The following is an 85,974-nucleotide window of genomic DNA, read 5'->3' as shown; positions in this document are numbered from 1 at the left end:
AACACGGTTCGGCCGCATAGCGCGTTGAATTATCGGCCACCGGCTCCTGAAGCTGTCCTGCCAGCCATCCAGGATGTACATCTGAAGCTCGCTGCTTAAACTAACCCTACATCTGGACCAGTTAGTGCAGGCCACTCAGTTTCCTTTTGGATTTTCATGATTTGGAACAATTCTTTTTCGGCATCGTGGCAATAGTGGTCATGCTGCTGATGTCTTTTTTTATGTTATTTATCATGCCGCGTAAGGATTTTTTTACGCGTACTCACTATCCGATTCGCTTCAATCGAAAAAAACGAATGGTTTATGTCTATCGTGACAAATGCGATGGCGGCGTATTGAGGATGCCTTGGGATGCGGGGTACTTCCACATAGGGCAGGGCATTCGCGACAAGGTGTATCTTGATCTGCGCTGCCATTTGCTGGATGGCGATATCGTCAAGGATACATTTCCAGTCGGCTTTTTCTTTGTTCCGCGCCAGGCTGTGCAAGAGTTGTGGGAATTTATCCGGGTTTATATGGAAGAGGGGCCCGAGGTGCTACAAGAAGATACGATTATTACTGCGACTCCCTCCCGAAGTTGGCGTAACAGTTTTGTCTTGGCTGGTACGCGTCTGTTGGCGTTCAATGACGCTCTGGTCGTTCTGCTTTATCCGTTTATTGTTTGCAGAGCCTTTTTCCGCTGGCTGGTAATGAAAAGCTGCCAGTTGCCATCGTGGCCCGTTGACATCGAGGAGGTTTGCCAAATTGAACCGAATGATCCGAATCAATTGGCGGAGCCCGCTTATTCCGGGCAGCCTGGTGAGGACGAAAAGGTTTACGCAAAAATGATGGTGAAACAAAATAGGTTGTTATCCAGACGCGCTCGTGCGGGAGACCGTTAGTTCACTGGTCGCGGTGGCGTAGCAAGATTTGGTTCGAGAATTTGAACGTAGCGATAAAGTGCTGTTCGCTGCTTGTTGGTCTTGGTGGTCCTGAGGTCTCTTTAATATGCAAGTTGCTAGAGAAAAGGCGTCTTCTTTCCCCTATCTGGTCATGCTGTGTGTCGTCATCGCGCATCTACTGCTCGATGCATTGGGCATCTACAGCATCCTTCACCTCGCCGCGCTGGCCGGCGACGACGATCACGATCGGTACGTCGATGCGTTCTACATGGCGCTGGGCAACGACATCGGCTTCCTGGTGATATCGGCGGCTTTCAGTCTGGCTGGCGCGCAGTGGATGCTGGAGCGGCGGCGCGTGGCGGGCCTGCCGGGTTATGCGGCTGCATGCATGGGTGTGTTGAGCGCAGTGCTTGGACTGGCGTGGAGTTTTGTTTCTGCGCATCTGATCAGAACCCTGGCATTGGCGCTTGCTTCGACCACCAGCATGCAGGTCGCCATGACCATCAGCGTGCTGATCGGCTACACGGTGGCGCCGTTGCTGGTGCTGTTTTCCATCTGGCTGCCATTCCGCTTGTGGCGTGCGAAGGAAATACCGGCGGTCGGGCTGGTCGATCTGCGCGCGCGTGGCTTGCTGCTTTTCGGCCTGTTTGCGTGGTCCTGGGTGATGCTGGTGCTCGGCTTTACGATTCCGGCGGCGGCGATCTACTACGCTTCCAGCGGTCTCGATCCTGCGCTGGTGCATATCGGCCCGTATGCAGGCTCGATGGTGCTCGCGTTGCCGGCGTTTCTGGGCGCGCTGATCGGCCTGCCGCGCAGCATGCCCGCCGTGCGGCCGGTGCGTATCTGGCTGGCTGCGCTACTGGCCATGCTGGTCAGCGCCATCGCCATGGTGGCGGTCGCTTTTGTGGCGGTGGAGCTGATGCGTGTCATCAGCGGCAGTGCTGCACAGAGCATGGGGATGTCTGCCGCGGTGGCGTTTGCGTGGCTGGTTATTGCCACACCGCTGTGCTGGCTGGTGGTGAAAGGACTGACCCGGCGGCTCGCCGACGTGGCAGCCTGAAGTTGGACTAGGCTTCGGCGGCAGTTCGTGCCGCCAGGCCGTAGTGGAAGGGGCAGCAATCGCCGAGATCCACCGGCTCGATCTGCGTAAAGCCGGCCTGCGCCAGCCAGGTTGCGCACATCTCGGCACTGGGGCGGATATCCATCGGCGGTCCGCGCGGCGTGGGTGTATCCGAGCGCCAATGCATGACCGAAACGGTTCCTTCGCTGCGCAATACGTGCCGTGCATGGCGCAGCAAGCGCACCGGTTCGTCCATATGCAGCAGGTTGTAAATCATCACGTGCGACTGGCTGCCTGGTGCGATGCCAAAGCCGTCGGCGACGAAATCGCGCACCTGCGCCTGGATATTCGGCAAGCCCAGCTCCGTGGCGCGCGCCCTGACCAGGGCCACCATCGCCGGCTCGATATCCAGCGTGGTGATCAGGCCATCGGTACGGCGCGCGGCGGCGAAGGTAAACGTGCCATAGCCGCAGCCCAGTTCAAGCGCGTCGCCGCCGGCTTGCGGCCATAGTTTGCGCAGGGCTTGGCCGGCGTCGAAAAACGTCGACCACAACGCCTCCTCGGGCATTCCGCTTTCCCGGCATTTCAACCGTGACTCCTCCTTGCACAAAACAGGGGAGAGAAGTAGCAGCGCCGCTAGTGTCGGTCAACTGCGTGGCCATTCATCGCGTCGGGTAAATGCTTGGGAATCATGGATTTATGGCTCAGCATGGCCGGCAGTGTCGCCAGCGAAGCAAAAAGTGACATGATGCGCCGGCTAAGCTCGACCTCCGCGGACGTCCCGCTCCGTCGATACATCCGAACGTGTTTCCTGTGCTTGGGAGAACGTATGTACAACCGCATCAAGCCCACCTTGACTGTCTATCCTTGCCGTCAGCGCTCGCAGCCCGAGCCGGCGCCGGAAGTAGACGCCGGCCTGTGGATGACCTGGGAAGCGGTCGAGCGCGAGCATTTCAGTCCGGCGGGTTCGCTGGAAGCCGATTTTTCCCAGCCGCTGGAAGTGGATCCGGCCCTGGTGAGGAATCATCGCTATGCGCCGGAGCCGGTTTCCTGAGCGCAGATTGACCCGGCGCCGCCATGCGCGGCGTGCGCCGTTGATATTCCCGTTGCGCCGGAATCAGCGATCGAGCAATTCGATCGCGTCGACGCGATTCGGATAGAAAGCCAGGTGGTCCCGGATGGCCGCAACGGCCTCATAAGGGTGCTCGTAGCTCCATACGACGTTTGCGCCGCGCTCGCCGGCTGCGGCGATGCTGTAATAGCTGCATTCGCCCTTGTAGGGACAGTAGGTGGCGTGTTCGGTGCGTTCCAGCAGCGCCATGTCGACATCCTTGCGCGGCAGATAGTGCACCGGCGGATAGTTGGCTTCCTTCAGCACCAGCGCATCGCGTGTATCGGCCACGATACGCCCGGCCATCTTCACCACCACCCGCTGGGTACCGGGTTCGATGCTGATCGGGTGATCTGGCCCGGGTTGTTTGACGATCTTGCCGCTGGATGAGCTTGCTTGAGTCATGGTCTTGGCCTCCTTCGCCATGATGGAGCGTACTGCTGTTGCACGCACGTCAAACAAAGGTTCGCCCGGCGTTTTCGCCACGCCGGTGCCATGTGACCTCTCCCGGCCTGTCAGCACGGCGCTTCGCAAGCTTGTCGTCAGGGACTGGTGATTGGCCTGTTCTGACAAGTCGCACTGTGAACCAGTTCACGTGCAGGCCGATCTAGTTCGCGTGAAGAACGCACTTCATAAAACACCCAGAGTCCATTCAGAAATTTTTTTTCCGGCGCGCGCCAGCGCGCGTAGCGGCAAGCACGTATCGCGTACTTGGCGGCGCGAACGAAAACACTTGTTTTCAGCTTGATTCAAGCGAAATCGGTTCGCTCGGAAGCAAGTAGCGAACAAAATTTAGATCGATGCATTGTGGCGACCGCAAATGAAGAAACATTACTCGTCGCCATTAATTTCGTAATTGTGTGCAATTAGGCCAGGTCGCAGCATCCGCACTGCCAAGCATCGCAAGGCCGGCTCACAAGGCTGTTAGGGGAATGCCGCCGGATGCGCCAGCCGGGCTGATCGCCCGAATCGACAACAACAGCTGATAGGCCATGGGCCTTCGGCACGGGTAACTGTGGGGAGAACGTCGGTCATGAGTAGCCAAATGCATGCATCGAAAATGCATGGCGTAATGCGTCCCTTGCTATCGGCAACCGCACCCAGCGCAAAGCTGGCGGCTGCGGTGGCGATCGGTCTGGCCCTGCTGTACGGCCCCGCGGCCGCGCATGCGCAGGATACGGGCAGCACCTCCGGCAGCAGCACTAGCGGCGCGCAGACGAGCAGCGCCAGCAAGAAGCCTTCCAACACCATCAATCCGGCCACCGACAAGAAAGACACCAAGAACCTGGCCCAGGTCAACGTAACGGGCATCCGCGCCAGCCTGGAGTCGGCGCAGCAGCTCAAGCAGAACGCCGACCAGATCGTGGATTCGATTACCGCGGTGGACATCAACGCACTGCCGGATCGCAGCGTTACCGAAACCCTGCAGCGCATCAGCGGCGTCACCATCGACCATTTCATTTCGCCCAACGACCCGGATCATCCGTCGGCCGAGGGCAGCGGCGTGGCCATCCGCGGCTTGTCGCAGGTGGAGTCGCTGCTGAACGGGCGCGACAGCTTCTCGGCCAACAACGGCCGCTCGTTGAGTTTCGAGGACGTGCCGGCTGAACTGATGTCCGGCGTGGACGTGTACAAAAACCCCTCGGCGGAGCTGATCGAAGGCGGCATCGGCGGCACGGTGAATTTGCGTACGCGCATGCCGTTCGATGCGCCGGGGCAGGTGGTGGGTTTCTCCACCGGTGTCAACGAAGGCGATATGGAGAAGAAGAGCAAGCCCTCCGCGTCGTTCCTCTACAGCAACCGCTGGAAGACGGAAAACTTCGGCGAAATCGGCGCCCTGGTGGACGTTTCCTATTCGGAACTGGCCTCGCGCACCGACGGTATTCAGGTCGAGCCGTACGTATTGCGCAGCGACGCACCGGTGCTTGCCGGCAGCAATTTCAGCCAGGTCTCGGTGCCGGGCGGTGCGGACTGGCGCACGCTGGATTTCCAGCGCCGCCGCATCGGTATTGCCGGCGCGCTGCAGTGGCGCCCGACCAGCGACCTGGAAATCTATTCGCAGTTCATCCGCTCGCGCTACACCATGTCGTGGCTGGAACACGGCGCCATTTTCAATGACACCAACAACGACATCGTTCCGGCCAACGGCACCACGTTCAACTACAACAACCAGGGCATTTTCCAGAGCGGCTGGCTGACCTCCGATTCCTGGCGCGCGGGCTTGAGCGGCGACGGTGTGCGCTTCGATACCGATACGCGCTACCAGACGCAGACCACCACCACCACCGACTGGTCGAACGGCTTCAAGTACAACCTCAACGATCACATGATCCTGAGCGGCGACTTCCAGCTGGTGAAGTCCACCAGCAACGAGCTGGATTTCACCGTCTTCCAGACCACCTATCTGCCGGGGCTGTTCCTCAATACCACCGGCAGCGGCGGCATGCCCAGCGTCACCGTCAACCCGGCTGGCTATACCGCCAATGCGGCGAATTATTTCTGGAACGCGGCGATGGACCATATCGAAAACGAGCGCGGCATGGAGCGCGCCGGACGTATCGATCTGGAATACGACTTCCTGGACAACAGCTGGCTGCAGTACATGAAGTTCGGCATCCGTGCCAGCGACCGCAGCGAAGACAATGTCAGCACGCCGTACAACTGGGGCGTGGTCAGCGATACCTGGGCACAGGTCAATACGCCCAGCGGCTTTGCCGGCGTCAATTACTACCCGACCAATGCCACGCTGTATTCGTTCTCGAACTTCTACCGCGGCAACGTCAATATCCCCACGCCGCTGTACTTCCCCAGCAATTCGCTGGTGATGAACTACGCGCAGGCCGCGCAGTACCTGCATTCGATCGGGGTGTCGTACGCCTGGAGCCCGATCCAGATCAACCAGGGCGACCTGAACGACCAGGGCGAGCGCACCAAGGCGGCCTACGGCGTGCTGTATTTCGGCAACGAGACCGCGCTGGGCATTCCCTTCGACGGCAATCTCGGCCTGCGCCTGGTGCGTACCGATGTGTCGGCCTACGGCTTCGTGCAGTTGCCCAATCTGACCAGCACCGGCGTGCCGGATGCGGAGAAGGCGCTCTGGAACGGTGCTTATTCGCCGATCAGCGCCGGCACCCATTACCAGGATGCGCTACCCAGCCTCAATCTGCGCTTCAAGCTTACCGACGATCTGCAGTGGCGTATCGCGGTGTCGAAGGCAGTGTCGCGCCCGGATTTCAGCCAGCTCGAGCCGTATGTGCAGCTGGGCTACGTGCTCAATGCCGACAACAACCAGGTAGTGCAGTGGAACGGCTACGCCGGCAATCCCAACCTCAAGCCGATGCGCGCCACCCAGTACGACACCGCGCTGGAATGGTATTTCTCCAACACCGGCCTGCTGTATACCACCGCGTTCTTCAAGGACATCAAGGATTACATTGCGCAGGAAACCGAGCCGGAGACCTATGACGGCCAGGTATTCAACGTCACCCGTCCGTACAACAACGGGCGCGGCCTGATCCGCGGTGCCGAGGTGGGCTACAACCAGTTCTTCGATTTCCTGCCGGGCTGGCTGAAGGGCTTCGGCGCGCAGGCCAATTTCACCTATGTCGACAGCATGGGCGGCATCAACAGCGCTACCAATCCGTATACCAACGAGGTGGTGACCGGCGTGGCCTTGCCGCTGGTGGGCCTGTCCAAGCGCAGCTACAACCTGGCCGCCATGTACGAAAACGGCGACTGGTCGGCGCGCCTGGCGTGGAACTGGCGTTCGCGCTATCTGCTGACCACCAGCGACGCCTCCACCCATCTGCCGACCTGGGCCGATAACTATGGCCAGCTCGACGCCTCGGTGTTCTATCACATCAACAAGAGCATGCAGGTCGGCCTGCAGATGAACAACCTCACCAATGCGACCACGCGCGTGCTGATGGGACCGACCAGCTACGGCAACGGCGTGGTGGACTATCACCTCTATGGCCGCAGCTGGTTCATCACCGACCGACGTTACGAGCTGGTGTTCCGGGCCTCGTTCGAATGATGGAAGCAAAGCGGCGCCGTGAACGCCCGCGCCGGCCTGGCCGGTGGCGGACGATGGCAGGTACGGTGCTGCTGCTCTCGCTGGCCTGCGCGCAAAGTCGCGCGCAGGCCAGTGACAGCCTGAGTTATCGCTACGAGAACGTGCGTATAGGCGGTGGCGGCTTCGTCAGCGGCCTGTTGTACCAGCCGGCGGCAAGCGGACTGCTGTATGCGCGTACCGATGTGGGCGGCGCGTATCGCTGGGATCAAACGGCGGAGCGTTGGACTCCATTGACGGATTGGCTGGGCGCTGCGGACGAAAATCTCTATGGCATCGACAGCGTGGCTGTCGATCCGCACGATTCGGACCGGCTCTATCTTGCCGCCGGCACCTACACATCTGCCTTTGCCGGCCATGCCGCGATCCTTCGTTCGCAGGATCGCGGTGCGCATTTCCAGCGCACCGATCTGCCGTTCAAGCTGGGCGGCAACGAGTTGGGGCGCAATAACGGCGAGCGTCTTACCGTCGACCCGAACGACGGGCGCATATTATTTCTGGGTTCGCGCGATGCGGGGCTATGGCACAGCGATGACCATGGTGAGCACTGGTCGCAGGTGACCAGTTTTCCCGCGGCGGCCACCTCGGAGGCGGCTACCGCGCAAAACCATTGGCGGCGGCAGTCGATCGGCATTGTGTTCGTGGTGTTCGATCCCGCCAGCGGCACGCGGGGCAGGGCCTCGCGCACGCTGTATGCCGGCGTATCCAGCAAAGGTACCAGCTTGTTTCGCTCCACCGATGGCGGCCGCAGCTGGACTGCGCTACCGGGGCAGCCAGTCGGGCTACGCCCCAACCATATGGTGCGCGCCGGCGATGGTGCGTATTACCTGAGCTACGGCGACGAGCCCGGCCCGGACAGCATGCATGACGGCGCGGTGTGGAAATACCTGCCGGATGCGCAGCGCTGGAGCGATATCACACCGTTGCCGCACGTGAGCGGCCAGCCCAGCGGCTATGGCTGGGGCGTGGTGGCGGTCGATCCGCAGCATCCGAACGTGGTGATGACGGCGACGTTTGCGCACTACACGCCCAAGGACGAATTGTTCCGCAGTGTCGATGGCGGCGCGCATTGGCAGGAAATCTTCGCCCATTCGCAGTTCGACTACAGCCAGACGGTATGGACGCGCGAGCACACGCCGCACTGGCTGGCCTCGATCGCCATCGATCCGCACGATCCGGACCGGGTGTGGTTTGTCACCGGTTATGGCGTATGGGTGTCCGATGACATGCGTGCCGCCGATCGTGGCGGCGATGTGCACTGGCAGTTCCAGGACCGCGGGCTGGAAGAGACGGTAGCGCTGGATCTGCTCAGTCCGCCGCAAGGTGCGCACCTGATCAGCGCGATGGGCGACCTGGATGGCTACCGCCATGACGATCTGGATGTCGCGCCTTTGCAGTTTGCCGCGCCGCCACGCTATGCCAATTCGGAAAGCCTGGACGAAGCCGGCCGTAAGCCGTTGTGGATCGTGCGCAGCGGACACCTGCGTTATCCGTTCGGCCCGGCGATTCGCGTGGCGTATTCGCAAGACGGCGGCGTGCACTGGCAGGCCTTCGCCAGCGAGCCGGGCCGTGGCCAGGATGCGGGCAGCGTGGCCATCGCGGCCGATGGCGGCAGCGTGGTGTGGTCTTCCAGCGACGCATCGGGCGCCTATCTCACGCACGACTTCGGCAAGCATTGGATCGAGGTGCAAGGTCTGTCCGGCCGCGCGCATGTGCTGAGCGACCGTTTCGATCCGCAACGGTTCTATGCCTACGACGCCGCGGCCGGCCAGGTGTTCGCCAGCCACGACGGCGGCGCGCATTTTCAGGCGGTCAGTGGTGTGCTGGCGAATGCGCTCAAGCCGCATGATGGCTTGCAGGTACATGCCGATCCGGCCGCTGCCGGCGCGCTGTACGTAGGCAGCCACAGCGGTGGCCTGCTGCACATGCGCGACGATGGCAGCCTGTTGGCGCGCATGGGTGAGCTCGACGGCGTGGACAGTTTCGGCTTCGGCCACCCGGCGCCCGGCTCGCAGCTGCCGACCTTGTTTGCCGCCGCGCAGCGCGGCAGCGTGCACGGCCTTTACCGTTCCACCGACGGCGGTGCGCACTGGCTGCGCATCAATGACGATCGACACCAGTATGGCCGCATCAGCCTAGTCACCGGCGATCCGCGCATCTTTGGGCGGGTGTACTTCGCCGGCAGCGGACGCGGTGTGTTTTACGGCGATCCCGGCGGCACGAGGCAGCCATGAACGCACGCCTGGTTGATGCCGCCTCGTCCATCCTGGGGATTTCCATGCATGCCTCCCTGCGCCGTCATGTGGTTGGTCTGTTCGCCTTGCTCGCCACGCTGTTCGTGCTGGGCATGTCGCTGCCGGCATCCGGCGCGGAAATGCTGAATAGCCATACTTCATGTCACCGGTGTGCCGCAGATGTTGCATATGTGGCTGGTCGACGACTGCTTGCGCTTTAGTACAGCCGCGATCTTTGTTCGCCGTCATTGGCGGGGAGGAGGGCGGTTATGGGAATAAGCAAGGATCCATCATGCATAGCTTTTTTTTGAAACGTATCGCGCTGTCGTTGTGCCTGGCACTCGCCACGTATGGCGAAGCCTGTGCTGATACCACCCCAGTCCCCGACAGCCCCGCCGTCGAACGGCGCGTGGACAACATGCTGGCCAAGCTCACGCTGGAGCAAAAAGTGGAACTGCTCAGCGGCGTCGACAATTTCTCCACCCACGCCGAACCGCAGCTTGGCTTGCCGGCACTGACCATGTCCGACGGTCCCTACGGTGTACGTGGCGTCGGCCCATCCACGGCGTATATGGCCGGCATCGGCCTGGCCGCCTCGTGGGATCCGGCACTGGCGCAGCGCGTAGGGGAAGCGATGGGGCGCGATGCGCGCGCACGCGGCATCAACTTTCTGCTCGGCCCCGGTGTGAACATGTATCGCGCACCGCAGAACGGCCGCAATATGGAGTATTACGGCGAGGATCCATACCTGGCCGGCAGCATGGCCGTGGGCCTGATCGACGGCGTGCAAAGCCAGGGCGTGGTGGCGACGGTGAAGCATTTCGCCGCCAACAATTCCGAATACGACCGCCGCCATCTCGATACGCATATCGACGAGCGCACCCTGCACGAAATCTATCTGCCGGCCTTCGAAATGGCAGTAAAGCAAGGCCATGTCGGTGCGGTGATGAGCAGCTACAACCTGGTCAATGGCGACTACGCGGCGGAAAACCGCGAGCTGGGTCATGACATCCTGCAACAGGATTGGGGCTTCGACGGCATCTACATGTCCGACTGGGGCGCTACTTCCGGCGCAGGCCACGATTGGATAAAGGCCTATAACGCCGGCCTCGACCTGGAGATGCCGGCGCCGGATGCATTCAGCGCACCGCGCCTGCTGGCCGCGTTGCACGACGGCAAGCTTTCCTCCGCCATGCTCGACGACAAGGTTCGTCGCATTCTGCGCACCGCGGTGCGCTTCGGCTTTCTCGACCGTCCGCAGAAAGATCTGACGCTGCCGTTGTTCAGCCTGCAAAACGACCGCGTAGCGCTGGAGGGGGCGCTGGAAGGACTGGTGCTGCTGAAAAACGACCGCCAGCAATTACCGCTCGATGCGGCGCACATCAAGACGCTGGCCGTGATCGGGCCAAATGCAGAGCCGGCCATTGCCAGCGCCGGCGGCAGCTCGCACGTGGATACCTTTCAGGCGCAGAGCCTGCTTGCGGGCATCACGCGTCTGGTCGGCGACAAGGTGCGCGTGTTGTACAGCCGTGGGCTGCCTTCGGCGATGGACGTGTTCAAGCAGTCGGTATTTACCGGGCCGGGCGGACAGCCGGGCTTGCTGAAAGAAACCTTTGCCAACGATGCCTTCCAGGGCAAGCCGGGTGCCGCCGGCGTCGAGCCGCACGTGGATCAATGGAAACCGGAGTTGTGGACCACGCCTGCCAAGCACCGGCAAAGCATCCGCTGGAGCGGCAGTTTCGTACCGCAGCACGATGGCCAATATCTGTTCCTCACCGCGGCAGCCAGCGAAGACACCTATGTTTTGTACGTCGACGGCAAGCCGGTGATCACCCAGCCGCATCGCGAAGGGCAGGCACCGCTGTACGCCACGCTGACCTTGCATGCCAGGCAGCCGGTATCGATCCGCCTGGACTACAAGCCCGATGTCGACTACAGCCGCATGGGCCTGGGCGTGATCGCCATCGACGACCTGATTGCGCCGGATGCGCGCAAGATGGCGGCGCTGGCCGATGCGGCGGTGGTGGCGGTGGGCTTCGACCCCAGTTCGGAGAGCGAAGCCTATGACCGCACTTTTCAATTGCCGTGGGGGCAGGAAGCCTTGATCGACGCCGTGGCCGCGGCCAATCCGCATACGGTCGTTACGGTGACCTCCGGTGGCGGCTATGCCACTGCGGATTGGCTCGAACGGGTGCCGGCCTTGTTGCAGAACTGGTATCCGGGGCAGCAAGGTGGCACCGCCATGGCGCAGGTGCTGTTTGGCGAACATGCGCCCGAAGGCAAGCTGCCGATCAGTTTCGAGCGCGCGTGGGCCGACAATCCCGTGCACGACTGGTATGACGCCGCGCCGTATCCGGCCGGCAGCCGGCCGAGCGTTACGTATGGCGAAGGGGTGTTTCTCGGCTATCGCTGGTACAGCAGCCATCCGGATAAACCTCAGCCGCTGTTTGCGTTCGGTTATGGCTTGTCCTACACCAGCTTCGCCTTTGCACAGGTGGCAGTGAAGCTGCTGCCGAACGAGGAAGCGGAGGTGTCGTTCGATATCCGCAATACCGGGCAGCGTGCCGGTGCGGACGTGGCCCAGGTGTACGTAGGCGATCCTTCGGCCGCGGTGGCACGTCCGGCGCGCGAGCTGAAAGCGTTCCGCAAAGTGCGCCTGCAGCCGGGCCAGACCCAGCATGTGAGCCTGCACCTGGATCGCCGCGCCTTTGCCTATTACGACGTGGGCAGCCATGGCTGGAAGGTCGATCCCGGCTTGTTCAAGATTTATGTCGGCGACGCTTCCAATAACACGCCGTTGCAGGCGGACGTAACGTTGACTCACTGATTTGCACGCACTCGCACCGTCGCCTGGCCTTGGTCGGAATGATGGTGCGGGGTAGCAAGCTTCCTCGTAAAGAGGCGGGCTCCATACCGAGGTCATCATGCCATTGATTCGTAAATCCGCGCTTTTTGTTGCTCTGCTTGGCACCGGTCTGCTGGCCGCTCATGCCGCACCGAGTCACGTCCAGAAACTTCCTGATGGCGTCATCGTGCAGCTCGACGGCTCGCCGCAGAAGGTGCGGCTGCAGTGGGTATCCGATCGCATCGTGCACGTGACGGTGGCCCCGGACGGCCGCTTCGACGATCTCCCGCCCAGCCTGATGGCGGTGAAGAGCGGCGGCTACGGCGACTTCAACGTCAGCGAGAATACGAATGACGTACAGGTAAAAACGGCAGCCTTCTCCGCCACCGTGTCGCTGCACGATGGCGCGCTTCATTTTGCCGATGCCAACGGCCATACCGTGCTGGCCGAGCATGCGGGCGGCCGCAGCTTCATTCCCGAAACGGTGCAGGGCAAGGCTTTCTATGCCATCCGTCAGCGCTTTGATTCGCCCTCCGACGAAGCCTTCTACGGTCTGGGCCAGCACCAGAATCGGCAGATGAACTACAAAGGCGAGGACGTGGAGCTGGCCCAGCACAATATGGATGTCGGCATTCCTTTTGTGGTTTCCACGCGCCATTACGGCCTGCTGTGGGACAACAATTCCATCACCCGCTTCGGCGACCCGCGCGAATACCAGCCGCTCAACACGTCGCTCAAGCTCTACGATGCCAACGGCAAGCCCGGTGGCCTCACGGCGCGTTACTACGACGGCACTACGCTCAAGCTCACGCGCAACGAAAGTGCGCCCAATTACCAGTACATCAAGGACCTGGCCAGCTGGCCCGCGGCATCGCCGGCCAAAGCCACCAGCAAGGTGGTCTGGGAAGGCAGCATCGAGGCCGCCACCTCCGGCACGCACAAGTTCCGCCTGTACGCCAGCAGCTATGCCAAGGTGTATGTGGACGGCAAGCTGATCTACGACGACTGGCGGCAGAACTGGAATCCCTGGTATCACAATTTCAAATTGCCGCTGGCGGCCCACACGCGCCACACCTTGCGCATCGAGTGGTTGCCGAACGAGGGTTATCTGACCTTGCTGCATCTCGATCCGCTGCCGGATGCGCAGCAGAACGAGCTATCGCTGTATTCGGAAGTGGCCAGTGCCGAGAACTACTACGTAGTCGGCGGCGACAGCATGGATCAGGTGATTGCAGGCTACCGCGACATCACTGGCAAAGCAGTGATGCTGCCGCGCTGGGTCTACGGCTTCTGGCAGAGCCGCGAGCGCTACAAGACGCAGGCGGAAATCCTCGACACTGCCAAGCGCTACCGCGCGCTGGGTCTGCCGATCGACAACATCGTGGAGGACTGGAATTACTGGCGCGACAACGACTGGGGCTCGCACGACTTCGACCCGGCGCGCTTTCCCGATCCGAAGAGCATGATCGAGCAGCTGCACGCCATGCATATGCATCTGATGATCTCAGTGTGGCCCAAGTTCTATCCCACCACCGCCAACTTCAAGGAACTGGATGCCAAGGGGCATATCTACCGGCGCAATATCGAGCAGGGCACGCTGGACTGGATCGGGCCGGGCTATCTGAGTTCCTTCTACGACCCGTATTCGCAGGAGGCGCGCTCGATCTACTGGCGCCAGATCCACGACAAGCTCGGCGTGCTGGGCATGGATGCGTGGTGGCTGGACGCCTCCGAGCCGGATATCGATTCCAACCTGGATATCGAAGAACGCAAGCTGCGCATGGGGCCGACCGCGATGGGGCCGGGCGCAGAGTTCTTCAACTCCTATCCGCTGATGCATACCACCAGCGTCTACCAGGGCTGGCGCAAGGATTATCCGGATCGTCGCGTATTTATCCTCACGCGCTCCGCTTTTGCCGGACAGCAGCGCAATGCCGCGGCCACCTGGAGCGGCGATGTGGCGGCGCGCTGGAGCAACCTGCGCGACCAGATTTCCGCCGGCGTGAATTTCTCGCTGTCGGGCATTCCGAACTGGACTACCGATATCGGCGGCTTCGCGGTCGAGCCGCGCTATGAAAAGCCGAGCGCTGCCGATCTGGACGAATGGCGCCAGCTATACGTGCGCTGGTTCCAGTTCGGTGCCTTTATGCCGCTGTTCCGTTCGCACGGGCAGTTTCCGTACCGGGAGATCTACAACATCGCGCCGCAGGGTTCGGCGGTGTATCAGATCCTGGCCTACTACGATCAGCTGCGTTATCGCCTGATGCCGTACATCTACACCCTGGCCGGCGACACCTACTGGCGCGACGGCACCATCATGCGCGGGCTGCCGATGGATTTTCCGGACGACCCGAAACTGCGCAATATCGACGACGAATACATGTTTGGCCCGGCCTTCCTGGTGGCGCCGGTGACGGCTTACAAAGCGACGTCGCGTCAGGTCTATCTGCCGGCGGGCGCTTCCTGGTACGACTTCCATAGCGGCAAGCGTTACGCCGGCGGCGCATCGATCCAGGCCGAGGCACCGCTGGCGCGGATGCCGCTGTTCGTGCGTGCAGGTGCGATCGTGCCGACCGGGCCGGCGATTCAATACACCGGCGAACAGCCGGATGCGCCGATTACCTTGCTGGTGTACCAGGGCGCCGACGGGCACTTTGCGTTATATGAAGATGCGGGTACGGATTATGGCTATGAGCAAGGGCATTATTCGCGTATTCCGCTGAGCTATGACGATGCTTCGCATACTCTGACGCTGGGCAAGCGCGAGGGTGATGGCAGCGGGGCGCCGACGCATCGGAAGTTTGTGGTTCGCATTGTCGATGGAGCTCATTCGAACCAGGATGCAGGCGATAGCGCTCGCGACCAGTCGGTGGATTATGACGGCAGCGAAATCAGGGTCTCGTTGGCCAAATAACCACCGCGCCATACGCCGCTCTTCTCCCTCTCCCCTTCGGGGAGAGGGTCGGGGTGAGGGGCAACCTCGCAATGATGCAGCTAGGGCGATGCGCTCATTGCTTCAAGGCTTTTCACTTCAAGCATCTTCGCAAGAGTGGCCCCTCACCCCAGCCCTCTCCCCGAAGGGGAGAGGGGGCACCGCACAGTCCAGTGACTCGGCACAATAATCAGTTCGCCATGCACTGCTCTTCTCCCTCTCCCCTTCGGGGAGAGGGTCGGGGTGAGGGGCAACCTCGCCATGATGCAGCTAGGGCGATGCGCTCATTGCTTCAAGGCTTTTCACTTCAAGCATCTTCGCAAGAGTGGCCCCTCACCCCAGCCCTCTCCCCGAAGGGGAGAGGGGGCGCCGCACAGTCCAGTGACTCGGCACAATAATCAGTTCGCCATGCACCGCTCTTCTCCCTCTCCCCGAAGGGGAGAGGGAGCGCCGTACAGTCCAGTGACTCGGCACAATAATCAGTTCGCCATGCACCGCTCTTCTCCCTCTCCCCGAAGGGGAGAGGGAGCGCCGTACAGTCCAGTGACTCGGCACAATAATCAGTTCGCCACGCACTGCTCTTCTCCCTCTCCCCTTTGGGGAGAGGGTCGGGGTGAGGGGCAACCTTGCTATGATGCAGCTAGGGCGATGCGCTCATTGCTTCAAGGCTTTTCACTTCAAGCGTCTTCGCAAGAGTGGCTCCTCACCCCAGCCCGCTCCCCGAAGGGGAGAGAGCGCATCGCGCAGTTCAGTGACTGCGCGCATTCTCCATAAACTGCCGCGGCGTGCAGTTGAACTCGCGCCGGAACACCGCGTACATATACTGCAGCGAAGTAAACCCGCTGCGTATCGCCACTTCCGTCAGCGGAATGGCCGGGTCGTTCAACATCGTCCGCGCCATGCGCAGCTTGTGCTCCAGAATCGTCTGGTGCACCGATTGCTTCAGTTCGCGCTTGAAATGCTCTTCCAGCAGCGTGCGCGAGATGCCGACGTAGTCGGCCACCTGTTCGGTCTTGATGCCCAGGCAGGCGTACTGGCGGATGTAATGCCTGGCACGCATCACGTACGGGCTCTTCAGCGGCTGGTGCTGGCTGGTGGCCTGCACGTTGAGACCCACCGGCGGCACCAGGATGCGGGTGGTGGAGCAGTCGCCGCCGTGCAGCATCTGGTGCAGCACCTGCGCGGCCATGCGGCCCATTTCTTCCGCGCCCTGGATCACCGAGGTCAGCGGAATGCGGCTGAGCAATTGCGCAATCGGATCGTTGTCGATGCCGACGATGGCGATCTGTTCGGGAATCGGCACGTCGGCCACCACACAGGCCTGCAGCAGCTGGCGGGCACGTGCATCGGTCACGGCGATAATGCCGATCGGCTTGGGCAGCGAACGTACCCAATCCACCATTTCTTCCTGCGCGCGGCCCCAGCCGCCAGCACTGGTGGACGAGCCGCGATAGACGATGCCGTCCAGCCCGTCCGCGTCGATCATGCGTTTGAACGCCAGTTCGCGTTCGCAGGCCCAGCGGTTGCCGGGGGCCGGCGGCAGGCCGTAGAAGGCAAAGCGTTGCAGGCCCTGTTCGATCAGGTGGTCGTAGGCCAGCCGCACCAGTTTCTGGTTGTCCGTAGCGACATACGGAATATTCGCCGGATACTGCGAATCGTCGGCGTAGGAGCCGCCAACCGCTACCACCGGAATGGGCATGGCGGCGAGCGCTTCGCCTACTACCGGGTCGTCGAAGTCGGCAATGATGCCGTCGCCGCGCCAGTGGTGGATGCCCACGGTACGGCTGCGGAAATCCTCTTCCATAAACAGATCCCACTCCACCCGCGTGGACGTGAGATATTGGCCGATGCCGGCAATGACTTGCCGGTCGTACACCTTGTTGGCGTTGAAAAGCAGTGCGATGCGATGCGGCGACATGTCGTTCCGATTGCCTAAAACTGCGGAATTTCCCCTCGCTGGGACGCTAGCAGCTCAATCGCGCTGGTACATGACGCAACGCGACAAAGAAAAAACCTGTCGCGCTGACGGATTTCGCAATTGCGGCCCTGCCGGGCCACACGCAGCATCCTGGGAGCGAACAGGAGCACCCCATGAGTTATTTCGAGCATATTCCGCCCATTCGACTGGCCAAGGGCGACGATGCGCAGGCACTGGCTTTCCGCCATTACGACCCGGCCCGGCTGGTGCTGGGCAAGCGCATGGACGAGCACCTGCGGCTGGCGGTGTGTTACTGGCACAGCTTTGTCTGGCCGGGTACCGACATGTTCGGTTTCGGCACGTTCCAGCGGCCCTGGCAGGGCGCCGGCGATCCGATGGCGCAGGCGCGCCTGAAGGCGGATGCGGCGTTCGATTTTTTCCAGCGCCTGGGCGCGCCGTTCTACACCTTCCATGACACCGATATCGCGCCGGAAGGCGACAGCCTGAAGGATTACGTGCGCAACCTGTCGAGCATGGTCGACGTGCTCGAGGCCAAGCAGGCGCAGACCGGCATGCAGCTGCTGTGGGGCACGGCCAATCTGTTCAGTCATCCGCGCTATGCGGCAGGCGCGGCCAGCAGTCCGCAGCCGGAAGTATTCGCCTGTGCGGCCACGCAGGTATTTCACGCCATGGCGGCGACCCAGCGGCTGGGCGGCGCCAACTATGTGTTGTGGGGCGGCCGCGAAGGCTACGACACCTTGCTCAACACCGACCTGCGCCGCGAGCGCGCGCAGCTGGGCCGCTTCTTCCAGATGGTGGTGGAGCACAAGCATCGCATCGGCTTCAAGGGCACCATCTTGATCGAGCCCAAGCCGCAGGAACCCACCAAGCATCAATACGACTACGACAGCGCCACGGTATATGGCTTCCTCAAGGACTTCGGCCTGGAACACGAGGTGAAGGTAAACCTGGAAGCGAACCACGCCACGCTGGCCGGTCACTCTTTCCACCACGAAGTGGCCACTGCGATCTCGCTGGGCATTTTCGGCAGCATCGATGCCAATCGCGGCGATCCGCAGAACGGCTGGGACACCGATCAGTTTCCCAATAGCGTGGAAGAACTGACCTTGGTGATGTACGAGATCCTGCGCCACGGCGGCTTCACCACCGGCGGCTTCAACTTCGATACCAAGGTACGCCGGCAGAGCAGTGCGGCGGCCGATCTGTTCCATGGCCATATCGGCGCGATCGATGCACTGGCACTGGCCCTGGAGCGTGCAGCGGCGATGATCGAGCGCGACACGCTGGCCGAGTTCAAGGCCGCGCGCTACGCCGGCTGGGACCAGGATCTGGGCAAGCGCATTCTTGCCGGCGAGTTCAGCCTGCAGTCGCTGGCTGAAGATGCCGTGCAGCGCGACCTGCGGCCAGCGCATGTTTCCGGCCAGCAGGAGTACCTGGAAAACCTGGTCAACCGGTATATCTACCGCTGAGCGCCGGCATGTTCCTGGGCATCGATCTCGGTACCTCCGCCGTCAAGGCGGTATTGATCGACGAAAGCGGCGCGGTGCGCGCGATGGCGGCGCATCCGCTGCCGATTTCCAATCCGCAGCCGCGCTGGTCGGAGCAGCAGCCGGACGATTGGTGGCAGGCGACGCAATCGTCGGTTGAGCAGTTGCTGGAGGCGGCGCAGGCGCAGGGCATTTCGCCGCGCCAGATCGCCGGCATCGGCCTCAGCGGCCAGATGCACGGCGCCACCGTGCTGGATCGCGATCATCGCGTGCTGCGTCCAGCGATTCTATGGAACGACGGGCGCAGCGATGCGCAATGCCGTGAGATGGAAGGCTGGCCGGCGTTCCGGCAGATCACCGGCAACCTCGCGATGCCGGGATTCACCGCGCCGAAATTGCTATGGCTACGCGAGCATGAGCCGCGCGTATTCGAGCGCATCGCCAAAGTGCTGCTGCCCAAGGATTACCTGCGCTGGCGGCTGACCGGCGAGTTCGCCACCGATGTCTCCGATGCGGCCGGCACTTTGTGGCTGGACGTGGCGCAGCGCTGCTGGAGCACGCGCATGCTCGATGCCTGCGGCCTGTCGCTGGACACCATGCCGGCCGTGCACGAAGGCAATGCCGTGACCGGTTATTTGGATGCTGAGCTGGCCCAGCGCTGGGGCATGCAGCGCGTACCGGTGGCTGCCGGCGGCGGCGACAATGCCGCCGGCGCGGTCGGTGTCGGCATGGTGCGGCATGGGCAGGCGATGCTGTCGCTGGGTACGTCGGGCGTGTATTTCGCGGTGTCCGACGGCTACCGCGCGCGACCGGAAGATGCCGTGCACAGTTTCTGCCATGCCCTGCCGGGCAGCTGGCATTTGATGTCGGTGATGCTCAATGCGGCCAGCTGCCTGGACTTCACCGCCAGCCTTGGCGGCTATGCGAATGTCGCCGGCATGCTGGCCGATGCCGAGCAGGCCGGCCTGCGACGGGAAGGGCCGCTGTTCCTGCCGTATCTCAGCGGCGAGCGTACGCCGCATAACGACGTGCATGCCTGCGGCGCCTTCGCCGGCCTGCGTGTGGACAGCACGCGCGCAGACCTTGCTAATGCCGCGCTGGAAGGGGTCGGGCTTGGTTTGCTTGATGGTATCGAGGCGGTGGATGCGGCAGGTTTGCGCGTCGACCAGATCACCGTGATCGGCGGCGGTTCGCGCAGCGGCTATTGGACGCAGATGCTGGCCGACATTATCGGCCGGCCATTGATCCTGCGTGCGGGCGGCGAAGTGGGGGCGGCACTGGGCGCGGCGCGGCTGGCACATCTGGCCGCGGAGCCCGGCGCCAGGATCGAGCAGGTGTGCGGCATGCCGGAGACGGTGGCGGTGCGCAAGCCCGATGCTGCGCGGCATGCGTATTTCCGCGAGCGGCGGCAGCCGCGTTTCCGCGCCTTGTATCGGCAGCTGGCAGCGGTGTATCGGGCGGACGAGGGCGAGCCTACATGAGGCGGCGCACCGCCTTTCTCCCTCTCCCCTTTGGGGAGAGGGTCGGGGTGAGGGGCCACTCTTGCGAAAGATTTCGGCCAGTGCGTCCCCTCACCCCAGCCCTCTCCCCAAAGGGGAGAGGGAGCAAAGCGCTGTTGTTCGTCGCATTGCTGTTGTTTGCCGCGCTCGCCCACGCCAGCAAAGAACACCCCGTAATCGGTTTCTCCATCGACGACCTGCGCCTGGAACGGTGGGCGCACGATCGCGACTACTTCGTGGCCGCCGCCAACCGCCTCGGCGCCAAGGTCTACGTGCAATCGGCCGATGCCAGCGAAGAGCGCCAGGTGGCGCAGCTGGAAAACCTGATCGCGCGCCAGGTCGACGTGCTGGTGATCGTGCCGTTCAATTCCAAGGTGCTGAGCAACGTAGTGGCCGAAGCGCGGCGCAACGGCATCAAGGTAGTGTCCTACGATCGCCTGATCCTCAACGCCGACGTCGATGCCTACATCACCTTCGACAACGAACGTGTCGGCGAACTGCAGGCGCAGGGTGTGCTGAATCTCGCGCCGAAGGGTAATTACTTTCTGCTTGGCGGCTCGCCCACCGACAACAATGCCAAGATCATCCGCGACGGCCAGATGAAGGTGCTGCAGCCGGCGGTCGCCAGCGGCGCAGTGAAGATCGTGGGCCAGCAGTGGACGCCGGACTGGGATGCGTCCAAGGCGCTGCGCATTGTCGAAGATGCGCTGACCGCCAATGCCAACCATGTCCAGGGCGTGGTGGCCTCGAACGACGCCACCGCCGGTGGCGCGATCCAGGCGCTGGCCGCGCAGAAGCTGGCCGGCAAGGTGCCGGTGTCGGGGCAGGATGCCGACCTGGCTGCGGTGCGCCGCGTGCTCGACGGCACCCAGGCGATGACGGTGTACAAGCCGATCCGGCAGCTCGCCACGCGCGCGGCGGAACTGTCGGTGCAACTGGTGCGCGATCAAGCGCCCGCCTACGACACCACGCTAAATAACGGCAGCAAGCCAGTGAACAGCATATTGCTGTCGCCGATCCTGCTGACCCGCCAGAACGTGGATGTGGTGATCAAGGACGGCTTCTATACCCATGCACAGGTCTACGGCGCGCCATGAGCGATTACCTGTTCGAAATGCTTGGCATCGGCAAATCGTTTGCCGGCGTGCGCGCGCTGGACGGCATCGACCTGCGCGTGCGTCCCGGTGAATGCCTGGGTTTGTGCGGTGAGAACGGCGCCGGCAAGTCCACCTTGATGAAGGTATTGTCGGGCGTGTATCCGCACGGCAGCTGGGAAGGCGAGATCCTCTGGCAAGGGCAGGCGCTGCAAGCCCGCTCGGTGCGCGACAGCGAACGCGCCGGCATCGTGATCATCCACCAGGAACTGATGCTGGTGCCGGGCTTGTCGGTGGTGGAAAACCTGTTCCTCGGCAGCGAGCCGACCCGGCCGGGCGGGCGCATGGACTACGAGGCGATGCATGCGCGCGCCCGTGCGCTGCTGCAGGAACTGCAACTGGATGACGTGGATCTGTCATTGCCGGTAATGCATTACGGCGGCGGCCACCAGCAGCTATTCGAGATCGCCAAGGCACTGGCCAAAGATGCACGCCTGCTGATTTTCGACGAGCCCACCTCGTCGCTGACGATGAAAGAAACCGAAGTGCTGCTGGGGATCATCGAGCGGCTCAAACAGCGCGGCATTGCCTGCATCTACATCTCGCACAAGCTCGATGAAGTGGCGCGCGTATGCGATACGGTCAGTGTAATTCGCGACGGCCGGCATGTGGCCACCCAGCCGATGCGCGAGCTGGACGAGCAGCGCATCATCGCGCTGATGGTCGGGCGCCAGCTGGAAACGCTGTATCCGCGCGTGGAGCGCGAGATCGGCGGGGTGGTGCTCCGGGTGCAGCATATGAACTGCCAGGACGCGCTGAATCCAGCGCGCCAGCGGGTGAAAGATGTTTCCTTCGCGCTGCGCCGGGGCGAGATCCTGGGCTTGGCCGGGTTGGTCGGGGCAGGGCGCACCGAATTGGTCAGCGCAATTTTTGGCGCCTACGCCGGCCGCAGTGCGGGCGAAGTGTGGATGGATGGCCGCCCGCTGCGCATCCGTTCGCCTCGCGACGCGATCCAGGCCGGCATGGCGATGGTGCCGGAGGATCGCAAGCGCCACGGCATCGTGCCCCTGCTGGGCGTGGATAAAAACATCACCCTGGCCACCCTGCGTCACTACACGCGGGCAGGGAAGGTGCAGCACGAGCAGGAATGCCGTGTGGCCGAAGACCAGATCGCCAGGATGCGCGTCAAGACCGCGCATGCATTCCAGCCGATCGTGCATCTGTCCGGCGGCAACCAGCAGAAGGCGCTGTTTGCGCGCATGCTGCTGACGCGGCCGAAGGTGCTGATCCTGGATGAACCCACGCGCGGCGTGGACGTGGGCGCCAAGGCGGATATCTATCGATTGATCTTCGAGCTGGCGGCCGAAGGTGTGTCGATCATCATGGTGTCGTCCGAGTTGCCGGAAATTCTGGGTGTGAGCGATCGCGTGCTGGTGATGAGCGAGGGCCGCCTGTGCGGCGACTTCATCAACGCCGGCCTCACCCAGGAACAGATCATGACTGCCGCCATCGATGGCGGTGGTCGCGCGGTTGCCTAGGAGGTTTGTGCACATGGTTGCTGTATCGCCCAGATCGCCGTCGGCCAAGCCCATGCCGATCCATGCGCAGGATTTGCGCAAGCTGTTTGTGCAGTACAAGATCCTGGCGCTGCTGCTGGCGCTGGCGGCGATCTGGGGCTTCTTCCATGTTGCCACCGACGGCGCCTTCATCACCTCGCGCAATGTATCGAACCTGCTGCGGCAGACCTCGATCACCGGCATGCTCGCCTGCGGCATGGTGTTCGTGATCATTGCAGGCGAAATCGATCTTTCGGTCGGCTCGCTGCTGGGCCTGCTCGGCGGCGTGGCAGCCGTGCTTACCGTCAACCTGGCGTGGTCGTCTTGGGCGGCGGTCGCCGCGGTGCTGCTGCTCGGCCTGGCGGCCGGCGGCTTGAACGGCTTTGTCGTCACGCAGTTGCGGGTGCCGTCCTTCATTGTCGGATTGGGCGGCATGTTGCTATATCGCGGCATCCTGCAGGGCATTACGCGCGGCGCCACCATCGCGCCGGTGCCGGCCGACCTGGTGTATCTGGCGCAAGGCTATCTGCCACCTGTGCCATCGAGTGTGCTGGCTGCGGCGGTATTTGCGACGATGGTGCTGTCCACGCTGTTGCGACGCCGGCGGCGCGCAGGCATGGCCATCACGCAGGCGCCGCTGTGGAGCGATGCACTGAAGCTGGGTGCCATCGGTATCGTGCTGGCGGTATTCGTCAGCATGCTCAATCGCTACAGCGGCGTGCCACTGCCGGTGCTGTTGCTGCTCGTGCTGCTGGCGGTGTTCACCTATGTCGGTACGCAGACGGTGCTGGGCCGGCATATCTACGCGGTGGGTGGCAATGTGGAAGCCAGCCGGCTGTCCGGCATCAACGTCAGCGGCGTGAAGATGCTGGTGTTTGCGCTGATGGGTTTGATGTGCGCGTTTGCCGGCATCATCAATACCGCGCGGCTGGCGGCAGGTTCGCCTTCGGCCGGCACCAATGGCGAACTGGATGCAATCGCCGCCTGTTTCATCGGCGGCACCTCGATGCGCGGCGGCGCCGGCACGGTGCATGGTGCGCTGATTGGTGCGCTGGTGATGACCAGTCTCGACAACGGCATGTCGATGATGGACGTGGACAACTACTGGCAGCTGATCGTGAAGGGTTCGATCCTGGTAATCGCCGTGTGGATCGATGTGCTGTCGGGGGCCAAGCGGGACTGAGCCGAGCACTGAATTTTCGAGTTGCAGGCAGCGATCCAATCCCTCCCCGGATGCCGTTGCCTGGACGGACGCCGATCAGGCATGACGTGCCTGGTCGGCTTTTTTTATGTGGATGCATCCAACTGTTTAATCGTTTCCCGCATCCCCCGCATTCCTCTCATCCCTCTCATCCCTCTCTCTTCCCTCCCGTCATCCCTCCCGTCATCCCTCCCGTCATCCCGGCGAAGGCCGGGACCCAGCGTCTTTCACTGCACACAGTCACTGGGTCCCGGCCTTCGCCGGGATGACGGAGGGTGAGTGGCCGGGATGACGGAGGGTGAGTAGCCGGGATGATGGGAGTGTGAGTGGCCGAGATGACGGAGGGTGAGTAGCCGGGATGATGGGAGGGTGAGTGGCCGGAATGACGAGAGGGTGAGTGATGGGGTGAAGGTTTGGCCAGCGACAGATAGTGCGCCGCCGGCAAGCATGGCAGCTTGTCATGCGAGTCTTTTTTTCTTGTTGTTTTCTTCACGCTTTTTGCCAAACAAAAAATCCCGCATTACGAAATCACCTGTTCAAACGCATATACCGCGTTTTTGATTTGACGAACATCACCGCCTGACTTATCGATATATCCGCTACGCCGCCATGCATTGCATGCCGGCTAAGCCGGGGTCGCATGGCTTCAAGAAAAGTTGATTTCGCACGCCAGGGCCGCTGCGGCCTCCGTCTGGCGCGGCCATCTACGGCCGTCATTTCCAAACTTACGGGAAAGGAATCAGCATGAAGAAATCACTTGTTTCACTCGCCGGCACGGCATGCCTGCTGACGGCGTTTGTCGCGCACGCAGGCGATTACAATCTGTATTCGCCGTATTTCGCCTGGGACAATAACTTCAACAACAGCGCCATCGCCTGGAGCCCGTCCAGTGGCGCGTATCCGCAATGGACCGCTTCCTTCAATTTTTCCAGCGACAGCCTATACGGTTATCCCGCAAGCATCCGCGGCTGGCATTACGGCTGGAATCCCACCGGAGATACGTTGTTCCCGAAACAAATCTCCGCCACGCAAACCATTCCGGCAGCGTTCTCCTACGCCTCGGGCGGCAGCAATATGGCCGGCGACTTTGCGTACGACATGTTCCTGCGCAACGACAGCCAGAAGTCCACGCCGGAGCTGGAAGTGATGATCTGGGCCGGCAACAATTCCTATCCGATCGGCACGGTGTTGGCGACGGGGGTGCTCACCGAGAACGGCGTCACTTACGATCTGTGGGGTGGTGACAATACCGCTGCCGGCTATTACGTCTACACCTTCCTGCCTCAGCGCAGCAGCGTACCGGCCAGCCTGCCTACCGGCGGCAGCGCCAATGTCGACATCATGCACTTCTTCAACGTGCTCAATGGGCGCGCCAACTTCAGCAGCGCCATGTATCTGGACGTGGTGGAGGCCGGTTGCGAGATCGTGCGCGGCAACGGCTGGGTGTCCACCACGTGGTTCAGTGTGGACGCGCAATAGCGATACATGGCGGGGCGTTCGCGCCCCGCCATGCCGTCACGGCGTGAACAGCTTCAAGTCGATGGCATTCGCCATTGCCTGATAGCCGGCGCCATTGGGATGCAGGTGATCGCCGCTGTCGTAGGCGGCCTGCATCTGCAGCGGGTGCGCCGGATCGCGGATGGCGCGGTCGAAATCGATCACGCCGTCGAAGGCGCCGGAGCTGCGGATCCAGCTGTTCACCGCTTCGCGCGCCTGTTCGCCGGCCACGCTGTGATACGGCCAGCCGTTGCCGCCATATGGCGTGAGCGTGGCGCCGTAGATCTTGATGTGCCTGGTATGTGCGCGGGCGATCAGGGTTTTCATGCCGTCGATGATCTGCTGTGCGCTGATCTTGTCCTTGGCCGCGATGGCCCAGCCGGAACCGCCGATATCGTTGATGCCTTCCAGCAGCAGGATCCAGTGCACGCCGGGTTTGTCCAATGCATCGCGGTCGAAACGTGACAGGGCATTGGGGCCGAAATCGTCATGCAGGATGCGGTTGCCGCCGATGCCCGCATTGGCGACGCCGATGGCGGCCAGCTTGGGATCGGCGTGCAGGCGCGCAGCAAGTTGGTCGGGCCAGCGCTGGTTGGCATCCTGCTTGGAACCCACGCCTTCGGTGATGGAGTCGCCGAAGGTCACCACGGTTTGCCTGGCGGCGGGTCCGCTCACGGCGATATCGGTCAGCAGAAAGCGACTGCCGCTGTTTTCGTCGGCGGGAAATTGCACCGCGGCCGTCGCGTCTCCGGTTTCATTGATATAGCTGGTGGCGATGGCATTGCGATGCACGGTGGCGGGGCCGTCCACATTGCCGGGTGGTACGTAGAAACTGACCGCAAGCTCCTGCAGCGGCTGTACCGTCATCGGCAACGGATCGCTCCACACACTGTCGCCCTTGGCGATGGTGATGGTGGGCTTGCCGTCGAAGAGCAGGGTGTGATCGCTACCGGGCACGATGCTGGTGCCGCTGGCATGCACGGCCAGGTGCACGGGGCCGACGGTGAGTGGTGCGCTGCCAAACAGATTCGACAGGCGAATGCGCACGCTATCGCCGCCGACGCTGACGCGAGCGAATTCGCGCACGCTTTGCGCCTTCAGCAACGGGCCGGGCGAATCCGGTACGCCGCTCCAGGTATCGACCCAGTGCGGGCTCGCGCCGGCGGCCGCAGCGGCGATAAAGCTGGATAGTGCAAAGGCGATGATCGGCTTGGACAGGCGCACGCTGGAATCCCCGGTTGGCGACGATGCACCGGGACATATAGCAGAAGGGGGTTTAACGAAACCGCGGCGGCGCTTTACAAAATTTATCGATGCGCTGCGACAAATCGTAGGTTGGGTTAGCGCAGCGTAACCCAACGATAGCTCGCCGCTTCGTTGGAGATAGTTGGGTAAGCCCCGGATCAAGTCCGGGGTAGCCCAACCTACGCTGGCGAGTGGTTGCTCAGGGCGATGCTTGCTTTTCGCGCAACGCCGCCACCGCTGCCGCGGCATTCACCTGCAACATGCCGCCGGACATCTTGCTATTGCGCAACAGCACCTCGCGCATGCTCGCCGCATCCAGCTTCGGCGCCACCGCAAGCAACAACGCGGCAATGCCGCTGACATGCGCAGCGGCCATCGAGGAGCCGGAGGTGAAGTCGTAGCCGCCGCCGGGTTGGGTGGTGAGGATGTCCTTGCCGGGTGCGCTCACCACATTCGGCGGGGCGGTCGAGGTTTCGCTGGTGCGCACCACGATCACGCCAGGTGCGTTATCGGGAAAGCCGCCCAGGCTGCCGTCGGGCGGCAGCGCAGCGACCACGATGCGGCCCTGCTCGAGCAATTGCGCCAACAGCTTGTCGAGCAGCGGATCGGCAGGTCCGCCCAGGCTCAAATTGACGATGCGTGCATCGGTGTCGATCACCGCCGCCAGCGCCTTGGCCAGGGTGAAGGAATTGCAATGTGCACCGCCGGAGGAGGGTGCATACCAGCATGCTTTGTACACGCTGAGCACCGCCTTGGGTGCGATGCCGACAATGCCTTTGTGGTTGTCGGCGTCGGCAGCGATCACGCCGGCCACTTCGGTGCCGTGATGATCGCGGTCGAAGGCGCTGGCATCGTCGTCGACCATGTTGTGGGTATCGTGGATGCGGCCCTGCAGGTCAGGATGGGTGAGGTCGGCGCCGGTATCCACTACCGCGATATGCACGCCCTGGCCCTGGCTCATGCGCTGCGCCATGGCGGCATCGGTTTCCACGAAGCCACGCTGCAGGTTTACGTACGGGTCGTTGTACTGCTGCGTGGAGGGCGCGGGCGTTGCATCTGCATACACCGCGTAATCCTGCAGCGGCTGGGCGAGCTGCACGCGTCGGTCCTTGGCCAGCTGCTTGAGCACATCGTCGCGCACCATGCCCGGTGGCGTTTCCAGCACTACGCAATACACGCCCAGCGCCTTGATCGGCCAGCCGGCCACTTCATGCAGGCCGTAGCTTTGCTTCAGTTCGTTGAGCGTGGAAACCGCGCGTTGCCCGGCACCGTAATAGCCGGTGGGCGCGTAGCCGAGCAGACTGGAGCCGGCATGCGTGGCGGGTGGTTCGATCGGGTTGGCCACCGCCAGCACGATGTCGCGCTGGCTGTTCATGCCGGCCGCCGCGTTGGCGGTGTGATCCGCCGCGGCTGCGGCGGACACGTGCAGGCATGCGCCCCATACAGCGAAAACGGCAGCAAGAACGAAAGCGCGCTGCTTCATGGGGTGTCGGTCACCGGCTCCGCCAGGCGCACGCCGCGGGCGGCACGCAATTGCTGCAGGGCATCGCGCGTGGCCGGCGCGGAGGCGGCGGGTGCGACCGTGTAGGCGCCCACTTCGTTGGGGCCGCCCACCACCTGCAACTGCAGCGAGTGCAGCAGTGCATTCCAGTCGGCCAGGGTCATGCTGGTATCGGGCACCACGCGGATGGCGCCGGGCGCGACCGGTGCGGCGGCCTGGCTGAGCGTTTGATAGGCCGCGGTGTTGCCGCCCGACCACAGCTTCAGGCCCATCGCGCCGATGCCGATCGCCTGCAGCAGCACGGCGGCGGCTAGTGCGCGTGTCAGCCAGCCGCCGACGCGCAGGCGTTGCGGTTCCTGCTGCGGCGTATCGAGCCGGCCGAGCAGGCGCTGCAAGCCGGCCTCGGCGTCGACCGGCACATCCGCCGGCAGCGCCATCGCACGGTGCAGGCGGGTCTGCTGCGCGAATTCGGCGCGGCAGGCCGCGCAATGGGCCAGGTGCTGGTCGAGCCACTCGCGCTGCTCCGGGGTGGCGCTGTCTTGCAGCACCCAGGGCATGGCATCCCATGCGCGCGGGCAATCCTGGCTGGAATAAGTCGGAAGCGTGGTCATGGCGCGTTCTCTTTAAAAGCAGATGAGCCTTCAGCCAAGGCGGGAAGTACGTTGCGCAGTTTGACGCGGGCATGGAACAGGCGCGCCTTCACCGTGCCTACCGGGCACTGCATGATGGCCGCGACATCGTCCAGATTGTGGCCGGCGCCGTACACCAGTTCGACCACCACGCGCTGGTCGGCGGACAGGCGCTCCAGCCCCTTGCCCAGCCAGTCGCGCAGTTCGCGGTCTTCGTTCGGATCTTCGGTGGGAATGCGCTCTTCCGGTACGTTGCTGTCTTCGACCGGTTCGTCGCCATGCTGCCGCAGCGCCTTCAGGCCGCAGCGGTAGGCGATGCCCATGATCCAGGTGGAAACGCGCGAGTCGCCGCGGAAATCGCCGGCTTTCTGCCAGGCGATCCAGAAGCAGTCGTTGATCACTTCCTCGATGATGTCGGCGCGCCGGGTCAGGCGGGACAGGAAGCGGCACAGCCGCCCGTGATAGCCGCGGTAGAGGGTGGCCAGCGCGGCGCGGTCGCCGGCCGCCATGCGCTGGAGCAGCAGGCGGTCGGTGCTATCGGCGTTGAGTTCGGCGTCGGTCATAGGCTTGGAGTTAACCCAAAGGGCTTCACCGCTTAAGTGCCGTATCGGCGCCGAAAGGTTGCGTTTGAGTCAGAACGACCAGGAAACCGTGCCTACCCAGGGGGCGGCGGCAAGGCTGCCGGTCTGCCGGGCGATGTTGGAGGTGGTGGCGATCCGCTGCAGCTCGACCTGCCAGGGGCCCCAGGCCCAGATCAGGCCGAGCTGGCCATAGCCGTAGTATGAGCTCACCCCGCCATAGCCGTAGTCATAATAATGATGCGCGCCGGGCCACGGGGGGCGGCTGGTGACCAAGGTCTGGGTGATGCCGGCCCCGGCGGCAAGCGACAGATGCCAGGGCAGCGGCCAGTGGAAATCCAGGTCGGCGGCGCCGCGCGGGTGGTGGTCGTCGCCGCCGGTCAGGGTGATCGCCGACAGGCCGAAACTCAGCACATCCCGGTACATCCAGTTCACGCTGGCCTCGGCGCGGTTGTAGGCGCTGGCCCGGGTATTGCCGGAATAGCCGTAGTACGTAGCGTCGGCCTGCATGCGCCAGTCGTCGGACAGCGTCCAGTAATGCCCGAGCTGGGCCAGGCCCTCGCTACGGTCGGGCGAGCGCAGCTGGGTGCCGATCGAGACGCCTGCCATCCAGCCGCCGGCCGAACTCCAGTTCACCGCACCCTGCAGGATCGGCGTCACCGGGGTCAGCGCGATGCCGCGGTCGACCAGCTGGGAGCTGAGCGCCACCGTGCCGGCAAAATTGCCGGTCTGCGCATGCAGCGGGCCGGCCAGCAGCAGGGTGGCTACCAAGGCGACACGCACGCCAACGGCGCCATGGCCGCGCCTGGACCATGACGTTGCTGTCCCCGGACATCCTCGTTGGGGGCTGTTGTGCGGCATCACTTCATGTTTCGACTGACCATGCCCGATGGTTTCATCCGGCAGCCGCTTTTTATAGACGATCCCTCAAGGCCGGGGAACGTCATAAGCGGCTGTCATCAGTGCACCGTGCTCAGATAAGTGATGAGATCCTCCAATTGCTTGCTGTCGCTGAGCCCGTCGTACTTCATCTTGGTGCCCGGATTGGCCTGCTTGGCCGGCTGCGACAGGTACCAGTGCAGCTTGTCGGCGGTCCAGTTCCAGTGCGCCTGCTTGAGCGCATCCGAGTACGCGTAATCCGGCGCTGTACCGGCCGCACGCCCGACGATGCCGAACAGGCTGGGGCCTTTCTTGTTGCGTCCTTCCTTCACGCTATGACATTCGGCGCATTCGGACTTGAAGACATCGGAACCGGCGCTGGCGTCGCCGGCGTGCGCAAAAGGGGAGGCCAGCACCCAGCTGGAAAACACGCCCGCCATCACCATGCGCCCAAGCCGGCGCCGTAAAACCGAGTTGCTCACGCTTTCACTCCTGTCGATGTTGTTTTTTCAGAACGCCACGCTGGCGGAAACCAGGAAGGCATCCAGATCCTTCGCATCGGTAACGACTGCGCCGGACGCCGGGTCCACGCCGAAAATATTGGTGCTGCTGCCGTTGAACTTGTTGAAGCGGAACCAGGTGGCAGCCAGCTTGAGGTTGGCCATGGCGGTCAGCGAATCGTCCTTGCCAAACGGCGTCCAGAACACGGTGAAGGTGTTGCTGGAGGTATCCGGTTCGCCGTACGGCTGGAAGCGCACCACGTCATGCGTGCCGGTGCTGACCAGATGCGCAAGCACCACGCCGTAGCTCTGCTTGAAGGTGTAGGAGAGCGTCAGGGTCTGGTCGTGCACGGCGCCATTGGTGAGTGCGAGCTGGCCGGGCAGCACGCCGGTGGGCGTGGTGGCATAGCGGCGGCGCTCCAGGATGTTCACATAGGCCAGCTGCAGGATGTTTTCCTTGGTGCCGAGGAACTGGTAGGTGAAGTCGTAGCCCAGGTCGGTCAATTGCTCGGTGGGACCGATGCGCGGCAGCTGCCGCCTGGTGGTCAGCGCCACTGCGCCCACCGAAAAGAACTGGCGCTTGAAATCGCGCATGTACATGAAGCGTGCGTAGCCGGTATCGCTGAGCTTGCCCGGGTCGCCGGAGATGCCGTAGCCGAGGTGATCCTGCATCGAGGTGGGCAGCGCGTTGTAGGTGCCCAGTTCGCCGTACCAGTTTTCGTTGTACAGCGCGTACACGCTGGCGCCGATCACGCGATGCGCCAGCGTGTTGGAGCTGGACGGGTTGAGCAGGGTGCCCGACACCGTGGGCGGCCCGTTGGCGGTCGCGCCCGGCAGGTCGCCCACCGGATCGGCGAAGCCGGGATTGTTGTTGACGGTGACACCGATGGTTGCGCTCTGCTCGCCGAGCTTTACGTCCTTCACCGCAAAGCGCAGGTCCATGTCGTTCAACTGGGTGCTGAACTTGCCGCTGCCGTTGTTGAGCGACTGCACCTTCACATAGCCGCCGATCTGATCGGTGACGCGCCCGGCCAGATACAGATCCGCCTCGCTCAGGTCGGTAGTGCTCTGCCCCTGCTTGGGCACATAGCGCATGCCGGTGATCTGCATGGCAGCCGGAATCTTGAAGCCGTTGCCATCGGTATCGGTGTAGCCATTGGCCTTGAAGCGCATGCCGTAAGGCGTCAGTGCGGGGCCATAAGCGCCGGCATGGCAGTCCGCGCAGGCATTGCCGGTCTGGCGCGCATACGCGGGCACCGCCTGCGCGGTATGGCTGGCGAACAGCGGCAGCGCGGCCAGGCCATACCACCACGACGGGTTTCTGGGCCGGCGCGGCGCGCGTCGGTTCAGAGCAGAGGACATGCGATCTCCTTGGCTTGCAGCGGATATGGCGGTAAGGGACAGGTGCCGGGTCATGGGCGTGAGCGCGCGGGCAGCATCGAGCGCAGTACACCGTCCCTGCGCACGAAGTGATGCCATAGCGCGGCGCCCACATGCAGCAGCACCAGTGCGAGCAGGGCCCAGGCGGCATCCACATGCCAGCCCTGCAAACTGTCGGCGAGGTCTTCGTCGGCGCCGACCAGCGCGGGCAGGGTGAGGCCGAAGAAATGCACCGGCTTGTCCTGCGCATTGCTCAGCGCCCAGCCCAGCAGGGGCAGGGCGAGCAGCAGGGCATACATGGCGATATGGGTAAGCACTGCCGTCAGGTGCAGCAGCCGCGACATCGGGCCGGGCTGCGGCAGCTTGCCGGCGCGAATGCGCGTCACCACCCGGATCACGAACAGCATCAGCACGAACAGGCCGAAATGGCGGTGCCCTTCCAGCAGCCATTGGCGCAGGGCGCGGCCGGAGACCTCGTCGCGGGTGAGGATCAGCGCCGCCGCGCAGCACAGGCACAGCACGGTGAGCCAGTGCAGCACGATGATGCTGCGCGGACGCCGCACGACCGTACCCTGATCCAGCGGGTGGGGCGATCCGCCCGCGCGGGGTAATGCAGCGCCGCTGTCCTGTGGCGGGCGTTCCGTGTGTTCGGACATGATCTTGCGCGGCGCTGCCATCGATCCTTTCCCCGAGCTGCTAGCGAAAACAAGCCTTTGCGCTTGAGTGCCGGCTGTTCCGGGAAAGGTTGTGCGGCGGGGCGGATTTTTTGTGACGCAACCTTCCGCCAGCCGGCCGGCACTCAGTTGCAACAGTGCTTCCTCCGGAAACCCGCGCGGCCACGCCCATGCAAATCGAACGCGTCCAACTGCAACAGCATGGCGACGACCGCGGCATGCTCGTCGCCCTGGAAAAAGATCGCAACGTGCCATTCGAAATCCGGCGCGTGTATTACATTTTCGCGACCCGGAGCGAAGTGCACCGCGGCCAGCATGCTCATCGCCATCTCAACCAGCTGGCGGTGTGCGTGCGCGGTTCGGTCACCATCATGCTGGACGACGGCAGCGGCCCGGTGGAGGTGGTGCTGGACGATCCCTCGCAAGGCCTGCTGCTCGGTCGCATGGTGTGGCGCGAGCTGTACAACTTCAGCGACGACTGCGTGCTGATGGTGCTGGCCGACCAGTTCTACGACCCGGCCGACTACATCGCCGACTACGACGAATTCCTGCGCGAAGTGCAAGGCGGCGTGTATCAGGGGGAACTGGTCGCATGCCAAAGCCGCTAGTCCTGGTCGGCGCGGGCGAGTTCGCGCAGATCGCCTGCGAATATTTTCGGCACGACAGCGACTACGACGTGGTCGCCTTCAGCGTCGAGCGCCAATACCTCACCCACGCCACGTTGGCCGAGTTGCCGGTGCTGCCCTATGAAGACCTGGAGGCGTATTACCCGCCTTCGGAGGTACAGCTGTTTGTCGCCGTGCCGGCCAGCCAGCTCAACCGGCTGCGGGCGCGGCTATACCAGGACGGCAAGCGCCGCGGCTACCAGTTCGCCACCTATGTGAGTTCGCGCGCGTTCGTGTGGCGCAACGCGGAGCTGGGCGAAAACAGCTTTATCTTCGAGAACAACGTGATCCAGCCGTTCGTGCGCATCGGCAATAACTGCATTCTGTGGAGCGGCAATCACGTCGGGCACCGCACGGTGGTGCACGATCATGTCTTCGTCGCCTCGCATGCGGTGATTTCCGGCTACTGCCAGATCGGCGAACACAGTTTTGTCGGCGTCAACAGTGCCTTCAACGACGGCGTGAAAGTGGCTGAGGATTGCGTGATCGGCTCCGGCGCACTGGTGGTGCGCGATACCGAACCGGGCAAGGTGTATGTGGGCGCGCCGGCACACGCGCTGCCCGATCGCTCCAGTCATGACGTAAGGCTGTAGCGCGCATGTTCGCCTGGAGCAAACGGGGGCTGGTATTCGATCCCGCGCGGCATGGCGTGGGCGGCTGGATGCGTCATTCGGCCTTGACGCCCACGCCTTATCAGCTGGATGCGCGCACCATTCGCGTCTATGCCGGCTTTCGCGATCTGGAAGGGGTCAGCCGCATCGGTTACGTCGATGTGCGAACGGACGATCCGACAAAGATCCTGCGCGTCAGCGCCGAGCCGGTGCTGAGCCTGGGCCGCGGCGGCTGCTTCGACGACAACGGCATGATCCTCGGCGACATCGTGCCGGGGCCGGGCGGACTGCACATGTTCTACGTTGGCTTTCAGCGCGTGGCGCGGGCCAAATTCCTGGCGTTTTCCGGGTTGGCGGTTTCCGACGACGGCGGCGAACAATTCCGGCGCGTGCAGGAAACGCCGATACTCGATCGTGCTCCGGGGCGTAGCACCATCGCGGCGATTCATTCGGCCATGTATGAGAACGGCCGCTGGCGTCTGTGGTACGCCGTCGGCGACGACTGGGAAGATATCGGCGGTCAGCCATATCCGCGTTATCACATCCGCTATGCGGAAACGGCGGATCTCAACGCCATTCCGCGCCAGGACCAGGTCTGCCTGCTGCCGCGCGGCAGCGAATACCGCATCGGCCGGCCGCGCGTTTATCGCCTGGACGGCCGCTACTTCATGTTGTTTACGCGCGGCAATCTCAATGGCGAATATTTTCCCGGCATGGCGTCGAGCGAGGACGGCATCCACTGGCAGCGCTGCGACGAGGCGCTGGGCCTCGCGCTTTCCGACAGCGGTTGGGATTCGCGCACCTTGTGCTATCCGGCGCTGATTCCGCGCGACGAGCGGCTGCTGATGTTCTACAACGGCAACGATATGGGGCGCGACGGTTTTGGCGTGGCCGAAGGCGGTGTGCATGTTCACGCTTAAGCCTTATGCGCCGACCGACGCGTTGGCCTGGGATGCACTGGTGCGGCAGTCGCGCAACGGCAACCTGCTGCACCGGCGCGGCTATATGGACTATCACGCGGACCGCTTCGTCGATGGCTCGCTGATGATCGAGCGTGCCGGCGAGCTGCTGGCGGTGTTTCCGGCCAGCATCAAGGATGGCGTGGCCAGCAGCCATGGCGGCCTTACCTATGCCGGCCTGATCAGTACGCCCGCGCTGCGCACCGAGTGGACGCTGGAAGTGCTCGAGCGCATCGGTCAACACTATCGCGCGCTCGGCATGCAGCGCCTGGTCTATAAGGCCGTGCCGCATGTCTTTCATAGCTATCCGGCGGAAGAGGATCTGTACGCCTTGCACCGGCTGGGCGCCACGCTGACGCGGCGCGATGTGTCGTCGGTGGTGGCGCTGCGCGCACCGCTGCCGTTCAACGACGGACGGCGGCGTGCCGTGGGCAAGGCGCGGCGCGCCGGCATGCAGATCCGCGCCAATGGCGATCTGCAGGCGTTCCATGCCTTGCTGTCGTCGGTGCTGGACGAGCGCTACGGCGTGGCGCCGACCCATAGCCTGGAAGAACTGCACCTGCTGCAGTCGCGCTTCCCCGCGCAGATCGTGCTCTACGAAGCGCGGCGCGAGGACGCGATGCTGGCCGGCGTGCTGGTCTACGACTTCGGCCATGCCGTGCATACGCAATATCTGGCTGCGTCGGAAGAAGGACGCCAGGACAACGCGCTCAACCTGTTGCTGGCCGAGCTGGTCGAGCAGGTGTATGCCGATCGCCAGTATTTCTCCTTCGGCATTTCCACCGAGCGCGAAGGGCAGGTACTCAATGGTGGCCTGATCACGCAGAAAGAACATTTTGGCGCACGCGCGGTAGTGCACGATTTCTACGAGTGGGTGCTGTGATGGACGTACCCTTTCTCAGCCTCAAGGACGTCAATGCGCGCTACGCCGATGAGCTGAAGGCGGCCGCGGCGCGGGTGATCGACTCGGGCTGGTATGTACTGGGCCAGGAAGTGAGTGCATTCGAGCAGGAGTTCGCCGAGTACTGCGGCGTGCGTCATGCCGTCGGCGTCGGCAATGGGCTGGACGCGTTGGCGCTGATCCTGCGTGCGTACAAGGAGCTGGGCGCGCTGCACGACGGCGACGAAGTGATCGTGCCGGGCAATACCTTTATCGCCAGCTTGCTGGCGATCAGCGAGAACCGCCTGGTGCCGGTGCCAGTGGAACCGGACGCGGTCAGCTTCAATCTCGATCCGGCGCGGGTCAGTGCGGCTGTCGGTCCGCGCACGCGTGCGATCATGGCGGTGCATCTGTACGGGCAGCTCGCCGACATGCCGGCGCTGAGCGAACTGGCGCAGCGCCATAACCTGTTGCTGATCGAGGATGCCGCGCAGGCCCATGGCGCCATGCGCGACGGGCGCCGGGCCGGCGCGTTCGGGCATGCGGCCGGCTTCAGCTTCTTCCCGGCCAAGAACCTCGGGGCGCTGGGCGACGGCGGCGCGATCGTCACCGATGACAGCGTGTTGGCGGCGCGCATTGCCGTGCTGCGCAATTACGGCTCCGACGTGAAATACCGGCATCTATACCAGGGCGTCAATTCCCGGCTGGACGAACTGCAGGCAGCGCTGCTGCGCGTGAAGCTGCCGTATCTCGACGAGGAGATCGCACGCCGCCGCCAGGTGGCACTGCGTTATCGCGCAGCCATCCGGCACCCGGCGATCCAGCTGCCGTCCACACCGCAGGAAGAGCGGCATGCCTGGCATCTGTTCGTGGTGCGCTGCCGCCAGCGCGACGCCCTGCAGCAACATTTGCTGGCGCAAGGTGTGCACAGCCAGGTGCACTACCCGATCGCACCACACCGGCAGGCGGCTTATCCGTTGCTGCACGGGTTGCAGCTGCCGCTGACCGAGCAATTGCACGATGAAGTGCTGAGCCTGCCGATTGGGCCGGCCATGCGCGATGAAGACGTGCAGCGGGTGATCGACGCCTGCCAGAGCTTCCCGGAGCCGGCATGAGCCTCGTACGCACTGGCTTTTATTCGGGCATCGCCACCGCCGCGCGGCTGCTGGCGGGCCTGGTGGTGATCAAGCTGGTGGCGTGGTTCGCCGGCCCCGAAGGCGTGGGCCGGCTGGGGCAGTTCATGAGCCTGATGTCGCTGCTGGCGGTGCTGGCCGGCGGCGGCATCAGTGCCGGCGTGGTGAAGTACGTGGCCGAATACCGCGACGATGCGCAGAAGCTGGCGCGGCTGTTGTCGGCAGCGTTGTGGTACGCCCTGTGCGCATCCTGCCTGATGGGCGTGGCCGCCTTGCTGATGAGCGGGCAACTGGCGCAATGGCTGCTCGGCGATGCCCGCTATGTGAACCTGATCCGCGTGCTGGCGATCGCCCAGCTCGGCATTGCGCTGGCCAACTACATGCTGGCGGTGATCAATGGCTTTATGGATGTGCGCCGGCTGGCCTGGATCCAGGTGCTGGGCTCGGCGCTGAGCGTGCTGATGGTGCTGGGTCTGTCGCGCTGGCTGCATCTGTACGGTGCGCTGCTGGCGCTGGTGCTGGGGCAGTTGCTGCTGCTGGCGGTAGGCCTGCCGGTGTGGTGGCGCAGCGCGTATTTCCGCCGCAGCATGCTGCGGATCCGCTTCGACCGCGAGATGAGCCGCAAGCTGGCTGCGTTCTCGCTGATGAGCCTGACCTCGGCCCTGCTGCCGCCGCTGATCAATATCGCCGTGCGCAATCACCTGGCGCAGCAGTACGGCTGGGAGCAAGTGGGCTACTGGCAAGCGGTGAGCAAGATCTCCGATGCCTACCTGCTGTTCCTGACCACCGCCATCAATATTTACTATCTGCCCAAGCTGGCTGCCACCCACGCGCGCGATGCGCTGGGCGCCGAATTGCGCAATGCCTACCGTTATCTGATGCCGGCAGTGATCGTGCTGGCCGCTGCGGTCTACCTGCTGCGCGACTGGATCACCCGCCTGCTGTTCAGTGCCGACTTTACGGGCGCCTATGCGCTGTATGCGCCGCAGCTGGTCGGCGACGTGATCAAGATCGCATCCTTCATGCTCTCGTACCTGATGCTGGCCAAGGCGATGACGCGGCTGTTCGTGGTATCCGAGTGCGTGTTCGCGCTGAGCTATCTGGCCCTGGTCTACGTGTTTACCGCCTGGTTCGGCCTGATCGGCGCGATGTATGCGTTTGCGCTCAATTACCTGCTGTACTTCGCCTTCAACGTGGTGGTGGCGCGGCGTTACCTGGGGGCGTCATGAGCGAATCGATGCCGCTGGTCTCGGTGCTGATCCCGGCTTTCAATCACGAGCGCTTCGTGCGCCGCAGCCTGGACAGCGTGCTGGAAGACCCGTATCCGGCCAAGGAAATCGTGATCGTCGACGACGGTTCCACCGACCGCACCGCCGATGAGATCGAAGCCTGGATCGCCCGCCACGGCCACATGCTCCGAGTGGAATATGTGCGCCGCGAAAACCGCGGCATCGCCGCCACCCTCAACGAGCTGGCAGCGCGTGCGCGCGGGGAATTCCTGCGCCTGGGCGCCAGCGACGACTATCTATTGCCAGGCGGCCTGGATGCGCAGGTGCGCTATCTGCTTACGCACCCGCGCAAGCGCGCGGTGATCGGCGATTCCATCGTGGTCGACGGCAGCGGCAAGAAGCTGCACGAGAGCGGCATGCGCGATCTGCACGGCGCCGACAAGCGCCTGTACCGCAGCGACGACGGCATCCGCCGTGCCGTCATCACGCAATGGGCGATCGGTGGTCCCGTGGCCTTGCTGCGCAAAGACGCACTGGAAACGGCCGACCGCTGGACCGAGGGCCTGCGCATCGACGACTGGGATTTCTTCCTGCGCCTGGCGGCGTGCGATGCATTGGGCTTTATCGATGTCAGCGTGTGCGCCTATCGCCTGCACGGCAACAATGTCAGCAAGACCCGCCATGCGGCCACGCGTATCGTCAATCTGAGCGAATCGCGGCACGTGGCCTTGCGCCGTGCCAGCCTGTTCGACGAGCCCTGCCGCAGCTTGCTGCGCGCACAGGCGCATTACATCAGCGCCAAGATCGCCTTTTTGCAGAAGCGTCCGGCCAGCGTCGCCCTGCATTTGCTGGCGTTCGCACTGCTGCGCACCACCTCGAAGCTGCGGCTGCCGTCGCCCAGCGCACGCCTGGAAAAGGCATGACGCTGCTGCGCCTGCCGTCGGCCTATCTGGGGCTGCCGCTGCTGCTGGCCTGCGGCGTGACCTTGCTGTGCTTCGATCTGCCGGGCGATTACCTGCAGGGCGTGCTGCTGCTGGCGGCAGCCGGGCTGGGCATTCTGCTGTTCGACCTTGGGGCGGGAACACGACTGCCGCCGCTCGCCCGCTTTCGCCTGCGCGGTTATGCGGGCACACGCGAATCCTTTGTGGCGCTTGCCTATGCCGGCGGCGTGCTGCTGTTTTGTGCGCTGGACCTGGCGCTGTTTCCGATTCCGCTGATCAGCGACCCTTCCTCCTACGCCACCATGGAGGGCGGCCACGAACATATCCGGCACGTGTCGGATATGTGCTGGACCCTGCCGGTGATCGGCTTGCTATGCGTGCGCAACCGCTGGCTGCGCTACGCCCTGATCCTGGTGGGACTGGCCTTTCCGGTGCTGGTGATCGATCGCAACCGCATCTTCGCTTCGCTGTTTTCGCTGGCCATGGTGCTGGTGCTGCGCCGCGACGAGGCGCGCCCGCTGCCGTGGAAAAGCATGTTGGTGCTGGGCCTGCTGGGAGCCACCGCGTTCTCGGTGCTGGGCATGCTGCGCTCCGGCTCGCTGGATACGGTGACCCTGCCATTCAGCGCCATGTACCGCGCCGCGCCGCAGGGCGTGAAATGGCTGCTGCTGTATATCAGTGCCGGTCCCTACAACTTCGGCGCGATCCTGGCCAAGCACTACGTCAACGCGACGTTTCTGATCAACCAGCTGCTGCCGATGGCCGGATCGGTGGCCACCGCCGGCACCGACATCCCGCTGGATGCTTCCAATATCAATGTCGGCACGGAATTCCTGCCGTTCCTGATGGCCTTGGGGCCGGCCGGTGCATTGGGTTCGATCCTTCTGCTGTATGCCTTGCTGGCCTGGAGCGTGCGGCGCCTGTATCCGACCGTATCGCTGTTCGGACTGCTGATCTTTCTGCGCGTGAGCTATGTGTGCCTGATGTCGCCGTTCGCGCCACAGGCCTACACCTGGACCAATGCGGGTTTCATCGTGCTGTGCCTGCTGTTGCAGTTGCTGGCGGCATGGCTGCCCAACCGCAATGCTGCCGCCGCGTCTTCGTCTATTCCATGAGTCAGGCAACTATGCAACGAGATGATGTCTATCTGATCGATATGTGGCGGGTACTGCTGCGCGAGTGGCGCTGGTTCCTGGCCGGTCTGCTGCTGGTGCTGCTGTGCACCGCGGCATTTCTGCACACCACGAAGCCGCAGTGGCAGGCCAATGCCTGGATCCAGATCGGCCAGGTCAGCGACGCCCCGCAAGGGCAGGACCCGAAAGTGGAGCCGCCGCAGCGCGTGATCGAGCGCCTGCAACTGTTACCGTCGCAGAATGCAGTGCTCGACAGCATCGGCATCGGCGCGGGTACCCCCGCCGGCCAGCTGTATCGCGCAAGCATGAAGCTGGAGGCGATGTATTACGCCGGTCCGCTGGTGAAATTGAGCGTGCGCGCCTATTCGGCGCAACAAGCCGGCGAGCTGGCCAAGGCCACCGTGACCTGGCTGCAATCGGTGCATCGCGGAATGGAAGCGGCGCCGCTGCAGCTTGCACATGCGCGCCTGGACGAGATCCAACGCGCCTTGCAGGAGGCGACTACCGAACGCGACCGCCTGCAGCAGTCCGCGGCGCAGAGCAAGGACAACGTAACTGCCGCATTGCTGCTCAGCCACAGTGACCAGATCCGCGAGTTGCAGCAGGCCCGCGCCGAACTGCAGATTCGCCTCAGTTCCGCCTATACCTACGACACCGCGCTGATGTGGCCGGTGTACGTGCCGGAATACCCGGTATTTCCCAATCCGTCGCTGACCTGGGGCCTGGGGCTGCTGCTTGGGCTGTTTCTCGGCACGTTGGTGGCGATTGCCAGGAACACGCTGCGGCGTGAGTTGCCGCGCGCGTAAGCGCCAGGCTCGATAGCTCGCAGCCACCTTGCGCCATTTCGTGCGCGTCAGGGCGAGGCTGCCGTGCCGGATGAGACCGGATTGACGGATTGATCCACAAACTCAATGGTCTTCAAAACGGCCATGATCTTTGGCAGCGTGCTGGAGGAGGGTGGGGAGTTGAGATTTCTGACTTGCGTCTGTCCACAGAGCACTTGCGGTCCGTTGCTCTGGATCAGGCAGAAGTTGAAGAATCGCTGCCTGCGATCTTCGTCACCGTATATCTGGCTATAGGCGATACCTTTTCCTGTCCAGTTTTTCCCGGAAAAGTCGTAAATTTTTAAATGCTGATCAGGGTAAGAGATGGCGTTGGAGTTTTCGTCAATCCAATTCTCCCGGACGAGGCGTGCACCTGGCTGACTATAAATGTCATCTTGTGAAGCTGCAGTGTGGTAACTGAGGCCGAATCCCCACCCATTTGGATTGCCATTCGCGTTGGCATAGAACATATACGTGCCATTGTCGTATTTCTGCCTCGGGACCGCTTTAATGCGGAATTGGCACCTTCCTTCCGTGTAAACGGTGTCGGAGTCTGGCTGTTCCGATATGAAATTTTTTATGCTGGATGAGGATGTTGTCGCCGGTACGCATCTGTCGCGGCTAATATGCTCCATATCAACCATTTAGCTAAAGCAATATGCTTCATGGATGTACAACGCTGGTGAGTTTGTTGTTGGAGGAAATGGAAAAAGCGTTGAAAGTGAGGCGATCGATACGTCATTTCTCATTAGGTTTGGTCGAGCTCGTCGGTTGTTGATCAATGAATTCGACGGTTTTGAGGACGGACAATATTCTGGATTGAATGAGTGCGGGGATGGCAGTGCCAGCCGCTCCAATGCTTGTATGCCCGCAAAGTGCTTGCGATCCACGCGTTTCCACAAGGCAGTATTGGAAGTAGCGCTGCCGAGTTTCTGTGGCTCCAGTAGTTTCGTCGTAGGCGGTACTTATTCCGATCCAGTTTGCGCCGATAATTTTTTTGGCCTCGAAATGCTGTCTGGGCTCAAATGGGGCATTTGTACCGGCCCATATCCACTGTCCATTGATCTGCTTTGCGGCTAACAATCCGTCAAGCTTGTCCTGTGTTGCGTCAGTCTCACAGGTAATGGGAAAGCCTTGTCCCATATAGGGTGCTTGATTTTCTAGAAATGCATAGCTGCCATCGGCATAGATGCCTAGTCCGGTGGAATTTGCGATTTTGAAAATGCATTTTTCAAGCTTGTAGATCTGTGAGGTTGATGATGATTCTGGCTCGCTGACCGCGGCATGCAAGCGTATGGCAGTGGTCGTGGCAAACAAAAAAATAAGAAACGTTAATTTCTTCATGAGCGGCTCGGTGAGTAATTTTGTGGCATTACTTGTTTTCGCTATGGAAATGGCCAGGTTAGGTTTCCGAATGCCAGTCTTGAAGGTCCTGAAGTCGCGAGTAATTAGGCGAGCCAACTCGCAGCCGGATCTTTTGGGATGCTGGAAATTTTTCACGCGGCCAGATGATCGTAGTGGCGCTTCACGCATACAACTTGAGGCTAATTCCATCGTTTCTCTATCTTGCAGTCAGTGTGATGCCGCTGTGCCTGAGGTCGGCTTGACGGATTGATCCACAAACTCAATGGTCTTGAGGGCGGCAATGATCTTTGGCAGCGTGCTGGAGGATGGCGGAGAGTTGAGATTTCTGACTTGCGTCTGTCCGCAGAGCACTTGCGGTCCGTTGTTCTGGATCAGGCAGAAGTTGAAGAATCGCTGCCTGCGATCTTCGTCACCGTATATCTGACTATAGGCGATACCTCTTCCTGTCCAGTTTTTCCCGGAAAAATTGTAGATTTCAAGATGCTGATCCGGGTCAAAAGGAAATTTGGAATTTTCGTCAATCCATTTTCCTTCGACAAATTTCGCACCTATCTGATCGTTAATGTCATCTTTCGTTGCGCCTATATGGCAGCCGATACCAAACCCCCAATGTACTGGTATGTCCTTTGTTGGATCAAACATGTACATCCCGGTGTCGTACCTTTGTCCCTTTACTGTATTGCTATAAAATTGACAGGCGCCTATCACGTGAATATGGCTGATTTTTTGGGTTGAAGAGTGGCCTTTGTGTGCTTTTGGTGAAGACTGCCGCGCGAAGATGATGGTTGCGCCAAGCAGAATGGCTTGAACAACAAAAAGGTTATTCATGAATGTTTCGATGCATGGCTTTGAGGTGCGCCGACGGGCAGCTACGTGCATTTGGCTAGTCAATGAGGATGCCACTATTTGCTATTGTATTGCTTAACAAACTCTACGCTCTTAAGGATGGTCAAGACGTCATACATGATATTTGTCGATGGCTTGGCGAGCGTCATTACTCCTAGATGCCCGCAAAGGATTTGCGTGCCATTCGTTTCGAGAAGACAGTATTGAAATATTCGCTGGCGAAAGTCTTCTTCCCCAATATTTTGGTCGTAAGTGGTTGCTATTCCTCGCCAATTTGTGCCATTAAATTCAATTACTCTGAAGTGTTCATTGGCATCAAATGGTGTGCCAGTGTTTGCCGAAACCCAGTGGCCATTCAGCTTCTTGGCCGAAAGTTGACTATCGATGTCGTCTTGTTGGGAGCCGGTGTAGCAATAAATAGGAACGCTGAATTCTCGGTCTCCTGTGGGAGATGAGTACACGCCGCCTTTGATGGCTGAGGATGTGTCGACAGTAAACGATCCGCTCATGAGGTTATTTATATTGAATATGCAATTTCCAGTGTTGTAAATAGATTCAGTTGATTGGTGGTGGCTTGAAATAAGTGCTTGAATCATAAAATTATAAATATTTATTTTTAAATTAGATTTATATGTTATTGCGTATTACATATCAGTTTTTGGCTGCTGTGCCCGAGATGGCGGCGTGGTCGACAGATTGATCCACAAACTCAATGGTCTTCAGGATGGCCATGATCTTTGGCAGCGTGCTGGAGGAGGGCGGGGAGTTGAGGTTTCTGACCTGTGTGTGTCCACAAAGCACTTGCGGTCCGTTGTTCTCGATCAGGCAAAAGTTGAAGAATCGCTGCCTGCGGGCTTCGTCTCCGTATATCTGGCTATAGGCGATACCTTTTCCTGTCCAGTTTTTCCCGGAAAAATTGTAGACTTCAAGATGCTGGTCCGGATCAAAAGGAAGTTTGGAATTTTCGTCAATCCATTTTCCATTGATGAGCTTCGCGCCCACTTGACCGTCAATGTCATTTTGCGATGCGTTGGCATGGCAGAGTAATGGGATAGACCAATTCTCTGTGCCAGATGGATAGTATCCTGCACTCTGAAAAGAACTGGTGTTATGCACGGATACTGTTACGCCTTTAAGAATGAGGCGAAAATGACATTTTCCAGGGGAAAAAATTGGGCTAAGTTTCTCGATTTGGCTATTAAATGAGTGCGGTGTGTTGGGCATTATTTTTACAGACTGTTGCGTGTAGGCAACGGACGTCAAAAACAAAAGGCTTATAGAAAGAAAAATATGTTTCATGGGCGTCTCGGCATATAGCCTTCGGGCACGGAGTTCATGAGGCCATGAATATTCGGGAAATTTGGCGTGTCCAGTAGTAAGGCTTGGCAAATGTTGTACGCCTGAAAGCGTGCTACAACGCCGTTGACGCTTTTGTAAATTGTGGAAGGATGCCCAATGTTGACTGTTGCCGCTACGTTTCCCATGCCTGTACTGGTGTAGTAATGCACTGTTGCTTTTAAACGGGTCCTTCCTTTCACGTATGCTTGCGTGTGGTCCTCCGCTGTGATGGATTTCAGTATGTTGAAGGGCTTGGTGTCGGCGAATGGGGCGGCGTGCGTCCATGCCCAGTACGCGCAGGCGCAGTCGGTCGACAAATCCAATCTTGTGTCATCTCCTAGCTCACGCCGCCATTTCTTCATTTTTGTCGCTGAAACCTGCGACTCTATGGCTTCCAAGGGAGTATTTGACCTCTGTGTATTGGCTTGCTTGGCCGCCGTATTCAGGGTTTCCGCGAAATTTTCGTCCAGGGCATTTCCAATGTATCGCCAGTACTTGATGTAGTTGTGCGGCCAAGTGAGTTGCAGGAAGCCTCGGCCATCCCAAGGCCAGTATCTTGCTGTGGGGTTATTCTCGTAAATGGATGTAAACCAGGTAGTTTCCTGCATGGCGTTGGCGTAGAACGCGGCCATGCGCAGTGGCGTGACAATGCCGTAGCGGCGGCAGGCTTTGTTTAATTCGACTCGGTAGTTTTCGATCGTAGCGACAGGGGCGATTACCGGCTCAGAGACCCAGGCGCCTTTACTTGGTCGTACTGCCGTCATCGGGAACAATTGAATCATCTCGTTAAGACTCAACCACCCGCATCGCCGGAACATCCTGATAAATTCCGTCGGATGGAAGTGCCAGTGATTGGCATCGATGCCGAGCTTTGCATCCTCCCAAAAACACAGGGCCTCGCCGTGTGCCTGGAACTTGGGAAAATCCTGCTTATGAAGATAGGGGCCGGCCAACGGTCCGCCATCGGCTGGTGTCTCGGTGGTGAGCCATTGCCAGCGTGTTGCGAAGCTGGCCTTTTCCCATTCGGTGGTGAACTTGCATACCGTGTACGACAGGCGCGATAGCACGGTCTTGTCCGTCAGGCGATCCATTGCACGGACCAGTCGGTAGGTTGCCGGGTCCGACATGGCAGTGCCCTGTGCCTGGGCGGCCGGCATACGTGATGTATCGCTGCCTTGCTGGATCAGCTCCAGCAGTTTGTTCGAGTGGCAGCGGCTGTCGGAGTGGGTGTCATCGTCGATTACATGCCAGCCGCGCCACGGCGGAAAGTCTGCGTCGCTGAACACGCGAACGCCATTTGCATGCAGGTTTACCCAGCCCTGGCCGTCCGGAAAAGCTACACACCGCCAGTGGGGTGCGTCGGCGGGGTTGAGGGTCTCGGGGTCGAGCACGCGGGCCAGGCGTAGTAATTGTTGCAAGGCGCTGGCAGCGGGGATGGCAGCAGCCTTTGCTGTCCGATATGCGCCGGCCAGGGTGTTTGCCCGCTCGTAAAGCGCGTAGTCGCCGCCCGGCTCTTGTACGGGTGAGCCGACGATGCTGCCATCTTGCTTATAGGTCGTCAGTTCGATGCCGCCTTGCTGGTGGGTGCATCGGATACCTATGTAATAGTCTTCCGCGCTGACATGGAGCGGTGCGAGCGATGACGGTACATCCGTGGCCGTGGCAGCTGGTGCCTGGGCATGGAATACCGCTCCGGCCGGCAGATGCACATAGACCTCGCCGAACAGGGCGCTGGCCCGTCCGTCCTGCGTTTCGTCCAGCGGATCGGCAGATCGGCCCACCAGTGAGGCCAGATTGTGGTCGTCGCAGATGATCTCGAAGTGGATCTGATGGTCCGTGCCATCGATGCTGCCTGCTTCGCCTAGCTCGTCTTTGCGGTAGATCGGCTTGTCTGGATCGACGCCGGCGGCGATCTTTTTCAAATGCAGCGTGATTGAAAAATACGTAACGCTGATTCCTTCGCCGATTTCGGTGGCGTGCTTGATGATCACGCAGCCGCTATCGCACCAGCCGTTGTAGCCGAGCGGATCGGCATCCATGGTCTCCTGCGAGTCCGGTTTCTTTTTAGGTTGGCGTACGTAAGCCACCGTGCCATCGGCAATCGCACGGACCGGTTGATGGCCATTTCCATCGATACGCGGCGCGGTCAAATGCAGGCCGCCGTGCCAGGTCATATGGCGTGCAAGGGGGAACGCTCCTTCGCCGAAGCCCTGATTCCTCATGGCCGTGGGCAAATAGTTGTCGTCGGGATCCGTGGCGTCATGCTGCGGAAGAAAAGGTGGGCTGATCAGCATGCAAGGCTCATCGCGAGAGAATGAATTTGCTCTGGCCTTGCGCCAGGTCGTCTGGGAGCGCCAGTAACTGCGAGGGTTCGCTGCGCCGCTCTTGCCATTGCGGCATCCCGCTTTTCACCGTGAAATTCCCCGGACACGCAAAGATGATGTTCGGGCCTTCCAGTGTCACCGTGCTTTGCCCCGCCTGCAGCACGATCTTGTCTTTGGCCAGCACCTCGATGCGATCGGTGGTGGAGGTGACGGTGACGGACTGGTCGGCCAGGATCTGCATCGCATCGGTATGCGCTTCGATGCTGACTGGGCCGTGGTTGGCGATGACATTCATGCCGCCATCGGCGGTATAGAGACTCACGGCATCGCCGGTGGCGGCACCGATGGTCGCTCCGGCAGCCAGGTGCATATCGCGCTGGCTGGTGGTGTGCAGATGGTTGCCGGCGAAGGCAGCGGCGCTTTGCGAGGAAGCAAGCACCATCGATTGCGGGGCTTCGACCAGGATCACCGGTTGCGCAAAGCGTTCGACCGGATCGCCGCCGCTGCGCTGGTTGTCGGTGGGCTTGGTGGCGGCCAGACCGTTAACGTCGCCGCTGTATTTGCCGTTCTTGCCGGGATCGATCGCCTGCTGCAGGGCGGTTTGCGCCGGATTGGCGGCAAGACCGTTGGCCTTGGCCTGGGTGGCGGCGCTGTCCAGGCGTTGTGCGGTGGCGGCTGCGGCGTTGAGTTGGCTGACGGCGCCGGCGGCATCCATCTGGGTGGATGCGCCTTGTGCTTGTTGCGCGCCCGATAGCAGCAGGCCTTCGCCGGCGCGCACGATCGCCCAGCCACGGGTGATCAGCTCGAAGCCTTCGCCCCGATAGGCGCCGCGCCGGTTGCCATGCTGATCGATCAGATAGCCCAGGTTGAGCGAGCTGTCGGCGACGCTGCTCGATAGAGCATGGCGCAGCTGGCCGCTGGCATCGTCCAGCACCCATTGATTGCCGGGCCGGCCATCCAAGGTTTGCGTCTGCACGCCGCTGAGCGTGCCGGGATGGTTTGCCGTGCTGTTTTCGCCGGCGGAGAACGGCGGCAGGTTTTGACCGTTGTAGAGCTGTCCCACGATCACCGGCTGATCGATATCGCCGTGATCGAATTCGATCAGCACTTCGGTGCCGATGCGTGGCAGGAAACTATGGCCATGCGCGGCGCCGGCCGTCGCTTCCGCTACGCGCACCCAGGTACCGGAACGGTGATCGCCGGGCGCATGCCCCTGCGGATGGCCCGCACTGGCCGTATCGGTAAGCCCACCCGGTAGCGGTGCCTCGCCACGCTGCCAGTGGAACTGCACGCGTACTTGATGCTCGCGATGGCCGGTGAGTGTGGTTTCCGGCATGCCCACCACCACCGCGACCGAGCAGCCGGGTGCGGTGGGTTTGTCGCGATAGGCGGGCGCAACAGCTGTGTGGGCTGGAATGGCGACGAAGCGATTGCGGTAGGTGCCGCGGTCTTGCACACCGCGGTCACGCAGGTGGGTCACCGTGATGCCGAGGTTGTTGCTGGCGATGTGCTCGATACGCAGCGGCACCAAGGCATAAGCGTTGAGGTCCGGATGTGCGGTGAGCGTGTAGCGCTTGCCGGCCTCCAGCGTACGTACCGAGCCTTCGGCGCGATGGGTATGGGCTTCCATGCGCAAGGCGGCGAGGCGATGCCGGGCAAAGTGCTGCGCCTGTTCGGTATGGTCGAAGCGCTTGCTGCGATCCGCTTCGAATACCTCCCGCGATGGCAGCGGCGGCGCGCCGGGTGCCGGCGGCGTGCAAACCCGTGCCGCAATGCTTCGGACTTGTTCGGGGCGCCAGCTTGCCGTGGCCACCGCGTCGGGCACGAGCTTCTTGCACTCGGTAAACAGGGTGATCGCGTCGCTGGTTTCGGTGGCATCGACGCGATAGAAGCGGATGCTGTCCGGCGTGCCGCCAGGCAGGCTGGCCTGGCTGTCGAAGATCACCAGGGTATGGCCGGCGCCTTCGCTGTCCTCGCCCTGGTCGTGTTCGAAGCGATAGGACAGGCCTTCTTCGCCGAGCAGGCGATGTACGAAGTCGTAGTCGGTTTCGCGGTACTGGGTGCAGATCGGGCGCTGCCGCAGGCTGGCGGTCACCTGGGTCTGGCACTGCACTTGCGGATAGTCGGCGAAGATCGTGGTGACCACGTCGAGTGCGGTCTGGTCCTGAAAGATCAGCGCATTCCGGCGCAGCTTCAGAAATGCCAGGCTCGATTCCATCACCACGCGATAGCGTGCCAGGCCGCCGTCGGCACCCAGCGAAGCGGCATGTGTGACATAGCCGTGCCAGTAGCGGCGACTGCCGTCGGCGGTGGCCACGCCCAGGCGCAGCGGCTTGCCCAGCAGCTGGGTGAGGTCGAGAAAGGCCGATGCGCAGACGCAATCGAGATCGAAGCGGAAATTATCGTTGACCGCTTCGTGGCCATGGAGCTGTTCGACAATCAGGCCATCAATGGCTGCGTCGAGCGTGATAAAGCGGGTGGTTTGCGACAGCAAGCCCAGCCACGCCGATACATCCATGCCTTCCATGCGCGATTCCTTGGCGTATTGCCGGCCTTGCGAGGCGGCGTGTGGCCCTGTCGCTGGATCGTAGGCCGCGTGCCGCAGGTGCCGATATCGGTCCAGGCCGCTCTCCCGTGAAGGCTTTGGCCTGCGGCACCCTTCGGAATCGGCCCGGGCCCTGCCAGGGCAATCCCTTAAACCAAATCCCGGCCTGCCGGTACTCACGCAGGTGCCGCCTATCGGCGTAGCGGGGATCGAAGTGAAGCTTGAAACAGCCAACCGGGCGATGACGCTGGACCAGACGCAACTGCTCGAGACGCAGCGCGCTTTCGACAGTGTTGCGGCCGACTATGACGGCCCGCGCGGCAATAACGAACTGATCCAGCGCATGCGCCAGAGCCTGTGGGACACCGTGCAGCGCGAGCTTCCACCCGGCTCGCGGCTGCTGGACCTGGGCTGCGGCACCGGCATCGACGCGGCGGAATTCGCCCAGCGCGGCTATCAGGTGGTGGCCAGCGACTGGTCGCCGCAGATGGTGGCGCGCACGCGTGTCCGCGCCGAAGCAGGGCAGCTGGCGTCGCGCCTGAGCGCCGTGCATGTCGGCATCCATCAGCTGGACCAGCTGCAGGGCGAGTTCGACGGCATGTATTCCAACTTCGGTCCGCTCAACTGTGCGCCGGAAATGGGCGCCGTCGCGGCCGAATGCGCACGCCTGCTGCGTCCCGGCGGCAAGCTGGTGTTTTCGGTGATCGGCCGGATCTGCCCGTGGGAGGTTGGTCATTACGCTCTGAAGGGCCGCTTCAAGCGCGCACTGGTGCGCGCCGCACGCGGTGCCACGGCCGTAGGTATGAACCGCCACACCATCTGGACCTATTACTACCTGCCGCGCGAGTTCTACCGCGCCTTCGCACCGCACTTTGCGCTTACCGAATATCGCGCGCTGAGCCTGTTCATGCCGCCGCCGTATCTGGTCGATTACTACCGCCGCCGGCAGGCCTGGTGCGAGCGGCTGGGCCGGCTGGACGATCGCTTCGGCGCGCTGCCGCTGCTGCGCGACATGGGCGACCACTTCCTGATCGTGATGCAGCGGCGCTGAGCGGGATGGACGCGCTAAAGGCCCGCACGAATGCCACGCTGAGCCATGCCGCGGTGATGACTCCGGCCGGCCCGGTGCATGCGCCGCTGCCGATTCGCGACGGCTGCATCGATGCGGCGGTAGCGTCCTGGGCGTATCGGGTGGACTTGCGCGATCACCTGATTTTTCCGGGCCTGATCAATGCGCACGAGCATCTGCAGGTCAATGCGATTCCGCCCCTGCGCGGGCATGCGCCGTTTGCCAATAGCTATGCGTGGATCGATGCGTTTCAGGCGCATTTCGAAGATCCGGCGGTGATCGCCGCGCTGCAATGGCCCAAGGCCTTGCGCCTGCGCCACGGTGCACTGAAGAACGTGCTGGCCGGTACAACTTGCGTGGCGCATCACGATCCCTGGCATCCGGCGCTGGATGCCGACGATTTTCCGGTGACGCTGCTGCGCGACTACGGCTGGAGCTATGCGCCCGGCTGGCCAGGGTATGGGCCGCCGCTGCAGCCGAGTTTTGCGGCGACGCCGGCCGGACGACCGTGGCTGATCCATCTGGCCGAAGGTACCGACGAGGTCGCCGGCAACGAGCTGGCGCAACTCGATCAACTCGGTTGCCTGGCGGCGCATAGCGTGCTGATCCATGGCGTGGGTCTGCGCGAGGCGGATATCGAGCGCGTGCTGGCCAGCGGCGCGGCCGTGATCTGGTGCCCGGCCAGCAACCTCGCCTTGCTTGGACGCACGCTGGATCCGCGGCGTCTTGCAGCGGCCGGCCGCCTGGCGCTGGGCAGCGATTCGCGCCTCAGCGGCGCGCGCGACCTGCTCGATGAACTGGTCGGCGTGCTCGATCGCTATGGCCTGAGCCCGCAGCAATTGCTGGAACTGGTGACTCTGCGCGCGGCCGAGATCCTGCGCTTGCCTGCGCATGGACATCTGGCGCCGGGCGCGCCGGCCGATCTGGTGATCGTGGAAGACCAGGGCGGCGATCCGGTACGCAGCCTGATCGGCATCCGGCGCAGCCAGCTGCGCGCGGTGGTGCGCGATGGCCTGCCGCGCATCGCCGATCCGGATTTCGCCGAATGGTTTGCCATTGCCGGCGTGGAAGCGGTACCGGTGCTGCTGGACGGCAAGCCGAAACTGCTGGCCAGGGACTTGGCCGAACCCGCGCTGATGGCGCTGGAACCCGGGCTTGAGCCCGCCTCGCCGAGCCGCGAACAGCTGCCGGTATTCGCCAGCGGGTGGCACTGATGCGTTGCGCGGCGACACTGGAACCGGCCGAAGGCTATGCATTGTGGGCGCAGCACTATCCGGCGCATGCGCACAATCCGGTGATGCAGGCGGAACAGCGCGCCATGCTGGCGCTGCTGCCGCCCAGCCTGCACGGCTGCAACGTGCTCGATGCCGGTTGCGGCAGCGGGCGCTACATGCTGCACGCGGCGCAGCGCGAGGCGGCGCGGGTGATCGGCATCGATCTGGCGCCGGCCATGCTGCGCCGGGCCGAGGCCGAATTGGCGGCACATCGTTTCGATACGGCCATAGCGCTGGCGCAGGGCAGTGTGACAGCGCTGCCGGTGGCTGATGCCTGGGCCGATATCACCCTCTGCGGTCTGGTGCTGGGGCATCTGGAGCAGTTGCACGAAGCGCTGCGCGAACTGCATCGCGTGACCCGTCCCGGCGGGCGTGTGCTGTGCAGCGATGTGCATCCGATCGGTCCGGCACTGGGCTGGCAACGCGATTTCAAAGCCGGCGGCCAGCACTACGCGGTGCGCCACACGCAACATCTATATAGCCACTGGCATGCCGCCTGCGCGTCGCTGGGGCTGGCCATCGAGCATGTCGCGGAGCCGATGCTGGATCCGGCCGACATTCCCGCCGATGCGCATTTCGACCGAATCGCGCTGCAAGTACCGGTGGCGCTGGTGTTCCAGCTTCGACGCCTGCCCTGAGCGCACTGCATGCCTGACACGATGACCTCCACGCCCCGCACGCTGCTGATCAATCCCACCATCACCTCGCGTTCCAGCGCGCGGTTTCCCTTGTCGCTGCTGCATCTTGCCGCTGCGGTGGATCGCCAGGGCAGCAGCGAGATCATCGACGGCAATATCGAGCGCGATATCACCGGCGCCACGCTGCAGATGCTGGAGCAGGGCGGTTTCGATGCCGTGGGCGTCAGTGTGATGGGCGGTCCGCAGATGGCGCCGTCGATCGAGGTGTCCAAGGCGATTCGTGCGCGCTTTCCGGCGCTGCCGATCATTTGGGGCGGCTATTTCCCCACGCTGTATACCGATACCGCGCTGGGCGCGCCGTATGTCGATTACGCCATTCGCGGGCAGGGCGAGGAAAGCCTGCCCGAACTGCTGGCCGCGCTCGGCCGGCCGCAAGCGGAGCTGGGGCGCATCGGCGGTCTGTCGTGGAAACAGGACGGCGTGATCGTGCATAACCCCAACCGCCGGTTCTCGCTCGGCGACAACGGGCTGGTGCTGCCTTACGACAAGCTTGGCGATCCGCGCCAATATCTCGCACGTACCTTTTTGGGGCGGCGCACCGCGGCGCATCAGGCGGCGATCGGTTGCCGTTTTCGCTGCACCTTCTGCGGTGTGGCGGCGATGTTCGGCGGCACCACCCAACTGCCGGCCGCGGCGCGGCTGGAACGCGACCTGAGCTATCTCAAATACGAACTCGGCGCCGATTCGATCCAGTTCTTCGATCACAACTTCTTCGACCGCGAAGAAGACATGATTCCGCTGCTCGAAGTGATGGCCAAGCTGGAAATGCCGTGGTGGTGCTACGCGCGCTCGGACGCACTGCTGAAGCTGTCGGAAAGCACCTGGAAACTGGTGCGCAAGAGCCGCCTGCGCATGGCCTACATCGGTGCCGAATCGCCCAGCGGGCAGATGCTGAAGGAGATTCGCAAGGGCACGCGGCCGGACCAGACCTTGCAGGTGGCCGAGCTGTGTCGGCGCAATGGAGTGATTCCCGAGTTGTCGTTCATGGTGGCGCCGCCGGAAAACACCGAAGCGGAAACCGTGCAGACCTTCGAGTTCATCCGCGAACTGAAGCGGATCAATCCGGAGTCGGAAATCATCGTCTACATCTACACGCCGCTGCCGGAAAGCAGCCGGCACGAAAAAGACCGCGCCAAGCGCCCCGGGCAGGTATTGCGCGATATCCATGGCGAGCCGGTGGTGTTTCCCGGTACGCCGGAGGAATGGATGCAGCCGCAATGGGTGAACTACGCCTGCCACGCCGATGCGCCGTGGCTCGATGACAAATTGCGCAAGCACATCCACGACTTTGTCACCGTGTTGCGCTGCCGCTTCCCCACCGTGCAGGATCTGCGTTCGCCGCCGTGGGCCAAGCGCGGCCTGAGCGCGATGGCGGCATGGCGCTATCGCCATCGCAAGTATGACCGTCCGTGGGAACTGAATCTGGCCAATCGGCTGGTGAAGCTGCGTCTGCCGCAAGTCTCGGGGCTCTAGCGTGCACGTTGCGCAGATCAATATCTTTCCCGCGCCGGAAGGCATGGCGGCGCCCGAGGTTTTCGCGCAGTGGCCGTCCTTGGCCGACATCCCCGAGGCGATCGCCAGCGCCGGTACCCGTGTTTCATTTATCCAGGCAGCCGCGCACGATGAACGACTGACGCGCGCCGGCATCGACTATCGCTTTATCGATGTCGGCGGCATCAAGGCCGTGGCCGACCGCGGGCTGCGGTTTGCGCAGGAACTGGCGCAACTCAAGCCTGACTTGCTGCATGTGCATGGGCTGGGCTTTGCCGAAGACGCATTCGCCATTGCGCACTATCTGCCGCAGCTGCCCATGCTGATCCAGGACCATGCCGACCGTCCGCCGCGCTGGTGGCGGCGTTTGCAATGGCGGCGCTGGTATGCCGCGGCGGCGGGCGTTGCGTTCACGTCGGCCGAGCTGGCGCAGCCGTTCACCGCGGCCGGTCTGTTCGCGCGGCATACGCAACGCTTCGCCATTCCCGAATCCAGCAGCCGCTTCATGCCGGGCAGCCGCGCGCAGGCGCGCACAAAAACCGGGCTGCATGGCGATCCCTGCGTGCTGTGGGTGGGGCATCTGAATCCGGGCAAGGATCCGCTTTGCGTGCTGGAGGGTATCGCGCAGGCCGCCGAGCAGTTGCCTGGCCTGCAGTTGTGGTGCGCGTTCGGCAACGCGTCGCTGCTGGGCGAGGTGCAGCAGCGCGTGGCACAGGATCCGCGCTTGCACGGACGCGTGCACCTGCTCGGCAAGCAGCCCCATGCCAAGATCGAATGGCTGATGCAGGCCGCGGATATCTATGTATCGGGCAGTCACGCGGAAAGCTGCGGCTATGCATTGCTGGAGGCACTGGCCTGCGGCACGGTGCCGGTGGTGACGGATATTCCCTCGTTCCGCGCCTTGACTGGCGATGGCCGCATCGGCGTACTGTGGCCACGCGGCGATGCGGCGGCACTGGCCGGCGCGCTGATCGAGATGGCCAGCCAGCGGCCCACGCGTACCGAGGTGCGCCTGCATTTCGACAATGAGCTTTCGTTCGCCGCGGTGGGGCGGCAGTGGGCCGCTGCGTACGCGCAATTGCTGCAGCAGCGGCAGCGGAGATCGGCATGAAGCTGGCGCTGGTGCTGCCGGGCGGCGTGGACCGCAGCGGCGAGTTCCGGGTCATCCCGGCTTTCCTGGCACTGATCGAACGCTTGGCGCGCCAACACGAAGTGCACGTATTTGTACTGCACCAGGAAGCCAGGCCGGCGCGCTGGGAATTGCTGGGTGCGCAGATCCACAATATCGGCGATGGCTGGACCCGGCTGCGTGCCGTCGCCGCCATTCGCGCCGAACATCGGCGTGCGCCGTTCGATCTGCTGCAGGCGATTTTTTCCGGTTCCTGCAGCCTGATTGCGGTGACCGCGGCCAAGCTGCTGCGCCGGCCCAGCCTGGTGCATATTGCCGGCGGCGAACTGGTGGCCTTGCATCAGATCGGCTACGGCGGCCGGCGTCATTGGAAGAGTCGCCTGCGCGAAGCGGTGATTCTGCGCGGGGCCAGTGTGGTTACCGCGGCCAGCGCGCCGATCATCGATTCGCTGCATGCATTGGGCCTGGAGGCAGTGCGTGTGCCGCTCGGCGTCGATCTGCGCAGCTGGACACCGTTGGCGCCGCGCGGACGACAGGCTGTGCAGGCGCAGTTGGTGCATGTGGCCAGCCTCAACCGCGTCAAAGACCAGGCCACCTTGCTGCGTGCGCTGGCGGTGCTGGCCAGGGCCGGCCTGGCGTTCCAGATGGATATCGTGGGCGTGGATACCTTGCGCGGCGAAATCGTTGCGCTGGCCGCGCAGCTCGGCTTGCAGCAGCACGTGCGTTTTCTGGGTTTTATGACGCAAAGCGAATTGCGGCCGGTGATCGAGGCGGCGGATTTGCTGGTGATGTCGTCGCTGCACGAGGCCGGGCCGCTGGTGTTGCTGGAGGCCGCGGTAAAGGGTGTGCCTACCGTGGGTACGGCGGTGGGGCATATTGCCGAATGGGCGCCTGCGGCGACGCTGGCCGTGCCGGTCGGCGACTGGGCGGCGCTGGCGCAGGCGATCCGGCTGGTGCTGACGGATGAATCGCTGCGGCTGCGATTGGCGACGGAAGCACAGCGCCGTGCGGTGCTGGAAGATGCCGATTACACGGCGCGGATGTTTGAGTCTTTGTATCGCCGGGTATGTACGTGATGCTCTGCTCCCTCTCTCTAGCGGGGAGAGGAGGGAGAGCTGGCAAGCACGTGCTCTGCTCCCTCTCCCCATCGGGGAGAGGGTTGGGGTGAGGGGGGCAATCTTGCGTAGATGTGCATTCAGCGCGTCGCCTTGATCCAGATCACCGCGAGCGTGTCCCCCTCACCTCGATCCTCTCCCCGCAGGGGAGAGGAGGAAGAGCGGGGAGCTGTGCTCCCTCCCCTTGACGGGGAGAGGAGAAAGAGCTGGCAAGCACGTGCTCTGCTCCCTCTCCCCATCGGGGAGAGGGTTGGGGTGAGGGGGCAACCTCGCGTAGATGTGTACTCAGCGCGTCGCCTTGATCCAGATCATCGCGAGCGTGTCCCCCTCACCTCGATCCTCTCCCCGCAGGGGAGAGGAGGAAGAGCGGGCAAGTTCCCGCAGGGGGAGGAAGAAGAGCTGAGCTTACGTGGCGAAGTGCGTCAGCGCCGCGCGTACCGCATACAAGGTATCCGGCCGCGGCACCGGCCGGGTCAGTCGGATCAGGATGCGCTTGCCCTGGCTCATCGTCACCCAGTGCTGCTGGCCTTGCAGCCACACCTGGGTACGCAGCATGTCGGCCCGCTCTTTTACCGCTTCGGCAGTTGGCCTGAAGCGATTGATCACGCAGCGCACCGCTTCGCCCGCGCTGCGCGACCACTCGATACCGGGCAAGGCATTGAGCCATAACGCCGAACAGGAAACCCGCGTGAGGTCCTGATGCCGCGAAAGGCCGCGCAACAACGGCTGGCAGCTGCGCGCGATACGCATCAGAACCGCGGATGGAATCGCCTGCGGGTAATAGCGTTGCACCATGCGCAGCGGCGGCAGCGCCCACCATGGCGGCGTATCCGCTTGCCACAACACGTCCCAGTCGCTCTCATGCATGCGTGCGGCCAGCTGCGCGATATCGTGCAGATGCAGCAGCCGCACCGTGCGGCTGCAAAAATTACCCGCAGCATGCAGCAGCAGGTGGCACATCAGTGCGCCGGGCGAGGGGTAGGCATTCAGGCCGGGCTGCTGCCGGCTCGAATAGATCCGTTCGGTGATATCCACCACCGAAATCGGCAGCCGCTCCTGGATGCGTGTATGCAGTTCGATATTCACCGGCGTATCGCGGTGTTCGCCCAATCCGGCAACCGCACTGTCGCCGGCCGGCTTGAAGACGCGGTGTTTCCACTGCGTGTAGGACTCCTCATAGCCGAGCGCTACCAGCAGCTCGCTGGCCGCCTGCACATCGTGCCCGCGCACCAGCAGATCGATATCGGCCATCGGCCGTTCGCCGGCGGCATACAGGCCGATCGCATGCAGCGCACTGCCTTTCAGCGGCACGATGGCGATGCCGGCCGCACGTGCGCCCAGATCGATCTGCTGCAGCAGGGCTTCAATGCGCCGATGCCGCTGTTCGACATGCGCGTGCTGGCTGGCCAGGAATGCTTGCCATGTGGGTTGCTGCCACGCCGAACGCTTGCTCAGCAGCGCCGCCACGCCATGCACGGTGGCCGCGGCCGAGGCGAGTTGCCATTCCAGTTCGTTCCATGGCGGAAGCGCCGCGCCGGGGTGGGCGAGTTCGCGCGCCAGTGCTTCGGTGGTACCGCGCAGGCCGCGCTCAATGGTTTTGAGCGGCGGCAGCATGGCGTACCTGGGGAAGGGTGGGGGCGGTGGCGTGTTCGGTGCGATGGGCGTATTCGCTGGCGATCAGCGCATCCCATTGCTGGTCGAGTGCGATGCGAGCCTGCTCATGGGCTTCGGCCGGCTGGTTCTGCTGCGCCTGCTGCAGCGTGACCTGGGCATGCAGCAGGTCGCGCACGCTGCGGTAGAACTCCGAGTCGTAGGCGCCGCGGAACATCATGGACAGATCGTCGCTGTCGTCCCAGTGCGTCTTCTTGCCGAGCTGCGCTTTCACTTGTTCGTAGAACTTGGTACCGGGCAGGGGATAGGAAACGCTTACGCCGATATCGTCCGGCGCAGCGCGGGCAACCAGTTCGCGCGTGGCCAGCAAGTCTGCCAACTGCTCGCCCAGGTAGCCGAGTTGGATAAAGAAACCCACTTGCACGCCCAGCGCACCGAGCCGTTCGCGGGCGGCGATCAGTTCGGGCACGGTGGTGCCCTTGGTCATCGCATCGAGCACGCGCTGGCTGCCGCTTTCCGCGCCGATCCAGGCTTCGGCGCAACCGGCGCGCTGCAGCGCGCCGGCCATGCGTTCGCTGATCAGGTCCGCGCGGGTCTGGATGGTGAAAGGCACCGAACCGTTGCAGGCCTCCAGGTGATCGGCGAATTCAACCACCCAGTCGACGTGGAAGCCGAAAATATCGTCGGCCATCCAGATATGGTCCGGCTGGAAAGTCTGCTTCAGATAAGTCATTTCCGCCGCCATGTCCTGCGCGCTGCGCTGCTTGTAGTGGTTGCCCCAGATCGGCTTGGCGCACCAGTTGCAGCGGAACGGGCAGCCGCGCGAGGCGGCCATGTTGAGGCTGAAATAGCCGTGGCGCTCCTGCCACAGGCGGCGATAGCGCTCGATATCCAGCAGATCCCAGGCCGGACGCAAAGTGAGGCGCGGATCGGGCGGCACCACGCCGATACGGGTCACGTGCTTTTGTTCGCTCACCAGGGTGGCAATGCCGGTAATGCCTGCGCCCCAGTCCTGGTGGCCGATCTGCGGATGGCGTTCCAGGCGTCCGACCAGTTCGGCCAGTGCGGCGATGCCTTCGCCGATCAGCACTGCATGTGCACCGGCAGCGAGGAAAGCATCGGGCTGATCGGAGGCGTCGGAGCCGGCCACGATCACCCGTGCGCCGTGCGCACGCGCTTCGGCAATCATCTGGCATGCGGCTTCGCGCATGCGGCTCAGGCACATCTTGGTGAGGTAATTGAAATTGTCTTCGTACAGCACCACCAGATCGGGCGCTGCCTGCTGCAGGTTGCCGGCGTAGTCCTCCACGCCGTCGGCGAGCATGGCGTCGAACAGGCTCAGCGTGTGGCCCTGCGCGCGCAGCAAGGCTGCTATCTGCAGGGTGGCCAGCGGGGGATAGGGCTTGCCGCGCTCCCATTGCTTGCGGTCATACCGCAGGAAATAGGAATGGCCGACCTGAATCTTTAGCATTGCGGCATAGCCTCAATCGTAGCCTTGGAAAGCCGCAGCCCGGGGCTGCCGCATGGCCGTGAGTGCCGGCTGTGGCATGCGCGGTTGCATCGGCGGCCGGCGATTGAGGCGAGGCAACCTTTGTGGCTGCGCGGCGCACTCACCGGCAACTGAACCGGCCCGATAAAAGGTGCGCATGAGCGTGGTTTCCGGACGAGCCGTCCGCGATCTGCATACCGATCCCTTCGGCGAACGCCGTAGCGTGCATGCGCCGCTGAGCAAGCAGCTGCTGGGCGGCCGCTTTCATTTCCAGAGCGACAGCGCGGCGTTGCTCGCGCTGGTCGAGGCCGCCTATGGCGGCTTGCCGCCGCATCGCCTGCCGGGCCAGATTCCGGAATTCGAGATTGAATTGAAGCTGCTGCCGGGCCGCTCGCTGCGGCCGGTGCACGAGCCGCCGCCGGTACGCATGCAGGCTGGCGCCGGCATGCTCTGTGGCGTGATCAATGCGATGAACTACGTGGCGATATCGCCCGCGCAGAGACAGGCGCTGGTAGTGGTTTCGCAGGACATGCTGCGCTTTCCCTATCACCTGCGTTACGAGCTGATCGAATTCGCGGTGTTTATCCTGGCCGCCCGTTCACAAGGACTGATTCCGCTGCACGGTGCATGCGTGGGCCGACAAGGACGCGGCGTGTTGCTGCTCGGTCATAGCGGAGCGGGCAAGTCGACGCTGGCGCTGCACAGCCTGCTGCAGGGGCTGGATTTTCTGTCCGAAGATGCGGTGCTGGTGCAGCCCGAAAACCTGCTTGCCACCGGCGTGGCCAATTACCTGCATATGAAAGACGACGCGCTCGGCCTGGTCGACGAGGATGCATGCCGCTGGATCCGCTATGCCCCGGTGATCCGTCGCCGCAGCGGGGTAGAAAAATTCGAGGCCGACCTGCGCAATGGTCCCGGCCGGCTGGCGGCTGCGCCATTGAAGCTGGTCGGTGCGGTGCTGCTGTCCAGCCAGCTTGCCGACCATCCCGCACAGTTGCTGCGCGCGGTGCCGGCGGACCAGATTGCCGCGCGGCTCAGCGCCGACCAGCCGTATGCCGCGGGCCAGCCCGGCTGGCTGCATTTTAAGCAGAAGCTGGTGGATTTGGGGGTGCATGAGTTGCGCCGCGGGGCTTGTCCGCAAGATTCGGTGGATGCCCTGCGGCAACTGCTGGCGTGAAGGTGAGGCGTCTCCAGGCCACCAACGCAACCCTCCCATTCGCCTCAGACCTCGCATTCACCTCAAATCTCTCATCCATCTCAAACCCGTCATCCCGGCGCAGGCCGGGACCCAGTGCCTTGGCTCCGGTGTACTTGCTGCAGATGAAGCAAAAAAGTCGCTGGGTCCCGGTCTGCGCCGGGATGACGGATGGGAAGTAACTCCGCACCTCATCACACCGAATTGACCAAGACTGGATCTGATAGTGTTGCGCGGTTCCAGGCTCCCAATCCCGCAAATCTTCAAGAGGAAGGCAGGCATGAAAAAGTATGTGACCGGGTCGTTGACCGCCGCCGCCATCGCCATGGCACTGGCCCTGACGGCGCCCGCCTTTGCGGCGCTGGCACCCGGCGCCGCGGCGCCTGATTTCACCGCCGAGGCCAGCCTGGCCGGCAAGGATTTCAGCTTCTCGCTGAAGGACGCGCTGAAGAAAGGCCCGGTGGTGGTGTACTTCTACCCCTCCGCCTATACCGGCGGCTGCGATATCGAGGCGCATACCTTCGCCAGCCAGAAGGAAAAATTCGACGCGGCCGGTGCCACCATCATCGGTGTTTCCGCCGACAGCATCGACCGTCTCAATACCTTCTCCTCCGATCCGAGCTATTGCGCCGGCAAGTTCCCGGTCGCTTCCGACAGCAGCGGCAAGATCGCGGCTGCCTATGACCTGAAGATGGAAGCGGCGGTGGCCGGGGCAAAGGACGTGCGCGGCGTGGAGATTGGCCACGGCTTTATTTCCCGCACCACCTTCGTGATCGACCGCAATGGCAAGATCGTGGCCGCGCTCTCGTCCGAGGCCGACCACCTGCATCCGCAAGACCATGTGAGCAAGTCGCTGGCGATCGTGCAGCAGTTGCAGTCGGGCAAGGCACAGTAATCGGCTTACACCACGACGGCGCACGCTCCTGGTATCCAGGAGCGTGCGCCGTTTTGCTTTCCCGAGTTCAGAACGACAGCGTTGCGCGCATCCAGTAATAGCGTCCGATCAGGTCATAGGTATACGCATCGGTATTGGAGTTGCTGCCCCACTGGTAGAACATCGGCGGCTGCTTGTTGGAAAGATTGTCGATGCCCACCGACAACGTCGTGTGGTACTTGGCGAAGGCGTAGCTGCCGGAAATATTGTGATAGACGTAGGCGCCGATCGGATGCACTACGCCGGGCAGGCTTTCGTCCGCCGAATAACCTTGCGACAGATCCGCACTGCCGACCTGGGTGCGGCCGATATAGCGCATGGTCCAGCTTGCGCTCCACGCGCCCTCGCTCCAGTTCAGCGTGGCCAGTCCGCGCCAGCGCGGGAATTCGCCGTAGACCGGGCAATAGGTGCCGGCACAATGGGTGATCGGCACGCTGGGATCGCCGGGTGCGGTGTCGACGTCGTAGCGCTGCATATACGTGCTTTGCAGGCTGAGGTTGAATTTGCCGTAGTTGGCGGTGGCCAGGTTGTACTGGATGGTGGAGTCGATGCCGGCCGCCCAGGTTTCGCCCAGGTTGACCGTGGGCAACTGGATAAAGCTGATCTGGCCGTTGCCGGCGCGGTTGATCAGGCTGCACAGCCGGTCACTGTAGTAGCACTCGTTCATGATGGTGGTGGGGTCGAGTCCATCGACGATGGTGTCGTTGAGATGGATGCGCCAGGCATCGGCGCTGAGCGACAGGCCCTGCACCCAGTGCGGGCTGTAGACCAAGCCCAAATCATAGGATTTGCCGTATTCCGGCTTGAGGTCGTAGCCGGCCGGCACCGAACCCGAACTGCGCACGCCGATCTGCGGATTGATCTGCTGGAAGCTGCCGTCGGTGGGCACGTTGGCGCAGGCTTGCGGATGGCCGCCGGTATAGCCGTCGCACACATCGGTAGCCGCCAGCGCACCGCCGGCCGTGCCGGAATACAGTTCGCTGATATTCGGTGCGCGAAACACCTGTGAGGCAGTGCCGCGCAGCAATAGATCCTGCACCGGCCGCCATTCCAGCGCGATCTTGCTGTTGGTGGTGCTGCCGGACAGGCTGTAGCGCGAATAGCGCGAGCCGATATCCAGGTTCAGGGCGTAGAAGAACGGCTGATTGGCGAGGATCGGAATCAGCGTTTCGGCATAGGCTTCCTTCACCGAATAGCCGCCGCTGAGCACGCTGGCGCAATCCTCGATCACCCCGCACAGACCGGCCAGCGGACCGTTGCTGATGGCGGTGGCGCTGGGCGTATCGGTGCCATCCGTCTGCGTTTCGTGCCGGTAGGAAAACCCTGCCGCCAGATTGACCGGTCCGGCCGGCAGATCGAACAGCTCGCCGTTCGCGCCGAGTTCGAACTGGCGCATGCTGTAGTCATAGGTGGTGACCGGATTGACGATCAACTTCTTCAGTGCGGCGATGGTGTTCGGGTCGTTGATGTTGAAGATATTGATCGGCGTGCAGTTGCTGATCGGATTGGCGGCGGTGCCGCAGGTCACCACGCCGGCACTGCTCAGGAACGACGGGCCCACCGCCTGCTCGAAGCCGGCGTAATCGAGAAAACCATTATTCTCGGTTTTCTGGCGCACCTTGCCGTAGTTGAAATCGGCATTCCATTGCCAGCTGCTGTCGCCGAAGCTGCCGCGGATGCCGGGCGTCACTTGCAGATCGTAGGTCTGGTTGGCGTAGTCACGGTTGCCTAGCGAGGTAAGTCGCGTATTGAAATCGTTGTAGCTCTGGCCGCTGACACGATCGGTGCCGAAATTGATGCCGAACGGGTTGTAGTAGTTGTCCTTGGAGATCAGGAAATCGTCCGAGTTGGCGAAGATCGGCACCGGCGCGATCACCGAGGCGGAGGCTGTCTTGGTATAGAACGTATCCAGGTAGGCTTCGGTATTGGCGCCGATCTTGAACGTGCCGCGCATCGACAGGTTGGTGCGCTCCTGCGGTGTCTGCAGCAGGTTGTAGGGCTGGTAGTTGTAGGAGTCGGCCGAGGTGTACGGGTGATAGTCGGCCTGGGTGGTGATGCCGGGCACACCGCCGTTCAAGGTGACATAGGTGCCGTTGGCATTTTCCAATTGTCCGGTGGGCGTGGCGGAGGAACCGAGCCGCACGATCTGGCCATTGGTCAGCGCCAGCTCGTAACGGGAGTAATCGCGCGCCGCGGCGCCGATCTCGTTCTCGCTCTGGTGGGTGGTGCCGAAGATCAGGCTGAAGCGCTTTTCCGCCAGCCCGGCCAGAAAGCTGAAATTGCGGCGATTGCCGTCGCCATGCGAGCTCTCGCCGTAGTCGCTGCTGAGCTGCACGCCCTGGTAGTGATCCTTCAGGATGAAATTCACCACGCCGGCAATGGCATCGGAGCCATATACCGAGGAGGCGCCGTCGCTGAGCACTTCGATGCGCTCGATCATATTGGCCGGAATGCTGTTGATGTCCTCGTAGGCGAGGCGCCGGCCATCCACCAGCATCAGCGTGCGATTGCTGCCCAGGCCGCGCAGCGACACCGCGGACTGGCCGGTGCCGCCGCCATTGTCGATATTCGGATTGGTGGCGTTGCCGGCGATCGACGGCAGCTGCTGCACCAGGTCGCCCAGGGTCGGCTTGCCGCTGGCGGCGATCTGGCTGCTGTCGATGGTGAGCACCGGGTTGGACGTTTCGGTATCGACGCGGCGGATCAGCGAGCCGGTGACGGTTACCGCGTCGAGGTTTTTGGCCTTCTCCGGCCTGGCTGCATTCGATGCGGCCTGGCCGGTCTGCGCGGGCGGACTTGGTGTGGTGGTGTCTTGCGCATACAGTGCGCTGCTGCCGCATGCACTAAGCGCGAGCGTGCTGCGGACAGCGCAGGCGATCAGGGCCTGGCGTCGACAAGGTGGATGACTGGACCGGATGACATTCGTAATGGGCATGATGTTCTCGCTGGCTTGGGCGGTGGCGGCACAACGTGATGCAAGGGCACTGCAATGAATGCGCGGGCACGGGCAATGCGCCGACGGCCGGCATTCGGATGGCGGTGTTGCATGCCTGCGTGCTGGTCCCTCCCGGGTTCAGGGCGGCAGGCGCGAGGTTTTCCGGATGCTTCCCGGTTGCGGCCAGGCGCTGAGACCCGGCCATGACGCATCGCGATGGCAGCGGCTAGCGCTCGCCGCTGTCCGTCGTGACGGGTGCCTGTGCCGCAGCGGCGGCGCAGGCGGCACGCTCAGCCGCTGCCGGGCGTGTCGTTCTGGTTCTGCCAATACACCGCGTAGCGCTCGCCGTAGATCTGGTTCAGCGGCGCAACCGGCACGGTGCCCTGGCTGGTGGTGGCTTCGAAACGCAGCTCCGCGGCGGACAGCACGCGCATCCAGCCGGTATCGGAAGACTGCTTCGCAGTGAACCGCGGCGCAGGCATCGCGGCAGGTTCGGGATGGGGCTCAGCGTCATAGTCGCAATACTGCATGCCATGCGTCACGCCGTGGCTGCCGAAATTGGCGGCGAGCACCAGCGGCCCATACAGCATGGCCTGCAGGCTGTCGTCGCCGGGCAGCGCTACGCTGTGCAGCTGCATCGGCAGTTCCAGCTCGAGCTGGTCGCCGTTGTGCCATTCGCGTTGCAGACTGAAATAGCTGCCGGGCGAAGCGAAGGCATCCAGCGCTTCGCCGTTGAGCTTGATGCGCGCGCCAGGGCCGATCCAGGCCGGAATGCGTACGTGCAAGGCGAAGCTTGTCGGCTGCGTCAGCTGCAGGCGCAGGCGGGTGCGCGGTTCGCGTGGGAAAGCCGTTTCCTGGCGCAGCACCAGACCGTGCTCGCGCCAGTCCAGCTCGGAGGGGATAAACAGGTTGACGTACAGATCCCGCTCGTCGTGGAAATAAATGCTGTCGTTGAAGCGCGCGAATTCTTCCGCGCCGCTGCCCGTGCAGCACCAGAACGAGTCGGTAGGTGAGTTGAAGTATTTCACCGAGCCGGCGCGCAGCGGGTAGTAATACAGCTTCAGTCCCTGGGCGTCCTGGCTGCCCAGGCGCGCGTTGTACAGCGTGCGCTCGTAATAGTCGAACGCGCGCGGATCGCCGTTCCAGCTGTATACGTGACGGGTGAGCTTGAGCAGGTTGTAGGCCACGCAGGATTCGGCGCTGTAGAGGCCGAGCTGGTCTTTCAGGTCGCCGGGGCCGGTCTTCCAGAATTCGTCGTTGCTGGAGCCGCCGGTGGCGTAGCTGCGGTGCTGGGTGACGGTCTCCCAGAAGAACTCGGCGATGCGGCGGTAGCGCGGTTCGCCGGTCAGTTCGTAGCGGCGTGCGGCGCCGATGATCTTGGGGATCTGGGTATTGCTGTGCAGGCCTTGCAGTTCGTCGCGGTAGGCGGCGAGGGGATCGAACAGCGAGGCCTGGTCGAAGCGATGCGCGGCGTCGCGATAGCGCTCGTTGCCGGTGATCGCATACAGCTCATACATGGAATCGTTGATGCCGCCGTACTCGGTCTTGAGAATGTGCGCCATCTGCACATCGGAGTAACCGTTGAGCCAGCGCACGATCCAGTCGCCCATGCCGGTGGCTACTTGCAGCGCCTGCGGGTTGCTGGCCAGGCGATACATATCGAGCATGCCGGCCTGGATCTTGTGCAGCGTGTAGAACGGCGCCCACACCTTCTGCCCGCTGCTCAGGCGGTCGAAGAAACTGTCGGGGAAGGCGCTGAGATAACCGTTACGCTGCTGGCAGGCGGCGAGCGCGGCCACCAGCTGGTCGCCGCGGGTCTTGAGTACCTCGTCGCCTTCGCTGGCATAAGCCAGCGCCGCCGCCGAAAGATAATGGCCGCCGCTGAAATGGCCGCGCAGTTCGCAATCCGGTTTTTCCCAGCCGCCGAGCGGTGTAGCCGACGAGGGCAGGCCGGCCTGGATGCGGAAGCTATGGGCCAGCCGATCTACCGGCAGGCTTTGCAAGTAGCGCAGATTGATCGCAGTGGCACGCGCGAAGTCGCTGTCCAGCAGCTTCACCCGGTTCAGCGCAAACGGCTGCATGCAACGTACCGGTTGATCGGCGATGGCTTGCGTCGCGGCCGCGGTGGCGGTTTTATCCGGCTCGGCCAGGTCGGGACTGAAGGCGCGCACCGGCGCGATCGCCGCGGTGGCCAATGCGGCGGCGGCACCTTTCAAGAAACGTCTGCGTTGCTCTTCCCCGTCGTGCATGCCATTCCTGGAAGTCATGGTGGATGCCGCGCATGCAGCCCGCGGCGTTGTCGATGCACATCCTCAAACGTGATTTCATCGTGCCGTAACATTCTTCGGCGCGTCTTGTGTCAATTGCGGTACTTGCATGCGGAATTTCGCATAAAAAAATCACCGCATCGCTGTTTAGACGGGTTTGGACGCACAGCCGCGCGTTGTATGTGGCATGACGATGCAAGCATCGCGCAAGCCACGCCGTCAGGCGAAATGCAGCGTTACCGTGATGCGTTCGCCGGGCGCACCACGCAGGCGCAGCGCATCGTCGTGCAGATCGGCAGCGGCTGCGCTGGCGCCGTTCACATGCACATCACGCCGTGCGCGGCCTTGCGGCAGGCGCAGGCTCAACCATACCGCGGGCGGCGCTTCGCGCTCGGGCAGGCTGACGGTGCATTGCATGCCGCCTTCGATGGCTTGCCAATGCAGGCCGGTACGGCCCCAGCGGGTGGGCGCATCGCTGATCGCGATAACCTGGCCGCTGCCCATCCAGGCGCGGGGAATGGCGCGTCCCAGATACAGCGTGTGGCCGGTGCTGTCTTCGAATACCAGCATCCAGCGCAACAGCAGCGGGGTGGTCAGCTGCGCCGGCATGCAGAACAGCGGCATGCCGCCGCTGATATCCGACACTTCGCCTGCGGTCCAGCTGCCCGGCGTATGCGCGTGATGCCGATGCGCATAGAGGAATAACAGGTATTCGTCGATGCGGTTGAGTCGCAGCAGTTGCTGTGCATAACCGTAGGAGATAAAGCCCAGGATATCGCGTCCATCCGGCGCCACCGGTCCGACATTGGCGACTACGCCGATGCTGGTGGCGCCGTGTCCGCGCATGCAGTCGATCACCAGTTGCGCCAGTTCGTCCGGCAGTACATCGGCTTGCAGCAGCTCGGCGTAGGCGCGGTGCGGCCATTGCTGTTCGCTGGGTTTTTCCTGCGCCAGCGATTCGCGGAAGGTGAGCTTCACGCCAGGCAATGGGCCGATATACGGCGGCGAAAGATCGTGGCGGATATTCGCGCGCAAGGTTTTTTCCACTTGCGCGGCGAGCAGGGCAGAGCGTTGCTGCCACTGGGTTGCTGCTGCCGGGTTGCCAGCGATCTGCGGCCATATCAGTGCGATATCGCCCAGGCCGCGTGCGGCCATCGCGCTGTTGGCGTAATACGGTTTCCACCACAGCGTGGGATCGGGAAACAGGCAGGCATCCGATTCGTTCCAGCCGTGGATCAGTCCATGGCCGGGATCATCCGCGGCCAGGCGCAGGCTTTCGTCGTGCAGTTCCAGCAGCAGCTGGGCAGTGGCTTCGATCTTGGCGCGGTGTTTGAGCAGCAGCGCGGCATCCTGCGTGTAGCGGAAATAGCGTGCCAGCAGCGACAGGGTCAGGCCGAACTGCGCGGTCTCGGCGCCGCGCATATTGATCATGCCGTCGGCCTGCACGAAATCGCTGAAGTATTCGTCCAGCACCGCTGCGGCCTGGGCGTAGCGACCCCATTCGAGATTGGCGTAGAGCGAGCTGGTAAAGGTGTCCTGGAAGCCGTCGTATTCGTTGCCGTAGTAGTCGCGATCGACCGCGCCGTATTTGGGATAGACGCCGCCGGGACGCACTACCAGCTCGCGTGCGAAGGCATGGCGCGCCATCTCGGCCCAGCCGGCCGCCGGCAAGGTGGCCGGGCAGGCATCGGCCAGTTCGTGTTGCCAGGCATCGTGAAAGCGCAGCAATGCGCGATAAAACGCGGCCGCATCCGGCGGCTGCCGGCGCGGCGGATAGGCAGGATAACTGTGGCCGTAGCTGACCTGGCTGATGCGGCCGTGTTCGATTCGCGCCGTGCGGTGCCAGGTCTGCACCACGAAGCGGTCGTTCGCATCGACATCGGCGAATACCAGCACGTCGTACCAGCGGCCAGCGTCGATCGGCACCACTTTGTGCACGGCCGGCAACCAACCGCCGAGCAAGCCTTCGCTGCGCCGTGCCACGCGCTGCGGGTCGTGCAATTCGGGGAAGACCTGGTCGGTGTGGTAAGTGCGCGTGCTGCCCGAGGTGTAGACCGGCATGGTGTCCGCGCACTGGCGCGTGCCGACCAGGGTGGTCCACGGCAGCCGGCCGTAATAGTTCTCCGGATTGAGTTGCGAAGCCGGCGGCGGTGCGGCGCGGCGCACTTCGTCTTCGTCGGGTTCGCCGTGGCGCAGCAGCCGGTCTGCCAGCAGATCCGCTTCGGCCAGTGCGATATCCGCCAGCTTGAGGCCGAGATAGGGCGCGCCGGACTCGGCATGTACCGGCTCGGTGCGCTTGCCCAGCACGCAGGCCTGCTCGCCACAGACCAGGGTGATGGCGCCGTGCGCATCGCGCAGGTCTTCATAAACCTGCCAATCGCTGCCTGCTTCGCCGAAGCCGCCCAGTGCCGTATGGCCATGCAGCGAAAGACTGTTCGTAGCCACGCGCGGCGGCGGCCCGTTGCGCGCAATAGCTGTGGAAGAAGTATCGGCAAACGCGCTGCGGCCGGCGCCGCCCAGTCCCACCGCTGCGCCGGTGGCAGCGATGCCTTGCAGGAAACGTCGGCGATCCACGCTCAATACCTCCGGCTACGGCGCATGGCCGTACCGTGTGCGAGGAGAAAAAAACAGGCCCGTGCACGCACTAGGGAGTTACGCCGGAGTTGGCGGACGGCGCGGGTGGCAACGTACACGGGCCTGTGCGGATAGTGGGTGAGGTGCATGGCAACGTCTTGGCGAAATCAGCCATCGTCCGTGCGGAATTTTGCATACTGCGTGCGACTCTCCGCCTGGCCGAGATGACTGTGGCGCCGGCCATAGCCGAAATACACCAGCAACCCGATGAGCAGCCACAGCGCGAAACGCCAGTAGGTAATGCTGGGCAGGCCCCAGATCAGCCAGCAGGAAAAGCCCACGCCGATCAAGGGCACCAGCGGCACCAGCGGGGTGCGGAACGGGCGCGGCAGTTGCGGCTGGCGCCAGCGCAGTACGGCTACCGCAGTGCAGATCACGATAAAGGCGCCGAGCACGCCGATATTGACCAGCTTGGCCAGTTCGTCGAGCGGAAACAGCCCCGATGCCACCGCGGTGACCGTGCCCAGCAAGAAGGTGGTGCGATGCGGCGTGTGCCAGCGCGGATGCACCTTGGCAAACCAGCTGGGCAGCAGGCCGTCGCGCGAGAGCGCAAACCAGATGCGCGCGCCGGCCAGCAAGTTGGCGAAGATCACGCTAGTGATGCCGCAGATCGAGGCCAGCGAAATAATCACCATTACCCGCGGCATGCCGATCGCGCTGAAGGCGCCGGCAACCGGGGCGGGATTGTTCAAGCTGGTGTAAGGCACGATGCCGGTCAGCACCAGGCAGATGGCGAAGTACAGCACCATCGCAATGCCCAGCGAAAGCAGTACGGCGCGCGGCAGGTCGCGCTGCGGTTGGCGCGATTCTTCCGCCGCCGTGGTCAGCATGTCGTAGCCGAATACGGCAAAGAACACCACGGCCGCGCCGGTTACCACGCCGTGCACGCCGAACGGCATGAACGGATGCCAGCGTTCGGGTTTCACATAGGCCACGCCGGCAATCACGATGAGTGCCGCGGCGGCGATCTTGATCGCCACGATCAAGGTGTTGAAGCGCGCGCCCCATTGCATGCGCATGGCCAGCAGCGCGGTGATCGCCACCGAGATCACGACCGCGGGCAAATCGAACAGGCGTCCGGGCGCAGAGCCGTAGGCACCTTGCGCCCACACCGGCAGCGGCATGCCGGCGGCGTTCAACAGTGCCTGCACATAGCCCGACCAGCCCGCCGCGACCACCGCGGCAATCAGGGCGTATTCAAGCAACAGATCCCAGCCGATGATCCAGCCGGCGAATTCGCCGAGCACCGCGTAGCCGTAGGTGTAGGCGCTGCCGGAGACGGGAATCAGTCCGGAGAATTCCGCATAGCACAGCGCCGCCGCCGCACTGGCGATGCCGGCGAGCAGGAACGACAGCACCACCGCCGGGCCGGCCTGGGTCGCGGCGACCGTGCCGGTAAGCACAAAGATGCCGACGCCGATGATGCCGCCCAGGCCGATTGCGGTGAGCTGCCACAGGCCGAGCACGCGCCGCAGTCCGCTGCGCTCGCCGGCTTCCTGCTGCATCGCCTCGACGGATTTGCGTCGAGTCATGTCGTGGATCAAACCCATGGATGGCTCCCCGTGCCGTTGCGTTACTCCCGCCCCGCCGAGCAGGAGAGGTCAATTAATGTGTCGCATACGGCGACTTCCCGCCGCCGGCAATGAACTGATCGATGCGCTGGTTCAACACCGGCAACGGTACCGAGCCGGTCGACAGCACCGCATCGTGGAACGCGCGGATATCGAACTTCGCGCCCAGCGCTTTTTCCGCGCGTGCGCGGTCTTCGCGTATCGCCATCTCGCCCAGGTAATACGACAGCGCCTGGCCCGGCCAGGCGATATAGCGGTCCACTTCGGTCTGGATTTCATGATCGGCCAGCGCAGTGTTCTGGCGCAGATAATCCTGCGCCTGTTCGCGCGTCCAGTGCAGATGATGCAGGCCGGTATCCACCACCAGGCGCGCGGCGCGCCAGGCCTGGTAGCTCAGATAGCCGAAGCGTTCGTAGGGCGTCTGGTACATGCCCATTTCCTGGCCCAGGTATTCGCAATACAGCGCCCAGCCCTCGCCGTAGGCGGAGATATAGCTGTAGCGACGAAAATCCGGCAGGCCTTCCATTTCTTCGGCCAGCGGCATCTGCAGCGCGTGGCCGGGCGAGGATTCGTGCAGGGTCAGCGCCGGCAGTGAATACAGCGGGCGCGCCGGCAGGTCATAGGTGTTGACCAGATAGATGCCGGGGCCACCGCGTCCGCCGGTATAGATCGGGGCCAGGTCGGCCGGTACCGGTTTGATCGCAAAGCGTCGCCGTGGCAGGCGGCCGATGTAATCGCCAACCTCGCCATCCACTTCCTTGGCGATCCACGCCGCGTCCTTGAGCAGTTCGTCCGGCGTCTTGGCATAGAACTGCGGATCGGTGCGCAGGAAGTGCAGGAAGTCGGCAAAGCTGCCCTTGAAGCCGGTCTGCTTGATGATGTCCAGCATCTGCTGGTGGATGCCGGCCATCTCTTTCAGGCCGAGCGCGTGAATATCGTCGGGACTCATGTCCAGCGTGGTGAATTCGAAAATCCGCGACTGGTAATACGCCTTGCCGTCCGGCAGATCTTCGGCCGCCAGCGACGTGCGTGCCTTGGGCAGATAGTCGTTGCGCATGAAGTCCAGCAACTTGGCATAGGCGGGAATCACCTGCTGCTTGATCGCCGCCAGCGCCTGCGCACGCAGCGTGGCTTGTTCGGCGGCAGGGATGTTCGACGGCATCTGCTTGAACGGCATGTAGAACATGTTCTGCTCGCCCGGCGCATCGGCTACCGCCGAGATCGACGGTTCCTGCCCCTGCACGACCAGGCCAGGCTGGGTGAAGCCGCGCGCGATGCCCAGGCGCATGTTGGCGATCTGCTCGTCGAAGTAGCGCGGGATATCGTGCAGCTTGCCCAGGTAATCCTGGTATTCGCGTTCGTTGTGGAAGGTGCTGCGGGCGGTAAAGCCCAGATTGCTCCAGAACGCCGAGTCGGCATTGAACGGCATCTGCCAGCTCTTGAAGAGCTGGTTGTTCAACAGCACCTGGATCTGCTGCCGGTAGACCTCGTAGTTGACCTGATCCGCCGGGCCGAGCTGATGTGGGTCTATCGCGTCGAGTTGCTTGAGCACGTTGCGCCAGTATTGCTCGCGCATCGCCTGCGTGGCGGCGTCCACCGCCGGCAGGCGAGCGGCCGACTTGCCCTGGCTGTCCTCGTCGTCGGCACCGGCGAATTGCTGCTGGCGCCATTGCCATTCGCGCGTATACAGCGCGTGGAACTGCTGGTCTGTGTCGACCGCTGCCAGGGTGGGCGCGGCCACCAGCAGGCAAAGCGCAAAGACGCTGGCAACGCGAAGCACGAGCGGCATGGATTTCATCGGATACCCCTGGGATGGTGGGTGCTTTACGCAGTGATGTCGCGATCGCTCCAGTGGCCGTCGATCAGGCGCTGCACGCCGCCGGGATTGCGGTCGCGCAGTTCGGGCGGCAGCAATGCATCGGGCACGCCGTCATAGCTGTGCAGGGCGGTGAAACGATGGATCGCCGCCGGCATGCCAACTGCGGTGAAGCCGGCATGGCTGGTACTGGGATACGGGCCGCCATGATTCATGGCCGGGCTTACCGCTACGCCGGTGGGCATCTTGTTGGCGATCAGGCGGCCGACGCGTGCGCGCAGATTCGCGGCCACTGTCTGCCACTGCGCATCGTCGCTGCCGTCCGCCGCACGATAGATGGTGCCGGTGAGATTGCCTTCGAAGGCGGCGGCAATCGCTGCCATCGCCTGCACATCCGCACTGCGCACCACCAGGCTGACCGGACCGAAGGCTTCCGCCTGCAAGGCCTGCGCATGCGCCAGGAACACCTCGCCGTCGACCAGCAACAGGCTGGGCTGGAACTGATAGCCGGTGGCGCTATCGCCGCCGGCCAGCAATTCGGCACCGGCGGCCAACAGATCTGCCAGCGCCCGCGCCAGGTTCTGCTGCACGCCGTGCGAGAACAGCACCTTGGGCGGGCTGCCGGCGAACCATTGCGTGGCGGTATGGACGAACGCATCGCCGGCCGCACCTTGCGGCACGATCAGCACACCCGGATTGGTACAGAACTGCCCGCTGCCCATCGTGCAGGAGTTGAAAAATTCCTGCGCCAACGCGTCGCCGCGCTCGGCCAGTGCGCCGGGCAGCACGAAGACTGGATTGACGCTGGAAAGCTCCGCATACATCGGCACGCCGGCCTTGTCGGCCGCCGCCTTCAGCGCGAGTCCGCCGGCACGGCTGCCGGTAAAGCCGATTGCACCCAGGCGTGTATCGCCGGCCAGCGCCAGGCCCTGGGCATTATCGAAGTGATACAGCATTTGCACTGCGCTAGCCGGCAAGCCGCTGGCCTTCAATGCATCGTGCGCCAGCTGCGCGAGCCGCTGGCTGGTGGCCGGATGCGACGGGTGCGCCTTGGCGATCACCGGATTGCGCGCGGCGATCGCCGAGGCGAAATCGCTGCCCGCGATGGCGTTGAAGGCGAACGGAAAATTATTCGGGCCGAATACCAGCACCGGCTTGTGCAGCGGTGCGCGATGCGCACGCAAGCCGTTACGCGTGTCGATCACCGGATCGGTCCATGCATAGCCGCGTACCGCCTGGGCTGCCTGCCGCAGCTGGTTGCTGGTGCGCGGCAATTCCACCGAGCGCAGGCGCGGTTCGGCGGGCAGGGCGGTTTCGGCGTGTGCGAGTGCCACCAGCCGGTCGGCATCGGCATCGATGGCGGCGGCGTAGGCGTCCAGAAAATCGGCGATGTGCGAGGGCGCTGCGTTGGCCAGCGCATCCGCAGCGTCGCTGGCGGCGCGCAATGCGGCTTCGATATCGGCGCGGCCGCTGACCGGGAAGCTGGGGCCGATCGCTTCGGCGCGGGCGGGGTCGTTGGCGCGAAATCCGTCCTGGGCATCGGCCGAGGGGCGCCAGCTGCCGGCGATCAATACAGGTTCAAACGTACTCATGGGTGTTGCCTCGTTGTATCAAGCGGCGCGTTGTCGACCGATGCTTCTTGCTTGCCGTCATTGCCGCGCAAGCGGCAATGACGGCAACGGAGCGGCAGCTTGCATTACAGCTGCGGCCTGGTCGCCATGGCGTGTTCAATCACTTTCAATGCCTGCTCGCGTTCCGTGCCGGCCACCGGCAAGCGCGGCGCGCGCACGCGTTCGCTGCCCGTGCCGGTCTTTTCCTGCACCAGCTTGATCAGCTGCACAAAGGTCGGCACCGTATCCAGGCGCAGCAGCGGCAGGAACCATGCATACAACGCTGCGGCTGCCTTCGGGCCGCCATCGCGCGCCAGTTCGAACAGCTTCACCGATTCCTTCGGATATGCATTCACCAGGCCGGCAATCCAGCCCACCGCACCCATCGCCACGCCTTCGACGATCGCATCGTCCATGCCTACCAGCAATTGCAGGCGATCGCCCAGCAAGGCGCTGATACCGGCAAAGCGGCGTACGTCGCCGGAAGATTCCTTTACCGCTTGCAGGTTGGGGAATGCGGCGGCCAGTTCGGCCATCTGTGCGGGCGTGAAGTCGGTCTTGTAGGCAACCGGGTTGTTGTAGAGCATGCACGGCAGATCGGTGGCGCCGATCACCGCGCGCACATGCGCACCCATTTCGCGCCAGTCGGTGGAGTACACATACGGCGGCAACACCATCAGGCCGCTGCAGCCGATTGCCTTGGCAGCCTGCGCCAGGCGCACGGCTTCATCGGTCGACAGCGAGGCAATGCCGGGGATCACCGGTGCACGGCCGTCCAGCGCTTTTACCAGGGTGCGCAGAATGTCCAGCTTCTCGTCGAAGCTCAGCGTGGCCGCTTCGCCCAGCGAACCCAGCGGCACGATGCCTTTGCAGCCGGCATCGATCAATTGCAGCGCATGCTTGGCCAGGAAGGCGTGATCGACCTTGCCGTCGGCGGTGAAGGGCGTGGTGATGGCGGGCAGTACGCCGTGCCACATGCTGGTAGTGCTCATACGGAAGATTCCCGGTGGTTGTCGGAGAGGTTGTCGCCCAGGCTGGCCAGCCGGGCGGGAAACAGTGGCGGCCGCGTGCCGCTGCGCGGAAAGCGGCCGAGTTCGGCTAGCGCCGCACCGCAGATGCGGCCCTGGCAGGCGCCCATGCCGCAGCGGGTGGCGAGCTTGGCGCTGCGTGCGTCGCTGTAGCCATCCAGCGCCTGCAGGGAGATGTCTTCGCAGCGGCAGATCAAGGTATCGGGCTGCGCCAGCGTGCGTACGCGCGGCTGCAGCGCAAAATGCGTCTCCAGGGCCTGGGCGAAAGCGCGTGCATGGCGTTGCTGCCGGAGCAAGGAGGCTGCGGCCGGCGCGCCGGCGGCGGCATGTCCGGCGATGCTGCCTTCCAGCCACGCGCTGTCGCGTCCGCCGATGCCGCACTGTTCGCCCGCGGCATAAATATGCGCCACGCTGCTGCGCTGCATGGCGTCGACTTCGACGCTGGCATGAACGCCCTGTTGCCGCAGGCGGCAGCCGAGCGATTGCGCCAGTTCGGTATTCGGCACCAGCCCGTAGCCCACGGCGAGCTGATCGCAATCCAGGCGCTCGCTGCCGCGTGCGCTTTCGACGGTGACGGCACGCAGCGCACTGTCACCATGCGCCGTGCGCACCACGCTGCCGCAGCGATAAGGAATGCCTGCCAGCTGCCCGCGCAACAACGCCGCCTGCATGGCTTTTTGCGGCCAGCGCCAGAGGCTGCGCGCGAATCGCTGCACGTTTGCCGCATCGGCTTGTTCGTAGATGCCCAGCACATGCGCACCATGCCGCCGCGCCGTAGCCGCTGCCGCCAGCAGCAGCGGACCGCTGCCGGCAATCACCACGCGCCGTCCCTGCAGCGGCCAACCCTGCTTGGCCAATGCCTGCAGGGCGCCCGCTCCGGTAACGCCGGGCAGCGTCCAGCCGGGGAAGGGCAGCAACAGTTCGCGCGCGCCGTTGGCCAGCACCAGTGCTGCGTAGTCGATACGCTGCGCGCCGACTGCGCTTTCCAGCAGCAGACTGTGTGGATCGGCATGCACGACCTGCGTCTGCGCCAGCCATGTCACGTGCGGATGATGCAGCGCCTGGGTAATGGCGGCTTGCGCGCGGCGCGGCCAGCCATGCGCGACATCCTTGCGCCAGACCTGGCCGCCCGCATGCGCCTGCGCATCGATCAAGGCTACGCGGGCACCATGCGTGGCGGCGGCAAGCGCGGCGGCCAGGCCGGCCGGCCCGGCGCCGACCACGGCGATGTCGTAGCGCTCAGTCATCGGTGCACACCTGCATGCCTGCGCGCACGATGGTCATGCAGGCGCGTTGCTGTGCCAGGCCGTCAATGCGTACGCGGCATTCGAAGCACACGCCCATGCCGCACAACGGTGCACGCCACTGGCCGCCGACCGAGCGGCGGAACGGCAGGCCGAGTATGGCGATGGCCGCGGCCACGCTGATGCCTTCGGCCACTTCCAGTGCGTGGCCGTTGATGTCGATGGTGAGGCGCGCCGCACTCATGCAGCGATCCTGGCAGGATCGTAGGGACGCGCATCGATGGCGGTGGCGCGGCCCAGCAATTGATCGATCACCAGCCGCGCGCTGCCCAGCGACGTGCTGACGCCGAGACCTTCATGGCCGGCCGCCACCCACACTTCCGCCTGGCCGGGCACGCGGCCCAGATACGGCAGGCCATCGGCGCTGACCGGACGGAAGCCGGTCCAGATCCGCACAGCCTGCAATTGGCGCAGCGCCGGCAGGTAGCGAAAGCAACGCTGCAGCATGCGCGTCACCGTGGCCATCGACACATCGGCTGCGGTACTGCCATATTCGCGCGAAGAGCCGATCAGAATCTGTCCGGTGGGACGCGGCTGGATATTGAAGGCGACGCTGCTGTCGGCATCGCCATGCGCGCTGTCCGCATAGCCGAGTTCGAGCAGTTGGTGATGCACCAGGTTGGGATAGCGATCGGTGATGACCAGGTGTCCCTTGCGCGCACGCATCGGCAATTGCGGCAGCAACTGCGGCAACGCGCATCCGGTGGCGACCAGCACGGGGCCGCTGAGCAGGCTGTGATCGGCCAGCTGCAAGCCGGTATGGTTGATCGCGGTGGCATGGCTGCGATGCAGTACCGTGCCGCGCGCGAGTGCACGGTCGAGAAAATGGCGCGCGGCAGCCGGCGGATAGATCACCGCTTCACGCGCCACCAGCATGCCGCCGGCCAGTCCCGCTGCGAGTGCCGGTTCCAGCTGATAAAGCCGCTCGCGTTCGATCAGTTCCGCCTTGATGCTGGCAGCCGCCAGGCGCGCGATCTTGGTCGGGATCAGCGCGTATTCGCGCTCGTTCGCCGCCACCCACAACGTGCCGCAGCGGCTGTATTCGAGCTGCGGCACGCCGGTGAAGGCTTCCCACAGTTGCAGCGAATAGTGCGCAAGCGCCAGTTCGGCCGGATCGTCGTCCATCGCGACCAGATGACCCATCGCGGCCGCGGTGGCGCCGCCCCCGATCGTGCCGGGTTCGACGATGGCCACGCGCAAGCCTTGTTCGCTCGCATAGTCCGCGCACGCGGTGCCGACAATGCCGGCGCCGACGATGATCAGGTCGTAGCTGTTCACGCCGCGCCGATGCCCCAGGCCAGCGGGTCGTGATCGGGATCGATCAGCAACTGGCCCTTGGCGGTGACATGCGCGCTGCCGGTGATGCGCGGCAGCACGCCGCGTGTGCCGGCGGCGTATTGCGCTTCGAAGATGCTGTCGAGGATGCCGGCCTGGCGCCACACTTGGCCGGGTGCGAGCTTGCCGTCTTCGGCCAGGCAGGCGATCTTGGCGCTGGTGCCGGTGCCGCAGGGCGAGCGGTCGTAGGCGAGGCCCGGGCACAGCACGAAATTGCGCGCGTCGGCAGCGGGCAGGCCGGATGGCGCATTGAGCTCGATGTGATCGATCTCGGCATCGTCGGCGCCGCGGATACCGTTGGCTTCCAGCGCGAGGCGGATGGCTTCGGTATACACCGTGAGCGCGCGCTGGTTGGCCAGGGTCAGCGGCAGCGGGCAGTCGTTGCTGATGAAGAACCAGTTGCCGCCCCAGGCCACGTCACCGCGCACGGCGCCGTAACCGGGCACATCCAGCTGCACATCCTTGGCATGGCGATAGCTTTCGACGTTGTCGATCGACACGCGTCCGTCCGCATGCAGCTCGATGCCTACGGTGCCGACCGGCGTTTCCAGGAAATGCCGGCCGGGCTCGATCCGCCCCAGATGCTGCAAGGTGCGGATCACGCCGATGGTGCCGTGGCCGCACATGCCCAGGTAGTTGGCGTTATTGAAATAGATCACGCCGGCACAGGCGCGTGGATCCTGCGGGGGCAGCAGCAGGGCGCCGACCATGGTGTCCGAGCCGCGCGGCTCGCAGGCGATCGCCTGGCGCCAGTGATCGTAGCGTTCGCGAAAGATCCTGCGCCGCTCGGCCAGCGAGCCATGGCCCAGGTCGGGGAAGCCGGACAACACCACCCGGGTAGGTTCGCCGCCGGTGTGCGAATCGATGAAGTCGATGATATGCATGCCGGGCATGTTCGTGGCGGCGGCGCCCGAGCGTCTAGAAAGGCTTGCCGTGCTGGCGTGCGGAATTTGGCACAAATGGCCGTGTTGCCCTGCGGCAATTCATAGGTGCACCGGCACTTGCAAATATGGGCAAAAGGCCGGTAATGATGCAGTTTCGCCGCATGCGAAGTCTTCCCCCGACGCCAGCGTCGCCACCCCAGGCAGTCCGATACCCGCATGAAGATTTCCGCCGATGAGCTGGAGCCCTTGTTCGATGTGTTGCCCGACGTGGTGTTCTTCGTCAAGGATTCCGCCGGACGCTACACCCACGCCAACCAGACTCTGGTGCGGCGGCTGGGGCTGAAGCAGCGCAGCGAAGTGATCGGCAAGAGCGTGACGGAGCTGTTTCCCAGCACCATGGGCGGCTCCTACGCGGCGCAGGACAAGCGCGTGCTGGCGGGCGAGATCATCGAGAACCAGCTGGAAGTGCATATTTTCGCCAACCGCACGCCTGGCTGGTGCCTGACCTGCAAGCGTCCGCTGCTGGTGCGCGGCAAGATTTGCGGCGTGATCGGCATCTCGCGCGACCTGGGCCTGCCGGACGGGCGTCATCCCACCTACGACCGGCTGCGCCGCGTGTTGACCCATATGCAGCAGAACTACGCCGAAGGCATTCGCGTGCAGGCGCTGGCCGAGCTGGCGGAATTGTCGATCGCGCAGCTGGAGCGGCATTTTCGCCGCGTCTTCCAGCTGACACCGCAGCAGGTGCTGACCAAGCTGCGCATCGAGGCGGCGATGCGCCTGCTGCACGCCGACGACAGCATCGCAGCGATCGGCGTGGCCTGCGGCTTTGTCGACCAGAGCGCGTTCGCGCGCCAGTTCAAGGCCACCGTGGGCATGACGCCGCGGGCCTACCGCGAGCTGGCGCGCTCGGATGCGCGCAACGAATCGCTATAGTGTCGGCCACACGGTGCACTGGCCCAGCCTCATGTCCGATCACGCGGTAACCATCCTCGTCGCCGACGACCATCCGATGTTCCGCTCCGCGATGGTGCAGGCATTGGGCGCCATCGATGCGTGCCGGGTGGTGGAGGCCTCCAGCCAGAGCACGCTCGAAGCCAGCCTGGCGCAGTTGCCGGAAGTCGACCTGGTGTTGCTCGACCTGACCATGCCAGGTGCGATCGGCTTCTCGTCGCTGCTGTGGCTGCGCGCCGAGCGGCCGGATCTGCCGGTGATGGTGATCTCCTCGGATGACCGCCCGCGCACGGTGCGCCGCGCGCAGCAGTTCGGCGCGGCCGGCTTCGTGTCCAAGGCCGCGCCGGCCGAGCAGCTCAACGAAGCGGTGCGGCGTGTGCTGGACGGCGGCTTGTGGTTTGAATCCACGCGGGCCGAACGCAGCGAACAGGATGCGGCGCTGGCGGTGCGCTTCGCCCAGCTGACGCCGCAACAGTTCCGGGTGCTGATGCTGCTGGCCGAAGGCCTGCTCAACAAGCAGATCGCCGATCGCCTGGGCCTGGCGGAAAACACGGTGAAAATTCATGTGACGGCGGTGCTGGCCAAGCTCGAATGCCGCTCGCGCACCCAGGCTGCGGTGCTGGTGAAGTCGCTCGATCTGGAAGAAGGCGACGCCTGAGGTTCAGCGCAGCGGTTCGCTGAGCAGCAGCCGGCTCATCATCGCGCGCAGGCGTGCCGCCGACAGCGGCAGGTAAGTGATATGCACGCCGGTTTCGCGCAATACGTTTTCCAGTTCGGTCTGTTCCCGGCCGAGCATGGCGATGACCGGCACGCTGCGAACGGATGCGTCCCTGACCGCCTGCAGCACCGTGCTCAAACGCTCCCATTGGCCATCGACCAGCATCAGCTCGGGCTCGCCGCCGGCATCCGCGGCCGCGGCACCTGGCTGTGCGCAGACACGCACTTGGCAGCCCCAGGCCTGCAGCATCGCGCTGTTTTTCTGGCGTGCCGGCGTGTCGTCCTGGATCAGCCAGATATGGCGGTTCTTCAGCAACGAATCGCTGGCATCGTCATCGCCATGCGCCTGCGCGGCCGGCAGGGCAGGCGCCAATTCGACCGCAATGCCGAACACGCTGCCATGCCCCGGCCACGAGCGCATCGAAAACGGGTGGCCGAGCAGCTTGGCGATGCGCTCCACAATCGAAAGCCCCAGGCCGGCGCTGCGTTCGTCGGCATCCACCGCGGTATCGAGCCGGCGAAATTCCTGGAAAATGATGTGATGCCGATCGGCGGGAATGCCGATGCCGGTATCCCATACTTCGATGCGAAGCGCCGCGGCGGTGCGCCGACAGCCGAGCAGGATGCGTCCCTGCGGCGTGTAATGCAGCGCATTGGACAGGAAATTCTGCAGTGCGCGGCGCAGCAGGGCGGGGTCGCTGCGCACCCAGGCCGAGGTGGGCACGAACGACAACTGCAATCCTTTGGCCTGCGCCATGATGCCGAACTGGATCGCCAGTTCCTGCAACAGCGGCGCCAGCGCGAAGCTGCGGATATCCGGCGCGGTGGCGCCTGCATCCAATCGCGCCAGATCGAGCATGCTGGTGAGCTGGCTGTCCAGCGCCTGCAATGAGCGTTCGATCCGCTCCAGCGTGGGCGCATCGGCGGTGTGGTTTTTCAAGGTGCCGGCAAACAGGCGCGCCGCATTGAGCGGCTGCAACAGATCGTGCACGGCGGCGGCCACGTAGCGGGTCTTGTTGCGGTTGGCCCGTTCGGCCTCGGCCTTGGCGGCGCGCAGATCCTGCGTGCTTTTCTCGATGCGCTGCTCGAGCGTGCTGGTAAGTGTGCGCAATTCGCGCGCGGCGTCCTTGTACAAGGCGATATCGGCATAACTGGTGACGAAGCCGCCGCCGGGCAGCGGGCTGCCGCGGATTTCGAGCAGGCTGCCATCGGGGCGCTCGCGCTCGTACATATGCGGGCTGCCGTGGCGCAGGTAATTCAGGCGCCGCTGGATCGCTTCTTCCGTATTGCCGGGGCCGAGCAGGCCGCGCGTGGCGTTATAGCGGAATAGCTCCTGCACTGGCTGCCCGGTTTTCAGCAGCGTCTGCGGATAGCCGAAAATCTCCGCATAGCGCGCGTTCCAGGCCACCAGGCGCAGCTGCGCATCGATCACGCTGACTCCTTGCGGCAGGCGTTCGAGCATGTCCGGATGACCGGCCATGGCCTGCAGCGCGGCATGCACCAGGCTGTCTTCTTCCGAGCGCAGCGCGCTGGCGTAGTGCGAAATCAGCCGCTCGATATCGCGCCGGCTGCGCTGGCGCAGGCGCGCCGCACGCAAGCGTTGCTGCAGGAACAGCGCCAGCAGCAGCAACAGCAGCCAGCTGCCCAGGGTGAACAGGGCGGCACGATAGGCCGCGGCAGTCGCCGGCTGCGCATCGCGCAGCAGATGCAGCGTCCATTGCTGCGCCGGCAACGACATCGACTGCCACACCACCGCGTGATGCAGCTTCGGCAGGGCAACCTGCACCAGCCGGCCGTCGCTGGCAAGGCTGCGCTCGCCCAGCAGGCGCGCCGCCGGCAGCAGGTTGTTGTCGTACTGGTGCGTGCGTGCCAGCAGCGCTTGTGCATCCGCACTGAGCGGCGCCAGCGGTCGATAGGTCCAGGCCGGCTGATTGCTCAGAAACACAATGCCGTGCGCATCGCTCAGCAACACGGTATCGCCGTTGTTCGCCCACTCCTGTTCCAGCGTATCCAGCGGCACCTTGATCACGATCACGCCGATGCGCTGGCCGCGATCGTCATGCAGCGCTTCGGCGATGAAATAGCCGGGCAGGTTGGTGGAAATGCCGATGCCGTAGAAGGTGCCGCGGCCGTTCTGCATCGCCAGCTGGAAGTACGGGCGGAAGCTGTAGTCGATGCCGACATTGCTGGACGGCAGATTCCAGTTGCTGGCCGCGATGGCCATGCCGTGACGATCGATCAGGGTCAGCGTCGACACATGCGTGGCACCGTTCGCCTGGGTCAGCTTGCGGTTGAGCGCCGCCACATCGATGGCCGCCGCGGGTTCGCTCAGCGCGTTGAGCAATTCCGGATCGAGCGCCAGCACGGTCGGCAGTACGCGGTAGCGGTCCACCAGTCGCTGCAAGGCCAATGCGCGCACCTGCAATTGCGCCTGTGCTTGCGCAGAGAGTTGCTCCAATTCGTTTTGCCGCGCATACCGGGCCACGGCCCAGGTGCTGGCGGCCGCCACGCAGAGCAGCGCCAGCAGCAGGCCGACGGTGAGAGCCCTGGATGAATGCCTAGGCATGGATGTGCGGTGGTTCCAGTGGGGCGGCAGGCAGATGCTAAGCCAGAAACGCGCCGCGGGCGGTCTTTAGCCGGAAAGTATTAGGCGGCCTAAAGCCGAGTAAAAACAAGGCGCTGGCCGCGCCTGTGGCGATGGCCGGCGGGACCTAGCTCGATGGTGTTATTCAGCACGCGCCGCTGCGCTCGCATGCTCCGGCCCCACGGGAGCGCAACCACCTATCGAGGCAGCGCGGGGAGAAATGGGCATGCCGAAACACGGATACCTGTTCAGTACGCTGGCACTGGCGTTGGCGATGGCATCGCTGCCGGGTGCAGCCATGGCCGATGGCCAGGGCGACGACAGTCTCACCAAATATGGCATCACGCTATACGGCACCATCGATCTGGGCGTGGCCTACCAGACGCACGGCAGCGCCTTCAGCGATGCCGCGGCCACCAACGTCAACAACTTTCTGATCAGGTCCAGCGACAAGTCCAACCTGTCGCTGGCGTCCAACGGCATGAGCATTTCCACCGTCGGCATCAAGGGCCGCGAGCCATTGGGAGACGGCTGGTGGGGCTTGTTCCAGTTCGATACCGGCTTTCTGCCGGCATCGGCCACCTTGATCGATGGTCCCGGTTCGTTGACGCGCAATAACGGCGTGCCGCAGGCACAGCAAAAATCCTATGGCGATTCCGGGCGCGCCGGGCAGGCGTTCAATGGCCGCGCCTTTATCGGCATCGAGTCGCCGCACTACGGCACGCTCACCTTCGGTCGCGTCAGTACGCTGCTCAACGATGCCGTGTGCAAATACGACCCGCTCAGCTGCTCGCTGGCGTTTTCGTACGTCGGCTTCTTCGGCTCGCCTGCGGGCAATGGCGATACCGGCGATCGCGTGCTGGACGGCGTGCTGAAATACACCGTGGTGAACGGCGCCTTCCATGGCGGCGCGATGTATCAGTTCGGCAACGCCACGCTGGTCTCCGATCAGCCCGGCACGGCCTATCAGCTCGACCTGGGCGCAAGCCACGGCGCGTGGTCGTTCGATGGCGTGCTGGCGCACAAGAACGATTCGATTTCCTTCGGCGCGCCGATGACTGCGGCGCAGGTGGCGGCGCTCACTACGCCGGGCTCGTCCAGCTATGGCCTGCCGGTCGACCAGACCTTGCCGGGCACGGTGTCGGACAACACCACTTATATGTTCCTGGGCGAATACGATGCGGGGCGCGCGAAGTTCTTTGCCGCTTACGAGCATGTGCGCTATGCCAATCCGTCCGCGCCGATGGCGGTCGGCACGCAGACCGTCGGCGGCTATTTCGTGGTGCCGAACAACGATGCGTTTCCGCGACCGAAGATCCTGCAGATCGCCTGGGTCGGCATGCGCTATGCGCTCACTCCGTCGATCGACCTGTTCGGTGCCTACTACCGCGCCATACAGGACAGCTACGGGCTGCACGATTGTTCGAACCAGAGCTCGCCGCAGTGCAGCGGCTACTACAACGCGCTGTCGCTGGTGATCGACAAGAAATTCAACCGCCACTTCGATGTCTACGGCGGCCTGCAATGGTCGCGGGTGTACGACGGCTTCGCCAGCGGTTATCTGCAACGCGGTTCGTTCGATCCCTCGATCGGCGTACGCATCACGTTTTGAGGCAGTGTTGCCGGGTTGCCGCAGGCGCCCGGCCTGGTTTTGGCAATCGGCAGGAATTTTCCATGTCTTCTGTGCAAGCAATCGATACCGCGCGGGCGCGCAACGTGGTGATCGCCGCGTTCCTGGGTTGGACCCTGGATGCGTTCGATTTCTTTATCCTGATCTTCACCTTCGACGATGTGGCCAAGGTGTTCGGCGTAAGCATCACCAGCATCACGCTGGCGATCACCCTGACCCTGGCCTCGCGCGCGATCGGCGCTTTCGTGTTCGGGCGCATGGCCGATCGCTACGGCCGCAAGCCGATCCTGATGCTGGTGATTTTGCTCTACTCGCTGTTTGAGTTCGCCAGCGGGCTGGCCTGGTCGTATCTGTCGTTCCTGGTGATCCGCACCTTGTTCGGCATCGCCATGGGCGGCGAATGGGGCATCGGCAGTTCGCTGGTGATGGAGTCGATTCCGGAGCGCTGGCGCGGCTGGGTCTCGGGCCTGCTGCAGGCCGGTTATCCGGCGGGTTATTTCCTGGCCACGCTGCTGTTCGGCCTGTGCTACCAGTACCTGGGCTGGCGCGGCATGTTCTTTGTCGGCGCATCGCCGGCGCTGCTGGTGTTCTTCATCAATGCCAAGACCCACGAGAGCCCGGCGTTCCAGGCCATGCGCCAGCGCCCGCGCAGCTCACTGCTGCAGGTGGTGAAGAAGAACTCGGGCCTGACCGTGTACGCCATCGCCATGATGACCGCCTTCAATTTCTTCTCGCACGGCACCCAGGACATCTATCCCAAGCTGTTCCTCGGCAAGCAGCTGGGCCTGTCGCATGCGGCGCTGACCAATATCGTGCTGGTCTACAACGTGGCGGCGATTCTCGGCGGCCTGTGCTTTGGCATGCTGAGCCAGAAAATCGGCCGCCGCCGCGCCATCATGCTGGCCTGCGCACTGTCGTTGCTGGCGGTATGGCCCTGGTCGCACGGCACCGATGTATACGGGATCTGCGCGGCGGCCTTTGTCATGCAGTTTGCAGTGCAGGGCGCCTGGGGTGTGGTGCCGGCGCACCTGAATGAGCTGTCCCCGGCGGAGATCCGCGGCACCTTCCCGGGCTTCGTCTACCAGCTCGGCAACTTCCTGGCCTCGATCAATC

At 63.4% G+C, this 85,974-nt stretch carries 67 protein-coding genes (1 of these 67 only partly in view); 35 read left to right on the top strand and 32 right to left on the bottom strand.

Annotated features, from left to right (window positions below; genetic code table 11):
- Positions 1 to 146: 146 nt before the first annotated feature.
- Complete coding sequence (locus IGX34_RS16250) at positions 147 to 881, top strand: DUF6708 domain-containing protein (protein ID WP_192556770.1); 735 nt, start codon at positions 147 to 149, stop codon at positions 879 to 881.
- Between the two features lie 151 nt (positions 882 to 1,032).
- Positions 1,033 to 1,941 carry a hypothetical protein gene (locus IGX34_RS16245; protein ID WP_192556769.1) on the top strand — a complete coding sequence of 303 codons (909 nt, stop codon included), beginning with the start codon at positions 1,033 to 1,035 and terminating at the stop codon, positions 1,939 to 1,941.
- 7 nt (positions 1,942 to 1,948) lie between these two features.
- Here the strand turns inward: IGX34_RS16245 and IGX34_RS16240 are convergent, their stop codons facing one another.
- Positions 1,949 to 2,509, bottom strand: a complete 561-nt coding sequence (locus IGX34_RS16240) for a class I SAM-dependent methyltransferase (protein WP_225737519.1) — start codon at positions 2,507 to 2,509, stop codon at positions 1,949 to 1,951.
- A gap of 261 nt (positions 2,510 to 2,770) precedes the next feature.
- Between IGX34_RS16240 and IGX34_RS16235 the strand changes: the two genes are divergently transcribed.
- The gene (locus IGX34_RS16235) at positions 2,771 to 2,995 is read left to right on the top strand and encodes a hypothetical protein (RefSeq protein ID WP_192556767.1); all 225 of its coding nucleotides are present in this window, start codon (positions 2,771 to 2,773) and stop codon (positions 2,993 to 2,995) included.
- Between the two features lie 63 nt (positions 2,996 to 3,058).
- On the opposite strand, the gene IGX34_RS16230 is transcribed toward IGX34_RS16235, so the two are convergent.
- Entirely contained in the window at positions 3,059 to 3,457 is a 399-nt protein-coding gene (locus IGX34_RS16230) for a DUF427 domain-containing protein (RefSeq protein WP_192556766.1), read from the bottom strand.
- A gap of 628 nt (positions 3,458 to 4,085) precedes the next feature.
- Between IGX34_RS16230 and IGX34_RS16225 the strand changes: the two genes are divergently transcribed.
- The 5 genes from IGX34_RS16225 (at position 4,086) to IGX34_RS16205 (ending at position 15,117) form a co-directional block, all read left to right on the top strand.
- Positions 4,086 to 7,088 carry a TonB-dependent receptor gene (locus tag IGX34_RS16225; protein ID WP_225737518.1) on the top strand — a complete coding sequence of 1,001 codons (3,003 nt, stop codon included), beginning with the start codon at positions 4,086 to 4,088 and terminating at the stop codon, positions 7,086 to 7,088.
- A 53-nt stretch (positions 7,089 to 7,141) separates the two neighbouring features.
- Complete coding sequence (locus IGX34_RS16220; protein WP_192556765.1) at positions 7,142 to 9,358, top strand: WD40/YVTN/BNR-like repeat-containing protein; 2,217 nt, start codon at positions 7,142 to 7,144, stop codon at positions 9,356 to 9,358.
- Positions 9,355 to 9,579 carry a hypothetical protein gene (locus tag IGX34_RS16215; protein ID WP_192556764.1) on the top strand — a complete coding sequence of 75 codons (225 nt, stop codon included), beginning with the start codon at positions 9,355 to 9,357 and terminating at the stop codon, positions 9,577 to 9,579. The genes IGX34_RS16220 and IGX34_RS16215 overlap by 4 nt, the downstream gene beginning before the upstream one ends.
- Positions 9,580 to 9,650: 71 nt before the next feature.
- Positions 9,651 to 12,185, top strand: a complete 2,535-nt coding sequence (locus IGX34_RS16210) for a glycoside hydrolase family 3 C-terminal domain-containing protein (protein ID WP_192556763.1) — start codon at positions 9,651 to 9,653, stop codon at positions 12,183 to 12,185.
- A 97-nt stretch (positions 12,186 to 12,282) separates the two neighbouring features.
- Positions 12,283 to 15,117, top strand: a complete 2,835-nt coding sequence (locus IGX34_RS16205; RefSeq protein ID WP_192556762.1) for a TIM-barrel domain-containing protein — start codon at positions 12,283 to 12,285, stop codon at positions 15,115 to 15,117.
- A gap of 766 nt (positions 15,118 to 15,883) precedes the next feature.
- Here the strand turns inward: IGX34_RS16205 and IGX34_RS16200 are convergent.
- Positions 15,884 to 17,053 (bottom strand): XylR family transcriptional regulator, encoded by a 1,170-nt coding sequence (locus IGX34_RS16200; RefSeq protein ID WP_192556761.1) that lies wholly within the window; start codon positions 17,051 to 17,053, stop codon positions 15,884 to 15,886.
- 173 nt (positions 17,054 to 17,226) lie between these two features.
- Here IGX34_RS16200 and xylA point away from each other — a divergent pair, with 173 nt between their 5' ends.
- The 6 genes from xylA (at position 17,227) to IGX34_RS16170 (ending at position 25,390) form a co-directional block, all read left to right on the top strand.
- Positions 17,227 to 18,543 (top strand): xylose isomerase, encoded by a 1,317-nt coding sequence (gene xylA / locus IGX34_RS16195; protein ID WP_192556760.1) that lies wholly within the window; start codon positions 17,227 to 17,229, stop codon positions 18,541 to 18,543.
- Positions 18,544 to 18,551: 8 nt separating this feature from the next.
- A complete protein-coding gene (xylB, locus tag IGX34_RS16190) occupies positions 18,552 to 20,042 on the top strand; it encodes a xylulokinase (RefSeq protein ID WP_192556759.1) in 1,491 nt (496 codons plus the stop codon).
- 134 nt (positions 20,043 to 20,176) lie between these two features.
- Positions 20,177 to 21,157 carry a D-xylose ABC transporter substrate-binding protein gene (gene xylF, locus IGX34_RS16185; protein WP_225737517.1) on the top strand — a complete coding sequence of 327 codons (981 nt, stop codon included), beginning with the start codon at positions 20,177 to 20,179 and terminating at the stop codon, positions 21,155 to 21,157.
- Complete coding sequence (locus tag IGX34_RS16180; protein WP_425598803.1) at positions 21,064 to 22,692, top strand: xylose ABC transporter ATP-binding protein; 1,629 nt, start codon at positions 21,064 to 21,066, stop codon at positions 22,690 to 22,692. The genes xylF and IGX34_RS16180 overlap by 94 nt, the downstream gene beginning before the upstream one ends.
- A gap of 13 nt (positions 22,693 to 22,705) precedes the next feature.
- Complete coding sequence (locus IGX34_RS16175; protein ID WP_192556756.1) at positions 22,706 to 23,893, top strand: sugar ABC transporter permease; 1,188 nt, start codon at positions 22,706 to 22,708, stop codon at positions 23,891 to 23,893.
- A 762-nt stretch (positions 23,894 to 24,655) separates the two neighbouring features.
- A complete protein-coding gene (locus tag IGX34_RS16170; protein ID WP_192556755.1) occupies positions 24,656 to 25,390 on the top strand; it encodes a GH12 family glycosyl hydrolase domain-containing protein in 735 nt (244 codons plus the stop codon).
- 36 nt (positions 25,391 to 25,426) lie between these two features.
- Here IGX34_RS16170 and IGX34_RS16165 read toward each other — a convergent pair whose 3' ends face one another.
- From IGX34_RS16165 to IGX34_RS16130, 8 genes are all read right to left on the bottom strand, one after another.
- A complete protein-coding gene (locus IGX34_RS16165; RefSeq protein ID WP_192556754.1) occupies positions 25,427 to 26,632 on the bottom strand; it encodes a GDSL-type esterase/lipase family protein in 1,206 nt (401 codons plus the stop codon).
- Between the two features lie 220 nt (positions 26,633 to 26,852).
- On the bottom strand, positions 26,853 to 28,136 hold the full coding sequence (locus IGX34_RS16160) for a S8 family serine peptidase (RefSeq protein WP_192556753.1): 1,284 nt from the start codon (positions 28,134 to 28,136) through the stop codon (positions 26,853 to 26,855).
- Entirely contained in the window at positions 28,133 to 28,765 is a 633-nt protein-coding gene (locus IGX34_RS16155) for a zf-HC2 domain-containing protein (protein ID WP_192556752.1), read from the bottom strand. The genes IGX34_RS16160 and IGX34_RS16155 overlap by 4 nt, the downstream gene beginning before the upstream one ends.
- Complete coding sequence (locus IGX34_RS16150; RefSeq protein WP_192556751.1) at positions 28,762 to 29,346, bottom strand: RNA polymerase sigma factor; 585 nt, start codon at positions 29,344 to 29,346, stop codon at positions 28,762 to 28,764. The genes IGX34_RS16155 and IGX34_RS16150 overlap by 4 nt, the downstream gene beginning before the upstream one ends.
- A gap of 69 nt (positions 29,347 to 29,415) precedes the next feature.
- On the bottom strand, positions 29,416 to 30,144 hold the full coding sequence (locus tag IGX34_RS16145) for a TorF family putative porin (protein WP_192556750.1): 729 nt from the start codon (positions 30,142 to 30,144) through the stop codon (positions 29,416 to 29,418).
- Positions 30,145 to 30,320: 176 nt separating this feature from the next.
- Complete coding sequence (locus IGX34_RS16140; protein WP_192556783.1) at positions 30,321 to 30,680, bottom strand: c-type cytochrome; 360 nt, start codon at positions 30,678 to 30,680, stop codon at positions 30,321 to 30,323.
- Positions 30,681 to 30,749: 69 nt separating this feature from the next.
- Positions 30,750 to 32,102 (bottom strand): cytochrome C, encoded by a 1,353-nt coding sequence (locus IGX34_RS16135; RefSeq protein WP_192556749.1) that lies wholly within the window; start codon positions 32,100 to 32,102, stop codon positions 30,750 to 30,752.
- Between the two features lie 50 nt (positions 32,103 to 32,152).
- Entirely contained in the window at positions 32,153 to 32,665 is a 513-nt protein-coding gene (locus IGX34_RS16130; RefSeq protein ID WP_425598802.1) for a cytochrome b, read from the bottom strand.
- A 299-nt stretch (positions 32,666 to 32,964) separates the two neighbouring features.
- On the opposite strand from IGX34_RS16130, the gene IGX34_RS16125 reads away from it, so the two are divergent.
- Genes IGX34_RS16125 through IGX34_RS16085 form a run of 9 tightly spaced genes read left to right on the top strand, consistent with a single transcriptional unit; the run spans position 32,965 to position 41,151 of the window.
- Positions 32,965 to 33,402: a sugar 3,4-ketoisomerase gene (locus tag IGX34_RS16125; RefSeq protein ID WP_192556748.1), complete on the top strand. Its 438-nt coding sequence runs from the start codon at positions 32,965 to 32,967 to the stop codon at positions 33,400 to 33,402.
- Positions 33,387 to 34,052, top strand: coding sequence for an acetyltransferase (locus IGX34_RS16120; RefSeq protein ID WP_192556747.1), 666 nt, complete (start codon positions 33,387 to 33,389; stop codon positions 34,050 to 34,052). Before IGX34_RS16125 ends, IGX34_RS16120 begins: the two co-directional genes overlap by 16 nt.
- Positions 34,053 to 34,057: 5 nt before the next feature.
- Positions 34,058 to 34,990, top strand: a complete 933-nt coding sequence (locus tag IGX34_RS16115; RefSeq protein ID WP_192556746.1) for a hypothetical protein — start codon at positions 34,058 to 34,060, stop codon at positions 34,988 to 34,990.
- Complete coding sequence (locus tag IGX34_RS16110; RefSeq protein WP_192556745.1) at positions 34,977 to 35,912, top strand: GNAT family N-acetyltransferase; 936 nt, start codon at positions 34,977 to 34,979, stop codon at positions 35,910 to 35,912. The genes IGX34_RS16115 and IGX34_RS16110 overlap by 14 nt, the downstream gene beginning before the upstream one ends.
- On the top strand, positions 35,912 to 37,024 hold the full coding sequence (locus tag IGX34_RS16105) for a DegT/DnrJ/EryC1/StrS family aminotransferase (RefSeq protein ID WP_192556744.1): 1,113 nt from the start codon (positions 35,912 to 35,914) through the stop codon (positions 37,022 to 37,024). Before IGX34_RS16110 ends, IGX34_RS16105 begins: the two co-directional genes overlap by 1 nt.
- Positions 37,021 to 38,271, top strand: a complete 1,251-nt coding sequence (locus IGX34_RS16100; RefSeq protein ID WP_192556743.1) for an O-antigen translocase — start codon at positions 37,021 to 37,023, stop codon at positions 38,269 to 38,271. Before IGX34_RS16105 ends, IGX34_RS16100 begins: the two co-directional genes overlap by 4 nt.
- Complete coding sequence (locus IGX34_RS16095) at positions 38,268 to 39,194, top strand: glycosyltransferase family 2 protein (RefSeq protein ID WP_225737515.1); 927 nt, start codon at positions 38,268 to 38,270, stop codon at positions 39,192 to 39,194. The genes IGX34_RS16100 and IGX34_RS16095 overlap by 4 nt, the downstream gene beginning before the upstream one ends.
- A complete protein-coding gene (locus IGX34_RS16090; RefSeq protein ID WP_192556742.1) occupies positions 39,191 to 40,327 on the top strand; it encodes a hypothetical protein in 1,137 nt (378 codons plus the stop codon). The genes IGX34_RS16095 and IGX34_RS16090 overlap by 4 nt, the downstream gene beginning before the upstream one ends.
- 11 nt (positions 40,328 to 40,338) lie before the next feature.
- Positions 40,339 to 41,151: a Wzz/FepE/Etk N-terminal domain-containing protein gene (locus IGX34_RS16085; protein ID WP_192556741.1), complete on the top strand. Its 813-nt coding sequence runs from the start codon at positions 40,339 to 40,341 to the stop codon at positions 41,149 to 41,151.
- A 47-nt stretch (positions 41,152 to 41,198) separates the two neighbouring features.
- Here IGX34_RS16085 and IGX34_RS16080 read toward each other — a convergent pair whose 3' ends face one another.
- The 7 genes from IGX34_RS16080 to IGX34_RS16050 form a co-directional block, all read right to left on the bottom strand.
- Entirely contained in the window at positions 41,199 to 41,639 is a 441-nt protein-coding gene (locus IGX34_RS16080) for a hypothetical protein (RefSeq protein WP_192556740.1), read from the bottom strand.
- A gap of 268 nt (positions 41,640 to 41,907) precedes the next feature.
- Entirely contained in the window at positions 41,908 to 42,723 is an 816-nt protein-coding gene (locus IGX34_RS16075) for a hypothetical protein (protein ID WP_192556739.1), read from the bottom strand.
- Between the two features lie 18 nt (positions 42,724 to 42,741).
- Entirely contained in the window at positions 42,742 to 43,362 is a 621-nt protein-coding gene (locus IGX34_RS16070; RefSeq protein WP_192556738.1) for a hypothetical protein, read from the bottom strand.
- A gap of 74 nt (positions 43,363 to 43,436) precedes the next feature.
- On the bottom strand, positions 43,437 to 43,889 hold the full coding sequence (locus tag IGX34_RS16065; RefSeq protein WP_192556737.1) for a hypothetical protein: 453 nt from the start codon (positions 43,887 to 43,889) through the stop codon (positions 43,437 to 43,439).
- 142 nt (positions 43,890 to 44,031) lie between these two features.
- Positions 44,032 to 44,679, bottom strand: a complete 648-nt coding sequence (locus tag IGX34_RS16060) for a hypothetical protein (RefSeq protein ID WP_192556736.1) — start codon at positions 44,677 to 44,679, stop codon at positions 44,032 to 44,034.
- A complete protein-coding gene (locus IGX34_RS16055; RefSeq protein WP_192556735.1) occupies positions 44,676 to 47,012 on the bottom strand; it encodes a M23 family metallopeptidase in 2,337 nt (778 codons plus the stop codon). Before IGX34_RS16055 ends, IGX34_RS16060 begins: the two co-directional genes overlap by 4 nt.
- A 7-nt stretch (positions 47,013 to 47,019) precedes the next feature.
- Positions 47,020 to 49,569: a type VI secretion system Vgr family protein gene (locus IGX34_RS16050; RefSeq protein WP_192556734.1), complete on the bottom strand. Its 2,550-nt coding sequence runs from the start codon at positions 49,567 to 49,569 to the stop codon at positions 47,020 to 47,022.
- Between the two features lie 259 nt (positions 49,570 to 49,828).
- Here IGX34_RS16050 and IGX34_RS16045 point away from each other — a divergent pair, with 259 nt between their 5' ends.
- From IGX34_RS16045 to IGX34_RS16020, 6 genes are read left to right on the top strand one after another with little or no spacing between them, the layout of a single operon-like run.
- The gene (locus IGX34_RS16045) at positions 49,829 to 50,638 is read left to right on the top strand and encodes a class I SAM-dependent methyltransferase (RefSeq protein WP_192556780.1); all 810 of its coding nucleotides are present in this window, start codon (positions 49,829 to 49,831) and stop codon (positions 50,636 to 50,638) included.
- A 5-nt stretch (positions 50,639 to 50,643) separates the two neighbouring features.
- On the top strand, positions 50,644 to 51,870 hold the full coding sequence (locus tag IGX34_RS16040; RefSeq protein ID WP_192556733.1) for an amidohydrolase family protein: 1,227 nt from the start codon (positions 50,644 to 50,646) through the stop codon (positions 51,868 to 51,870).
- The gene (locus IGX34_RS16035; RefSeq protein ID WP_192556779.1) at positions 51,870 to 52,568 is read left to right on the top strand and encodes a class I SAM-dependent methyltransferase; all 699 of its coding nucleotides are present in this window, start codon (positions 51,870 to 51,872) and stop codon (positions 52,566 to 52,568) included. Before IGX34_RS16040 ends, IGX34_RS16035 begins: the two co-directional genes overlap by 1 nt.
- 21 nt (positions 52,569 to 52,589) lie before the next feature.
- The gene (locus IGX34_RS16030) at positions 52,590 to 54,101 is read left to right on the top strand and encodes a B12-binding domain-containing radical SAM protein (protein ID WP_192556778.1); all 1,512 of its coding nucleotides are present in this window, start codon (positions 52,590 to 52,592) and stop codon (positions 54,099 to 54,101) included.
- Positions 54,102 to 54,144: 43 nt separating this feature from the next.
- Positions 54,145 to 55,230, top strand: coding sequence for a glycosyltransferase family 4 protein (locus tag IGX34_RS16025; protein WP_192556777.1), 1,086 nt, complete (start codon positions 54,145 to 54,147; stop codon positions 55,228 to 55,230).
- On the top strand, positions 55,227 to 56,324 hold the full coding sequence (locus IGX34_RS16020; protein ID WP_192556732.1) for a glycosyltransferase family 4 protein: 1,098 nt from the start codon (positions 55,227 to 55,229) through the stop codon (positions 56,322 to 56,324). Before IGX34_RS16025 ends, IGX34_RS16020 begins: the two co-directional genes overlap by 4 nt.
- 444 nt (positions 56,325 to 56,768) lie before the next feature.
- On the opposite strand, the gene IGX34_RS16015 is transcribed toward IGX34_RS16020, so the two are convergent.
- Positions 56,769 to 57,977, bottom strand: a complete 1,209-nt coding sequence (locus IGX34_RS16015) for a nucleotidyltransferase family protein (RefSeq protein ID WP_192556731.1) — start codon at positions 57,975 to 57,977, stop codon at positions 56,769 to 56,771.
- On the bottom strand, positions 57,952 to 59,445 hold the full coding sequence (locus IGX34_RS16010) for a B12-binding domain-containing radical SAM protein (protein ID WP_192556730.1): 1,494 nt from the start codon (positions 59,443 to 59,445) through the stop codon (positions 57,952 to 57,954). Before IGX34_RS16010 ends, IGX34_RS16015 begins: the two co-directional genes overlap by 26 nt.
- A 175-nt stretch (positions 59,446 to 59,620) precedes the next feature.
- Here IGX34_RS16010 and IGX34_RS16005 point away from each other — a divergent pair, with 175 nt between their 5' ends.
- Positions 59,621 to 60,640 carry a phosphoenolpyruvate carboxykinase (ATP) gene (locus tag IGX34_RS16005; RefSeq protein ID WP_192556729.1) on the top strand — a complete coding sequence of 340 codons (1,020 nt, stop codon included), beginning with the start codon at positions 59,621 to 59,623 and terminating at the stop codon, positions 60,638 to 60,640.
- A gap of 298 nt (positions 60,641 to 60,938) precedes the next feature.
- Positions 60,939 to 61,553 carry a peroxiredoxin gene (locus IGX34_RS16000; RefSeq protein ID WP_192556728.1) on the top strand — a complete coding sequence of 205 codons (615 nt, stop codon included), beginning with the start codon at positions 60,939 to 60,941 and terminating at the stop codon, positions 61,551 to 61,553.
- Positions 61,554 to 61,620: 67 nt separating this feature from the next.
- On the opposite strand, the gene IGX34_RS15995 is transcribed toward IGX34_RS16000, so the two are convergent.
- The 11 genes from IGX34_RS15995 to IGX34_RS15945 all read right to left on the bottom strand — a co-directional run bounded on the left by IGX34_RS15995 (position 61,621) and on the right by IGX34_RS15945 (position 78,976).
- A complete protein-coding gene (locus IGX34_RS15995; protein ID WP_192556727.1) occupies positions 61,621 to 64,527 on the bottom strand; it encodes a TonB-dependent receptor in 2,907 nt (968 codons plus the stop codon).
- Between the two features lie 290 nt (positions 64,528 to 64,817).
- Positions 64,818 to 66,743: a glycoside hydrolase family 127 protein gene (locus tag IGX34_RS15990; RefSeq protein WP_192556726.1), complete on the bottom strand. Its 1,926-nt coding sequence runs from the start codon at positions 66,741 to 66,743 to the stop codon at positions 64,818 to 64,820.
- A gap of 270 nt (positions 66,744 to 67,013) precedes the next feature.
- Complete coding sequence (locus IGX34_RS15985) at positions 67,014 to 69,368, bottom strand: glucosidase family protein (RefSeq protein WP_192556725.1); 2,355 nt, start codon at positions 69,366 to 69,368, stop codon at positions 67,014 to 67,016.
- A gap of 167 nt (positions 69,369 to 69,535) precedes the next feature.
- A complete protein-coding gene (locus IGX34_RS15980; RefSeq protein WP_192556724.1) occupies positions 69,536 to 70,978 on the bottom strand; it encodes an amino acid permease in 1,443 nt (480 codons plus the stop codon).
- A gap of 55 nt (positions 70,979 to 71,033) precedes the next feature.
- Positions 71,034 to 72,788, bottom strand: a complete 1,755-nt coding sequence (locus IGX34_RS15975; RefSeq protein ID WP_425598801.1) for a DUF885 domain-containing protein — start codon at positions 72,786 to 72,788, stop codon at positions 71,034 to 71,036.
- A gap of 35 nt (positions 72,789 to 72,823) precedes the next feature.
- Positions 72,824 to 74,407, bottom strand: coding sequence for an aldehyde dehydrogenase family protein (locus IGX34_RS15970; RefSeq protein WP_192556722.1), 1,584 nt, complete (start codon positions 74,405 to 74,407; stop codon positions 72,824 to 72,826).
- A gap of 104 nt (positions 74,408 to 74,511) precedes the next feature.
- A complete protein-coding gene (locus IGX34_RS15965) occupies positions 74,512 to 75,417 on the bottom strand; it encodes a dihydrodipicolinate synthase family protein (RefSeq protein WP_192556721.1) in 906 nt (301 codons plus the stop codon).
- On the bottom strand, positions 75,414 to 76,700 hold the full coding sequence (locus IGX34_RS15960; RefSeq protein ID WP_192556720.1) for an FAD-dependent oxidoreductase: 1,287 nt from the start codon (positions 76,698 to 76,700) through the stop codon (positions 75,414 to 75,416). Before IGX34_RS15960 ends, IGX34_RS15965 begins: the two co-directional genes overlap by 4 nt.
- Positions 76,693 to 76,941: a (2Fe-2S)-binding protein gene (locus IGX34_RS15955; RefSeq protein ID WP_192556719.1), complete on the bottom strand. Its 249-nt coding sequence runs from the start codon at positions 76,939 to 76,941 to the stop codon at positions 76,693 to 76,695. Before IGX34_RS15955 ends, IGX34_RS15960 begins: the two co-directional genes overlap by 8 nt.
- Positions 76,938 to 78,035: an FAD-dependent oxidoreductase gene (locus IGX34_RS15950; protein WP_192556718.1), complete on the bottom strand. Its 1,098-nt coding sequence runs from the start codon at positions 78,033 to 78,035 to the stop codon at positions 76,938 to 76,940. Before IGX34_RS15950 ends, IGX34_RS15955 begins: the two co-directional genes overlap by 4 nt.
- Complete coding sequence (locus tag IGX34_RS15945; protein ID WP_192556717.1) at positions 78,032 to 78,976, bottom strand: 4-hydroxyproline epimerase; 945 nt, start codon at positions 78,974 to 78,976, stop codon at positions 78,032 to 78,034. The genes IGX34_RS15950 and IGX34_RS15945 overlap by 4 nt, the downstream gene beginning before the upstream one ends.
- 216 nt (positions 78,977 to 79,192) lie before the next feature.
- Here IGX34_RS15945 and IGX34_RS15940 point away from each other — a divergent pair, with 216 nt between their 5' ends.
- Positions 79,193 to 79,912, top strand: a complete 720-nt coding sequence (locus IGX34_RS15940; protein WP_192556716.1) for an AraC family transcriptional regulator — start codon at positions 79,193 to 79,195, stop codon at positions 79,910 to 79,912.
- Positions 79,913 to 79,943: 31 nt separating this feature from the next.
- On the top strand, positions 79,944 to 80,588 hold the full coding sequence (locus IGX34_RS15935) for a response regulator (RefSeq protein WP_192556715.1): 645 nt from the start codon (positions 79,944 to 79,946) through the stop codon (positions 80,586 to 80,588).
- A gap of 3 nt (positions 80,589 to 80,591) precedes the next feature.
- Here the strand turns inward: IGX34_RS15935 and IGX34_RS15930 are convergent, their stop codons facing one another.
- The gene (locus tag IGX34_RS15930; RefSeq protein WP_192556714.1) at positions 80,592 to 83,213 is read right to left on the bottom strand and encodes a PAS-domain containing protein; all 2,622 of its coding nucleotides are present in this window, start codon (positions 83,211 to 83,213) and stop codon (positions 80,592 to 80,594) included.
- Positions 83,214 to 83,457: 244 nt separating this feature from the next.
- On the opposite strand from IGX34_RS15930, the gene IGX34_RS15925 reads away from it, so the two are divergent.
- A complete protein-coding gene (locus tag IGX34_RS15925; protein ID WP_192556713.1) occupies positions 83,458 to 84,843 on the top strand; it encodes a porin in 1,386 nt (461 codons plus the stop codon).
- Positions 84,844 to 84,905: 62 nt separating this feature from the next.
- Positions 84,906 to 85,974: the 5' portion of an MFS transporter gene (locus tag IGX34_RS15920; RefSeq protein WP_192556712.1), read on the top strand. 206 nt of this gene lie beyond the right edge of the window; 1,069 of the gene's 1,275 nt are visible here — the first part of the coding sequence; the start codon lies at positions 84,906 to 84,908; the stop codon falls past the right edge of the window.

It is taken from the genome of Dyella acidiphila (genome assembly GCF_014863405.1).
Lineage (GTDB): Bacteria > Pseudomonadota > Gammaproteobacteria > Xanthomonadales > Rhodanobacteraceae > Dyella_B > Dyella_B acidiphila.
Note: the sequence above shows the minus strand (reverse complement) of the source record. Positions and strands in the feature narration are given on the sequence as shown.

What these genes read in the sequence shown, in the direction of transcription:
- IGX34_RS15980 (WP_192556724.1), bottom strand. Translation starts at nt 70,978, where the DNA reads ATGGGTTTGATCCACGACATGACTCGACGCAAATCCGTCGAGGCGATG.
- IGX34_RS16210 (WP_192556763.1), top strand. Translation starts at nt 9,651, where the DNA reads ATGCATAGCTTTTTTTTGAAACGTATCGCGCTGTCGTTGTGCCTGGCA.
- IGX34_RS16055 (WP_192556735.1), bottom strand. Translation starts at nt 47,012, where the DNA reads ATGCTGATCAGCCCACCTTTTCTTCCGCAGCATGACGCCACGGATCCC.
- IGX34_RS16150 (WP_192556751.1), bottom strand. Translation starts at nt 29,346, where the DNA reads ATGACCGACGCCGAACTCAACGCCGATAGCACCGACCGCCTGCTGCTC.
- IGX34_RS16240 (WP_225737519.1), bottom strand. Translation starts at nt 2,509, where the DNA reads ATGCCCGAGGAGGCGTTGTGGTCGACGTTTTTCGACGCCGGCCAAGCC.
- IGX34_RS16075 (WP_192556739.1), bottom strand. Translation starts at nt 42,723, where the DNA reads ATGGAATTAGCCTCAAGTTGTATGCGTGAAGCGCCACTACGATCATCT.
- IGX34_RS16220 (WP_192556765.1), top strand. Translation starts at nt 7,142, where the DNA reads ATGGCAGGTACGGTGCTGCTGCTCTCGCTGGCCTGCGCGCAAAGTCGC.
- IGX34_RS16120 (WP_192556747.1), top strand. Translation starts at nt 33,387, where the DNA reads ATGCCAAAGCCGCTAGTCCTGGTCGGCGCGGGCGAGTTCGCGCAGATC.
- IGX34_RS16015 (WP_192556731.1), bottom strand. Translation starts at nt 57,977, where the DNA reads ATGCTGCCGCCGCTCAAAACCATTGAGCGCGGCCTGCGCGGTACCACC.
- IGX34_RS16070 (WP_192556738.1), bottom strand. Translation starts at nt 43,362, where the DNA reads ATGAATAACCTTTTTGTTGTTCAAGCCATTCTGCTTGGCGCAACCATC.
- IGX34_RS16085 (WP_192556741.1), top strand. Translation starts at nt 40,339, where the DNA reads ATGCAACGAGATGATGTCTATCTGATCGATATGTGGCGGGTACTGCTG.
- IGX34_RS16160 (WP_192556753.1), bottom strand. Translation starts at nt 28,136, where the DNA reads ATGAAGCAGCGCGCTTTCGTTCTTGCTGCCGTTTTCGCTGTATGGGGC.
- IGX34_RS15955 (WP_192556719.1), bottom strand. Translation starts at nt 76,941, where the DNA reads ATGAGTGCGGCGCGCCTCACCATCGACATCAACGGCCACGCACTGGAA.
- IGX34_RS16045 (WP_192556780.1), top strand. Translation starts at nt 49,829, where the DNA reads ATGACGCTGGACCAGACGCAACTGCTCGAGACGCAGCGCGCTTTCGAC.
- IGX34_RS16105 (WP_192556744.1), top strand. Translation starts at nt 35,912, where the DNA reads ATGGACGTACCCTTTCTCAGCCTCAAGGACGTCAATGCGCGCTACGCC.
- IGX34_RS16170 (WP_192556755.1), top strand. Translation starts at nt 24,656, where the DNA reads ATGAAGAAATCACTTGTTTCACTCGCCGGCACGGCATGCCTGCTGACG.
- IGX34_RS15935 (WP_192556715.1), top strand. Translation starts at nt 79,944, where the DNA reads ATGTCCGATCACGCGGTAACCATCCTCGTCGCCGACGACCATCCGATG.
- IGX34_RS16205 (WP_192556762.1), top strand. Translation starts at nt 12,283, where the DNA reads ATGCCATTGATTCGTAAATCCGCGCTTTTTGTTGCTCTGCTTGGCACC.
- IGX34_RS16245 (WP_192556769.1), top strand. Translation starts at nt 1,033, where the DNA reads ATGCTGTGTGTCGTCATCGCGCATCTACTGCTCGATGCATTGGGCATC.
- IGX34_RS16095 (WP_225737515.1), top strand. Translation starts at nt 38,268, where the DNA reads ATGAGCGAATCGATGCCGCTGGTCTCGGTGCTGATCCCGGCTTTCAAT.
- IGX34_RS16235 (WP_192556767.1), top strand. Translation starts at nt 2,771, where the DNA reads ATGTACAACCGCATCAAGCCCACCTTGACTGTCTATCCTTGCCGTCAG.
- IGX34_RS15995 (WP_192556727.1), bottom strand. Translation starts at nt 64,527, where the DNA reads ATGCCCATTACGAATGTCATCCGGTCCAGTCATCCACCTTGTCGACGC.
- IGX34_RS16010 (WP_192556730.1), bottom strand. Translation starts at nt 59,445, where the DNA reads ATGCTAAAGATTCAGGTCGGCCATTCCTATTTCCTGCGGTATGACCGC.
- IGX34_RS15925 (WP_192556713.1), top strand. Translation starts at nt 83,458, where the DNA reads ATGCCGAAACACGGATACCTGTTCAGTACGCTGGCACTGGCGTTGGCG.
- xylB (WP_192556759.1), top strand. Translation starts at nt 18,552, where the DNA reads ATGTTCCTGGGCATCGATCTCGGTACCTCCGCCGTCAAGGCGGTATTG.
- IGX34_RS15930 (WP_192556714.1), bottom strand. Translation starts at nt 83,213, where the DNA reads ATGCCTAGGCATTCATCCAGGGCTCTCACCGTCGGCCTGCTGCTGGCG.
- IGX34_RS16115 (WP_192556746.1), top strand. Translation starts at nt 34,058, where the DNA reads ATGTTCGCCTGGAGCAAACGGGGGCTGGTATTCGATCCCGCGCGGCAT.
- IGX34_RS16125 (WP_192556748.1), top strand. Translation starts at nt 32,965, where the DNA reads ATGCAAATCGAACGCGTCCAACTGCAACAGCATGGCGACGACCGCGGC.
- IGX34_RS16230 (WP_192556766.1), bottom strand. Translation starts at nt 3,457, where the DNA reads ATGACTCAAGCAAGCTCATCCAGCGGCAAGATCGTCAAACAACCCGGG.
- xylA (WP_192556760.1), top strand. Translation starts at nt 17,227, where the DNA reads ATGAGTTATTTCGAGCATATTCCGCCCATTCGACTGGCCAAGGGCGAC.
- IGX34_RS15975 (WP_425598801.1), bottom strand. Translation starts at nt 72,788, where the DNA reads ATGCCGCTCGTGCTTCGCGTTGCCAGCGTCTTTGCGCTTTGCCTGCTG.
- IGX34_RS16065 (WP_192556737.1), bottom strand. Translation starts at nt 43,889, where the DNA reads ATGAGCGGATCGTTTACTGTCGACACATCCTCAGCCATCAAAGGCGGC.
- IGX34_RS16135 (WP_192556749.1), bottom strand. Translation starts at nt 32,102, where the DNA reads ATGTCCTCTGCTCTGAACCGACGCGCGCCGCGCCGGCCCAGAAACCCG.
- IGX34_RS16050 (WP_192556734.1), bottom strand. Translation starts at nt 49,569, where the DNA reads ATGGAAGGCATGGATGTATCGGCGTGGCTGGGCTTGCTGTCGCAAACC.
- IGX34_RS16035 (WP_192556779.1), top strand. Translation starts at nt 51,870, where the DNA reads ATGCGTTGCGCGGCGACACTGGAACCGGCCGAAGGCTATGCATTGTGG.
- IGX34_RS16225 (WP_225737518.1), top strand. Translation starts at nt 4,086, where the DNA reads ATGAGTAGCCAAATGCATGCATCGAAAATGCATGGCGTAATGCGTCCC.
- IGX34_RS15940 (WP_192556716.1), top strand. Translation starts at nt 79,193, where the DNA reads ATGAAGATTTCCGCCGATGAGCTGGAGCCCTTGTTCGATGTGTTGCCC.
- IGX34_RS16020 (WP_192556732.1), top strand. Translation starts at nt 55,227, where the DNA reads ATGAAGCTGGCGCTGGTGCTGCCGGGCGGCGTGGACCGCAGCGGCGAG.
- IGX34_RS16215 (WP_192556764.1), top strand. Translation starts at nt 9,355, where the DNA reads ATGAACGCACGCCTGGTTGATGCCGCCTCGTCCATCCTGGGGATTTCC.
- IGX34_RS16100 (WP_192556743.1), top strand. Translation starts at nt 37,021, where the DNA reads ATGAGCCTCGTACGCACTGGCTTTTATTCGGGCATCGCCACCGCCGCG.
- IGX34_RS16025 (WP_192556777.1), top strand. Translation starts at nt 54,145, where the DNA reads ATGGCGGCGCCCGAGGTTTTCGCGCAGTGGCCGTCCTTGGCCGACATC.
- IGX34_RS16060 (WP_192556736.1), bottom strand. Translation starts at nt 44,679, where the DNA reads ATGAAACATATTTTTCTTTCTATAAGCCTTTTGTTTTTGACGTCCGTT.
- IGX34_RS16155 (WP_192556752.1), bottom strand. Translation starts at nt 28,765, where the DNA reads ATGACCACGCTTCCGACTTATTCCAGCCAGGATTGCCCGCGCGCATGG.
- IGX34_RS15970 (WP_192556722.1), bottom strand. Translation starts at nt 74,407, where the DNA reads ATGAGTACGTTTGAACCTGTATTGATCGCCGGCAGCTGGCGCCCCTCG.
- IGX34_RS15945 (WP_192556717.1), bottom strand. Translation starts at nt 78,976, where the DNA reads ATGCATATCATCGACTTCATCGATTCGCACACCGGCGGCGAACCTACC.
- IGX34_RS16200 (WP_192556761.1), bottom strand. Translation starts at nt 17,053, where the DNA reads ATGTCGCCGCATCGCATCGCACTGCTTTTCAACGCCAACAAGGTGTAC.
- IGX34_RS16140 (WP_192556783.1), bottom strand. Translation starts at nt 30,680, where the DNA reads ATGGCGGGCGTGTTTTCCAGCTGGGTGCTGGCCTCCCCTTTTGCGCAC.
- IGX34_RS16040 (WP_192556733.1), top strand. Translation starts at nt 50,644, where the DNA reads ATGGACGCGCTAAAGGCCCGCACGAATGCCACGCTGAGCCATGCCGCG.
- IGX34_RS16080 (WP_192556740.1), bottom strand. Translation starts at nt 41,639, where the DNA reads ATGTTCTATGCCAACGCGAATGGCAATCCAAATGGGTGGGGATTCGGC.
- IGX34_RS15965 (WP_192556721.1), bottom strand. Translation starts at nt 75,417, where the DNA reads ATGAGCACTACCAGCATGTGGCACGGCGTACTGCCCGCCATCACCACG.
- IGX34_RS15960 (WP_192556720.1), bottom strand. Translation starts at nt 76,700, where the DNA reads ATGACTGAGCGCTACGACATCGCCGTGGTCGGCGCCGGGCCGGCCGGC.
- IGX34_RS16090 (WP_192556742.1), top strand. Translation starts at nt 39,191, where the DNA reads ATGACGCTGCTGCGCCTGCCGTCGGCCTATCTGGGGCTGCCGCTGCTG.
- IGX34_RS16030 (WP_192556778.1), top strand. Translation starts at nt 52,590, where the DNA reads ATGACCTCCACGCCCCGCACGCTGCTGATCAATCCCACCATCACCTCG.
- IGX34_RS16110 (WP_192556745.1), top strand. Translation starts at nt 34,977, where the DNA reads ATGTTCACGCTTAAGCCTTATGCGCCGACCGACGCGTTGGCCTGGGAT.
- IGX34_RS16000 (WP_192556728.1), top strand. Translation starts at nt 60,939, where the DNA reads ATGAAAAAGTATGTGACCGGGTCGTTGACCGCCGCCGCCATCGCCATG.
- IGX34_RS16175 (WP_192556756.1), top strand. Translation starts at nt 22,706, where the DNA reads ATGGTTGCTGTATCGCCCAGATCGCCGTCGGCCAAGCCCATGCCGATC.
- IGX34_RS16005 (WP_192556729.1), top strand. Translation starts at nt 59,621, where the DNA reads ATGAGCGTGGTTTCCGGACGAGCCGTCCGCGATCTGCATACCGATCCC.